The organism is Paenibacillus rhizovicinus, from assembly GCF_010365285.1.
Taxonomy (GTDB): domain Bacteria; phylum Bacillota; class Bacilli; order Paenibacillales; family Paenibacillaceae; genus Paenibacillus_Z; species Paenibacillus_Z rhizovicinus.
This window is the reverse complement of record NZ_CP048286.1, coordinates 2,951,544-3,066,148: the sequence shown is the minus strand read 5'-3', so window position 1 is coordinate 3,066,148 and position 114,605 is coordinate 2,951,544. Positions and strand designations below refer to the sequence as shown.

At 56.6% G+C, this 114,605-nt stretch carries 110 protein-coding genes and 1 pseudogene (2 of these 111 cut by a window edge); 72 read left to right on the top strand and 39 right to left on the bottom strand.

The window, feature by feature from the left end; translation table 11 throughout:
- From GZH47_RS13730 to GZH47_RS13685, 10 genes are all read left to right on the top strand, one after another.
- Positions 1-2,675, top strand: partial view of an S-layer homology domain-containing protein gene (locus GZH47_RS13730; protein WP_162640600.1) — the final stretch only. The gene continues 3,232 nt to the left of window position 1, outside the view; the window shows 2,675 of its 5,907 coding nt (coding positions 3,233-5,907); its start codon lies off the left edge, out of view; its stop codon occupies positions 2,673-2,675.
- Between the two features lie 121 nt (positions 2,676-2,796).
- Positions 2,797-3,861, top strand: a complete 1,065-nt coding sequence (locus tag GZH47_RS13725) for a LacI family DNA-binding transcriptional regulator (protein ID WP_225446481.1) — start codon at positions 2,797-2,799, stop codon at positions 3,859-3,861.
- A 495-nt stretch (positions 3,862-4,356) separates the two neighbouring features.
- Positions 4,357-5,649 carry a glycoside hydrolase 5 family protein gene (locus GZH47_RS13720; protein WP_162640599.1) on the top strand — a complete coding sequence of 431 codons (1,293 nt, stop codon included), beginning with the start codon at positions 4,357-4,359 and terminating at the stop codon, positions 5,647-5,649.
- A gap of 289 nt (positions 5,650-5,938) precedes the next feature.
- Positions 5,939-6,490: a hypothetical protein gene (locus tag GZH47_RS13715; RefSeq protein ID WP_225446480.1), complete on the top strand. Its 552-nt coding sequence runs from the start codon at positions 5,939-5,941 to the stop codon at positions 6,488-6,490.
- A gap of 321 nt (positions 6,491-6,811) precedes the next feature.
- The gene (locus GZH47_RS13710; RefSeq protein WP_162640598.1) at positions 6,812-7,675 is read left to right on the top strand and encodes a transporter substrate-binding domain-containing protein; all 864 of its coding nucleotides are present in this window, start codon (positions 6,812-6,814) and stop codon (positions 7,673-7,675) included.
- Positions 7,676-7,696: 21 nt separating this feature from the next.
- Entirely contained in the window at positions 7,697-8,419 is a 723-nt protein-coding gene (locus GZH47_RS13705; protein ID WP_162640597.1) for an amino acid ABC transporter permease, read from the top strand.
- Positions 8,416-9,153 (top strand): amino acid ABC transporter ATP-binding protein, encoded by a 738-nt coding sequence (locus tag GZH47_RS13700; protein WP_162640596.1) that lies wholly within the window; start codon positions 8,416-8,418, stop codon positions 9,151-9,153. The genes GZH47_RS13705 and GZH47_RS13700 overlap by 4 nt, the downstream gene beginning before the upstream one ends.
- Before the next feature lie 27 nt (positions 9,154-9,180).
- Positions 9,181-10,290, top strand: a complete 1,110-nt coding sequence (locus GZH47_RS13695) for a Nif3-like dinuclear metal center hexameric protein (protein ID WP_162640595.1) — start codon at positions 9,181-9,183, stop codon at positions 10,288-10,290.
- Positions 10,291-10,330: 40 nt separating this feature from the next.
- Positions 10,331-11,269: a homocysteine S-methyltransferase gene (gene mmuM, locus GZH47_RS13690; protein ID WP_162640594.1), complete on the top strand. Its 939-nt coding sequence runs from the start codon at positions 10,331-10,333 to the stop codon at positions 11,267-11,269.
- A gap of 261 nt (positions 11,270-11,530) precedes the next feature.
- The gene (locus GZH47_RS13685) at positions 11,531-12,031 is read left to right on the top strand and encodes an NUDIX domain-containing protein (RefSeq protein WP_162640593.1); all 501 of its coding nucleotides are present in this window, start codon (positions 11,531-11,533) and stop codon (positions 12,029-12,031) included.
- A gap of 178 nt (positions 12,032-12,209) precedes the next feature.
- On the opposite strand, the gene GZH47_RS13680 is transcribed toward GZH47_RS13685, so the two are convergent.
- The 3 genes from GZH47_RS13680 to GZH47_RS13670 form a co-directional block, all read right to left on the bottom strand.
- The gene (locus tag GZH47_RS13680; protein WP_162640592.1) at positions 12,210-12,437 is read right to left on the bottom strand and encodes a TroA family protein; all 228 of its coding nucleotides are present in this window, start codon (positions 12,435-12,437) and stop codon (positions 12,210-12,212) included.
- Positions 12,438-12,718: 281 nt separating this feature from the next.
- Positions 12,719-13,492 (bottom strand): DODA-type extradiol aromatic ring-opening family dioxygenase, encoded by a 774-nt coding sequence (locus GZH47_RS13675; protein ID WP_162640591.1) that lies wholly within the window; start codon positions 13,490-13,492, stop codon positions 12,719-12,721.
- Complete coding sequence (locus tag GZH47_RS13670) at positions 13,489-14,169, bottom strand: alpha/beta hydrolase (protein ID WP_162640590.1); 681 nt, start codon at positions 14,167-14,169, stop codon at positions 13,489-13,491. Before GZH47_RS13670 ends, GZH47_RS13675 begins: the two co-directional genes overlap by 4 nt.
- Positions 14,170-14,328: 159 nt before the next feature.
- On the opposite strand from GZH47_RS13670, the gene GZH47_RS13665 reads away from it, so the two are divergent.
- Positions 14,329-14,889, top strand: coding sequence for a helix-turn-helix domain-containing protein (locus tag GZH47_RS13665; protein WP_162640589.1), 561 nt, complete (start codon positions 14,329-14,331; stop codon positions 14,887-14,889).
- Positions 14,890-14,957: 68 nt separating this feature from the next.
- On the opposite strand, the gene GZH47_RS13660 is transcribed toward GZH47_RS13665, so the two are convergent.
- Both GZH47_RS13660 and GZH47_RS13655 read right to left on the bottom strand, forming a co-directional pair.
- On the bottom strand, positions 14,958-17,102 hold the full coding sequence (locus GZH47_RS13660; protein WP_162640588.1) for an S-layer homology domain-containing protein: 2,145 nt from the start codon (positions 17,100-17,102) through the stop codon (positions 14,958-14,960).
- A gap of 307 nt (positions 17,103-17,409) precedes the next feature.
- Entirely contained in the window at positions 17,410-18,696 is a 1,287-nt protein-coding gene (locus tag GZH47_RS13655; RefSeq protein WP_162640587.1) for an MDR family MFS transporter, read from the bottom strand.
- A 268-nt stretch (positions 18,697-18,964) separates the two neighbouring features.
- On the opposite strand from GZH47_RS13655, the gene GZH47_RS13650 reads away from it, so the two are divergent.
- Entirely contained in the window at positions 18,965-19,753 is a 789-nt protein-coding gene (locus tag GZH47_RS13650) for a polysaccharide deacetylase family protein (RefSeq protein ID WP_162640586.1), read from the top strand.
- 543 nt (positions 19,754-20,296) lie between these two features.
- Here the strand turns inward: GZH47_RS13650 and GZH47_RS13645 are convergent.
- The 3 genes from GZH47_RS13645 to GZH47_RS13635 all read right to left on the bottom strand — a co-directional run bounded on the left by GZH47_RS13645 (position 20,297) and on the right by GZH47_RS13635 (position 25,870).
- On the bottom strand, positions 20,297-20,770 hold the full coding sequence (locus GZH47_RS13645) for a GNAT family N-acetyltransferase (RefSeq protein ID WP_162640585.1): 474 nt from the start codon (positions 20,768-20,770) through the stop codon (positions 20,297-20,299).
- Between the two features lie 76 nt (positions 20,771-20,846).
- Positions 20,847-24,107, bottom strand: a complete 3,261-nt coding sequence (locus tag GZH47_RS13640) for a DEAD/DEAH box helicase (protein WP_225446479.1) — start codon at positions 24,105-24,107, stop codon at positions 20,847-20,849.
- Positions 24,104-25,870 (bottom strand): SWIM zinc finger family protein, encoded by a 1,767-nt coding sequence (locus GZH47_RS13635; RefSeq protein WP_162640584.1) that lies wholly within the window; start codon positions 25,868-25,870, stop codon positions 24,104-24,106. Before GZH47_RS13635 ends, GZH47_RS13640 begins: the two co-directional genes overlap by 4 nt.
- Before the next feature lie 219 nt (positions 25,871-26,089).
- On the opposite strand from GZH47_RS13635, the gene GZH47_RS13630 reads away from it, so the two are divergent.
- The 5 genes from GZH47_RS13630 to GZH47_RS13610 all read left to right on the top strand — a co-directional run bounded on the left by GZH47_RS13630 (position 26,090) and on the right by GZH47_RS13610 (position 31,546).
- Positions 26,090-27,391: an NCS2 family permease gene (locus tag GZH47_RS13630; protein WP_162640583.1), complete on the top strand. Its 1,302-nt coding sequence runs from the start codon at positions 26,090-26,092 to the stop codon at positions 27,389-27,391.
- A 127-nt stretch (positions 27,392-27,518) separates the two neighbouring features.
- The gene (gene rnhA, locus GZH47_RS13625; RefSeq protein ID WP_162640582.1) at positions 27,519-28,199 is read left to right on the top strand and encodes a ribonuclease H; all 681 of its coding nucleotides are present in this window, start codon (positions 27,519-27,521) and stop codon (positions 28,197-28,199) included.
- A gap of 32 nt (positions 28,200-28,231) precedes the next feature.
- Positions 28,232-30,625, top strand: coding sequence for a hypothetical protein (locus tag GZH47_RS13620; protein WP_162640581.1), 2,394 nt, complete (start codon positions 28,232-28,234; stop codon positions 30,623-30,625).
- Between the two features lie 105 nt (positions 30,626-30,730).
- Complete coding sequence (locus GZH47_RS13615) at positions 30,731-31,111, top strand: hypothetical protein (protein WP_162640580.1); 381 nt, start codon at positions 30,731-30,733, stop codon at positions 31,109-31,111.
- Between the two features lie 129 nt (positions 31,112-31,240).
- On the top strand, positions 31,241-31,546 hold the full coding sequence (locus GZH47_RS13610; protein ID WP_162645240.1) for a thioredoxin family protein: 306 nt from the start codon (positions 31,241-31,243) through the stop codon (positions 31,544-31,546).
- A gap of 164 nt (positions 31,547-31,710) precedes the next feature.
- Here GZH47_RS13610 and rpmG read toward each other — a convergent pair whose 3' ends face one another.
- Positions 31,711-31,863, bottom strand: coding sequence for a 50S ribosomal protein L33 (gene rpmG / locus GZH47_RS13605; protein ID WP_162640579.1), 153 nt, complete (start codon positions 31,861-31,863; stop codon positions 31,711-31,713).
- 187 nt (positions 31,864-32,050) lie between these two features.
- On the opposite strand from rpmG, the gene GZH47_RS13600 reads away from it, so the two are divergent.
- Positions 32,051-33,133 (top strand): glycoside hydrolase family 172 protein, encoded by a 1,083-nt coding sequence (locus GZH47_RS13600; protein WP_162640578.1) that lies wholly within the window; start codon positions 32,051-32,053, stop codon positions 33,131-33,133.
- Positions 33,134-33,230: 97 nt separating this feature from the next.
- Here GZH47_RS13600 and GZH47_RS34630 read toward each other — a convergent pair whose 3' ends face one another.
- Entirely contained in the window at positions 33,231-33,446 is a 216-nt protein-coding gene (locus GZH47_RS34630) for a DUF3221 domain-containing protein (RefSeq protein ID WP_404823808.1), read from the bottom strand.
- A gap of 443 nt (positions 33,447-33,889) precedes the next feature.
- Between GZH47_RS34630 and GZH47_RS13590 the strand changes: the two genes are divergently transcribed.
- The 6 genes from GZH47_RS13590 to GZH47_RS13565 all read left to right on the top strand — a co-directional run bounded on the left by GZH47_RS13590 (position 33,890) and on the right by GZH47_RS13565 (position 38,691).
- On the top strand, positions 33,890-35,176 hold the full coding sequence (locus GZH47_RS13590; protein ID WP_225446478.1) for a M48 family metallopeptidase: 1,287 nt from the start codon (positions 33,890-33,892) through the stop codon (positions 35,174-35,176).
- A 1-nt stretch (position 35,177) separates the two neighbouring features.
- Positions 35,178-36,002 carry a hypothetical protein gene (locus GZH47_RS13585; protein WP_162640575.1) on the top strand — a complete coding sequence of 275 codons (825 nt, stop codon included), beginning with the start codon at positions 35,178-35,180 and terminating at the stop codon, positions 36,000-36,002.
- Between the two features lie 17 nt (positions 36,003-36,019).
- Positions 36,020-36,898 (top strand): ROK family protein, encoded by an 879-nt coding sequence (locus tag GZH47_RS13580; RefSeq protein WP_162640574.1) that lies wholly within the window; start codon positions 36,020-36,022, stop codon positions 36,896-36,898.
- Between the two features lie 117 nt (positions 36,899-37,015).
- Positions 37,016-37,219 (top strand): hypothetical protein, encoded by a 204-nt coding sequence (locus GZH47_RS13575; protein WP_162640573.1) that lies wholly within the window; start codon positions 37,016-37,018, stop codon positions 37,217-37,219.
- Between the two features lie 143 nt (positions 37,220-37,362).
- Positions 37,363-38,148 carry an HAD family hydrolase gene (locus GZH47_RS13570; protein WP_162640572.1) on the top strand — a complete coding sequence of 262 codons (786 nt, stop codon included), beginning with the start codon at positions 37,363-37,365 and terminating at the stop codon, positions 38,146-38,148.
- Positions 38,149-38,445: 297 nt separating this feature from the next.
- Positions 38,446-38,691, top strand: coding sequence for a hypothetical protein (locus tag GZH47_RS13565; RefSeq protein ID WP_162640571.1), 246 nt, complete (start codon positions 38,446-38,448; stop codon positions 38,689-38,691).
- Positions 38,692-39,373: 682 nt separating this feature from the next.
- On the opposite strand, the gene GZH47_RS13560 is transcribed toward GZH47_RS13565, so the two are convergent.
- Both GZH47_RS13560 and GZH47_RS13555 read right to left on the bottom strand, forming a co-directional pair.
- A complete protein-coding gene (locus GZH47_RS13560) occupies positions 39,374-40,162 on the bottom strand; it encodes a hypothetical protein (RefSeq protein ID WP_225446477.1) in 789 nt (262 codons plus the stop codon).
- A 133-nt stretch (positions 40,163-40,295) separates the two neighbouring features.
- Positions 40,296-42,662, bottom strand: a complete 2,367-nt coding sequence (locus tag GZH47_RS13555) for an alpha-L-rhamnosidase-related protein (RefSeq protein ID WP_162640570.1) — start codon at positions 42,660-42,662, stop codon at positions 40,296-40,298.
- A 172-nt stretch (positions 42,663-42,834) separates the two neighbouring features.
- On the opposite strand from GZH47_RS13555, the gene GZH47_RS13550 reads away from it, so the two are divergent.
- The gene (locus GZH47_RS13550; RefSeq protein ID WP_162640569.1) at positions 42,835-43,386 is read left to right on the top strand and encodes a hypothetical protein; all 552 of its coding nucleotides are present in this window, start codon (positions 42,835-42,837) and stop codon (positions 43,384-43,386) included.
- 113 nt (positions 43,387-43,499) lie between these two features.
- Here the strand turns inward: GZH47_RS13550 and GZH47_RS13545 are convergent, their stop codons facing one another.
- Entirely contained in the window at positions 43,500-43,793 is a 294-nt protein-coding gene (locus GZH47_RS13545) for a hypothetical protein (RefSeq protein WP_162640568.1), read from the bottom strand.
- A gap of 396 nt (positions 43,794-44,189) precedes the next feature.
- Here GZH47_RS13545 and GZH47_RS13540 point away from each other — a divergent pair, with 396 nt between their 5' ends.
- Entirely contained in the window at positions 44,190-45,365 is a 1,176-nt protein-coding gene (locus tag GZH47_RS13540; protein ID WP_162640567.1) for a WD40/YVTN/BNR-like repeat-containing protein, read from the top strand.
- 183 nt (positions 45,366-45,548) lie between these two features.
- On the top strand, positions 45,549-46,247 hold the full coding sequence (locus tag GZH47_RS13535; RefSeq protein ID WP_162640566.1) for an SDR family NAD(P)-dependent oxidoreductase: 699 nt from the start codon (positions 45,549-45,551) through the stop codon (positions 46,245-46,247).
- Between the two features lie 92 nt (positions 46,248-46,339).
- Here the strand turns inward: GZH47_RS13535 and GZH47_RS13530 are convergent, their stop codons facing one another.
- Complete coding sequence (locus GZH47_RS13530; RefSeq protein WP_162640565.1) at positions 46,340-46,825, bottom strand: hypothetical protein; 486 nt, start codon at positions 46,823-46,825, stop codon at positions 46,340-46,342.
- 197 nt (positions 46,826-47,022) lie between these two features.
- Between GZH47_RS13530 and GZH47_RS13525 the strand changes: the two genes are divergently transcribed.
- The 4 genes from GZH47_RS13525 (at position 47,023) to GZH47_RS13510 (ending at position 50,910) form a co-directional block, all read left to right on the top strand.
- On the top strand, positions 47,023-48,762 hold the full coding sequence (locus GZH47_RS13525) for a methyl-accepting chemotaxis protein (RefSeq protein WP_162640564.1): 1,740 nt from the start codon (positions 47,023-47,025) through the stop codon (positions 48,760-48,762).
- A gap of 58 nt (positions 48,763-48,820) precedes the next feature.
- Positions 48,821-49,201 (top strand): VOC family protein, encoded by a 381-nt coding sequence (locus tag GZH47_RS13520; RefSeq protein ID WP_162640563.1) that lies wholly within the window; start codon positions 48,821-48,823, stop codon positions 49,199-49,201.
- A 180-nt stretch (positions 49,202-49,381) separates the two neighbouring features.
- Positions 49,382-49,975 carry a PepSY-associated TM helix domain-containing protein gene (locus GZH47_RS13515; protein ID WP_162640562.1) on the top strand — a complete coding sequence of 198 codons (594 nt, stop codon included), beginning with the start codon at positions 49,382-49,384 and terminating at the stop codon, positions 49,973-49,975.
- Positions 49,976-50,097: 122 nt separating this feature from the next.
- A complete protein-coding gene (locus GZH47_RS13510) occupies positions 50,098-50,910 on the top strand; it encodes a TetR/AcrR family transcriptional regulator (protein WP_162640561.1) in 813 nt (270 codons plus the stop codon).
- Between the two features lie 114 nt (positions 50,911-51,024).
- Here GZH47_RS13510 and GZH47_RS13505 read toward each other — a convergent pair whose 3' ends face one another.
- Complete coding sequence (locus tag GZH47_RS13505; RefSeq protein WP_162640560.1) at positions 51,025-51,816, bottom strand: ABC transporter permease; 792 nt, start codon at positions 51,814-51,816, stop codon at positions 51,025-51,027.
- Positions 51,813-52,751 (bottom strand): ATP-binding cassette domain-containing protein, encoded by a 939-nt coding sequence (locus tag GZH47_RS13500; RefSeq protein ID WP_162640559.1) that lies wholly within the window; start codon positions 52,749-52,751, stop codon positions 51,813-51,815. The genes GZH47_RS13505 and GZH47_RS13500 overlap by 4 nt, the downstream gene beginning before the upstream one ends.
- Before the next feature lie 430 nt (positions 52,752-53,181).
- Between GZH47_RS13500 and GZH47_RS13495 the strand changes: the two genes are divergently transcribed.
- Positions 53,182-53,385, top strand: a complete 204-nt coding sequence (locus tag GZH47_RS13495; protein WP_162640558.1) for a hypothetical protein — start codon at positions 53,182-53,184, stop codon at positions 53,383-53,385.
- Positions 53,386-53,769: 384 nt separating this feature from the next.
- On the opposite strand, the gene GZH47_RS13490 is transcribed toward GZH47_RS13495, so the two are convergent.
- Positions 53,770-54,555, bottom strand: a complete 786-nt coding sequence (locus tag GZH47_RS13490) for a helix-turn-helix domain-containing protein (RefSeq protein ID WP_162640557.1) — start codon at positions 54,553-54,555, stop codon at positions 53,770-53,772.
- A gap of 121 nt (positions 54,556-54,676) precedes the next feature.
- Here GZH47_RS13490 and GZH47_RS13485 point away from each other — a divergent pair, with 121 nt between their 5' ends.
- From GZH47_RS13485 to GZH47_RS13465, 5 genes are all read left to right on the top strand, one after another.
- A complete protein-coding gene (locus GZH47_RS13485) occupies positions 54,677-56,950 on the top strand; it encodes an FAD-dependent oxidoreductase (protein ID WP_162640556.1) in 2,274 nt (757 codons plus the stop codon).
- Positions 56,951-57,673: 723 nt separating this feature from the next.
- The gene (locus GZH47_RS13480; RefSeq protein WP_162640555.1) at positions 57,674-58,117 is read left to right on the top strand and encodes an ASCH domain-containing protein; all 444 of its coding nucleotides are present in this window, start codon (positions 57,674-57,676) and stop codon (positions 58,115-58,117) included.
- Positions 58,118-58,220: 103 nt separating this feature from the next.
- Positions 58,221-59,063: an aldo/keto reductase gene (locus tag GZH47_RS13475; RefSeq protein ID WP_225446476.1), complete on the top strand. Its 843-nt coding sequence runs from the start codon at positions 58,221-58,223 to the stop codon at positions 59,061-59,063.
- A gap of 572 nt (positions 59,064-59,635) precedes the next feature.
- Positions 59,636-60,721, top strand: a complete 1,086-nt coding sequence (locus GZH47_RS13470; RefSeq protein WP_162640554.1) for an L-dopachrome tautomerase-related protein — start codon at positions 59,636-59,638, stop codon at positions 60,719-60,721.
- Positions 60,722-60,833: 112 nt separating this feature from the next.
- Positions 60,834-61,415, top strand: a complete 582-nt coding sequence (locus GZH47_RS13465; RefSeq protein ID WP_162640553.1) for a dienelactone hydrolase family protein — start codon at positions 60,834-60,836, stop codon at positions 61,413-61,415.
- A 282-nt stretch (positions 61,416-61,697) separates the two neighbouring features.
- On the opposite strand, the gene GZH47_RS13460 is transcribed toward GZH47_RS13465, so the two are convergent.
- Both GZH47_RS13460 and GZH47_RS13455 read right to left on the bottom strand, forming a co-directional pair.
- Positions 61,698-65,003: a DEAD/DEAH box helicase gene (locus tag GZH47_RS13460; protein WP_162640552.1), complete on the bottom strand. Its 3,306-nt coding sequence runs from the start codon at positions 65,001-65,003 to the stop codon at positions 61,698-61,700.
- Between the two features lie 63 nt (positions 65,004-65,066).
- On the bottom strand, positions 65,067-65,981 hold the full coding sequence (locus GZH47_RS13455; RefSeq protein WP_162640551.1) for an AraC family transcriptional regulator: 915 nt from the start codon (positions 65,979-65,981) through the stop codon (positions 65,067-65,069).
- A gap of 186 nt (positions 65,982-66,167) precedes the next feature.
- Here GZH47_RS13455 and GZH47_RS13450 point away from each other — a divergent pair, with 186 nt between their 5' ends.
- Complete coding sequence (locus tag GZH47_RS13450; protein WP_162640550.1) at positions 66,168-67,028, top strand: phytanoyl-CoA dioxygenase family protein; 861 nt, start codon at positions 66,168-66,170, stop codon at positions 67,026-67,028.
- 65 nt (positions 67,029-67,093) lie between these two features.
- Here GZH47_RS13450 and GZH47_RS13445 read toward each other — a convergent pair whose 3' ends face one another.
- On the bottom strand, positions 67,094-67,471 hold the full coding sequence (locus tag GZH47_RS13445; RefSeq protein ID WP_162640549.1) for a hypothetical protein: 378 nt from the start codon (positions 67,469-67,471) through the stop codon (positions 67,094-67,096).
- A 236-nt stretch (positions 67,472-67,707) separates the two neighbouring features.
- Here GZH47_RS13445 and GZH47_RS13440 point away from each other — a divergent pair, with 236 nt between their 5' ends.
- Entirely contained in the window at positions 67,708-68,193 is a 486-nt protein-coding gene (locus tag GZH47_RS13440) for an NUDIX domain-containing protein (RefSeq protein ID WP_162640548.1), read from the top strand.
- Positions 68,194-68,314: 121 nt separating this feature from the next.
- Here the strand turns inward: GZH47_RS13440 and GZH47_RS13435 are convergent, their stop codons facing one another.
- Positions 68,315-69,367, bottom strand: a complete 1,053-nt coding sequence (locus GZH47_RS13435; RefSeq protein ID WP_162645237.1) for an LLM class flavin-dependent oxidoreductase — start codon at positions 69,365-69,367, stop codon at positions 68,315-68,317.
- A 312-nt stretch (positions 69,368-69,679) separates the two neighbouring features.
- Between GZH47_RS13435 and GZH47_RS13430 the strand changes: the two genes are divergently transcribed.
- The 3 genes from GZH47_RS13430 (at position 69,680) to GZH47_RS13420 (ending at position 72,256) form a co-directional block, all read left to right on the top strand.
- Entirely contained in the window at positions 69,680-70,351 is a 672-nt protein-coding gene (locus GZH47_RS13430; RefSeq protein WP_162640547.1) for a carboxylesterase family protein, read from the top strand.
- Between the two features lie 516 nt (positions 70,352-70,867).
- On the top strand, positions 70,868-71,872 hold the full coding sequence (locus tag GZH47_RS13425; RefSeq protein ID WP_162640546.1) for a hypothetical protein: 1,005 nt from the start codon (positions 70,868-70,870) through the stop codon (positions 71,870-71,872).
- A gap of 51 nt (positions 71,873-71,923) precedes the next feature.
- Complete coding sequence (locus GZH47_RS13420) at positions 71,924-72,256, top strand: DUF3221 domain-containing protein (RefSeq protein ID WP_162640545.1); 333 nt, start codon at positions 71,924-71,926, stop codon at positions 72,254-72,256.
- Positions 72,257-72,385: 129 nt separating this feature from the next.
- Here the strand turns inward: GZH47_RS13420 and GZH47_RS13415 are convergent, their stop codons facing one another.
- Complete coding sequence (locus tag GZH47_RS13415) at positions 72,386-73,087, bottom strand: response regulator (protein WP_162640544.1); 702 nt, start codon at positions 73,085-73,087, stop codon at positions 72,386-72,388.
- Positions 73,041-74,258 (bottom strand): sensor histidine kinase, encoded by a 1,218-nt coding sequence (locus tag GZH47_RS13410; RefSeq protein ID WP_162640543.1) that lies wholly within the window; start codon positions 74,256-74,258, stop codon positions 73,041-73,043. Before GZH47_RS13410 ends, GZH47_RS13415 begins: the two co-directional genes overlap by 47 nt.
- 230 nt (positions 74,259-74,488) lie before the next feature.
- On the opposite strand from GZH47_RS13410, the gene GZH47_RS13405 reads away from it, so the two are divergent.
- The 4 genes from GZH47_RS13405 (at position 74,489) to GZH47_RS13390 (ending at position 78,252) form a co-directional block, all read left to right on the top strand.
- On the top strand, positions 74,489-75,001 hold the full coding sequence (locus GZH47_RS13405; RefSeq protein WP_162640542.1) for a CcdC protein domain-containing protein: 513 nt from the start codon (positions 74,489-74,491) through the stop codon (positions 74,999-75,001).
- Between the two features lie 109 nt (positions 75,002-75,110).
- Positions 75,111-75,542, top strand: a complete 432-nt coding sequence (locus GZH47_RS13400) for an SRPBCC family protein (protein ID WP_162640541.1) — start codon at positions 75,111-75,113, stop codon at positions 75,540-75,542.
- Positions 75,543-75,713: 171 nt separating this feature from the next.
- Positions 75,714-76,274 carry a histidine phosphatase family protein gene (locus GZH47_RS13395; RefSeq protein ID WP_162640540.1) on the top strand — a complete coding sequence of 187 codons (561 nt, stop codon included), beginning with the start codon at positions 75,714-75,716 and terminating at the stop codon, positions 76,272-76,274.
- Between the two features lie 61 nt (positions 76,275-76,335).
- Positions 76,336-78,252: a putative bifunctional diguanylate cyclase/phosphodiesterase gene (locus GZH47_RS13390; protein WP_162640539.1), complete on the top strand. Its 1,917-nt coding sequence runs from the start codon at positions 76,336-76,338 to the stop codon at positions 78,250-78,252.
- 39 nt (positions 78,253-78,291) lie between these two features.
- On the opposite strand, the gene GZH47_RS13385 is transcribed toward GZH47_RS13390, so the two are convergent.
- Positions 78,292-78,645, bottom strand: a complete 354-nt coding sequence (locus tag GZH47_RS13385) for a DoxX family protein (RefSeq protein WP_162640538.1) — start codon at positions 78,643-78,645, stop codon at positions 78,292-78,294.
- Positions 78,646-78,788: 143 nt separating this feature from the next.
- On the opposite strand from GZH47_RS13385, the gene GZH47_RS13380 reads away from it, so the two are divergent.
- The 4 genes from GZH47_RS13380 to GZH47_RS13365 all read left to right on the top strand — a co-directional run bounded on the left by GZH47_RS13380 (position 78,789) and on the right by GZH47_RS13365 (position 81,603).
- Entirely contained in the window at positions 78,789-79,142 is a 354-nt protein-coding gene (locus GZH47_RS13380) for a winged helix-turn-helix transcriptional regulator (RefSeq protein ID WP_162640537.1), read from the top strand.
- Positions 79,143-79,328: 186 nt separating this feature from the next.
- Entirely contained in the window at positions 79,329-79,970 is a 642-nt protein-coding gene (locus GZH47_RS13375) for a DEAD/DEAH box helicase family protein (protein WP_162640536.1), read from the top strand.
- 184 nt (positions 79,971-80,154) lie between these two features.
- Positions 80,155-81,123, top strand: coding sequence for a sigma-70 family RNA polymerase sigma factor (locus GZH47_RS13370; RefSeq protein ID WP_162640535.1), 969 nt, complete (start codon positions 80,155-80,157; stop codon positions 81,121-81,123).
- Between the two features lie 66 nt (positions 81,124-81,189).
- Positions 81,190-81,603: a DUF1398 family protein gene (locus GZH47_RS13365; RefSeq protein WP_162640534.1), complete on the top strand. Its 414-nt coding sequence runs from the start codon at positions 81,190-81,192 to the stop codon at positions 81,601-81,603.
- Here the strand turns inward: GZH47_RS13365 and GZH47_RS13360 are convergent, their stop codons facing one another.
- Positions 81,604-82,221, bottom strand: coding sequence for a TetR/AcrR family transcriptional regulator (locus GZH47_RS13360; RefSeq protein ID WP_162640533.1), 618 nt, complete (start codon positions 82,219-82,221; stop codon positions 81,604-81,606).
- A 189-nt stretch (positions 82,222-82,410) separates the two neighbouring features.
- Between GZH47_RS13360 and GZH47_RS13355 the strand changes: the two are divergent.
- The 4 genes and pseudogenes from GZH47_RS13355 to GZH47_RS13340 all read left to right on the top strand — a co-directional run.
- A pseudogene (locus tag GZH47_RS13355) lies at positions 82,411-83,043 on the top strand (SDR family NAD(P)-dependent oxidoreductase); the annotation flags it as partial.
- Positions 83,044-83,223: 180 nt separating this feature from the next.
- Entirely contained in the window at positions 83,224-83,694 is a 471-nt protein-coding gene (locus GZH47_RS13350) for an NUDIX domain-containing protein (protein ID WP_162640532.1), read from the top strand.
- Positions 83,695-83,720: 26 nt separating this feature from the next.
- Positions 83,721-85,022, top strand: a complete 1,302-nt coding sequence (locus tag GZH47_RS13345) for an ankyrin repeat domain-containing protein (RefSeq protein WP_162640531.1) — start codon at positions 83,721-83,723, stop codon at positions 85,020-85,022.
- A gap of 245 nt (positions 85,023-85,267) precedes the next feature.
- Positions 85,268-86,587 carry a stalk domain-containing protein gene (locus GZH47_RS13340; protein WP_192043607.1) on the top strand — a complete coding sequence of 440 codons (1,320 nt, stop codon included), beginning with the start codon at positions 85,268-85,270 and terminating at the stop codon, positions 86,585-86,587.
- A gap of 107 nt (positions 86,588-86,694) precedes the next feature.
- Here the strand turns inward: GZH47_RS13340 and GZH47_RS13335 are convergent, their stop codons facing one another.
- Positions 86,695-87,549, bottom strand: coding sequence for a helix-turn-helix domain-containing protein (locus tag GZH47_RS13335; protein WP_162640530.1), 855 nt, complete (start codon positions 87,547-87,549; stop codon positions 86,695-86,697).
- Between the two features lie 190 nt (positions 87,550-87,739).
- Between GZH47_RS13335 and GZH47_RS13330 the strand changes: the two genes are divergently transcribed.
- The 7 genes from GZH47_RS13330 to GZH47_RS13300 all read left to right on the top strand — a co-directional run bounded on the left by GZH47_RS13330 (position 87,740) and on the right by GZH47_RS13300 (position 92,891).
- Entirely contained in the window at positions 87,740-89,641 is a 1,902-nt protein-coding gene (locus GZH47_RS13330) for a beta-L-arabinofuranosidase domain-containing protein (RefSeq protein ID WP_162640529.1), read from the top strand.
- A 336-nt stretch (positions 89,642-89,977) separates the two neighbouring features.
- The gene (locus GZH47_RS13325; RefSeq protein ID WP_162640528.1) at positions 89,978-90,142 is read left to right on the top strand and encodes a hypothetical protein; all 165 of its coding nucleotides are present in this window, start codon (positions 89,978-89,980) and stop codon (positions 90,140-90,142) included.
- Positions 90,143-90,236: 94 nt separating this feature from the next.
- Positions 90,237-90,572 (top strand): RNA polymerase sigma factor, encoded by a 336-nt coding sequence (locus GZH47_RS13320; protein ID WP_162640527.1) that lies wholly within the window; start codon positions 90,237-90,239, stop codon positions 90,570-90,572.
- A gap of 85 nt (positions 90,573-90,657) precedes the next feature.
- Positions 90,658-90,888, top strand: a complete 231-nt coding sequence (locus GZH47_RS13315) for a hypothetical protein (protein ID WP_162640526.1) — start codon at positions 90,658-90,660, stop codon at positions 90,886-90,888.
- A 35-nt stretch (positions 90,889-90,923) separates the two neighbouring features.
- Positions 90,924-91,286 (top strand): VOC family protein, encoded by a 363-nt coding sequence (locus GZH47_RS13310; RefSeq protein ID WP_162640525.1) that lies wholly within the window; start codon positions 90,924-90,926, stop codon positions 91,284-91,286.
- A 27-nt stretch (positions 91,287-91,313) separates the two neighbouring features.
- Positions 91,314-92,168, top strand: coding sequence for an aldo/keto reductase (locus tag GZH47_RS13305; RefSeq protein WP_162640524.1), 855 nt, complete (start codon positions 91,314-91,316; stop codon positions 92,166-92,168).
- A gap of 204 nt (positions 92,169-92,372) precedes the next feature.
- Positions 92,373-92,891, top strand: a complete 519-nt coding sequence (locus tag GZH47_RS13300) for a nucleotidyltransferase family protein (protein WP_162645234.1) — start codon at positions 92,373-92,375, stop codon at positions 92,889-92,891.
- Between the two features lie 70 nt (positions 92,892-92,961).
- Here GZH47_RS13300 and GZH47_RS13295 read toward each other — a convergent pair whose 3' ends face one another.
- Complete coding sequence (locus GZH47_RS13295; protein WP_225446473.1) at positions 92,962-93,567, bottom strand: hypothetical protein; 606 nt, start codon at positions 93,565-93,567, stop codon at positions 92,962-92,964.
- A gap of 136 nt (positions 93,568-93,703) precedes the next feature.
- Entirely contained in the window at positions 93,704-93,940 is a 237-nt protein-coding gene (locus GZH47_RS13290) for a WG repeat-containing protein (RefSeq protein WP_162645232.1), read from the bottom strand.
- A gap of 62 nt (positions 93,941-94,002) precedes the next feature.
- On the opposite strand from GZH47_RS13290, the gene GZH47_RS13285 reads away from it, so the two are divergent.
- A complete protein-coding gene (locus GZH47_RS13285; RefSeq protein WP_162640523.1) occupies positions 94,003-94,914 on the top strand; it encodes an AraC family transcriptional regulator in 912 nt (303 codons plus the stop codon).
- A 332-nt stretch (positions 94,915-95,246) separates the two neighbouring features.
- On the top strand, positions 95,247-96,251 hold the full coding sequence (locus GZH47_RS13280) for an alpha/beta hydrolase (RefSeq protein ID WP_162640522.1): 1,005 nt from the start codon (positions 95,247-95,249) through the stop codon (positions 96,249-96,251).
- Between the two features lie 69 nt (positions 96,252-96,320).
- On the opposite strand, the gene GZH47_RS13275 is transcribed toward GZH47_RS13280, so the two are convergent.
- Entirely contained in the window at positions 96,321-96,536 is a 216-nt protein-coding gene (locus GZH47_RS13275; protein ID WP_162640521.1) for a hypothetical protein, read from the bottom strand.
- A 36-nt stretch (positions 96,537-96,572) separates the two neighbouring features.
- Positions 96,573-97,163 carry a DUF3238 domain-containing protein gene (locus tag GZH47_RS13270; protein WP_162640520.1) on the bottom strand — a complete coding sequence of 197 codons (591 nt, stop codon included), beginning with the start codon at positions 97,161-97,163 and terminating at the stop codon, positions 96,573-96,575.
- 165 nt (positions 97,164-97,328) lie between these two features.
- Between GZH47_RS13270 and pdaA the strand changes: the two genes are divergently transcribed.
- Entirely contained in the window at positions 97,329-98,120 is a 792-nt protein-coding gene (pdaA, locus tag GZH47_RS13265) for a delta-lactam-biosynthetic de-N-acetylase (RefSeq protein ID WP_192043636.1), read from the top strand.
- 91 nt (positions 98,121-98,211) lie between these two features.
- On the opposite strand, the gene GZH47_RS13260 is transcribed toward pdaA, so the two are convergent.
- From GZH47_RS13260 to GZH47_RS13235, 6 genes are all read right to left on the bottom strand, one after another.
- On the bottom strand, positions 98,212-99,771 hold the full coding sequence (locus GZH47_RS13260) for an ABC transporter substrate-binding protein (RefSeq protein WP_162640518.1): 1,560 nt from the start codon (positions 99,769-99,771) through the stop codon (positions 98,212-98,214).
- A gap of 85 nt (positions 99,772-99,856) precedes the next feature.
- Complete coding sequence (locus tag GZH47_RS13255) at positions 99,857-100,795, bottom strand: carbohydrate ABC transporter permease (RefSeq protein WP_162640517.1); 939 nt, start codon at positions 100,793-100,795, stop codon at positions 99,857-99,859.
- A gap of 13 nt (positions 100,796-100,808) precedes the next feature.
- Complete coding sequence (locus GZH47_RS13250; RefSeq protein ID WP_404823785.1) at positions 100,809-101,777, bottom strand: ABC transporter permease; 969 nt, start codon at positions 101,775-101,777, stop codon at positions 100,809-100,811.
- Positions 101,778-101,931: 154 nt separating this feature from the next.
- Positions 101,932-103,671, bottom strand: a complete 1,740-nt coding sequence (locus GZH47_RS13245; RefSeq protein ID WP_162640516.1) for a response regulator transcription factor — start codon at positions 103,669-103,671, stop codon at positions 101,932-101,934.
- Positions 103,661-105,409, bottom strand: coding sequence for a sensor histidine kinase (locus GZH47_RS13240; RefSeq protein WP_225446472.1), 1,749 nt, complete (start codon positions 105,407-105,409; stop codon positions 103,661-103,663). The genes GZH47_RS13245 and GZH47_RS13240 overlap by 11 nt, the downstream gene beginning before the upstream one ends.
- Before the next feature lie 244 nt (positions 105,410-105,653).
- On the bottom strand, positions 105,654-106,208 hold the full coding sequence (locus GZH47_RS13235; protein WP_162640514.1) for a MerR family transcriptional regulator: 555 nt from the start codon (positions 106,206-106,208) through the stop codon (positions 105,654-105,656).
- Positions 106,209-106,482: 274 nt separating this feature from the next.
- Between GZH47_RS13235 and GZH47_RS13230 the strand changes: the two genes are divergently transcribed.
- Both GZH47_RS13230 and GZH47_RS13225 read left to right on the top strand, forming a co-directional pair.
- Positions 106,483-107,292 carry a class I SAM-dependent methyltransferase gene (locus GZH47_RS13230; RefSeq protein WP_162640513.1) on the top strand — a complete coding sequence of 270 codons (810 nt, stop codon included), beginning with the start codon at positions 106,483-106,485 and terminating at the stop codon, positions 107,290-107,292.
- 67 nt (positions 107,293-107,359) lie between these two features.
- On the top strand, positions 107,360-108,304 hold the full coding sequence (locus GZH47_RS13225) for a hypothetical protein (RefSeq protein WP_162640512.1): 945 nt from the start codon (positions 107,360-107,362) through the stop codon (positions 108,302-108,304).
- 136 nt (positions 108,305-108,440) lie between these two features.
- Here GZH47_RS13225 and GZH47_RS13220 read toward each other — a convergent pair whose 3' ends face one another.
- A complete protein-coding gene (locus GZH47_RS13220; protein WP_162640511.1) occupies positions 108,441-109,373 on the bottom strand; it encodes a prohibitin family protein in 933 nt (310 codons plus the stop codon).
- A 131-nt stretch (positions 109,374-109,504) separates the two neighbouring features.
- On the opposite strand from GZH47_RS13220, the gene GZH47_RS13215 reads away from it, so the two are divergent.
- The gene (locus GZH47_RS13215) at positions 109,505-109,747 is read left to right on the top strand and encodes a DUF6953 family protein (protein WP_162640510.1); all 243 of its coding nucleotides are present in this window, start codon (positions 109,505-109,507) and stop codon (positions 109,745-109,747) included.
- Positions 109,748-109,759: 12 nt separating this feature from the next.
- On the opposite strand, the gene GZH47_RS13210 is transcribed toward GZH47_RS13215, so the two are convergent.
- Entirely contained in the window at positions 109,760-110,071 is a 312-nt protein-coding gene (locus tag GZH47_RS13210) for a hypothetical protein (protein ID WP_162640509.1), read from the bottom strand.
- A 113-nt stretch (positions 110,072-110,184) separates the two neighbouring features.
- Between GZH47_RS13210 and GZH47_RS13205 the strand changes: the two genes are divergently transcribed.
- The 4 genes from GZH47_RS13205 to GZH47_RS13190 all read left to right on the top strand — a co-directional run bounded on the left by GZH47_RS13205 (position 110,185) and on the right by GZH47_RS13190 (position 113,257).
- Entirely contained in the window at positions 110,185-110,889 is a 705-nt protein-coding gene (locus GZH47_RS13205; protein WP_162640508.1) for a pirin family protein, read from the top strand.
- A 151-nt stretch (positions 110,890-111,040) separates the two neighbouring features.
- Positions 111,041-111,190, top strand: a complete 150-nt coding sequence (locus GZH47_RS13200) for a hypothetical protein (protein ID WP_162640507.1) — start codon at positions 111,041-111,043, stop codon at positions 111,188-111,190.
- A gap of 107 nt (positions 111,191-111,297) precedes the next feature.
- Positions 111,298-111,837, top strand: a complete 540-nt coding sequence (locus GZH47_RS13195; protein ID WP_162640506.1) for a hypothetical protein — start codon at positions 111,298-111,300, stop codon at positions 111,835-111,837.
- A 232-nt stretch (positions 111,838-112,069) separates the two neighbouring features.
- Positions 112,070-113,257, top strand: a complete 1,188-nt coding sequence (locus GZH47_RS13190; protein ID WP_162640505.1) for an FAD-dependent oxidoreductase — start codon at positions 112,070-112,072, stop codon at positions 113,255-113,257.
- Positions 113,258-113,363: 106 nt separating this feature from the next.
- On the opposite strand, the gene GZH47_RS13185 is transcribed toward GZH47_RS13190, so the two are convergent.
- Complete coding sequence (locus GZH47_RS13185) at positions 113,364-114,125, bottom strand: glucose 1-dehydrogenase (RefSeq protein ID WP_162640504.1); 762 nt, start codon at positions 114,123-114,125, stop codon at positions 113,364-113,366.
- A 155-nt stretch (positions 114,126-114,280) separates the two neighbouring features.
- On the opposite strand from GZH47_RS13185, the gene GZH47_RS13180 reads away from it, so the two are divergent.
- Positions 114,281-114,605: the 5' portion of a TetR/AcrR family transcriptional regulator gene (locus tag GZH47_RS13180; protein WP_162640503.1), read on the top strand. 281 nt of this gene lie beyond the right edge of the window; the window shows 325 of its 606 coding nt (coding positions 1-325); its start codon is at positions 114,281-114,283; its stop codon lies beyond the right edge, outside the window.

Sequence of the window (114,605 nt, the reverse complement as noted above, 5' to 3'; positions counted from 1 at the left end):
TGCCGTTCGATTCGTTCCGCTATCCGAGCTGGTACAGCGGCGATACGACGGCAAGACCGGATCCGAAACAGAACATTACGGCGTTCTCGCTCTACATGGGCGGCGGCGATAGTTCGTTGTCGACTTCCGGCACGTTGTATTTCGACGATATTAACGGCGCGAGTTTCGTAGATCGGTTGACCGATTCGGCGATTGCCATCGATAAGTCGCAGACATCGGTTGCGTCGCTGCCTTACGCGATCAGCGGTACGGCAACAGGTACGCCATACGTAACGCTGGAAGCGGGCAAGCAAGTTTTCTACGCGCCCGTGCAAGCCGATGGAACATGGACGTATTCGACTTCCAAGCTCCCGAACGGCACCGTGGATATTAAGGCTTCCGCGCAACTGTACGACGGGACGGTCATGAGCTCCGATACGTATACGGTTCAGGTGAATGTGCCGAATAATCCGAATACGGACGGAGGCGGGCAGCCGCAGCAGACGAATTATTTGCTCGATCCTGGCTTCGAAGAAGCGGTGGACGCTTCCGCGTGGCCGATATTGCCGGCGCATTGGATGAATAAGGATGCGGACGGCAACGATGTGACGGACGGTATCGTAAAGCTCGAGGGCGGCGCCCGTACCGGAGCGTACAAGCTGGTGCATTGGAATAACGCGCCTTACGAGGTGACTTCTTCGCAGCGAATCGACGATTTGCCGGACGGCATCTACGAGCTGCGCGCATGGACCAAATCCAAGGGCGGCCAGCAGACGGCGGAAATGTTCGCGACCGTCGGCAATCAAGAGCCGCTGCGTACGGCGATCCCGGCGGGGGAGAGCGCGTGGGCGTATATTAAAATCCAAGATATCGAGGTGCGAGGCGGAGGGCTTACGATCGGCTTCCATTCCAAGGACGTGGGCGACCACTGGATCGGCGTGGACGATGTAGAGCTCGTCAAAACCGGCGATATCAATTATATGAGCAATGCCGGCTTGGAGGATGTCGTCGATGCAGCGGCGTGGCCGCTGCTGCCGGTGGGCTGGACGCATCGGGAGGCGAACGGCAACGACGTGACGGATGGCACCGTCAAGCTGGAAGGCGAAGCCCATGACGGCAGCTACAAGCTGGTGCATTGGAATGGCTCGCCATACGAAGTGACCTCCTCGACCGTCGTGACGAATCTGCCTGACGGCGTGTACGAGCTCAGCGCCTGGACGAAATCCAAAGGCGGTCAGGAAGCGGCGGAGATGACCGCTGCAGTCGGCGCGGATAAACATGCCGTTGCCATTCCGGCCGGCGAAGGCCAGTGGGCGAATATCAAGCTGTCGCAGCTGGAAGTGCGCGGCGGCTCCATGACGGTGTCGTTCCACTCCAAGGACGCGGTCGGCGGCAACTGGATCGGAGTGGACGATCTGGCGTTGATTCGTACGGGGGATCTCCCGACAGATCCAACAGATCCGACGGATCCAACAGGTCCAACAGGTCCGACGGGTCCGACAACACCGACAACGCCAAGCGTGCCATCTGCGCCGCAGGCGGATGTCCATAATGGCATCATTACGATTCAACCGACGAAGAACGCGCAAGGCGATGCAGCTGCGTCGCTGCGGGAGGAAGATATCCGGCAGGCGCTGGGACAGCTGTCGGGCCGGACGCTGGCGATTCATCTGACGGGCGCCGAAGGCGCAAAGGCAGTGCAGGTGGACCTGCCTCTGCAGCAGTTCGAGGCGAATCCGGAGGCGGAATGGATTACGGTGGACACGGGATTCGCAGCCGTTTCCATTCATCGCGGCGCATTGAAGAACAGCGCAGGCGCAGCAGCTTCGAAAATGCAATTAACGGTGGCGAACGTCGATCCGTCGACGCTTCCTGCCGAAGTTCGAGCGCGGCTGGGCGGCAGCGCGGTCTACGATTTCAGTTTGCGGCTGGACGGTATCCTCGTCGATCGGTTCCAGGGCAATGAAGTGCGGGTATCGCTGCCGTATGTGCTTAAGCCTGGCGAGGATCCGAATCACGTCGTCGTTTACTATATCGATGATCAGAACAACCTTCAGTCGGTGAAGAACGGCAAGTACGATCCGGCTGCTGGGAAAGTGGAATTCAGTGCGAAGCACTTCAGCAAATATGCCGCGGCTTACGTGAAGGTGTCCTTTAGCGATATCGCTCCATTAACCTGGGCTGTTCCGGGCATTGAATCGCTCGCGGCAAAAGGCATTCTTCAAGGCGCAGGCGGCAGTCAATTCAAGCCGGGTCAAGCCGTGACGCGAGCGGAGTTTATTACGATGCTGGCTGCGGCGCTTGATTGGACGAACGAGGGAAGCGCAAGCAGCTTTAAGGACGTAAAGGCGGGCGCTTGGTATGCGTCTGCCGTGGCTGCCGCGCAGAAGCTCGGCATCGTGCAGGGCAAGACGGACGGCACCTTCGGCATTAACGATCCGATTTCCCGCCAGGACATGGCGGTTATGATTTACCGGGCGGTCAAGCAGCAGCTGCCAAGCGTTTCGGCCGCGAATGCGGCAGCATTCTCCGACGGGGACGCGATTGGCGGCTATGCGGCGGAAGCGGTGCAAGCCGTGCAGGGAGCCGGTCTGATGAACGGCATGCCGGACGGTACGTTCAAGCCGGCCGGCCAAGCAACTAGGGCCCAAGCGGCGGTATTGGTTTACAGGTTGCTGGAGCGATTCGGCAGCTAATCCGGTTGGATGGAGCGGGGCGTTGCGGGAGAGTCCGGGCGCCTCGCTTTTTTCATGCTGAATGAAGTTGAAAAAAGTTGAAATAACCAGTATGCTTAGGTTATAACGAATCGGCTAAGGGGTGGGCGTCATTCAGAAGGTCACGCTTCAAAGTATCGCAGATAAATTAAATGTATCGAAGGCTCTGGTTTCCAAGGCCTTGTCCAACGACCCTGCGGTCAACGAAGTGACGAGAGAAGTCATTTGGAAGACGGCCGAAGAGGTCGGCTACCGGATTAAATCCGCGAAGAAGTCCGGCACTCCGACCGGATCCGGCAACCTGGCCCTGCTTATGCCTAGGGCATATCTTGACGACCCGGAATACTGGGGCAAAATCATTAAGGGCATCGATAAAGAACTCGAGAGCCAAAGCTACAGCTTGCTGCTCTCGGGACTCGACGTCGCGGTGCGCATCAACGAAGGGATGCCGTCGAGCATTACCGAGAACAAAGTGGAAGGGGCCATCGTGCTGGGCCAGCTTCCGGACGTGTACACCGATCAGTTGAAGAAGAAGAAGCTTCCCTTCGTGCTGGTCGACCCGAGCGCGCAGGACCCGGACATCGATATGGTGCTTGCCAACAATTATCAAGGTGCCTATCAGGCGGCGAATTTGCTGCTTGCCGAGGGACATCGGAGGCTGGCGTTCGTCGGCGACGCGGATACGACGTGGAGCTTCGCGGAACGTTTTCGCGGTTTCGGCGATGCCGTGCAGGCGTTCAATGCCAAGCGCGGGGACGCTGCCAACGCCGCAAGCCTCGTTGTGGTGGAAGGGATGGGGGTTAGCGGCACGGGCATGTATACGAAGCCGAGTTTCCCGGAAGAACTGCAGCGCAGACTGACGGGGGATCAGCCGGTTACGGCCATGTTCTGCGCGAACGATCTGATCGCGATCGATTCGCTGGCCCATTTTGCGGGATGGGGGCTGGAGTGTCCGCGGGACGTATCGGTCGTCAGCTTCGACAATTTGTCGCTGGCGGAACTGAAGGAGCCTCAGCTGACCACGGTCAACGTTCCGATGGAGGAGATCGGGGTCAAAGCGGCGCAGCTGATCCTGGAACGGATCGCGGAGCCCGGGAAACTACCCGAGCTCGTCATGATCTCGACGACGCTCGTGCAGCGGAATTCCACGCAAGCCCGTCAAGCGTAGTCGCTGAGCTGGCGCGAAGTGCCGGCCGGTGGCGGCGCAGGTTTGCGTAAGGCAAAGGTAATTGAGGCCGGCTGCCGTGCATAGACTGTATGGACAGGCAGGCAACAGCCGGTTTTCGGCGTGGAAAACGTAGATAGGCTGGTTGGGAAAAGTCTCCGGTGAAGCGTGTCGCTTCGCCTGGAGGCTTTTTTTTTGATGTGGGGTGAATGCGCGATGGGAATCCGGGCATGTAGTGTACCCCGTGCAGCACACTGCGGAAAAAGCAGCGAAATCCGGGCATGTAGCGCATGCTTTTAGCTCACTTCGATCAACTAAATTTAATAAAATTACTCTATTTTAATTGTGTTGAAAATAGTTAAATTTAGTGATACACTTCAATGGTAATCGTACACATGACAACTATATTGTCTTGATATACACATGGGCTTACGCATTTTCGGCGGATCGATTCCGGAACGGATTTTCCCATGACGAACAGGGAGGCAGGTAACAGGGATGGACAAGCAAACTTTCGTAACAAGATCCGGCAGCGGCCTGCAGCTCGAGGGCAAGACGTTTCGTTTCGCAGGCCCGAATATCTATTGGCTTGGGCTTGACGAGAACGTAGGAGGCGTCGATTGGCCGACCGAGTTTCGGGTCGCGAATGCGCTCGATACCGCGCTCGAGATGGGGGCGACCGTCGTTCGCGCCCACACCCTTGCCGCATCGCAAGGCTGCAGCAAAGCGATTATGCCGGAGCTTGGCGAATATAATGAAGAAGCGTTCCGCAAGGTGGATTTTGCGATCACGGAAGCGGGGCTGCGCGGGCTGCGGCTCGTCGTGCCGTTCGTCTGCAACTGGAGCTATTACCACGGCGGACGGGAAACGTTTACGAAATGGCGCGGACTGGATGACCGGGATGCATTTTATACGAATTCTGATGTCATTGCGGATTATAAGGCCTACATCGCGATGATCGTTAATCGCGTTAACAGCTTTACCGGGATCGCCTACAAGGATGATCCGGCGATTATGGCCTGGGAGCTTGGCAATGAGCTTAACGATGCCCCTGCGGCTTGGGTGGCCGACATCGCCGATTATATCAAATCGCTGGACGGCAATCATTTGGTCGCGCACGGCAAGCAGTTTCAACTGGACCGGGACAAGCTGGCAATCGACAGCCTCGACATTCTCGATGTGCATTATTATCCTGCTAACGCGGCAGAGCTGATCAAGGACGCGGAAGCGGTCGCGGCAGCGGGCAAGGTATACATGGCAGGCGAATTCGGCTGGCCGCAGTGCGACCTGGCAGCGTTCTTGACGGCGGCCGAAGAGCATGCTGCGGTATCGGGCACGCTCTTCTGGTCGTTGTTCCCGCATCATGATACATGCGGCTATGTGCAGCATTTCGACGGATTCTCGGTACATTATCCGGGGAACGGAGTTAATGAGGACGCTGCCGTCCGGTTCGCGCAGTTGCGCGCGCATGCCTTTGCCATGAGCGGCAAGGCGGTTACGGAGCACTCGGTGCCCGAAGCGCCGGTCATTGCCGAGCATAACGGAGCCATTGCGATCCGAGGCGTGGTCGGCGCGGCATTCTATACGGTAGAGAAGTCGACCGTGTCCCCGGAAGGGCCGTGGCATGTGCTGGCGGACAAACGTCCGGCCGATCACGACATGCCCTGGACGGACGCGACCCGTGCACATACGGTAACGACCTGGTATCGGGTCAAAGCGCATAATCTCTCCGGCCAAGCAGGTCCGTATTCCGCAGCGCTGGAATCGGCTGCATTTACGCCGCAGCGATAACGGCACGGCGGCGCCCTCGCATACTGCGGAACGCTGCTCGCGCACCTTCACGGGCATCATCATTTCAACTTATTAATGAAGGCTGCCGATTCCCGGCGGTCTTCATTGCTTTTCCTCCCCATGCAGTCCGGCAAATATCCACCGTTCCCCTCGAATAATCGATAAATCGATGATGCCACGGGAAAGATTCGTTATACAATCGGCTTGATCCCGGTTATGATTCATGCAATAGCCAGAGTTCGCCGCTGCTGCAGAAACATCGATATGCCGCATGAAAGGGGAGTTCAACGTGAAGCGAATCGGCTGTTTTCACGCGCATTATTCCAATATCGAACCGATCGACGGGGCGCTCGGCGCCTATGACGTCGAATGGATTCATTTCGTGGATCCCGGGCTGGATCGGATCAAGAACGATGCCGGCTTCACGGCCGAGACGGCTGAAGCGAAAGTGCTCGAGACGCTTGACTGGATCGCGAAATGCCATGTCGACGCCATGCTGGTGACCTGTACGTTTTTCACCGCCATTATAGATGAAGACGCGCATCGTTTTCCGGTTCCGGTCATCAAGATCGACGATCCGTTGTTCCGCGAGATTGCCGCAAGCAGTCAGCCGACCGTCCTCGTATTCACGAATCCGGCAACGGTTGAAGGCACGATGAGGCAGCTGGGCCGCTTCCTCGCCACCGAAGGGAAGACGCCGCGAGTCGAATCGTATCTCTTGCCCGGTACGTTCGAGCTGATCATGCAAGGACGCAAGGAAACGTATCTCGACGAAGTGTACGCAGGCTTGCAGCAGGTCGTCCAGAATCGTCCGGGCGCCAACGTCGCAGCCGCGCAGTGATCCATGGTTCCGGCTGCCCGGCAAGCGAGTCTAACGGCGGGGATTGCCATCGGTAATCCATTGGCCTCGCTAACCGACTACTGCGAGCAGCGGCTCTCGCTCAAGCGCAAGTCCGAAGACGCATCATTATCGACATAAACGAAAAAAAGAGCGGCTGGCCGGAAGATGTTCACATTCTGAGGCTGCCGCTCTTTGATTTTCCGAACATTCACTCAAAATTCTCTTGTAATATTCGAGATTGCAGCTATAATTAGTTTGACTAATAATTAATCCGACTAAATTTGTTGGAATTTAACGGTAGACAACAGGGGGAGATCGATCATGAGAAAATCAAAAGCAATTGCAGCATTCGGCATTACGATGGCATTGGCGGCAGGGGTATTGAGCGGCTGCGGGTCCAGCTCCAGCAACGACTCGGGCAGCAATGCGGCTAATGACGCCAGCTCCGCGGGCAACGCCGGCTCCGCCAAAGAGAAAACGATCTATGTCGGCACGCAGAACGACTATCCGCCATTCGCTTTCGTGGATGACAAGAACGAACTGACCGGCTACGACGTGGAAGTGCTCAAGGAAGTCGACAAGAAGCTGGACGGCTACAAAATCGAATTTACGCCTACGACATGGGATAGCATATTCCTGGCGCTGGAATCCAATAAAATACAGCTGATCGCCGATGAAGTGGCAAGAAGCGCGGAGCGCGAAGAGAAGTACCTGTTCTCCGACGAGTCTTATTTTGCGGCGCAGACGGTCATTATCGTGAAGAAGGGCAGAACCGACATCCAGACGCTGAAGGATCTCGAAGGCAAGAATGTCGGCGCCGTTGCCGGAGATTCCTACACGCAGATTCTGGAAGAGTACAACAAGTCGCACGACAAGAAAATCAATTTGAAATATACCGACAGCACAAGTCCGGCCGATGTGCTCCAGCAAGTGCAGAACGGACGCATCGACGCGTACGTTAACGATCCGGTTATGATGAAGGCAACGATCAAGAAGCAGAACTTCGATCTGGACATCGTCGGCGATCCGATCCAAGCCGACAATATCGGCATTGTGTTCAACAAGGACAAGCAGGGCGAGGATCTGAAGGCGCTGATCGATCCGATCCTGAAGGGGCTGAAGGACGACGGCACGCTGGCTAAGCTGTCGCAAAAATGGACTGAGGGCGAGTATATCCCTCAATAACGCAGAAGAAGGTACACACACATGGACAAACTGCTCGATGTCGACTATTTGTTAAAATCATTGCCGCATATTTTAAAATATTTGCCGGTTACGATCTGGATTGCCGTGGCGACAATGGCGCTTGGCATGGTGATTGGCCTGGCGACGGCGCTCATTCGCTTGTATAAAGTCCCCGTACTCAGACAGATTTCCGCGGTATACGTCTCGTTCGTCAGAGGCACGCCGCTGCTCGTCCAGATTTATCTGGTGTTCTACGGGATCCCTAAATTCATCTATTACCTCCAGACGCAGCACGGCTGGATGAAAGGTTTCGACGTCAACCTCATCTCGCCGGAAATTTCCGTGCTGCTGTCGTTCTCGTTAAATTTGGGCGCGTACTTGTCCGAAACAATCCGATCGGCGATCGAATCGGTAGATCGCGGCCAGTTCGAGGCGGCGGAGTCGATAGGCATGAGCCGGAAGCAGACAATGCTGAAGATTATTTTGCCGCAGGCGCTGACCGTGGCGCTGCCGAATCTGGGGAACACGTTCATCAGCACCGTCAAGGATACGTCGCTCGTCTTCATTGTTGGGGTCATCGATATTATGGGCGAAGCCAAAATCATCGGCGCGCGCTCGCTCGCGTACTTCGAGGTGTTCATTGCGGTGTCGCTCATTTATTGGCCGGTATGCATCATCATTGAACGCGTGCTCGCCATCGTCGAGAAACGGATTAGAAAATACGAAAGAAGTGCCATCTCATGATCCAACTCCAGCAGATTCACAAATACTTCGGCGAACATCATGTGTTGAAAGGCATCGACTTGACCGTCGGCAAAGGCGAGGTCGTCGCGATTCTCGGGCCCAGCGGCTCCGGCAAATCGACCCTGCTGCGCAGCGTCAATTTTCTCGAGCGGCCTTCAAGCGGCGTCATTACGATCAACGGGCGGCGCGTCGAAGCCGCATCCGCGACGAAAGAAGATATCCTTGCGCTTCGTACGTCGACGGCCATGGTGTTTCAGCAATACCATCTGTTCAAGAACTTACGCGTGCTGCAAAATGTCATGATCGGCTTGACGACGGTCAAGAAGATGACGTCGGCGAAGGCTAGAGAGCTAAGCGCCGCGTTGCTGGAAAAGGTCGGGCTGAAGGAGCGGATGAACCATTATCCGTCCCAGCTGTCGGGCGGCCAGCAGCAGCGGGTCGGCATTGCGCGCGCGCTTGCGCTGAATCCGGAGGTGCTGCTGTTCGACGAGCCGACGTCCTCGCTTGATCCCGAGCTGGTCGACGAGGTGCTCGCCGTTATCAAGCAGGTTGCGAGCGAGGGCAATACGATGCTGATCGTGACGCATGAGCTGAATTTCGCCCGCGAGGTGGCGGATCGCATCGTGTTCATGGAGGATGGCGCGATCGTGGAAGAAGGAACGGCGGAACAGATGTTTACGAATCCGAGAGCGGAACGAACGAAGCAGTTCCTGAGCAAAGCGATCAAACAATAGGGGCAGGCAAGAGAGGTGCGCGGAACCATGTACGCAACAGGACAAACCATCATAGAACGATTCGAGCAGTGGGCGCCTAAACGGCTGGCGCTGCCGAACGACCGGATCGGTCTCCAGCTTGGCACCTTGCGAAGCGAAGTACGCAAGGTGCTTGTCGCGCTTGACGTTACGGAAGAAGTCGTCGAGGAAGCGATCCGGGAGCAGGTTGAATTGATCATTGCGCACCATGCGATCATCTTCCGTCCGCTGGAGGATCTACAGACTGACCAGCCTGCAGGACGGTTGTATGCGAAGCTGATCAAGCATGACATCGCCGTCTATATCGCGCATACGAACCTGGATGCTGCCGAAGGCGGCGTGAATGATTTGCTGGCCGAGGCGCTCGGCCTGCGCGAGCTGGATGTTTTGCGGTTCGTGCACGCGGAGAAACTGAAGAAGCTTGCGGTGTTCGTGCCGCAGACGCATCATCGGCAGGTGCTGGACGCGCTGTTCGCAGCGGGCGTCGGACATATCGGAGATTACAGCAATTGTTCGTTTAATACGGCTGGCGAGGCGACTTTCATGCCGTCGGACAGCGCGCGGCCGTTCATCGGCGAAGCCGGCGTGCTGGAGCGCGTCGCGGAGGTTCGCATCGAGACGGTGGTGCCCGAAAGCCTTGTGCGGCAGGCGGTGCACGCGGTCATTGCGGCGCATCCTTATGAGGAGGTCGCTTACGACGTCTACCCGATCGAGCATGAGGCGAAACGGTACGGCATCGGCCGAGTCGGACAATTGCCGGAGGCGCTGGCACTGGGCGAGCTGGCGTCGCATGTGAAGGACGTATTCGGTCTGGATGCCGTTCGCGTCGTCGGCGAATTGAGCCGGACGGTGCGCAGGGCGGCGGTGCTTGGCGGTTCGGGCGGCAAGTTCGTCCAGGACGCATTGCGGGCAGGAGCCGATGTGCTTATTACGGGCGATATCGATTACCACACCGCGCAGGATGCGAAAGCCGCAGGTCTGGCGCTTATCGATGCGGGGCATCACATCGAGCAGATCATGAAGCGGGGCGTAGCCGCGTATCTGACGATCTGTCTCGCGGACACGGATACGAAGGTCACGGCCTCGGAGGTCGTGACCGAGCCTTTCCACACGGTGTAAGAGGAGCCGGCGGGCTTGTAAAAAGGAGGATGGCGGGCAGATGAATCCAATTGCATTGATCCTGCAGCAGTACCCCGTTCTCATTCTCGACGGCGCGATGGCGACGGAGCTGGAACGTCACGGCTGCGATTTGAACGACAGCCTGTGGTCGGCCAAAGTGCTGATGGATAACCCCGAGCTGATCGGGAGGGTTCATACCGATTACTTCGCGGCCGGAGCCGATGCGGCGATCACGGCGAGCTATCAGGCGACCGTGGAAGGCTTCCGCGGGCGCGGTCTTAACGAGGCCGAGGCGGTTGCGCTGATTCGGCGTTCGGTGCGCATTGCCGTCGAGGCACGGGATGCATTTTGGGCTGAGCCGGGCAACCGCCCAGGCCGGCTGAAGCCGATCGTTGCCGCTTCCGTAGGGCCGTATGGCGCATTCTTAGCAGACGGTTCGGAGTACAGGGGAGATTACGCCTTGACGGAAGAGGAACTGGCTGATTTTCATCGGGAGCGCATGCGCGCTTTAATTGAAGCGGGCGCCGACGTGCTGGCTTGCGAGACTATCCCGTGCCTGCGTGAAGCGAAAGCGATCATCGGGCTGCTGGAGGCGGAGTTTCCCGGCGTCTATGCCTGGATTAGCTTCAGCGCCAAGGACGCGCAGCATATCAGCAGCGGAGAGACGATCGCCGAATGCGCGCAGTGGCTGGATGCGCACGAACAGGTGGCGGCGGTCGGCGTCAATTGTACGCCGCCGCAATACATCAACGCGCTTGTCGGCGAGATCGGACGTCACACGGCAAAGCCGGTAATCGCGTATCCGAATTCAGGGGAGACCTACGATCCGGCGGATAAGACTTGGACGTCAGCGGGATCCGTTGACAGCTACGGCTGCAGCGCCAAACAATGGCATGAAGCGGGAGCCCGCTTGATCGGCGGCTGCTGCCGGACGACGCCTGCCGATGTGAAGGCCATTGCGGCCTGGGTCAGGAGCTAACGAATTAAAGTGATACGCAGTTGTTTGCTATGCAGTCTGCAGCTTGTCAGCATACAGACTGTATCTTGCAGCCCGCCGCCAACGAGAGTTGGCGGCGGGCTGTTTTTGTCGTGGCCATTAATCTTGAAAGATGATGATCCTTTTGGTTAAATAAGGTAAAATTAGGATATTAGTCTATGCGTCAGTGACATTCATGAGTATTACGCGTTCCGATGTCAGCGAAATTTGCGAGTTCAATCATCCAACGGGAGGAGGGACTGCATGACACGACCGCCATTTCGGCTGCGAGCATGCGCATTAATTATTAAGGACGGTAATATTTTATTGGTCGCATTCAGGAACGACGAGGATGAAGGGGTCCATTACAACTTGCCTGCGGGCGGCGTCGAACCGGGCGAAACGCTGGCGGAGGCGGCCATTCGGGAAGCGATGGAGGAAGCCTGCGTGGATATCGAGGTCGGGCCCGTAGCGTTCGTCTACGAATACCAGCCGGCGAAGAACGATAATCGGTATGGCGACACGCATTCCGTCGGCATTACGTTTGCCTGCAGCTTGAAGGGATCGTCGGAGCCGAGGCTGCCGGATCGCCCCGATTTGAACCAGATCGACGTTCGATGGGTGCCGATTGCCGAATTGGATCAGGTGCAGCTTTATCCGGAAATTACTCGGGACATCATGGATTATTACGCGGGCAAGCCGTACCGGAACTACGTGGAGGAGCATGAAATTCAAACGGAGAAGGCGGCGCGCGAGCGGGAATGAGCAACAAAAAGGCCGGTAAGCCACCTTGCGGTACAAGGTGCTGCTTGCCGGCCTTTTCCAATGTTCAGTTGTTCCGATGCTGCTTATTCATGCGGGAATTTATTGAGAAACGAGCTTCTGCACGTCCTCGGCTACTTTCTCGTTGGCCATCAGACCCGTGTTAATCCAGTAGTCGCGGTCAACGCTGAACACATGTGGCGTTCAGCTCGGGGAGCACTTCCAAGGAGAAGTCCTTCCAATCGCTGCCGGCCGCCATCGCCGGTGCTTGGAAGCCAAGCGTTCCGTACACGACATTGCCGCTGTACGTATGATCCTGCATGAGGGAAAAAGATTTGTCCGAAATGAGCATGATTGCTGCTGTTTTGCCAGCTGCTTTGTCTCGCAGGCTTTCCTTAATTTCAGCCATCTTGGCATCATAATCCTTCAAGGCTTCGAATCGTACAAAGCAGCTTGCGAAGCAGCCCGAGGCCGGCGTTTTGTACGAAACTCGTACAAAGCAGCGAGCGAGGCCGACTGAGGCCGGCGTTTTGTACGAAAACTCGTACAAAGCACATGTGAGCGAATGGGGGACGTTAGCGGATAACGCGGAGTGGATTGGCCAAAAAGCCAAAAAACCGGAAAGCCAAAGGCGCATCTTAATCAGTGCGCCCGGCTTCCCGGTTTTCTTTTCTGAGCTGACTGTGCGCCTTAATCGAACTGCCAGCAGCTTAGGCTGAGGTTGCCGAACTGATAGCTGCGGTGCAGCAGCTTCGCTGTCCGATTCTTGCTGCCGGCTCCCATGGCGATAAGGAGGGGGATGAAATGCTCGTTCGTCGGCACGGCCTCTTGCGCGAACGGAGCCTGGCTGCGGTAGTCGAACAGCGCATCCGTGTCCCACGCTTCGATCTTGCTTTGCAGCCAGTTGTCGAATTCGCCGGCCCATGGATCCACGCCGTCCGATCCCCAGTTCAACCGCCGCAAATTATGCACGGTGCCGCCGCTGCCAATAATAAGCACGTCCTGCTCCCGCAATTCGGCCAGCGCACTGCCGATCGCATACTGCTGCTCGTTGGTCAAGTGACGGTTAACGGATAGGGCGACGACGGGGATCTCCCCGGCATCGGGATAGAGCAGCTTGAGCACCGCCCAAGCGCCGTGATCCAGCCCGCGGTTGTCGTCGAATTGGCTCGGTATGCCATGCTTCGCAAACAAGGCGCCAATATATTCACTAAGATTAGGGTTTCCATGTGCCGGATAAGTTATGCTGTAGAGCTCATCCTGGAAGCCCGAGAAGTCGTAAATCGTATCGTACGTCTCCACTTTGCTGATCGTTTGCGTCGTCTGCTCCCAGTGCGCGGAGAAGAGGACGATCGCTTTGGGCTTGCGGGTGCTGCCTGCGAACTGCTTGATAAAGTCGGTATACGCATGCTGTTCCAATACGAGCGACGGGGCGCCGTGCGCGAAGAAATAAGCTGGCATCATCGTTGGATCCCTCCTTGGTTATCGTTAGTATCCGTTAGTCCGGCGTCCTGCAGCAGCCATTGCGTATAATCCTGCTGATTCTCCGGCGATACGCCGTGATCGGTTGGATAGGTCTTGAACGTCAACTTCGAAGCAAGCGGTTGAAAATAAGCCGCATTCTCGTGTACGATGCTCACCGGGAATACGGAATCGAAATCGCCATGGGAGATAAACATCGACGTTTGCTCCACGCTGCGAAGCGAATACTCGGTTTTCACGAATGCCGGCACGTAGCCGTTCAAGGCCACGATGCCTTTCAATTGATCGCCCATCGTCAGCGCGAGCGACATGGACAGAATCGCGCCCTGACTGAAGCCGAGCAGGTAGCGCCGCTGCGCGTCGATCGGATATTTTGACGTGGCATAGGCGATAAAATCCGTCAGCTCCTGCATCGACTGGTCGAATTGCTCCCGAATGGGATTGCCGAGACTCTTCAGGTCGTAATATTGATATCCGTTGCCCAGAATCCGGTTGCCGCGAATGCCGATAATGATGAATTGCTCGGCTAACGGCGAAACCAAGCCGAACATATTGCGCTCGTTCGATCCTTTGCCGTGAAGGGTGAAAATGACCGGATAGCGTTTGCCGCCTTCAAGCTGCGCGGGCAAATGGATGTCGTATTGAAAAGCTGCTGTCATGAGATGTGCCTCCTCTGGCAAGAATGAAATATATAAGTTATAGAGAATTAAATTTTGTATTACTAATTTAACTTAGAGATGACTGGCGCGTCAACAGGATAATTGTTAATATGAATTTATGTTTTGTATTGCAAATATTTTTAGAGGGGTGAACCCTATATGGATATCGGCTCCACCATTCGGGCGATTCGGAAGCGCAAGGACATCACGATCGCGCAAATTTGCGAAGATACCGGCCTGTCCCAAGGCTTCATGAGCCAGGTCGAAACGAATAAGACGTCCCCGTCCATCGCCACATTGGAAAATATCGCGAACGCGCTCAAGGTCCCGCTCGCCTATCTGCTGCTGCGCAAGGAAGAACGGATGCAAATCGTGCGCAAAACGGACCGGAAAGTTACGACGAGCGGTCCGGAACGGCTGAAGGTCGAGCATCTGAGCGCCGCGAAGAACATGCGGATGATGCTGGTCGAACTGCCGCCAGGCGCATCCACGGGCGATGAGCCGCATGCGCATGAAGGCGAAGAGGTACATATGGTCATCAAGGGCCGTATCTACGCCGAGCAGGGGGAAGACGCAGCCGAGTTTGGCGAAGGCGATTCCTTCAGCTGGAACGCCTGCACGCCGCATCTCGTGCGCAACATCGGCGAAGAGGACGCCATCGTGCTTATCTCCGTGTATACGGAGTCGGAGCGGGCGGAGTCGTATTACGATCAGCAATAAGCGCATGCCGAAAAACCGCAATCGACGATGATTGCGGTTTTTTTGGTATGTTAAGCGGCGCGGCGCCGTTAAGGAATGGCCAGCATCCGTACGATAGCGGCAGCGGCCTCCGCGCGGGTAGCTTTGGCGCTCGGCTGGAACCGATTGTCCTGCAGGCCGCCGAGCAGCGAATACTTGCCGGCCACGGCGATTGCCTCGCGCGCCCAGGCGGGTACCAGCGCATCGTCGGCGTAGCTGGTTGCCGCGTCGGCAGTCGTCGGCAGGCCGGAAGCTTTGACGACCATGGCGATCATCTCCGCGTGCGTAATGTTGGCCTGCGGCTTGAATGTGCCGTCGCTATAACCGCTGATGATCCCGAGCTTGACGGCTGCGGCAACGGAAGGGGCGGCCCATGCCTCGATCTTGCCTGCATCCTTAAAGGTAAGCGGCGTGTTATCGCCGCTCACCTTCAAGCCTTTCATCAGCATCACGGTGAATTCCGAACGCGTAATGCTGGCATTCGGCTTGAATGTGCCGTCGGTGTAGCCCTTCGTGATGCCGCTCTCGTAGGCTTTGGCAATGTCGGCGCTCGCCCAGTTTCCCGCGATATCGGTGAAAGGCGTAGCAGGAGTCGTCGTACCCGGAGTCGTCGTACCCGGAGTCGTCGTGCCCGGAGCTGTCGTGCCCGGAGTCGTCGTACCCGGAGTCGTCGAGCCTGCCGTAATTGTCACGGTGCAGGAGGCAGTGTACTCGCCTTCCACGGTTGTCACCGTTATGACTGCGGTGCCCGGAGAGCGTCCGGTCACTTGCCCGCCGGCATTCACCTCGGCCACGGCGGGGTTGCTCGACTGCCAGCGAACGGATTTCTCGACGGCTGCAGCCGGAGTTACCGTCGCCTTGAGCGCGGCGGATTTGCCGGTTTCCAGCGAGAGGCTGGGTTGCTGCAGCATAACGCCTTCAGCCGGAACGGTGCCGATTGCAAGCAGCGCGCTGTTCTGGACGGCCGCGCCAAAATCCGAGCCGCCGACGACGATGACCGTGCCGTCGGGACTCGCGACTGGCGTTTCGAGGCTCCGCTTCTCGGGCTCCTTGTATTTCCATAGCTTCTTGCCCGCAGACGATACGGCATACAGATAATTGTACTCGGTCGCATACAACGAGCCGTCCGCGCCGCTGCCCAGCTTCAGATTCAAGTCGGTGGACGCAGATCCGTATACGACAGGGTCGGAAGCGTCGACCGACCACTCCCACTTCTTCTTGCCGTCCGCCGATACCGCGAACACGCGGGAATGAGGAGCCGTTTCCGAAACCCAGCCCTTCAAATACATGCCGCCGTCCGTGCTTTGGGCGAAGTTGTCATAGGGCGCCGCCGCGTTGAATTCCCACTTCAATGCGCCGCTCGGCTTGATAGAGAAGAGCTTGTTATACGTGAAGGCCAGAACCGAACCGTCGGGAGCCAGGCGGAGGCTTCCGAGATCATTCGTCCCAAGGGAGTAGGACCACTTCTTGGTGCCGGAGGAGCTGAGCGCGAGCACGCTTCTGCCGCCGCCTGCTGCATGGAGTTCCATGCCGTATAAGTCGCCGTTCGTTCCCGCGACCACCGAATAGAGGCTGTTTCCGACATACTTCCATTTCACCTGGCCGCCGCCGGGAGACAATGCATAGATAATGCTTGAGTTGTTCCCTACGTAGACCGTGCCGTCCGCTCCGAAAGCCGTTGCCGAAGGGAGGTCCTCTTGGAACGACCATTTCGTTCGCCCGTTCGCGTCGATGGCGTACAACTGATGCTTGGTTCTTACATAGATCGTTCCATCCGGGCCGATAGCGGGCGTAATTCCGGAGAGAGGCCCGGGATCGTTACTCTGCGGCGCCTTCCAGCTCCATTTCAGCGTGCCGTAAGGAGTGACCGCCGCAATATAATCCGTGTCGCTGCTAGTGGAAGTACCGTTGTGGACCGCCGCGTAGATCGTTCCGTCTTTGGCGATGGCCGGGGTGCCGACGTAATTCCCCAGAATAAGCTTCCAACGGAGCGGATGCGTCTGCACGATCGGCGTTACTACGTCCGGAATCGTTTTGATAGGCGTGACGGGGCCGGTAATATCGATGCCGGGGATATCGACAACACCGGAGAGCGCGAACGTGCGCGAGTCCGGCAGGCCGGAGGCAAACACGACCATGGAGATTGCGGTTAAAGCGAAAGCCTTCCATCTTCTACGATTCGATCCCATCCTCATTCCGAATCAGCTCCCATTCTCAGCTCTTGCATAATTGCCGTGATATCCATGCTGATTTGCGCTTGTCTGATGATGTATTCGTTTTCCGGGCGGAGTTGAACACGGATGTGGAAGAATCTGTTCATATAATAGCAAGAATGGTAAAAAAGACAACGGGATTTTCGAACTAAAATTTCCTGCATGACGTTACGTTTTCATTACTTTTCGTGCCGGCGCAGCAGCACAGAAAAAAGGCAGCCCGGATCGCGAAAGCGTTCCGAACTGCCCCTGTGCTTGAAGCATCCATATAACTTATAAGCTTCTAAGCTTATCTCGGCGCCAAGGACGGCGACGGCTGGTTCTTCTCCAGCTGGTTAAACATGACGTTATAGATGCCGGCCGAGATCACGGCGAGCAAGGCGAGCAGCACGAAAGTCCATTTGAAGCCGATCCAGCCGGTGAGCGGAATGGATAACGGCGCGATGGTGCGTCCCAGCGTGAAGCGAAGGCTTGCCGCCGCAAAATACTGCCCGCGCATCTCTTCCGGCGCGAGCCGCGCGACGAACGCCTGCTGCGGCCCGGCGGACATGAGCTCCGCGAGCGTGAAGACGGCGATTGCCGCCGTGAAGCCCCAGAACGTCGACATGCTGCTGAACATGATCATGCCTGCGGCGTAGAAGATCGCGCCGCCCATGAACACGTAGCGATCGCGGTACATCGTCATCCATTTGGTGATGATCACGGTGAAGACGGCGACGAACAGGCCGTTCTCCGAGACGATCAGGCCGAACAGCTGCTGGCCCGTCACGGTTAAATCCCAGTCGTGGAAAGCGAAGAGCGTCGACTGCCCGACCGTCTCCTTAAGGAAGACCGGAAACAACAGGTCGAGCTGCATGAACGTCTGGGCCAGCAGCACGCCCGCGATAACGAAGAGCAGAAATACGCGGTCCGTCGCGATGACCCGGTAATCCCGCAGCTGGGCGGCAATGGCGCCATACCAAGGCGTGCCGGCCTTGGTCCGGTGCCGGTCCGAGACGCTGGCCGGCAGCGTCTCGCCGAGCAGACGGCTCATGACGAGCGCGATCAGCGCGCAGATGACTGCCGCGGCGGCAAGCACCGCGTACGGATTATCCGAATACAGCAGCGAGCCGATCAGCGGTCCGACGACGACGGCGATATTGGCGGCGGTGTAGAAGATCGCGAAGACGCTGGATTGATGCTTCTCGTCCACGACGTCCGCGACCATTGCCTGGCTGGCCGGCCAATAGAGCGAGCCGAACATGCTTGCCAGACTAAAGCCGACGAAGCCGGTTACCGGCATGTCCACCCAAGGCGATGCCGCGAAGGCGAACAGCGCGTAGCCGAAAGCTTGCCCGCTTGCGGCGAATACCATCATCCGCTTGCGGCCGAAACGATCCGCGCAATAGCCGCCGACCAAGTTTGCCAGCACCGAAATGAGCTGCGACAGCACGAGCAGCATGCCCGTCCAGCCTTTACCAAACGATTTCGTGAAATAGATGGACAGGAAGGGGAAGAATGTCCAGAAAATAACGTTAAACGCGCTTTCTCCGCCAAGGCGGATTTTTAAATTTCGATCCCAATCTTTCATTCTCATATGCGGTTTCCTCTAGTTGTAAGTTAGTCATGCCGGGTGAAGCTTCATCATTATACACGTTCGGCCGCGGCCGGGGAACAGCAGGGCGTTATCGCAGCAAAGCAGCAGACGCGCCGGCATGGAAAAAGTAACAGTAGCCCCTCTTCGCGCACCTATCGTATGATTAGACTACCAACGAAGAAACGGACGGCGCCATTTTTTGCGGATCCGCAGGTTTCTTCCAAGACAAGTTGTGAAGACAGTTTGTGAAGACAGCGGGGGAGAGGCAATGAGGAAACGAAAGATGCTGGTGCTGGCCGCTGCGCTGCTTTTTATGGCCGCATCGTTCGTCATTACGGCCGACCAGCTGCTGCAATTCAAGCGGACGACGGTCGCTTTCGCTTCATCGGACGCGGCTGCGGCGCGGATACCGGTGCTATGCTATCATTCCATTGCGGATAACGGAGCAGGAAACGAATATATCGTCTCGCCGGATGCGTTCCGGCAGCAGATGGCGTGGCTGCACGACGAGGGCTATCGCAGCATCGGCATGGAGGAATTCGGCGCGATTCTGACGGGCCAGGAAGCTTCGACGGGCAAAGAAGTGCTCATCACGTTCGATGACGGCTACAAGAACAACTATACGGCGGCGCAGCCGATCCTGAAGCAATACGGCTTCCAAGCGACGGAATTTCTAGTCACCAATTGGGTTGGCGGCGAAGCCTACCTGACATGGGGGCAGGTCAAGGAATTGCATGCGGCAGGCTGGGACATCATGGCGCATACGCGCACGCACCCGTATTTGCCGCTTCATACGCCGAAAGTACAGCGGGATGAGATTGCAGGCTCCAAAACCGCGATCGAGAAGAATCTCGGAACGAGCGTGACCGCCATCGCCTATCCCTACGGGCTGCGAAGCGAGGAAACGATGCGAATCGCCAAGCAAAGCGGCTTCGCGTACGGCTTCACCTTCGACGACGGCTACACCACGAGCGAGCAAAATCCGTATTTATTGAAACGACTGTTCATTTCGGGGGATACGGACCTGGCGGGGTTCCAGCGGAAGATGAAGTCATGAGGCGGATGGGCGCACATAAGCGGTCTGCGAGGTGCTGGTTGCTGGCGAGTCGCGGGACGGCGTGCTGATGAACGGAGGAACGAAGTGTGGATGAAACGCGGGGCTGCGTGCGAATGAACGAGGGACTGTATGCGTAAGCGGTACGGGGGCGATGCGCCGGAGATCGCGGGACGGCGAGCTAGTGAGCGCGGCACAAATTGCTGGCCGACGACAGGGCAACGCGCTAACGAACCGTATGCACCTTAAACGGACGAAAATCACGCCCGAAACAGTCTAACGAATTCGAGACGCCTTATTAAGGTACTTTCGGCCGTCATGTAAGGTTTATAGGTCGAATAACGATGCTGTGATTCGTTACGATGCAACAAGCAGACAATAGGAGCGAATGGCGTTACCTCGATTCGTTAGCGTTAGCATCGTTAGCATAATCGACTCAAACGGCATATCCAAGTACAAGCGTCGTAGGTGGAGCGATTTGCGATCCCCAAGCAGTTAAAAGTCAAATAGAAAAGGCGCCGGTCAATGACCGAGCGCCTTTTCTTCTTATTCTTGAGGGGCAGTCGGCTCAAAGACCGTGAACATACCCGTCATGCCCGGAGAGTGATCCTTGAATCCGAACTGTTCATAGAAAGGTTCTTTGCCCTGCGAAGCGAATAGGCCCACGAACGCAATGCCTTTCTCGTGTTTATGCTGCCGGATGTAGGCGAGCAGCCGTTCCACGATCCTTTTGCCCAATCCATGCCCCTGATGATCCGGGTGAACCGCGACATCCTGGAGATAGAAGTACATGGCGCCGTCACCGACGATTCGCCCCATACCGACGGCTTGTCCTTCGATCTCGACCACGACGGCGTAGATGGAATTCGCGATCGACTGCTCGCTCATTCCGGTGTCGAGGTTCCCCCAGCTTACGGAATCCCATAGTGCTTGGTGTTCGGACACCGTCGGGGAACGCTCGATAATTTCATAGCTGTTGTTAGTGCTGTTGGGCGCTCCTTTTGTCGATTTCGATTCCATATGCGGCATCACTCCCTAGTACCTCTAAGTTTGCTGAAAAAGAACTCGCCTATCCGCGGTTTCGCTGAACCGCGCGTCAGTCCGACCACTCGCGGCGCAGCGTGAACAGATCGCGCAGCGCGTCCGTCGACAGCTCCGTGATCCAGCCTTCCGAGCTGGTGATGACGTCGTCGCTCAACTGCTGCTTGCTCTCGAGCATCTCGTCGATGCGTTCTTCCAACGTGCCGAGCGAGATGAACTTGTGCACCTGCACGTCGCGCGTCTGACCCATCCGGTAGGCGCGGTCCGTCGCCTGGTTCTCGACGGCGGGATTCCACCACCGGTCGAAGTGGAAGACATGGTTGGCCGCGGTCAGGTTCAAGCCGACGCCGCCGGCTTTGATCGACAGGATGAAGATGTTCGGCTGCTGCGCTTCCGGCAGGCTGCGCGACTGGAATTCGTCGATCATCCGGTCGCGCGCCGTCTTGGACGTGCCGCCGTGCAGATAGAGCACGGGCTCCCCGATTTCCTGCGACAGCACGCGCTGCAGCATTTGCCCCATGCCGATGTACTGCGTGAAAATCAAGCACCGCTCGCCTTCCTCCCGCAGCTCCTGCACCAGGTCGAGCAGCCGCTCGAGCTTGGCGGAACGGCTGATGAGCGCGGCGATTTCGGCCGCGGCTTCGTCTTTGTCCTCCGGCAGGGGCACCGCTTCCTTGGTCAGCAGCACGGGATGATCGCACAGCTGCTTCAGCTGCGTCAACGCGGACAGAATGGCGCCTTTGCGCTGAATGCCTTCCAGCTTCTTCACCTGCTGCATCAGCTCGCCGACGGTCTGTTCGTACAGCGCGCTCTGTTCGGCGGTGAGGTGGATGTACGTCTTCATCTCGTTCTTCTCCGGCAGGTCCAGCATGATGGCAGGATCCTTCTTCTTGCGGCGGAGCATGAACGGCTTCACGAGCCGCTGCAGCTCCTGCGTGCGTTTCTCGTCGCGTTCCCGTTCGATCGCTTGGGCGAATTGTTCGCCGAAGGCGCGGGCGCTGCCGAGATACCCGGGATTCGTAAAATCGTAAATCGACCACAGCTCCGACAGCCGGTTCTCGATCGGCGTGCCGGTCAATGCGATGCGGTGCCGGGCCGGGAAGCTCTTGACGGCGGCGGACTGCTTCGTGCCGGCGTTCTTAATATTTTGCGCTTCGTCGAGGCAGATCGTCGACCACGTATAGCGGCTCAGGTTCTCCTGATCCAGCGTCGCCGTGGCGTAGGAGGTCAAGACAAGATCGGCTTCGCCGGCTTCTTCGAAGAAGGCATCGCCTGTCAGCCGTTTGCTGCCGTAGTGAAGCAGGATGCGCAGCGACGGCGCGAAGCGGCGCACCTCCTTCTGCCAATTGCCCAGCACGGAGGTCGGACAGACGAGCAGCGAAGGCCGGCGCTCGCCGCTTGCGGCGGCGGCTTCGGAGACATGCAGCAAATACGTGATGAATTGGATCGTCTTGCCGAGGCCCATGTCGTCTGCAAGACAGGCGCCAAGGCCGAAGCGCCGAAGGAAGGCCAGCCACGCGAACCCGTCCTGCTGGTAGCTGCGCAGTTCCGCGTGCAGCGAGGCCGGCACGTCGATCGCCGGCCATTCGGATTGCCCGGTCAGCTGGTCCATCAGCTTCGCCAGATGCGCGTTCAGCTCGACTTCGACGGGAATGCCGTCCTCGTCTTCTTCTTCCGCCTCCGCGGAAGCGCCGTCTTCCTTGGCGCGGATTGCCGCATCGCGAAAAGCGGCCGCGGCGGCGCTCTTCAAATGCAGCTGAAGCACATCCTGGAAGGAGAGCCCCTTCCGCGGGTCGACGCCCGCCATCGCCTTGCGGATTTGCGCCAGCAGGGCGGGATCGAGCGGCACCCATTGGCCGCGGAACTGGACGAGCCGTTCGCCGCGGGCGACGAGTTCCTTGAACTCGTCCTCGCTCAGCTCGGCATCGCCGATCGAGACGCGCCAATCGAAGTCGATGAGCGAGTCGAGGCCGAAGAAGGACTTCTGGCCGCCGCCGGCGCCTTCGCCCGCAGGCGCTCCTTCGCCGGGGCGGACCTTCGCGCGCAGGCGCGGTTTCTTCCGGCTGGCCTCTTCCCACCAGCCGGGCAGGAGGACCTGCCAGCCCGCGGACAGCAGGCGCTGGCTGTCCGCGGTCAGGAACTGCCACGCGGCCCCGTCGGTCAGCGGGCCGTTCAGCAGGTCCGTGCGGCTGCCGGCCAGTCGCTCCTCCGGCAGGCTTGCCTGCAAGTGCGCGAGCCAGGACGCGGAGCGCTCGCGCACATGCGGCGTCCAGCCGGAGGGCCATGTCCCGAAGGCTTCGCCGTCCATGGCCAGCCGAACCGGCACGAGCTTCGCCGGTTCGAGCTTGTCCTGCAGCATCAGCGCCAGACGCCAGCCGGCATCGGCGTCTTCCGGCTCCGACAGCTGCAGGAGCGGCCGGAACGGCAGGGTGTCGGCCTTCCAGCCGGCGGCGACGAGCCAGGCGCGCTCGTCCATGCCCGCGGCCGCGGCGGCGCGGTCGCGGGCGAAGAGCATCGGGAAGTCGCGCCGCAGATCGCCGGCGGTTTCTTCCGAGCTGTAATAGCGCTGGAACACGGCCGCGGAGAACGCCGCTTGGACGCCTTCGAAGAAGCCGGCGGAGATGTCCGCTTCCTCCGCGGTATCGCCGCCGTCCCAGTCGTACCAATCATCGTCTTCGTCATCGACGACGACTGCCGAGGCGCGCTCTGCATCGGCAGCGCGCGCCGTATCGGCTGCGCGCCTCGCATCAAGCGCACGCTCCGCCTCGGCCGCAAGCAGCCCTCGGCCGCCAAGCTTGCCGCGGGCGCTTCCGCCGCCGGACTGGCGGCTCCATGCGTCCGCCTCGGTCCCGCCTCCGGCAGCACCGGCCGCGCCGCTGCCGCGCAGCGCCCGCAAAGCCTTCCGCGCCCGCACGTCGAGCGCTTCCGCGTCCCAAGTCCAGCGCAGCTTGCCGGCTCGGAACGCGGCGAAGCTCGGCATGTATTTCTGTTCCGCGATGCAAGCTTCCAGCGCCGGAGCAAGCGAGACGAGCCGCGAGGCATCGCCTTCGAATTGCCAGATGAAATGCGTCATCAGCAGCTTGCGATCCGCGAAGAACGGAATGACCATCTCCGCGGGCAGCACGACGAGCTCGATCTCGTCCTGCAGCTTCTCGATTTGCAGGTCCGTCCCGTAGAAGGACGGCTCATGCCAAGCGAATAGACGCTGCTTCACGAACATGCCGCTCGCCAAGCCGGCAGATTCCAGGGAGCCATAGATCAGCGCGTCGCCATGCTCCGATAAACGGACAGTAATGGATATCGTTTCTGCGCTCATGACAGCAGCCCTCCTTTCCGCAATTCTTCCTGCAGGGCGCGAAGCCGGCTGTTCCGGCTGGCGAACGCCGAGATGAACTGCTCCCAGCGCTCCTCGCGCTTCAATCGCACGTACAGCTTGGACAACCGTTTCAGCAGCTTCGCCGCCGCTTTGTAGCCGTCGCGGTTCTTCTGCAGCACGTACCGCTCCACGGCCTGATGGTAGAAGGGAAGCAGCAGCTCCGGCGCATCCTTCTCGATCGGCTTCAACACCGCGACCCGGAACGAGAGCGGCTCCTGACCGCTGCTCATTTGATAATCGATCCACCGTTCCCATTTGCCGTGCGCCACGAGCGCTTCCTCATAAATTACGCGAGAGAAAGGCAGCATCGACGCCAGCGTATTCCACATGGCGGGTTTGGCCTCAGGCAATTGTTCGGCGACGATCGACCAATACTCGCCGTACGGCGCCAAATCCTCGCCGCGAAACCCGGTCAGCAGAGCGCCGGTCTCGACCAGCCAGTCGCGCAGCCGCTCCCATTGCCCGGCCCGGCTCATGACGTCCAGCAGCGGCATGAGATGCTCGGGCTTCAGCAGCAGCTTGCCGCCGCGCTCGGCCAGCAGCCGGAGGGCCTCCTCGTCGCGTTCCAGATAGAGCCAGAGCAGACATTGCGCGAGCGTCCAAGGCAGCGGCGACAACGCGTTGCCGAGAACCTGCTGTGCTTCCCGCAAATGCTGCAGCTCTTCCTCGTACAGGTGCTTGCTGCCGGCCGAAGCGGGAGACAGCCAGTGCAGCCAAAAGGATTGATACAGCGATGCGAAGCAGTTCAGCGTCTTGTCCTCCGTCAGCATCTGTTCCCGCAAGAAAGCCGCCGTCTCCAGCAGGCGTTCCCAGTAAGCGGACGTCTCGGACGAAAGCGCCAGCCGCTCTTCCAGCATCCGGCGCGTCTGCGCGAGCAGCCCGTCCAGCGCCAGCTGCGTATGGTAGCCCATGAAGAGCCCGGACTGGCGCCAATTCGCCTGAGCCGGCTTCACGATTTGCTCCAGCACGAACAACGCCGCATGGAGATTGAACAGCTGCTCCAGCGCATAGGGCAGGTCGGGCCGCATCGCATGCAGATCGGCCAATAGGTCGCTTGCCTCCTGCGCGGTCCGGATGTTTGCCTGCAGCGGTCCCCTGCGCTGGCGGAAACGATCATGCCACAGCGCCACGGGGAGCTCGGTCAGCTCCTGTTCGGTCAACGTTGGCCGGACTAAGCGGGCCGACGGCGTTCCCGCGCGAAGCGGCGAATTCTCCGCACCTTCTTTACCAGCACCTTCTTTACCAGCACCTGATTTACCCGTCCCCGTCTCCGTTCCGTCCCCGGCAACTGCCTTGCCCGCACCTTTGCCTGCCAGTCTGCCATCGCCAGTTCCGGCTTCCGCCGCGTCCGCCTTGGCCGCGTTCCTGGCCGCCGCGCGCGCATTGACGAGCGCCTGAATCGGCCGGCCGCACAGTTCTGCGTACCGCAGCAGCGCAGCGACCATATGCAGGCAGCCCCGGTCGAGCGGGCACGCGCATGTGCTTTTGCTTAGATCGCCTAGATCCACGGCAACCTCGTATACCCGGTTATCCTTCACGCGCGCATCCAAATAGACGCCGTCGTCCCGCAGGCCGAGCGTCTCCACGCGTCCTTGCTTATGATATTGAAAACCGCGAATGATCGTCAGTTCATCGAAATAAGCGGCGACGCCTTCAAGAAGCTTGCGCCATGCCGTATCGTCCATCATCAAATCCGTATCCATGCTTCGTCGACTCCCAATCCCGTAGTCGGTAGGTATGAACGTATAAACGTCGCCATCTATTATACCAGTTCTTGCGGCCTTCGGAGCCGAACGCAGCCTTAATTTGCAGCTGATGGGCCCCGCGGCGCCGCCGCAAGACTATGTTTCCCTCCAGTAGGGGAAAATGGAGGTATTACCGGCAAAGGCAGGAAGCCTTTGCCGCGCGGGAGGATGTAGCGCATGGACAAGCTATTCAAGCTGCAAGAAAGAGGCACCTCCGCCGGGACGGAGATCATGGCCGGCATCACGACGTTTCTGACGATGGTCTACATCGTGATCGTCAACCCCGGCATCCTGAGCAAGACAGGCATGGATTTCCACGGCGTCTTCATCGCGACCGTGCTGGCCAGCATCGTCGCCACGCTCATCATGGGCCTGTTCGCGAACTATCCGATCGTGCTCGCCCCGGGCATGGGGCTGAACGCGTATTTCGCCTTCACCGTCGTCTCTCCGGACGATGGCGTGACGTGGCAGATCGCGCTCGGCGCCGTCTTCGTCGCGGGATTGATTTTCATATTGCTGTCGCTGACATCGTTCCGCTACATGCTGCTGGACGCCATACCGACAAGCCTGAAGCACGCCATCACGGCGGGCATCGGGCTCTTCATCACGTTCATCGGCCTGCAAAACGCGGGCGTCATCGTCGCATCTCCCTCCACGCTGCTGACCCTCGGCGATCTGACGGAACCGATGACGGCGCTGACGATCGTCGGCCTCGTCATCTCGCTCGTCCTCATGGCATACCGGGTACGGGGATTCCTGTTCGTCGGCATGCTCATCACGGCGGTCATCGCCCTGCTGATGGATCAGATGGATTTACCTTCGAATCTGGTCGCCATGCCGAGCGGCTTGGACGCGACCGCGTTCCGGCTGGATATCGGGGGCGTGTTCGAGAAAGGGCTGTACGCCGTCATCTTCACGTTCCTGCTGATCACGCTGTTCGATACGACGGGCACGATGCTCGGCGTCGCGGAACAGGCGAAGCTGCTGAAGGACGGCAAATTCCCGCGTTCCCAGGGGGCGCTGCTGGCGGATGCGGCAGGCACTTCCGTCGGCGCGCTGCTCGGCACGAGCCCGACGTCGGCTTACATCGAATCCAGCGCAGGCGTCGCCATCGGCGGCCGGACGGGGCTGACGGCGGTCGTCGTCTGCGTGCTGCTGGCGCTCACGCTGTTCTTCTCGCCCGTCATTGCGATGCTGGCGGGCATGCCCGCGATCACGGCGCCTTCGCTGATCATCGTCGGCTTCCTGATGCTCGACGTGCTGCGGCGGATCGAATGGAGCGAGCTGGAGGAAGCTTTTCCCGCGTTTCTGATCGTCGTGCTGATGCCGCTTACGTACAGCATCGCGACGGGGATCGGCATCGGCTTCATCGCGTATCCGCTTCTGAAGCTGGCCCGGGGCAAGGGCAGGGACGTGCATCCCGTTTTCTACGTGTTCGCGGTGCTGTTCTTCATCCAGATCGTCTTCTTCAGCCATTGATCCTGCTTGCGGGCGAGGCCATGAATTTTGGCGGGCATGGAGGGTTTTGCGGTTCGTCCGTCGAAACGGTAAAGCCCGTCCTTCGCGGCGGAGCGGACAAGAATGATGAATAGAAGAAGGTGCGGGAATGGCCAAACAGAAATTTTACGTCGTCTGGGTCGGACGCCAGCCGGGCGTGTATGCGAGCTGGGGCGAATGCCAGGAACAGATCAATAAGTTTGACGATGCCAAATTCAAATCGTACGAAAGCCGGGCCGAGGCGGACGAAGCCTACCGGGGCGGCTGGAAGAAGTTTTGGGGACAAGGCGGGGGCGCTAAGGCCGCCGGGGGTTCCGGCGCCGCGAAGAGCGGGAGCGGCCAGTTCCGCAGGAAGCCTTCCGCTGCAGAAGCAGAGCCGGGCGAAATCGACTATGACAGCATTTCCGTAGACGTCGGCACGAGCGGCAATCCGGGTCCGGTGGAATATAAGGGCGTGGATACGCAGACCGGCGAAGTGATTTTCGCGGTCGGGCCCGTGAAGAAGGGAACGAACAACCTCGGCGAGTTTCTCGCCATCGTCCACGCGCTCGCGCTGCTGAAGCAGCAGGGCAGCAGCAAGACGGTGTACAGCGATTCCATGAACGCGCTCAAATGGGTGAAGCAGAAGAACGTCTCCACCACGCTGCCGCGCGACGCGTCGACCGTTGAAATCTGGGACATGGTCGACCGCGCGGTCCGCTGGCTTCAAACGAACACGTACAGCAACAAGGTGCTGAAGTGGCAGACGAAGCAGTGGGGCGAAATCAAGGCGGATTACGGGCGGAAGTAGGGTCTTGGATACATGGGAGAGGGTGGATTTGGATGAAGGGCAACAACCGAAACAGCCTTGTATTTGACGCCGACGGGATTCTGACCGCTCGCGCTGGATCGTTCCGGATTGGCGACAAGCATGTCTTGGAAGCAGGCTCGGACCGTATCGATATTTCGAACGGCGGGGAAGTTGCGTTTGCTGTAGAAAATGATTTTGGCTCGCTGCTACTCGTCTCGACTCGGCACGCTGCGGCGTTCGAAGGAACCGGTCAATCGGGTATCCGTGCCGGAATGAACGTGCGGAAGATCAGCCTTCGCTTTCTTCCCCGGCAGACCAGCGAGCTCGATAAGTTCTCGCTGACGTTGGATTTCATGCATGGCGCCGCTGAATTATGGGATGAAGCGAAGCAGCGGTTTCACTGGATTCCGAATCTGAAAACCAAACCCCGTCACGTCTCCGGCCAGCATACGTTCCGATCCCCCGCAGTGATCGTGACGGCAGGGGATTACGGCGCCGCCGTTGTTCCGGATTTAAAGGAAATCCGCGATTGCCCGCAATGGCACCGCTACCTGGATTTGCGCTTCGGCGGGGATGCCGGTTCGGAGCAGGAGGCCCCTCCGCGGCTCGAATACGGCATTCAATCGATCGTGCCGACGGAGCATACCTATTACGAACCGGACGGCGCGGCATTCCGCGTGGAGGATGACGGGATTGCATTGTCGTTCTACCTGATGACGTTTCGAGGCTGTACGGATACCGACATTCTCGATGCCGTCGCTTCGCTGCTGTGGAACGAGCAGGCTGCCGGCTATGAAACCCGGCTGCTCCCGCAGACGGTTCCGTTCACGCAATATGCGGAGTACGGCAACGGCATGGCATTGCAATATTTGTGGAGACAAGGGCCTGACGCGCGGTCGGGCGGGATTACGCTGACGACCTTCCGCAGGAAGGACGGCGTCATGAGCGGCCGGGAGTACCCGGACGACCTTTGGTTCCATGCATGGTTCAACAACATGCGGACGGCGATGGAGCTTGCGGATTTCGGTACGATGATGAACCGGCCGGAGTGGATCGCCAAGGCGGATGAAATAGCGCGATGTTTGACCGCGGCTCCGCAGCAGAACGGCATTTTCCCCACGATCTACGCACCGCGAACCGGCGAATGGGCGGCATCCAGCGAGCATGGCGGCGGGAAGGAACTGTACAGCCTGCCCGATTGCGCTTGGTCTGCGCTCTGGCTTCGCAAATACGCCTCGGAATACGGAGGGGGAATCGACGGAGCTGAAGTTGCAGTTGAAGCCGAAAGATTCCTGGAATCTCTGCGGCGGTTCATGTATGCGCATCAGGATGCGTCGGGCGGGTTCCCTTGTTGGGTTCGGAAGGCGGATTTGACGCCGGATGCGCGTTTGAACGATTCCGCCTCGGGGGCGCTGGCAGTTTGGTTCTTGGGAGAAGAACTGTTGGCGGATGCCTTGTCGGAAGAGGAGAAAAGCACAGCTATGCAAGCTGTTATACTCGGCGCGGAGTATTTGATGCGCAGCGTGCTCCCGGAGCAGAAGTTCGACGATTTCGAGCTGTATTACTCGTGTTCGAGCAAGCCTTTGACGTATTACGATCCGTTTACCTGCATGTACGGGCAAAACACGCTGGCCATTCAATGGTGCGCGGAAGCGTTCCGCGTCGCGTATTTGCTGACGGGCACGCAGGCGTACAAGCAATCCGGCCTATTTTGCGTTCATTTATTATCCTTGTACCAGCAGGCGTGGGATGCTCCTTTCATGAGCTTCTACACGTTCGGCGGCTTCGGCGTCATGAATACGGATGCCGAGTGGAACGACGCCAGACAAGCCCAATTCGCGGAAACGCTCGCGAATTACCATGACCTTACGGGCCGATTCGACATGCTGAAACGTGCGGTAGCTGCTGCGAGAGCGTCTTTCGCGCTCATGGCGATCGACGAGAACGAGCAGGTATGTCCGAACAATTACCGCGGCACCTCCGTCCAATTCGAAGTGCATGGCGCATCCGCCGAAAATTACGGCCACGGGGGAACGGACGCGCGATCGCATCAAAGCGGGTTCCATTGGGGAACGGGCAGCGCGCTCGTTACGGCGGCACGGTTGAAGAAGCGATACGGGGACTTGTACATCGATTTCGAGGCCAAGCAGGCGATCGGCGTAGATGGCATTGTCGTCGTGAAGGCTGATTTTCAGGCGAATGCGGTCGTCTTGGAGATCGAGAAGCTGGCGGCTGTCCGGGACTTTGAAATCCGCGTAAGGCACGGCGGCGGCTCGGCTCCATCGGGCTCGGCTCCACAGGATAGTTCATCCGGTTCGGGTAATCAGCAGCTCAATATCCGCATTGCTGGATTTGAGGTTCAACCGTTGGATCAGCCGGGCCGTTATGCTGTGACGCCAAGCATAGAGCTTGAACTGCGAGCTTGAGCATGAAATTGGTATATTTCGAGGTTTCGTTTCAGTCCGCAACTTAAACACGCCGCGAGTCGTCGTAGGCAGGGAAGATGAATCTACGCGAGGTGCGTGTATAGGATGAGAATATTAACGACGATGCTGGTGTTGGCGTTTAGCGTGCTGCTCGTCGTCAGCGGATGCTCCGAGTCCGATGCGGCAGCGGGATTGCAGGGATCGGTCAAGGTTGACGATGCCAAAGGGCAGGACACGAAAGTGACGTACGTGTTCGTCAATCGGAGCAAGGAGACCATCACGGTTGTCGGCGGAGCCAGGTATACGCTGGAGAGAGACCACGAGACCTACAAGGCCGGATCCGTGCCTGTCAAAGACTACATCGATCTGCATCCCGGTGAAATCTACAGCGATTCGGTGACGTTCGCGGACTTGCCTGCCGGGTCTTATACGATTACAGTGGAATGGGACAACATCAAGGCGGTTGCGGAATTCAGCCGAAACTGAGGCGCTTATTGGCGGGGCGTCAGTCAGGATCGCACTCTCGCAGCAGCAGCTTCTGGTTGGCGCGCTGCCCAACTTGCCTTGCGATTAATCCTATCTCATTGCGGAAAGGCGGCGGTCGTCGTGCCTTTAATGGAACAAACGGAGCGGGAATGGCTGGCCCGGGACAAAACGCCGCGCGAGGCCGTGTTCTTCTACACGCCGCTATGCGGCACCTGCAAAGTCGCGCTGCGCATGCTGGAAATCGTCGAAGCCGCAGGCGTTTCGCTGACGATTGCCAAGATCAACATCAACTTCGCCCCTTCGCTTCGGGACGGTTGGCGAATCGCCAGCGTACCGGCGCTGGTACTCGTGCAAGACGGCGAGCCGGTGCAAACCGAATACGCCATGCAGTCCGTGGACACGCTCTACCGGCTGCTGAAGACGTTCTCCTCGTGATTGGCGGGGAGGGCGTTTTTTTTTGTTCCTTCGATCGTGTTCGGGAAGCCGGCGGGAGAGCTAGGGTGAACCGGGCAGAGGGAGATGCGATTTGCCTATACGACGCATTGCGCCTCCCGCGGCCTTTTCGGACGGACGATGGCTGCTCGGCTATACCGCGAACGTTAAGATCTGGTTTCTCTGTGAAGCGTTACCTTCTTATGGGAGGGACAATATTTCTTGAGTTCTAGACGAGCCGGATTATTCTTCTTGTTCTTCGTCGTCATGTAGTTGCGGTCGCCGCATTCTGTGCAAGCCAACGTAATGGTTACGCGCATGAAGCTGTTCACACTCCTTTTTCCATAGTTTATGAAGGAAGGAGCCGCGGTGACATTAACCCGGCGATTGCCGCTTTTCCCATTTTGGCGCGAAAAAAGTCGTTGACAGGCCGTCCCCGTCAGGATAGCATTGTTGCCATGTTCAACCATTAAAGCGATTTCATTTGCTGTCAAAGGAGAGGGAACGATGTTTGGTTTCAATGGTTTAGATATGAACATGGGCAATTTGGCGAGGCTGTCGGATGCGAAGAGCCGTTCGATCAGCGCGGAGAATTTTACGGGCGAGGCGGGCAAGGGCGGCATGGCGACAGAAGGAACGGGCGCTAACTGCGCGCGCGATCTGGGCTTGGGCTGGAAGGTATCGCCTTCTGTATATATCGAGGCAGGCAAAACGTTCACGATGGGCGAAATCGCGGGCCCGGGCGCCATTCAGCATATTTGGATGACGACGGCGCCGAACATTTGGCGGACGATGATTCTGCGCATTTACTGGGATGGCGAGGAAACGCCGTCCGTCGAAGCGCCGATCGGCGACTTCTTCTGCAATGGCTGGCAGGAGCGCGTCAACGTCAACTCCTTCCCGGTGGCCGTCAATCCGGCCGGCGGCATGAATTGCTACTGGCAGATGCCGTTCCGCAAATCGGCGCGTTTCACGATGGAGAACACGGGCACGGAGACGGCGGTGCTGTACTACCAGCTGGACTACGCGCTGACGGAAATTCCGTCCGACATGGCGTATTTCCACGCGCAATGGCGCAGAAGCAATCCGGTGCCGTACAAAGACGTGCACACGCTCATCGACGGCATTCAAGGCAAAGGCCACTACGTCGGCTGCTACCTTGCTTGGCAGGTCAACAATACCGGCTGGTGGGGCGAAGGCGAGATCAAGTTCTTCATGGACGACGACAAGGAATTCCCGACGATCTGCGGCACGGGCACCGAGGATTACTTCGGCGGCGCCTGGAACTGGGAGCATCCGAAGGGCGAATACGGCACGTATTCCACGCCGTTCCTCGGCATGCATCAGGTCATCAAGCCGGACGGGCTGTATCGCAGTCAGACGCGTTTCGGCATGTACCGCTGGCACGTGCAGGATCCGATTCGCTTCGAATCCGGGCTGCGCGTGACGATCCAGGATCTCGGCTGGCGTTCCGGCGGCCGTTACCTGCCGCAGCAGAGCGACATCGCGTCGACGGTGTTCTGGTACCAATCGGAGCCGCATGCGGCCTTCCCGGAATTGCCGGGCAATGACGAGCGCGAGGTTATTTAATCGTATTAAGGAACAGAAGCCGACTCCGGGAAGGGTCGGCTTTTTCAGTTGTAAATGGAAGGCTGCTTTCCAAAGGCAATTGGGAAGTAGCAGTATTCTATCTTTTCGTCTCTATTGGAACGATTTCTTTTGCCTCCCCTTGACCCGGATTACTGAGAAACGTCGCACCATTTACCTCGTATGAGACTTTCTGGCCAACTTTCAATTGTAATAAATTTTTGATTTTTTTATGCGATAAAGAAACGAGTGAATATCCTTCCTCCACAAGTTGATCCACTGTTTTTCCTTCAACGTCTTCTCCTGTGAACCGGATTTAGGTTTTGATTCGTCGGAAGTAGTAGTGGTACAAGCGGTTACTAGAGTTGCTAGAAAAAGGCATAAAACGAATATCTTGTTCAAGTTAATCCTCCTACACTATGGCAGGTACGTTGTTAATCCAAATTGGCTGTTGATGTTTCCGATAGGAGGACTTACAAGATTACTCCATCGGAATTTAACGTTCTGCCACAACGCCCTTGCGTTTTCCATCATTTTATATAAATATAAAATTTTTGAATAAGCAATTCTATCAAAAAATAATTGAGCCGAGAAGCACTGATTTTTCGAGTTAATCCGGTGGGGGTAATGATGTGGTCAGATGTCCTACAGGGGATGTTTGAGTAACGCTCATCGGCGGACTGGGTGCAATTACCTTTTGACATGGCGAAATGGTATGATGGGTGCATGAAATGACTGTTTACGCAGGAGATGATGGAGTTGGCAAAGTCTTGGCGAAGACGTTCGCCGATGTGGAAATGGGTTCTACTGACGGTTATATACTCCGTTCTTGTCGCTTTGTACGTTTGGTACACCTCGCCCAACAACGTGCCTGCTGCCTATAAGGGCACGCCGGCCGATCCCGCGACGTATTTCTCGCCGCAGCAGTTGAAGGACAGCGAAACGCTGAACCCGATCCGCAATTGGATTTTCTTCACCAGCATTCCGTGGGAATGGCTGATTTACCTGTTCCTGCTGTCCGGCGGGCTGGCTAGGTATTGGCGCGAGATGCTGGAACGGCTGCCGCTCGTGATCCGGTTCCCGCTGTTCGTCCTGCTCGTGGACATCGCGTCGTTCGTGCTCTACTTGCCGCTGCAGATTTTCAGCTATGGCCTGTCCAAGCATTACGGCATTACGACGCAGCCGGTGCCGGGCTGGATTCGGGATAAGCTCGTCTCGTTCGGGGTTGGGTATTTGACGATGCTCGCGGTATCCGCGGTGGCTTTCTGGATTCTGTCGCGGCGCGGCCGCTGGTGGTTGAAGCTGTGGCTCATCTCGGTGCCGTTCACGGTGTTCATGATGTACGTGGAGCCTGTCGTCATCGACCCGCTGTATAACAAATTCACGACGCTGTCTGACCCGAAGCTGGAGGCCAAGATCCTGGATCTTGCCGCGAAGGCGGACATCCCGGCGGACCATGTGTACGAAGTGAACATGTCCAAGAAAACGAATGCGATCAACGCCTATGTGACGGGCATCGGCCCTTCGCTTCGCATCGTGCTGTGGGATACGACGTTGAAGCAGCTGACGGAGCCGGAAATTCTGCTCATCATGGCGCATGAGATGGGGCATTACGCGATGCACCATCTGGAGTGGAGCGCGGTCGGCGCGGTCGGCTCCTCGCTCGTCGTCATCTGTATCGGCGGCTGGATCTACATTTGGAGCATCCGCCGCTGGGGCGAGGCATGGGGCATCCGCAGCCGCTCCGATGTGACGGCGCTGCCTCTGCTGCTCCTCATCATGGCAGTGCTGTCGATCGCCTCGCTCCCGATCAGCAACGCCGTCTCGCGCAACGCCGAATCATCCGCGGACGCGTACGCCATGAAGCTGTTAAACAGCTCGGAGGGCGAGGTGTCCATGCAGCAGAAGACGGGCGTCATCACGCTGAGCGACGTCAATCCGCCGCTGCTCGTGCGCTGGTTCCGCGACGACCATCCGAGCGATATGGAGCGAATCATCGCCGCGATGGATTTCGCCAAGTCCCATGGGCAGCAGCCGGGTTCCTAGCATGATGGAACACGGGGAGCATGGAGGACACGGAGGTCAAGGCAATCAAGAGCAGCGCTTAAACGTGTCGCTATACCTGCTCGCGGGTTTGGCGACGGCGCCGCTATTTATGGAAAGCTTTCGCGCCGCGTTGCATGGTATACTGGAGCGAGAAGGTTTCGGCGTCCGAACGTCGCGGCTGCTGTTTCCTTACGGCGATTGGAGCCGGCGCGCCGTTCCCCAGCTGTGGGAAATCAGCCGCGACATGCGGCTCGGCGCAACGCGCCTCGGCCGCTCCATCGGCGGAAGCCGCGCCGTCGATATGATCGGCGCCGGCTGGCCTGACCGGCCGGAAAGCACCGATCGCATCGTGCTGATCGGCCATAGCGGCGGCGGCGTCGCGGCGGTTCACGCCGCCTGGCTGCTGCACGACCAGCTCGGCGGTTCGCCGCCTCCGGTCGTCATGATCGGGTCGCCCCGCTGCCGCATTCCGGAGGAATTGCGGGCATCGGTGCTGTTCGTGTACGCCGGCGCGGCCGCGGAATCGCCGGCGCCGGGGAAGCCGGCCGACGCCATCGCCCGGCTCGGCACGTTCGGCGGCTGGCGCGGCGCGGGCCGACCGCGGCCTGGCCGCAGAGTCGACGGCGCTTCAGCCGCAGGCGGCCGAAGGCTCTGGCCGGGCTGGCAGAAGGATAAGCATGCGCCGCTCTTTAGCAGCGGCGTGCCGATCATCGGGAAGCACGCGGATTATTTTCGCGAGCGGGAACCTTACATGAACGATCTTGGACTGACGAACCTGCGGTTGACGCTGGGCGTCGTCTGGCCATGGTTGAGAGAGAGAATTTAGAGGAGGAAGAGCAAGGCATGCGTATTGGAGCAATTGAAGCCGGCGGAACGAAATTCGTTTGCGGCATCGGCAACGAGAATGGGGAAATTTTGGAGCGGGTAAGCTTCCCGACAGAGCGTCCGGAAGCGACGCTTGCGAACGTCATCGCGTATTTCAAAGATAAAGAAGTCGAAGCCATCGGCATCGGTTCCTTCGGACCGATCGATATCGATCCGGCGAGTCCGACCTACGGCTACGTAACGACGACGCCGAAGCCGGGCTGGGGAAACTATCCGTTCCTGCCTGAGCTGCGCAAAGCGTTCGACGTACCGTTCGGTTGGGATACGGACGTCAACGCGGCGGCGCTTGGCGAAGCAACATGGGGCGCGGCGGCCGGTCTCGACAGCTGCTTGTACTACACGATCGGCACTGGCGTCGGCGTCGGCGTTTATACGGAAGGCAAGCTTGTTCACGGCCTTGTTCATCCGGAAGGCGGGCATGTGCTGACGCGCCGCCATCCTGAAGATACATACGAAGGCTTCTGCCCGTATCATGGCGACTGCCTCGAAGGCATGGCGGCTGGACCTGCGCTCGAAGGCCGTTGGAAAGTCAAAGGCAGCGAGCTCGGCGTCGATCACCCGGCATGGGAGATGGAGGCGTTCTACATCGGCCAAGCTGTCGCAAGCGCGGTCCTGCTTATGTCGCCGAAGCGCGTCATCCTGGGCGGCGGCGTGATGCACCAAATGCAGCTGTTCCCGCTGATCCGCGAACAAGTGCGCAAGAATTTGAACGGCTATGTCAGCGCGGAAGCATTGCTCGCGGGCATCGACGATTATATCGTGCCTCCCGGCCTTGGCGACAATGCCGGCCTGAGCGGCTCGCTGGCGCTTGGTCTACGCGCGCTCGGCTTGAAATAGGATAATAAGTACAACCAGTCCGTGCGGAATTTTTTCGTGACGGGCTGGTTTTTTTTAACCGATGAACAACGAGCGGGTTTTCGCTATACGATGCTTATATCGGAAGGGGAGAAGACGATGTATCGTTCATTAGCGCTGACGATCATGTTTCTGTCTTGGATATTCGTCCTGGTGAAGAAAGCGGAAAAGCTCAGGGATTTAACGCAGCAGGTGCATACGCCGGATGATACGGTCTATGCGGTCTCCGTCCTTGTGGTCGTGCTCGTCGTCGGGGCTGTCGGGATGATAACGGCTGCCGGCGTGTCGAGGAACGGTCGTTAGTTAGTCGGGCTAATGATCATCGTTAACGGGGTTTAGGATTAGGCAGGTTATGGTTATAATAGGCCGTTCCGCACGGACAGGCGAGCATGGCAGGTTGGTTTAGGGGCGTGCAAACGAAGCCTTCATTAGGGAGGGGTGTCGCTATGCGGGGAATCGTATTGGATTTGGACGGCACGCTGCTGAACTCGGAGAAACAGGTGTCGGAGCGTAACTTGAAGGCGCTGCTGGCCTGCAGGCAGCAGGGGATGCGGGTTGTGATCGCGACGGGCCGGCCTCCGAGATCGGTACGGATGCTTCTGCCGTCGGAGCTGCTGGAGGACGCTTCGTTCGTTTATTATAACGGGGCGCTGGTCGTCGATCCCGGGGCAGGGATCGAGTCGCATACGCCGATCGAGCCGGAGACGGCGGGGGAGATTATCGACTATTGTTCGGAACGGCTGCCGGGCGAAATCATGATCAGGCTGGAGTCCTCCGACCGGAGTTATGCCATTCGCGCCATTCGCAGCTCTACGTTCTATAGCCGGGGGAACCAGCCGACCCTATGCACGACGGAGGAAATGAAGCAGTGCACCGCGACCAAAATCCTGCTCTCCGAGTTTGGCGATGCCGGGCAGCGGCTGCAGCTGCAGGAAGCTTTCGCGGCCAAGACCCGGTTCATCGAGACCGACGGGGGACGCCTGATCCAAGTGATGAACGCTTCGGTTTCCAAAGCCTCGGGCATCATGACGCTCTGCGAGCACTATGGCATCCGCGCATCCGAACTGTTCGTGTTCGGCGACGATTATAACGATCTGGAGATGTTCGGAATATCCGCGCACGCGGTTGCGATGGGCAACGCCGTTGATGAATTGAAAGCGCTAGCAGTCGAAGTGACGGACACGAACGACAACGACGGCGTCGCGAAGGTATTGGAGCGGTGGCTCGTATAGGAGGCCGTCGGATCAACGGCTTGCTCGCTTGTCGCAATGGCGACGGCTGGCGGCAGACAGAGGTGAGAAGTGCAGCTGGATAGGCGGTTGGGGAAGTATGAGGCAGGATGAGGCGGTGGGCAATAAGGCAGGATGGGGCAGGATAGGCGTTGGGCAATGTGAGTGAGGAAGGCCAGGCAGGCAAGATGGGCAGGGAAAGCGAGGGGGAAGGCCAAGCAAGGCAAGACGGGCATGCAAGGAGAGGTGCAGTCCAGGTGAGATGGGCGGAAAGGCGAGAGGGGTAGGCAGGCAGGCAAGATGGACAGGGAAGGCGAGGGGGAAGGCCAGGGAAGATGGGCATCCAAGGAGAGGGGCAGTCCGGGTGAGATGGGCGGCAAGGCGAGAGGGGTAGGCAGGCAGGCAAGATGGACAGGGAAGGCGAGGGGGAAGGGCGAGCAAGGCAAGACGGGCATGGGAAGGCGAGGGGGAAGGCCAAGCAAGGCAAGACGGGCATGCAAGGAGAGGTGCAGTCCAGGTGAGATGGGCGGCAAGGCGAGAGGGTAGGCAGGCAAGATGGACAGGGAAGGCGAGGGGGAAGGGCGAGAGGGGTAGGCAGGCAAGATGGACTGGGAAGGCGAGAGGCCAGGCCAGGGAAGATGGGCTGAAAGGCATCGCCACCCCAAAATGGCGAAGATCTTCGATACCGAATCCGAAAATCTTCGCCGACGTCGCCGCTAACGAATCAAGTTAACGTTATTCGTTCCAATTACCTGCTTCTAGCCGCGTGACGAATCCCAGCGTCGCTATTTGACCTATAAACCTTACATGAGAGCCGAAAACAGCTTAATAAGGCGTCTCAGATTCGTTAGCCGGTATCACGCGTGATTTTCGTCCGTTTAAGGCGTCTACGATTCGTTAGCGCGGTTCGCCTGGAACCGTCAGGGCAGCAGCCACCTTGGCCGCTACAAGACGAAACGCTTCCGTCGCCCGAGTGATACGTTAGCGTGGTCGTCTGAATCATCCGTCAGAGCAGAAGCCGCCTCAGCTGCAGCAAGACGCAACGCTCCAGCCGCCCGAGCGGTTCGTTAGCCGTTCTCACGCGTGACTTCCGTCCGTTTAAGGCGTCATTCGTTAGCGCGGTTCGCCTGGAACATCCGCCCGAGCAGCAGCCAACTCGGCCGCTACAAGACGAAACGCTCCAGCCCCCGGGCGATTCGTTAGCCGGTATCCTGAATAATTCAGTTCGCTAATCCGCCTCGTCAGCGGCATTCGCGAGCGCCTCGTCAGCTTTGGCCGCGGCACGGCGAAACCATTCCTCTGCCCGGTCGATGCCTTCCGCAATGTCTTGAACGGTCTTCACGCCATACAAGCTTTCCAGCGTCCGCACCACGTCGGCAGGGAAATCCCGAGAGGCATGAACGAGGAAGCAATCCGATTGAATGGGCGTGTAGACGATCCGCAGCACATCCACCAGCGGGTTCAGCACATACTTCTGATAGTAAATCAGCGCTTCCAAGAAGTGTCCGCGCTGCGTATATTTGACCGCCCTGCTTCTCTGGCTGAATACGCCAAGCGCTTCGTCCAACTGCGCACGCAGCTGAGCGCGATGAGCCGCGCGATCGATGTTTTGATAGGTTACGACGCCCGCCTTATCCAGCAATACGACGGGCACGACGGTTTTGTCTTCCTTAAGGAAGGATACCGGGAAGCTTTCGCTTTGCATCGTCACGTCCAGCAAGAGATGCTCGGAAGAGTCTTGCAAATGATACACTTTATAGCGGTTATTATTCGGCCGATTCGGTTGCTCGTAGGTCATGTCGACAGGTCCTAGTTCAGCCAAACATAGATCCAGCCTGGCAAACGCTTCGTCGGTGCAGCCTTCTTTGGTATAGCAGACCAAATCGATATCGGAATACGCATCCAAGCTGTTCGTACCGTCAGAGCCCTCGAGCCATATCGCCAGCAGATAGTCTTCGCTCCCCAGAGTTGACACAATCGCATCCAAAATCGTCTCGCGGGCAATCATTGCCGCCATCGTAGCCGACCTCCCTCTCCCTATAGGACCCCAAAACTCTATTCCGTCAGCGACCGAGCGAACCGCCGCGTCGTCTCGGACAGTGCTCTCCATTCCCCGGCGCGGCGGCATCGCTGCGCATAAGCAGCCGTTTTTAACGCTCCTCTTCTTCCTTCACCAGCGATTTGCCGCTGTGATTCTCGATCTCGACCGTCAATGAAGACGGAGCCGATAAGCGGTAGAAGATCGTGTCGCCTTCCGCGCGCCAGCTGAGCGCGATGTCGCCGTCCGGCGTCGGCAAGGTACCGCTGCAGGAAGCGAGCGCATTGTCGGTGAATGCAACAGTCAGCTTGCCGCGCTGACTGTTCAACGACTTGATGCCAAGAGCATCGCGGTAAAGCGCGCGGGCCACATGGGAGGCGAAACCGTGATTGCAGCTCGCTTGCGTGCGGTTATGCTCCCATAACGTACCCGTTCGCTCGGCCATTTTGCCGAAGAACGCTTTGATTTCCTCCAGCAATTGGGCCGTTGCTCCGTGCCGCGACAGCAGCTCCATGCGCAAGTAGTAGCCGATGAAGGCATTCGCGGGATGAATGCCGCCGATGTCGGCGACGAACGCCGCATCCTTGTCCCGCGAAGGGCTGAAATCCTGCAGCAGGCTGTCGAACCAGACCGGCAGCTCTTCCGCGTCCGCGATGCCGAAATACGCCGCGTAATACTGGCAAACCTCGGTACGGTGATCCAAGATCTCAAGCTCGCCCTGCTCGTCCTCGATCGCTTGATCCACGAAGAAAGCGCCGTCGAACGAATGCTCGCGCACCGTTTGCTTGACGTACGCCGCCTCTTCCAGATACGCGTCCGCGCCGTAGATCCGGCCTGCCGCTTCGAGTGCGGCCGCATAGAGCATGTTGGTCGGATAGTTGATGCCGCCGATGAAATCGTTGGCCTTCGACCATTCGATGAACACCCAGCTCTCCAGATTCTCGAGCAGTCCGAACTCGTTGCGGAAGCCTTCGAAATACTGGAAGAGCGCTTCGATTCTCGGCAGCAGCGAAGCGATCGTCGCTTCGTCGCCGCCGCGGTCGCGGAACTCCTCCAATTGGAGCACGAACCAGAGCGACCAGTTCGGTATGAATACGCCGTCGTTGTGATCGGCCGGATAGCACATCGGCAGCATGCCTTCCGGCAGGAACGCGAACGATTCCGGCAGCGCGTAGTTCTCGAAGAAATTGCGCTCGATGACGGACGATCCCGTCAGATCCGCTTCGACGCGAGCGGTGAAGTAGCTGTCGCACAGCCAGCCGGCCCGCTCGCGGGACGGGCAGTCCATGAAGACGTCGACCGCGTTCTGGCGGAACGTCTCGCGCGCCGCTTCGAAGATGGCGTTCAGCGCGGCGTCCGAGCTGGCGAAGGTCCCGCGGTCCGCATCGGGGTTGGCATATTCCCGGATCGAGCAGCCCGTCACTTTGCAGTCGCCCTCCAGCACAAGCACCTTCAAATATTGCAGCGTATAGGGCTCGATGCTTTCGAGCGTGTACGTTCCTGGTTCGCATTCCGCATAGATCACATTCGCGCATCCGAGGCGAAGATGGTCGACATCCCCGTCCTCCGTCAAAATCTCATCGAATGTCAATGCGATCCGCGACTTCGCTGAGACGGTGAATTCCATCCCGATAAAGCCCGACGAATTGCGGCCGAAAGCGAGCAAGGCCGTCTCTCCCGCTAACAGCTGCAGGGCTTGTCCCTCATAACGACGGGCTTCCCGATTCCAGCCGGTCATCGCCAGCTCGCCGATTTCGTCGGTGGGGACAACCTCCAGCTCCTCGAGGGGAAAGCCTTTGAACGCAGGGCCGACGCTGCTAATGGAACGGTCCCTCCAAGGGGCTGCCGGCGACCCGGACTTGCCGAACGTTCCCGTCGCCAGCACCGCGTGCGGCGCGGCAACGTCGAAGCGGGGATAGCTCACGCGCCTCGGAAGCAGCCGCTTCTCCTCCGCGATCTCCGCCTGCGCGGGGGAAGCCGGCAGCGCGTCCGACGTCCGCCAAGCGTGCGTGTCCGGCGTCAACGCGTACGCTTCGATGAACGCGCGCTGGAAGCTGTACCGCTGCACGCGGCGCATGCGCTCCGGCAGCACGAAGACGGCGAACGGATGCGCAGCGCTTCCGGTCGCCGCTGCGATCTGTCCGCTTTGTTCGACCTCGGCCTGCACGAACGACGGCTGATCCAGCGTGTAGAAGCTGTTCACGTTGTAGCCGGCCGTCTCGATGGCGACATCATTGCTGCCGCTGCCCAAGTAAGGCGTCACGTCCCATTCGTCGACGCGGTAATAACCGTGCGGTCCCGCCGCGGGGCCATGCCCGCAGAAGAGACCGTTTACATAAATGCGGTAACGCGACGATGCCGTTACGCGTACGAGCGCGGGCGTTTGCGGCTCCGCCTGAAACTTGGCTCTGATGCCGCAGGTAATGTTCATTGCATCGGCCAGGCCTGCCGGCCAAAGCGGGCGAGCTTCTTGAAACACAGCAATCCCTCCAAATAATCGTAAATGACTACCCTCATCGTACGCTTGTTTATTTCACAGCGTCAAGGTGAATGCGGGTCAAGGGAGTTTGAGGCCTGCGAGGCCTATTTATCGATTCGCCAACTCCGGGGTATACTCAAGTTATAGCAAATCATGCCAAGGGGGAAACGCGATGAATCGGCTTGCCCAATCCGTGCCGTTCGGCTACGAGCCGTCGCCAAGCAATCGAAAAGGAACGATGGTCGTCTACGATACGTTCCAGCATCTGGAGGACCAAGCGCTGGCGTTCGCGGCCGAGACGGCGGAGCAACGCGCTTTTGCCAAGCTGGTCCTCTATCCGCTGCATGAAGAAACAGTGCGGCGCATGACGAAAGAACCCGTGCTGCCTTATCATAAACGGCTGGACAGGCTCCATGACTGGAAGCGCAGCTACGAGGAAGAACGGGGGCGCGGGGCGGTTCCCGTCGCCGTGGAAGGCTTGGAAGGGAAGCGAAAGAAATACACGCCGATGGAGACGGCGCTGCGGCATTTGGCGGATGCGTATCCGTCCCCGCTGTTTCTGTACTTGACGCCGGAGATGGCGAACCAGTTCGCTTCGTTCTCCTCGTTCGAGGAGTGGATCGTCAAGCTTCGGCTGCTGCTTACGGAAGAACCGCAAGCTCCGCATCCGCGGCTGGTGAAGTACAGTCATCGCTGGGACGCGGCGGAACGGAAGCGGACATAGAACAAAACCGGCATCCTGCCCGATGAGCGATTTGGGCAGGGGATGCCGGTTTTTTTTGTTTGGATTCGTAGGATGAGATCGGTTGGGAAGATGCGGATGGAACAAGGGCCGCGTTAGGCCGCGGTTTTACGCGGGGCGGTTTGGTTGTTCGAGGTGCTTCCGGCTGCGGCGACGCGGTCGGCTGCGCTAGGTTCTGTTTTGCTGCGGTCGGCGATGGCGCGCAGGTCGTTCAGCAAGTCGTTCAGCTCCTGGCGAAGCTCGTTCAATTCACGGTTGCAGCGTGCTTGCAGCTTGTTCAGTTCCGTCGGGGAGAGTTGATTTTGCCTGATTTGGTAGATCAGCTTGTTCGTCATCGTATCGCTGTCGCAGATGCGCGACGTGTACACGATGGCTGGTTGGGATGACATGTCGATGGGCTCCTTTGTTTGGGGAGAAATTGCCGTCCGCCTTAGGGGCGTGAATAGCCGTATCTCCTCGAATGCCCTCAGTATAGCAGCGCAGTATTAACAGATGATGATGAAAGTGTGAAGGGAATGTTAGAAAATCAACGCTCTTTAAAGCCGGATTTTACAAATTGCGGGGAAGCCGGTAAAGCAAGCGGGGGAGGGGATGAAGGAGTCGGGTGAGCTGTGCAAATTGCGGTTCGGGGAAAGTCATACAATGCCTGCGCGGGGTAATCCTAGCCTAAAGCGGAAATTTACGGCTGGCGGATTCGTCCCGCAACCGGACAAGCTTGCCGTGCGTCAAAGAATGCAGATAGAAAACCGTGCCAGAAGGTTAATAATTCAACGAGGTGATTATTTATGATAGGAAAACTTCCGAAATTGGCGCTTGCCGCTTTGTTGGCGGCAGCGACGCTGACGGGCTTCGGCGCGAACGCGGGAACGTCGGCCGCAGCCGCGGCAAGCGCGCCGAAGGCGGCCGCACCGTGCCGAACGGACGACCACGGCTTGGCTTTGAAGGCGATGAAGGACACATCCGATCCGTACCTGGAGTCGATTCAATTCTTAAGCACCAATATCGGGCGAGCCGCGGGCAACGGTTTCATGATCGGCACGTCGGATGCCGGCTGTCATTGGCAGACGATCTACAATACGGGCAAGCTGAGTTTTACCCAGATGCAGTTTCTGACCAATACCACGGGCTACGTGCTGGCTCAAACGGCGTACGGGCAGCCGAACACATTGCTGAAGACGGCGAACGGCGGGTCGAGCTTTACGTGGATTCCGACGGGACAGCATCCGTTCGACCGCATCCAATTTCTAAATGAGCAAACGGGCTTCGGATATACGCGCGCGTTCACGTACAAGACGGCGAACGGCGGCAAGACGTGGAGTAAGCTTCCAACGCCGCCGAACACGCGCTACGTGCACTTCATGACGGAGCAGAAGGGCTGGGCGATCATCGTGCTCGCGACAGGCGGCTATGAAGTCAAGCGTACCGTCGACGGAGGGAAGCACTGGACGGACTCGTTGAAGGTGAAGTCGCAGACCAATGTCGGCGGCATGATCTACGGCACGGACAGCTCCGACGTATGGGTGCTGCTGTACGGAGACTCCGGCATGTCGCAGACCTCGTACTCTGTCTTCCATACGTCGGATGCAGGCGCGCATTGGAAGCAGGTCATCTCGCATCCGACAGCCGGAGCCGGTCCTGCGCCGGGACCGGTCGCGCCTAACGGCAAGCTGGCCGGACCGGCGGGCAGGCCGACCGACATGGCGGTCATCGGGCGTCAAGCCGCCTTCATGGTCGCGGGCAGCGGAGCCATCGACGACCTGCAGTTCGGCCGTTCGCTGGACGACGGCAAGACATGGACCAATCTGCCGGGCGCCGCGCCGGGTTACGACGGCAAGCTGTCGTTCCTCTCCGCCGCGACGGGCTATCTGGCGGTCACGAGCTTCGAGAAGCCGGCGGTCTACAAGACGACCGACAGCGGCAAAACGTGGAAGGCCGTGTTCTCGCTTCCGGCGAAGCCATAGTTTAGTGGAATAAGCAAGCCTTCGAGACTGCGGTGCTTCCGCGGTTTCGGGGGCTTTTTCGTTGTCTCCCAAACGGATAGAGAGGGCGGACAGCTTTTGCTATAGTTTTGCAACGGGATATGGTATTTTGTGTAAATAGGTACTGCTGCAGGTGATTATAGGATAAAAGCGGAGGTTGTTCAGATGCGATACTTTATTATTACGGGTTCATCACGGGGAATTGGGAAAGCAATCACGGAAAAGCTTTTGTCGCCGAACCATCATCTTTTCTGCCTGTCGAGAGAAGTCAATCAGGCATTGGTTTCTTTAGCCGCATCCAAGAATGCCCCTTTGGATTACTTTGCTTTCGACCTGAACAATCTTAACGGCATTGACGATTTAGTCCATCAAATTGTCGGGAAAATCGACGATGCCGACGCGGAGTCCATCTACTTGATTAATAATGCGGCCAGGATCAAGCCGGTTGAGGTCATAAATCGGAGTGCGCACGAAGAGGTCATCGACCATATGCAGATTAACTTAATTGCTCCGATGCTGTTAACGTCGAGCTTTATTAAATATACGGACGCTTATAAGACGGATAAGCGGGTCATGAATATTTCCTCCGGATTATCCTTCAATCTGAAACCGATGCTAAGTTGTTACTCGACGTCCAAAGCCGGCCTCGAAACGTTTATCAAGTCGATTGGCGTCGAACAAGATACGGTGAAAATAATGGGCGTTAGGCCAGGGGCGACCGATACGCGGATGTACGAGGAATCGGCGATAACCGACGAGCGCGCGCAAAGCGTAAGGTTAGCCAGTCCGAATTATGCCGCGGATCGAATACTAACCTTCCTAATGGACAGATTCGAGCACGGGAAAGTCGTGAAAGGCTGGTAACTTGGTGAAAGGGATTGAGGTGGCGGGGAAGAGGGGGAACTCTCTTGCAATGACCAAAATGCATCTTCGAGCAGCTGCCTGCGGCAGCTGCTTTATTGTTGCGTCCGCCATCCGCCGGCGAGCCAGTCGTAAAGCTCACGGTTCTTCCCGCGCAGCTCCTTCGATTGCACGTGAAATACGACCTCGCCGTCGGCCGATGCGCAGGACTTCTCGGAATGATTCGAGAATGCCCGGGTCGTGCAATCGTAAGCCTGTTCGATCATGATGTCGCTGCCGTCCGACAGATCGATGCGGAGTTTCCAAGGGTAGCCGTGCCTGCCGTAGAACGGCTGAACGCCGTTGGGCGGCGCGGCGTTGTACCAGCGGACGATGGTGGCGACGATGGCACGGCCTTCAGAGGTGGCAACGGTATAGAGCGGCGACGGCGTGATGCCATGCAGGCTGCCGACGACCTGGACGGATACGGCTTCCCCGTCTTGCAACTTATGCCAGTCTGCATCGGGCGCGGCGTTGGAGCGCAGGCTTCCCAGCCATCCTCCAAGTAAGAGGACGAGCAGTGCCAGGGCGGTTTTCATCATGGGAACCCCTTCCTTTATCAGGTAATCGTTATAACGGTGCGCATGATGGGGGCGAAATATACGGACTGCCGCGCAGTGAACGCGATACACCCTAAAATTTGGATGGGAATGTTAAATTTCCGACAAAAAGCTTCATTGGAAGTCGGAATTTGTCGATAAACACTCCACAATACATGAAGTCCAGGGAGTGGTTTCGATTGAAAAAAAGCTTATTGACGTTTACCGTGGGGAGGAAGCTGCTGTTCGCTTTTCTCGTGCTTGTCCTGATGCTCTGCTTTCTGGGATTCGCATCGCTGTCCTCCGAGAAGCGCATGGCGGATAATACGAAGGTCATTACTACCAATTGGCTGTCGGGCGTCGAAATTGCCAACAACATTAATTATCTGACGGAGCATGTGCTGAATTATCAACTCCGGATTTTGTCGGAAGCGGATAAGACGAAGAAAGCAGACGATATGAAGGAAGCTTCAAAACTGCTTGGAGCGGTCGACGATGCGATGGATTCATACGCCGCTACTTATGCGAACGAGAAAGACAAGGCGACCGCGGAGAAGCTGAGAAGCAAATGGAATGCGTACAAGCAAGTGTACGAACAGGCGGCATCGCTCGGCACGAAAGTCGATTTGATTAACGGCTCGGGGAACAAAGCGTCTGAGGTCGTACAGATCATGGACGAGTCGCTGAAGGCGTTCGAGGATATGCAGCTGGATCTGAAACAGCTGGTCCAGTTGAATCATAGAGGCGCGGAGGAAGCGACCAAGGAAAGCGAAGATGCCTACCGCAACAGCCGGATCGAAGTGTGGATTATCATGGCGGCGGCCGTGGTCATCGCCATCTTCCTCGTCGTGCTCATCAATGCCTCGATCTCCAGACCGATCAAGCGGGCAGCGGAGACGCTGCGCCGTATCGCCGACGCGGATCTGTCGGTCGAGTCGCAGCCGGCGAAGAGCAAGGACGAGATCGGGACGATGATCGGCGCCATGAACGAGATGACGGACAGCTTGAGAAGCATGATGACGGGCATTCGGCAGGCCGCCGGCACGTTGACGACTTCGTCGGAAGGGCTGCGGGCCAGCTCCGAGCAAAATGCGGGAGCGACGCAGCATGTCGCGGAAGCCGTTCAGGAAGTAGCATCCGGCGCCGAGCGCCAGCAGCACAGCGCCGGCGAGACGAGCAGGGCGATGGAAGAGATGGCGACGGGCATCCAGCGGATTGCCGAAACGGCATCGACAGTGGCCGATTTGACGATAGAAGCGAGCCGGCATGCGAGAGACGGCAACGAAGCGATCGCTTCCGCGGTGGAGCGGATGAATGCGATCAGCGGCTCCGTCGATCAGGCGGGCGCGGACATTGAAATGTTGGAAGGTCATTCCGAGCGGATCGGCGAAATCGTCGTCCTCATCGGCGACATTGCCTCCCAGACCGGACTGCTGTCGCTCAACGCCTCCATCGAAGCGGCGCGCGCGGGCGAGCAGGGCCGCGGCTTCGCCGTCGTCGCGAGCGAGGTCAAGAAACTGTCCGAGCAGTCGGCGGAATCGGTGCACGGCATCGCCGAGGTTATCGCGGAGATCCAGCGGGATACCTTGAAGGCCGTGCAGACGATGCAGCGCAGCCGCGGCGACGTGCAGCGCGGCATTGATGCCGTATCCGGCGCCGAGCGGGCGTTCGGGCAGATCGTCGCCACCGCCCGGCAAGTGGCCGAGCGGGTCCAGGAGGTCGCCGCGGCCGCGCAGCAGATGGCTGCCGGCTCCGAGGAAGTGTCGGCTTCGGTGCACGATATGAGCGCCATCTCGAGGGAGGCCGCGCAATCGACGCAATCGGTCGCCGCCGCGACCGAGGAGCAGCTTGCTTCCGTGCAGGAAATCACGGCTGCCGCGCAGTCGCTTAGCAGCATTGCTCAAGGGCTGTCCGATATGGTAGGAAAATTCAAAATGTAGACGGCTCCGCATGCCGTTCATGCTATACTAGAGGCAAAAAAGGCGGTGGACGTACACGATGATTCGCCACGAAGGTATTCATCATGTCAGCTTGATCGTAACCGACTTGGAACAGGCAAAACGCTTCTATGAAGAGGTCATCGGCTTGAGGGAAATCGAGCGCCCGGCGTTCGACTTTCCCGGCGCTTGGTACGGCATCGGCAGCGGCGGCCAGCAGCTGCACCTGATCGTGCACGAGGGACAGACGCTGCGCAGCGCCGGCATCGATACCCGCGACGGGCATTTCGCCATTCGCGTCGCCGATTTCGACGAGACGATCGCTTGGCTGGATCGGTGCGGCATCGAGCACCGGAACAACCGCAACAGCATTACGGGATTCTCGCAGATCTTCCTGCTGGATCCCGACCGCAATATCATTGAACTGAACGCTGCGCGATAAGCGCGGACGGGAAGCCGGGCAGTCCCTATCAGGGGCGCGCGGCTTTTTATTTTGCCGCATTCATTATTGCCGGAGATAGGCCGATGCGCCTACAGAGAAGCTGCCCGATGATCGATCGAGATAACTAGTCTAAGACGAGCGAACGATTTCGCTATTTAATGGTTGACAGCATATATGATAATGGTTCTCATTGAGAACGCATTGGAAAGCTGGATCTATCCCATCGATGCGCATCCGACAGCCGGCGATATTGGGATTGCCGCGACCGTCAACTCTTACGAGAAACAGATTCCAACCTGGTTCGGCTTCGAGTCGAAGGAGGCCGTGCCCGATCCGGCGAAGAAGACGGAGGCCAAGGACGGCGCCGCAATCCTTCCTTTCGGTCAGGCCCTGGGCATGGAGCAGGAGAAGTATCCGCACGGCAAGCTGATTACAGTCACATTGCCGCAAAAGCCCGGCGATACTTACCAGTTCGGCGTGAAGGAAGGCTTCGGGGCGTCGAGCGGCAGCAACAGCACGATTGATATGGATGCTTCGAACGGGGAAGTGTTGTACAAGATGCATCCGAATTGGGCGATCAACCTGTATAATACGTGGCGCAAAGGGCTGCATTTTGCAACGTGGGGCGGCGTGACGACAAGGTGGATCACCTTCGTCTTCGGCATGATGCCGTTCGTGCTGATGGTTACCGGTCTTACGATCTGGCAATTGAAGGCGCGGGCGCGCAAGAAGGGCAAGAATCGCAATATGGACAGGACGACAGCGGTGGCCTAGATCCGCGGAGGCTGCCTGCGGTCGGTAAGTCAGGCTTCGTTGTCCAGGCATAAACGGATATGATACACTGTTTATGACGTATACAATTTCGGAGATAGTCACCGGGATGGAGGACAGCAAGGATGACCGACCGTAACGATTCAGCGGATAATTCAGCGGATAAAGATGAGGTGCTCGAACAGCTGCCGAGCGGCGTGGCTTTGAGCTGGGGCATCGTCAAGCAGGGAAAACGCGGTCCGAAGGGCGAGCTCAGCATCAAGCAGATCGTCGACGCCGCCGTCGCGATCGCCGATCAGGACGGCCTGCAGGCCATGTCGATGAGCCGCGTCGCCCAGTCGCTTGGCTTCACGACGATGTCGCTGTACCGCTACATCGCGAGCAAAGACGATTTGCTCCTGCTCATGCAGGAGTCCGTGTGCACGCCGCTTCCGGAGGATAAGCCCGGCCAGCATTGGCGGGACGGGATGCGGGAATATGTCGATTTGTGCGTGGACGTGTTCACCCGGCATCCGTGGTACAGCGATATTCCGATCACGGGCGTGCCAGTCACGCCGAATATCATGGCCATGGTCGACTGGGTGCTTCGCATGATGCGCCCGCTTGATCTCGACGAATTCGAGAAAATGTCCATCATGCTGTTGATGAGCAGCTACGGCCGCTCCATCGGCCAGATTCGGCGGGACATGGTCATGGCGATGAAGGCCGGGAGGAATGCCGAGGAGTTCTCGGGTCTGCCGTTCAGTCCCGCGCTCAAGCAGCTCGTTACGCCGGAACGTTTTCCGGATCTGTATCCGATCGTCATGTCGGGCGTCTATGCCGGCGAACGAGAGGCGGAGAGTACGGTCGGCGACGACTTGGATTTTGGCCTGGAGCGGATCCTGGACGGAGTCGAGCAATATTTGGAACGTCGGCGGAAGCCGTCCGGCGAGGCATAGGCGAATAAAAAAGCACATCGGTTCCCTCTGACGAGGCGAGCCGATGTGCTTTTTGGCGTGCGCGGAAGTGGTGGCTGCTGTGAGTGTGAGGGCAAAGGCAGGTGCGATACCTTGCTATCTGCGTCCGGCTTTCCGGTTGAACGCTATGACGCTCCAAATGATGGCAAGCAGGAGGATGCCGATGCACCAAGCAACCGCAAGCCAAGCGCTGTTGCCGATCGGCGTACCGGTCAGCAGGCCGCGGATGGTCTCGATGACCGGCGTGATCGGCTGATTATTCGCCACGCCTTGCAGCCAATGCGGCATCGTCGTCGTCGGGACGAACGCGCTGGAGAGATACGGAAGGAAGAGCAGGATGAAGCCGTAACCGGAAGCGGCTGACGGGGAACCGGCAATCAGTCCGATCGTTGCGAAGAGCCAAGTCAAGGCGAGTATGAATAACGCGATAATGCCGATGGCGGCAAGCCAGTCGAGCAAGCCGGCGGAGGAGCGGAACCCGACAAGGAACGCGACGCCGATGACGACGCCGGTAGCCATCAGGTTGCGGGCAAGGCTGGCGGCGATATGCCCGATGATGACGCTGAGACTGCGGATCGGCATCGTGCGGAACCGGTCGATGATGCCGTTCGTCATGTCCTGCGCGACGTCGAAGGCGGTGCTGGACGATCCGAATCCGGCGCACAGCAAAATGATGCCGGGCACGACGTAATTCACGTATTCCCCTCCGGGCGCGATCGCGCCGCCGAACACATAAGTAAACAGGAGCATTAGCATAATCGGCAGCATAATGGCCATGACAAGCGCTTCCGTGTTGCGCAGGCTGAGGCGGATGCTTCGGCCGATGAAGACGGCATTGGTGGCCCCGAAGGAAACGCCTTTGTCAGGCGCGGATGTGGTGTGAATCATTGGACGGCCTCCTCTACTTTGGCGGTTGAAGATGTTGATGTCGTTGATGTCGTTGATGACGATGTCGTCGATGTCGTCGTCAACGCCACGAATACATCATCCATGCTAGGTTTGCGCAGGCTGATCCGCGTATCCGGCGATACCTGTTCGGCGAGCTCGTTCAGCGTATTCCGAATATGCTGCAGGCTGCCGTCGGTGGCATAGACCGCGAGGATTTCCTCATCTGCGCCATGCAGCTCGATCAGCTCGCCTCCGAAGCGGGACTTCAGCTCCTGCGCCGTGCCGGAAGCGACGATGCGCCCGCCGGCAATGACGGCAATGCGGTCCGCGAGCAGATCGGCTTCTTCCAAATATTGCGTCGTCAAGAAGATCGTCATTCCCCGGTCCCGCAGCTCCAAAATCATGTCCCATAAGGCGCGCCGGCTGACGGTATCGAGCCCCGTCGTCGGTTCATCCAGGAACAGTACCGGCCGGGAAGCGACAAGGCTGACGGCCAGATCGAGTCTGCGGCGCATCCCGCCGGAGTAGGTTTTGACGAGCTTGCCGGCGCTCGCTTCCAGATCGAACAGTTTCAACAGCTCGGCGGTCCGGGAGCGTGCGTCTGCTGGCGTGAAACCGGATAGCCTGCACATCATGCGGAGGTTTTCTCTTGCGGTCAGCATGTCGTCGACGGCGGCGAACTGTCCCGTGAGGCTGATGGAGCGTTTGACGTCTTCACGTTCGCGGACGACATCATGTCCGTTGACGGAGGCCGTTCCTCCGTCCGGCTTCGTAAGCGTGGAGAGGATGTTGATCAGCGTCGTCTTGCCGGCGCCGTTCGGTCCGAGCAAGGCGAAGATCGTACCGGATTGAACGGTCAAATCGATGCCGTCCAGCACCGTTTGCTGGCCGAACGATTTGCGTAAGCCTTTTGTTGCGATGGCGGTTCTGTTCATGCAGCGTCGCTCCTTTTGAATAATAGTGTACTTAATAAACAGTATATATTAATAACAGTATATTATGTACGCAGTAAATATGCAATCGGATTTAACCCTTAAATTTATGGGTGGTTGTCCGGGATCGGGCGTGGTTGCGATTGGCAGGTGGGGTTGAGGGAGACGTATGGATAGGAGAAAAGAGCTGCATCCGGTGCAGTACATTGGAGGAAAAGCGGGGAATCCGAGCAAGGAGCTGCACCCGGTGCAGTACATTGGTGGGAAGGGGTGAATTCGAGCAAGGAGCTGCACCCGGTGCAGTACATTGGAGGAAAAGCGGTGAATTCGAGCAAAGAGCTGCACCCAGTGCAGTACATTGGAGGAAAAGCGGGGAATCCGAGCAAGGAGCTGCACCCAGTGTCACCCAGTGCAGTACATTGGAGGAAAAGCGGTGAATCCGAGCAAAGAGCTGCACCCAGTGCAGTACATTGGAGGAAAAGCGGTGAATTCGAGCAAAGAGCTGCACCCAGTGCAGTACATTGGAGGAAAAGCGGTGAATTCGAGCAAGGAGCTGCACCCAGTGCAGTATTGGAGGAAAAGCGGTGAATTCGAGCAAGGAGCTGCACCCAGTGCAGTATTGGAGGAAAAGCGGTGAATTCGAGCAAAGAGCTGCATCCAGTGCAGTACATTGGAGGGAAAGCGGTGAATCCGAGCAAGGAGCTGCACCTGGTGCAGTATATTCTACGGGTGGTGGAGGAAGTCCGCTGAATCATCGTTTGCCGGAGCAATGTTGAGCCGCTCTGGAGCCCCTCGACGCTGCCTTGGCACTGCCCTGACACTCTACCCCGACACTGCTCCGACACTGCTCCGACACTGCTCCGACACTGCTCCGACACTGCTCCGACACTGCTCCGACACTGCTCCGACACTGCTCCGACACTGCCCCGACGCCGCCTTGACACGCGAACGCATATCGACACGCGCGGCGCGGAAAGCGGGACGCCTGCGCGGCGCTGAGCAACTGCGCAAGCTGCGGAGCTTACAGCCGATGAAGCCCGCGATAACTCGACGGGCGGATACCCGTCAGCCGGACGAAGCTGCGGCTGAGCGAGAAGCCGTTCTCGTATCCGCAGGAGAGGGCGATCCGGTCGAGCGTCCAATCAGTGGAAACGAGCAATTTGCGCGCTTCGGCCATGCGGAGCGAGAGCATGAACTGCTGCGGCGGCATTCCGAATGCCCGTTGGAAACGGCGGGTGAATTGGACCGGCGTCAAACCGCAGAGCGCGGCGGCTTCGCTCAGCGCGGCCTTCGCTTCCACATGCGAACGGAGCCAGGAAGCGGCCGCTTCCATCGCGGCATCGGCAGGTTCTGCGGGGGCCTGACGGCGCCGGCCGAACGTCTGCAAGCATTGCAGCCAAATATCCGCTGCGTAATGCGCCCCGTAAGGATGCCACGCCGAGGAATCGTGAGGATGCGACGGCTTGAGCTGCGCCAGATTGTGAAGCAGTCTCGCGGTATCTCCCGTGTTCACGCGCCCCTGCGGCAAGGAGGAGAGATCGTCCGCGCGCAGCGTGAAGCTGATGAAAGCGAAAGAAAGCGGCTGGACGACTTCGCGTTCGAAGCGCACGCCCGGCGGGCAGACGACGACGTCGCCTGCGGCCGCCGTCCCTTCTTCATCGAGGATACGGTAGCGGAATCCGCCGCTTTCCACCGCGAATAAGACCCATCTGGCATACGTGTCTTCGGCGAGCTGGAAGGCTTCTTTGTGATGCCAATACACCCATTCCGTTTCTTCGGGAAACGGCGGGAACGCAAGCTCCTGCATAGGGTCACCTCATCTGAAAATAAAGATATGCCGCGCGAAAGACCGGCCATTCCAAAAGGACTTTACTTCATTGTAGCATGAAAATAATGGTGTATACCTAACGATGGGGGATGAATCGGCAATGTTGGAGCAAACAGTGAAAACGGATATCGTCGTGGTCGGCGGCGGCTTGTCCGGCGTATGCGCGGCGGTGGCTGCGGCCAGACTCGGACAGACGGTGTCGCTCGTGCAGAATCGGCCCGTGCTTGGCGGCAATTCCAGCAGCGAGGTGCGGGTGTGGGTGTGCGGCGCGACGGGCCACGGCGTCAACCGCTATGCGCGGGAGACGGGCATCATGGGCGAGCTCTTCGTGGAGAACCAGTACCGCAATATGGAGGGCAACCCGTATTATTGGGATCTCGTTGTCCTGGAGACCGTGCGGGCGGAGCCGAATATCCAGCTGTTCCTGAATACGGACGTGCACGAGGTGGAGGCAGAAGGTCCGGCGGAAGACCGTATCATTACGGCCGTCACGGGTTGGATGATGGGCTCGGAGCGGCGGATCCGGTTCGAGGGCGACGTGGTGCTGGACTGCACCGGCGACGGGCTGGTCGGTTTCCTGGCTGGCGCGAAATACCGGATCGGCCGTGAAGCGAAAGCCGAGTTCAATGAAGATTGGGCACCGGAGATCGCGGACGATATTACGCTGGGGAGCACGATTTTGTTCTATTCGAAGGATATGGGCCGGCCGATCAAGTACGTTCCGCCATCTTTTGCCAAAGATATTACGCAAACGAGCATTCCTGTTCGCCGGGTCATCCGCAGCGGAGACTCGGGCTGCCATTATTGGTGGATCGAGTGGGGCGGCGAGCTGGACACGGTGCATGAGAACGAGCGCATCCGCGACGAGCTGTGGTCGGTGATCTACGGCATCTGGGATTTTATCAAGAATTCCGGTCAGTTCGAGGCGGACAACATGACCTTGGAGTGGGTCGGCTCGCTGCCAGGCAAAAGGGAATACCGCCGCTTCGTCGGCGATTATATGCTGAATCAGAACGACGTCGTCGAACAGCGCGCATTCGACGACAAGGTCGCTTTTGGCGGCTGGTCGATCGATCTCCATCCGCCGCAGGGCATGTATGCCGTCGAGAGCGGTTCGAAGCACTTCTATGCCGACGGCAATTACGCGATTCCGTTCCGCTCGCTTTATTCGGCGAATGTGCGCAATCTGCTTTTTGCCGGACGGAATATTAGTGCTTCGCACGTGGCATTCGGCACGACGCGCGTTATGGCGACTTGTGCCGTCATCGGCGAAGCGGCCGGAACGGGAGCGGCGCTGTGTGTGAAGAAAGGCGTAACGCCGAGAACGCTTCAGGCCGAGCATATGGGCGATCTGCAGCAGACGCTGCTCCGGCAGGATGCTGCGGTTATCGGGCTGCGCAATGCAGACCCGCTGGATTTGGCGAGGGCGACGGCTGCCGTGGAAGCGTCGAGCACGTTGTCGTTGGCGCAATGGCCGTTGCACGGAACAGGGGGAGAACTGGTATCCCATGCGCATGCGCTGGAGAAGCCGGTGGGCATCCTAGTGCCGGTCGATCCACGGCTGGATGGCGTGGAGCTGCTCGTCGACGCGGAGGAAGCGACCGAGCTTGTCGTGGAAGTATGGGAAACGGGCCGTGAGGAGAATTACATTCCGCATCGGTTGCTTTCGCGGCATAGCTGCCGTGTAGAGCAAGGCGCTAAGCAGTGGGCCGCGGTTGACGGGAGCGGGGCGCGGCTTCAGTCGGCGCCGTGCAACGTTTTCCTTGTCGTGCGCGAGAACGCGCGGTTGCGGCTGCATGCGGCGGAGGGGACGATATTCGGCATGCTGGGCTTCGAATATCATGGCGACCTGCCGATCGACGAGCTTCCGGAGAACAGCCAGCGCGTGACGTTGTGGCGCACGGGGCCGTTCAATCGCAAGGCGGTCTGCGTGAAGTTGTCCCCGGGAACGAAGGCTTATGCGGCGGACAAAGCGGTGGACGGTTACGTTCGTCCGTTCGGCGGCCCGCATCTGTGGATGTCGGATGTGATGGAGGAGGGGCGGGAAGAATGGCTGCGGCTGCAATGGCCGTCTCCCGTCGGCATGCGGGAAATCCATCTGACGTTCAATGACGACGTGAACGAGGATTTGATTAACCTGCATCACCATACGACGCCATTTCCCGTGATGCCGGATCTCGTGAAGGATTGCCGGATCGAAGCGTTGACGGATGAAGGCTGGACGGTGCTGGAACGGATTCAAGACAACCGCAAGCGCAAAAGAGTCATCGCGCTTCCGGCTGCCGTAGCCGCTTCGGCGCTCCGGATTGTCGTTGAGTCGACGAACGGCTCGCCGTTCGCTCAGGTGATTGAGGTTCGGGTTTACGGGCAATAGGGGAAAGCAAAGAGCACAGGAGGTTTTCGTAATCTGGCTTGGAGTCTACCCCGAAGATTGAACTCCCTCGGTAAAATGTAGTTTTCTCACGAATGCTCGCTTATTCGCAGGATCTCTCCAATAGATAAATCGTTGTCCGAATAGATGAAGACATGTATCGTCAAATTCAGCAACCAGAGCGCATGCGGGAACAGAAGGGGCGAGTTTTCGCTCCTTTGTTTACTGCTCTTTTGCACGTTACTCCATGTAACAGTTAATAGTAGAAGAAGGACTTTCAAGGATCTAATAAAGAGATACGAACCTGACATACGATTTTCAGCGATTGAAAAGATATACCCTGAATTTACTAATGGGCTGGACAAGGTGGCTGAAAACAGGCAAGCCGAGAGGATTTTCAAATAGACATTGAGTACATACTGCGCATGACTGAAATATACAAGAATAAAGGTTAAATGAAGCGTTGTAGGCCCCGTGCAGACTTGTCATCAAATAATTACACGATCGAGTACTAGGCTGATTGCAGTAGTTACGGATCGTAAAGGAATGCATAATTCGTGCAAGAAGTCCTCGCTATATTGTGATATTAGGAATGGATGAAGGAAGCGTTCCTGGGTACAGAAGTACGCGACCGGAGGGCTTGCGTCTTTTTAATGCGGGAATGGAAAGTCTCGAGAATGTTTGGGGAATAGTACTTCATTATGAACAGTAATGGAGCGTAGAGGAATGAAAGTATTATCCATGATTCAACCATGGGCGACTCTGCTTGTCCAAGGCGAGACTCTCTATGAAACAAGATCCTGGAAGACCCGGTATCGTGGACCGTTGGCCATTCATGCAAGCCGGAAGGTCGATAAGCAGGCCTGCAAATATGAACCCAACCGTTCTTTACTCGCCAAGAATGGTTATACGGAACAAACCCTCCCTACGGGGGTTATCCTTGCAACTTGCGAGCTTACGAATTGTTATCAAGTCATCGACGCGAATCATACGTCAGCCATTCTGGATTGCGGGAAGGTTGTGACGGGGGATGACTTCCTGTTAGGCGATTACAGTCCAGGTTATTTTGCATGGGAAATGGCGGGTTTCCGTTTGCTGAAGCCCTATATCCCAGTGAAGGGAAAACTGGGGCTATGGGAATATCCGATAGTCGAAGAGTTGACGATATGACCTACCGGAAATCCATGTTCAACGCCATTGCGCGCCTATATTCGCTATGGAGAATAGGACGTGCCTTTGCGGGGAAACTAGTTAAAAATAAGGAGGTGGGCGCTTGGTAACCCTTCCTGATGGGACAACTTTGCCCAGAATCGGTCAAGGTACGTGGTATATGGGGGATGAGCCGTCCAAGAAAAATGAAGAGCTTCGCGCGTTAAGACGCGGCGTGGAGCTTGGATTGCGTCTGATCGATTCGGCTGAAATGTATGGCGATGGCAGATCCGAGTCCTTGGTCGGAGAAGCGATCGAAGGGATACGAGATCAAGTGTTTCTGGTATCGAAAGTGTATCCGCACAACGCGGGTCTGAATCGCATCGCCGGTAGCTGCGAACAAAGCCTGAAGCGGTTAAAGACGGACCGTCTCGACCTTTATCTTCTTCACTGGAGAGGAAGTATTCCTCTAAGCGAGACGGTAGAAGCGATGGAGCAGTTGGTCGAAGCCGGGAAAATTTTGCGGTGGGGCGTCTCGAACCTGGACACGGACGATATGAAAGAACTGTTCGACTCGGCGCGAGGGACGCATTGCATGGTCGATCAGGTACTGTATCATCTCGGTTCCCGCGGCGCAGAATACGACCTGCTTCCTTGGTTGAGAGAGCGGAAAATCCCGACGATGGCCTACAGTCCGCTCGCCCAGGCGGGCACCTTGAGAAGAGGGTTGGTTGAGCATCCAGCGGTTAAGGAAATTGCCGATCGACATAGCGTGAAGCCGCTTCAGGTTCTCTTGGCTTGGTGCATTAGAAACGATGACGTAATTGCCATTCCTAAGGCGTCGACAGCAGTGCATGTCGAGGAGAATGCGGAAGCGGAACGTATTAAGCTTACCGAGGAAGACTTGGGGATGTTGGATGAGGCGTTCCCCAAACCGACTAGAAAGGTGCAGCTTGACATTATTTAAGAAAGCCTTCGCATGAAAGTTCCCGCAGGTGTGTACTGGATAAAATTCAACAAGAGGAAGATCTGCTAATTTCACTCCTGCCTTAAACTTATGAAAGACGATATAGCATACGGGAACAGAAGGGGCGAATTTTCGCTCCTTTTTTACTGCTCTGCTGCACGCTGCTCCAAGTACCTCCGGAGGCTTTCACTTGCATTTCTCGATGGGGCGATGCCCTTTCATTCCTTCGTTACGCTTATCCGGTGGGTGGAGGCCGGTTATCCTAACTGTACGGGTCTATGCCCTTTTGCTCAACGCAATCCGGTACTCCGTGCAACGAGATGAGGATTCAGAATGGTTCGGCGCTGATAGGCGATGCAATAACATTCGCAGGAACAACAAAAGGGATAACCTCGGAAGGCTTCGGTGTGTGCCGAGCTTTTTGCTTTGCGATGTTTTGAACATTTCCATACTTAAATCCAACGTATTAATGAAGCTATGTTTCGGATATAAAAGTAAACGCCAGTCATTAGAAAAATTTTTACACATATATAGGTAATATCCAGTAAGTCGGGGAGGATATCAAAAACCCTATGTTACCTATTGAAAAATATTTCGGTAATTTAGAACTCGTTTATACATTTTATGGGGCTATGCCTACGGGCGTTAGCGTATCGGAAACAGGACGGATCTTCGTTTGCTTCCCGAAATGGGGAGACGACGTTAGATTTACGGTAGCGGAGATCGTCGATGGCCACTTGCAGCCTTATCCTAATTTAGCAACGAATTCGATTAACCCTTCGGATCGTACGAAGTCCTTCATCAGCGTCCAAAGCGTAATTGCCGACGGAAGAGGAACCCTGTGGGTACTGGATACGGGGGCACCCAATTTTTCCGAGCCTATTAAAGGAGGGGCAAAATTAGTAGCCGTAGACTTAATAACCAATACAATAAGAAAAATATATACGTTTGATGAAGAGGTAGTCTTGCCGACAACGTATCTGAATGACGTCCGATTCGATTTTCGTGTCGGTACATCGGGTTATGCCTATATAACGGATTCTTCTTCAAGAGGTCCAGGCGCGATCATCGTCGTGAATTTAGAAAATGGAAATGCGTTTAGACGGTTAAACGGAGCACATTCGACTTCACCCGATCCTTATTTTTTACCGAAGGTGGAAGGTGAAATTTTGATGAACCGAAACAGAGACGGTTCGACGTCTCCTTTTCGGCTGGCCTCCGATGGTCTGGCGATTTCCCCTGACGGTAAAATGATCTTTTTTTGTCCGCTAACCAGTCGTCAGCTATACTCGATCTCGGCAGAAGCCCTAAGAGACAGAACGATACCGGATTCCGAATTAAGTTATCATGTGAAGTATTGGGGAGAAAAAGGCGCGTCCGACGGCATGATAACCGACGCGAAAGGAAACGTTTATGCCGGAGATTATGAAAACGATAGTATTCGAAAGATATGGCCGAATGGAATCATGGAAACCATCGCGCATGATCCGAAAATCTTATGGCCGGATACGTTTTCTATTGGTCCGGATCGCCACTTATATGTGATTGTGAACCAACTGCATCGGCAGGCAAGATTTCATTACGGAAAAGACTTACGACAAAAGCCTTATAGTTTGCTTCGTATTAAAATTGATGAATTGCCTGCTCCTACTTGTTGATATTCATTCACAGCATTCTCGATAGAGGGAGGATAGCGACAGTAAGGAAGCGAAATCTATGATGAGTGAGAGGCGCAATTTTCATCATAATAGTTCTGGAAGGAGAAGGGAAATGGCAGAAATTCTGTTATTGCACCACTCATTGGGGCTGACAAAGGGGATTCATGCATTCGCCGACAAGATCAGAGGGGCGGGTCACACTGTTCATATTCCTGATCTTTTCGACGGTCATTTGTTTGCCACTATCGAGGATGGCATGACTTATGTCAATGGGATCGGCTTCGAAGAGATCACCGAGCGAGGTATACGTTCGGCCAGCGAGTTTCCGCGTGAGATCGTCTACGCGGGGGTTTCGCTCGGTGTGGTTGCGGCCCAGAAGCTCGCTTTGACTCGTGAAGGCGCTCGTGGCGCATTGTTGTTTTACTCTTGCGTTCCGACCTCGATGTTCGGATCTCCCTGGCCGGCGGAACTGCCGGTGCAGATTCACGGCATGGACGCGGATCCCTATTTCGTTGATGAGGGCGACATTGAGGCGGCACGCGAGCTCGTGACGGCGGCCGATCATGCCGAACTCTTTTTGTACCCGGGTGATCAACACTTGTTCGCAGATAGCAGTTTGCCGTCATATGACGCTGACGCGACGACGCTGCTGTTGCGGCGTGTACTCGAATTCCTCCGGCATTTGGATGCCTGAGCATCTGCTTAGGAACAGTCTCTTTCATGCGGGTAGCCAGTTAACCTCCCTCGGTAAAATGTGGTTTTCTCACGAATACTCGCTTATTCGCAGGCTCTCTCCAATGGATAAAAGCAAATTGACTTTGATCCCATGATAAGTAGCAAGCGGATTGCAAGCGAACTCATAATCGAAAATCGATTAAATTAACGGGATACGATATTTTAAAAAACAGCAGCAGTCTAGGACATTCTTGTCCATGGCTGTCTGCTGTTTCGTTTTTTGGGTCCGTTTGCTCAGCGCTCAAGTCAGCATCAGCAGCTCCTTGATTTCGTCCTCGGTCAGCGCGGAGAGCGGCTCCTCGCCTGGCTGGATGACCTCGTCGATGAGGTTCTTCTTGCGCTCCTGCAGCTCGACCATCTTGTCTTCCACGGTGCCTTCGGCGACGAGACGGATGACCTGCACGACGTTCTTCTGCCCGATGCGGTGGGCGCGGTCGGCGGCTTGCTGCTCGACGGCCGGATTCCACCAGAGGTCATAGAGAATGACCGTGTCGGCTCCGGTCAGGTTCAAGCCCGTGCCGCCGGCTTTGAGCGAGATCAGGAACAGGTCGCCTTCGCCGTCGTTGAACCGGTTGCTCAGCTCGATGCGGTCGCTCGGAGGCGTGCTGCCGTCCAGATAGAAATACGACACGTCCCGCCGGTGCAGCTCCTGCCGAATGAGCTTCAACATCTCCACGAACTGCGAGAACACGAGCATCCGCCTGCCGGCGCTGCGGCATTCTTCGATCAGCTCCAGCAGCTGCTGGAGCTTGCCCGAGCTGCCTGCGTAATCCTCGACGAACAGCGCCGGATGGCAGCAGAGCTGGCGAAGCCGGGTCAGGCCGGCGAGGATGCGGATCCGGTTCTTGTTCAGCGTCTCTTTGTCCAGATGACGGAGCGTCTCCTCGCGCAGCTTCGCTAGGTAAGCGGCGTACAGCTTTCTTTGTTCCGGCAGCAGGGCGGATGCCTGCACGGATTCGATTTTGTCCGGCAGCTCCTTCAGGACGTCGGCCTTCACCCTGCGGAGCAGAAACGGACGCGCCCGCTTGGCGATCGTCTCGCGGGCCAGGTCGCCGAACGCCTTGCGGCCCGGGAAGAGATCGGGACATACGGCGTCGAACAACGACCACAGCTCCTCCAGCCGGTTCTCCACCGGCGTTCCCGTCAGCGCGAACCGGTTGCGGGCGCGAAGCAGCTTCACGCTGTGGGCCGTCTGCGTCGCGTCGTTCTTGAACGCCTGCGCCTCGTCGAGGATCAGCGTGTGGAAAGACAACGCCGCATATTCCACGACATCCCGCCGCAGCAGCGGATACGACGTGATGACGACGTCCGCCGAGGAGCAGCTCGCTAGAACGGCATTCCGCTGCGCTTTCGTCCCGTCCGCGATAACAGCCCGGATATGCGGCGCAAACTTGCGAATTTCGTTACGCCAATTGTACGTCAGCGAAGCGGGCGCGACGATAATGGCGGGCAGCCGCTCCTCGCGGATATTCGGCAGCATGGACGCAAGGAACGCGATGGCCTGGACGGTTTTGCCAAGTCCCATGTCGTCGGCGAGGATGCCGCCGAAACCGTAATGCGCCAGCGTCCGCAGCCATTGGTAGCCGTAGGCCTGATAATCCCGCAGCGGATGGAGCAGCTCCTGCGGCTCGGGAAAATCCAAATTGTCCGGACTGCGCAAATTGTCGAGCAGCCGCCGAAAAGCCTTGTCCAGCTTGACCGCTCCGCCTTGCCGCGGGACGTCCATCAGATGAAGGCCGCGGAACAGCGGGATATGGATGCCCGAATCGCGGAGGTCCTTGGCCGTCAGCCGGCCTTCGTTGATGAAGCGGATGATTTCTTTCATCTCGTCGCTGTCCAAGGGAAGGAGGGCGCCTGTCCGGAGGCGGTGGTAGCTTCTTTTCTCCTCGATGGATTTCAAGACGGCCTTGATCTCCGACTCCGGAATGCCCGCGATATCGAATTTGACGTCCAGCCAATTGGTCCGCTCGTTCAGCGTTAGCGCAACGTTCGGCGGCAAGCTGCCGATATGGATGCGGGTGCGGACGGCGGAGGTGGCATGGATGGTCAGGAGCTTCTCCAGCTGCGGCACGACATGCTGCAGAAAATGGTACTCGCGCTCTTCGTCGCCCAGGAAGTAGCCGGCCTCTGTCTTGGCGAATGACGCGCCTTCCATGAGGGCGAGAATTTGGCGCTCCCGATCCCCGTCCCGCATAAGAATCGGACCGTTGCCGCGGCGTTCGTGCTCCGACTCGAGCGGATTGATGACGAGGTCGCCGTAGTGGAACTCCAGCGCGGCCAGCAGCCGGTCGCGGATACGGTCGAGGAACAGCTTCGCTCGCAGCGGCCGCTGCGTAATACGCTCCGCTACTTCCTCGGCGATCCGCACGCTGCCGAGCTTCAACAGTCCCGGCATCGCCCGTTCCATGAACGGCTCGATTTGCCCGGGAGGCAGCGGAAGCGACTGCGGCTCGTCCGCCTGTTCGAGCAGCTCCTGCAGTTCAAGCAGGCGGCTGCACGCTTCGGGCGGCTGGCGAAATAGTTTGCCTTCGGCGAGGACCAGGCCGTAAGCGTCCAAGACGGTCATTTCCGTCAGGCCCTGCATGCGCAGCCGGCAGCCGATCCCCGTCACATGCTCTTCGAGTTCAAAATGCAGCGGCAGCCGTTCATCCGTCGGCGAAATCGCCGCGTATACGACGTTATCGATCTCCATGACCGTGGACGGCGCGGCGGCCAGGGCGGCAAGGAGCGGCTCCCATGCGGGAGGCGGGATCAGAAGCATCCGCTCGCCGCTCATCGGCGAGGCATATGCGGCGTATACGCCCGACGTATCGCGGTACAGCCGCTCTTGCTCCGCCATGGCGATCAGCTGCTCCAGCACCGCGAAGTCGGCCGCGCCGAAGCAATGCTGCCGCGGGTCATAGGCGAGCGATTTGGAAATGGCGCAGGGCTCGCCGTTCGCCGCGCACTGCAGAAACTCGCGGATCCGGGGCACGATGATCGGCCGCTTCGCTCCGGCTTTGATTTCGATGCCGAGCATGCGTTTGCCTCGGCCGTAGGCGAACGGCTTGCAGACGAAGGCGAGGGGGAACGGCGTGCGCGTGTCGAACCGCGTCTGCGAAGCGGGAACGGTCCGGCCGGTCTGAGGCGCGAAGAGCTCCAGCAGCCCGCGGGCAAGCCGGTCGTCGGCGGGTTCCGTGAGCAAATGGCGGTCATCGCCGCGAAGTTTCGCGTCGCCGCGCCCGCCTGCGGCCCCAGATCCGGCCGGCGTCCGCCCGGCCTGCTGGGCATCAAGAATAAGCAGCAGCACCGCTGCGATATGCGAGCAATATTTGTCATAGGAAGACAGCGAGGGGCAGCTGCATTGTGCCGTCACATCGCCGTCTTCGTCAATCCGAAGGGTAACCTCGAAATTCTCCTGCAGCTGGACATTCGCTTCGCACCGCCCGGCGTCCGCGTCGTAGTACGTGACGGCGACTTTGCCGCTGCGGAAGGCGGCTTCGCCGCGTTTATAGGAAAGCTGGCCGCACATGGACTGAATGGCGGACAGCGTTAAAGTGTGATTCATTCGCCGTCTAGGCCTCCTTCTCCGGCAATCGCCGCCGTATGCAGAGCCAGCGATCGCTCGCGCTCATTTGCGCGTTTCTCCTGCCGCCTGCTTGCGGTATTCCGACGGGGTGCTCCCCGTGAATCGTTTGAAAAAAATGCTGAACGTATGAATGGACGAGAAGTGCAGCTCCTCCGCGATCTGCGTCACCGGCTTGTCCGTGGCGCGCAGCTCGAATTTGGCTTTGTCGAGGCAAAGGCTGCGCATGTATTCGCCGACCGGCATGCCGATCGCGCTCTTGAACTCGCGGGCGAGATGGGAGCGGCTGATCGGGATGGAGCGGGCAATCGCTTCGATATCGTGGTCGTAGCGGATCTCGCCGTGCAGCCGGTTCATGACCGCGATGACGGCGCTGCCGAGCGGATTCGGGTGGGCATCCGGCTGCTTCGCGCTATCGTGGAACAGCCGCGACACCGTGACGAGCAGCTGCAGGAACAGCCCCTCCGCCATGTGGAAGCTGAGCCGCGGACGCAGCCGAACTTCGCGCAGCAGCCGTTCGAAGATCCATTTGACCGTCCCGTCTTCGTCCGGCACCACGCGTCCCGCGCCCAGCTGGTAGAAATCCGGCTGCAGCGCCTTCATCCACTCGAGCTTGAAGCCCATGTAATAGAGCCGGAACGGCGCATCCTTGCCCGCCAGCCCGTAATGCGTCTCTCCGGGCTTGGTCAGCCACAAGTCGCCGGCACGGATTTGATAGAGCGTCTTGTCGATTTGATACTGGCCATGGCCCTCTTCCAAGTAGCAAAGCTCGAAATGATCATGGTAATGCGAGGTCGTCGCCCAGTTCGGCATGAGCTGCTCGCCAATGTAGTAGAGGCTGCTCGATCGTGCGTCGAAGGGCAGCTCGGCCCGAAACTCCAATTCGTTCTCGATGAGCAGCGGCCGGTACGGCGCAACGTCGCGGTAGGGCGATTGTTCGCTCATGGTGGGCGAAGTCATTCAGGATCAGCCTCCCGCTCCATTTCTGATGCTTCCAGTATACCCCGCGTGCGAAGGATACGAAAGTCGGATGATGATCAAAAGCTTTAAATTATCGCATATGCCGGGCAAAGACAGCTCCCTCTCCCGCGTCTAAAATGATAATCAGATGCAATGTCAAAATAGAATCGAATGAGGTGCGAAGAGATGACAACGATACACAAGCAAGTGAACGACGCCTGTTTGCCGGCACGGGAGGACGTGGAGTTCTTCGATAAGAACGGCTATTGGGTATCCCCGGTCATCTTCTCGGAAGAGGAGCTGGCGGCGATCAAGGATCACCAGGACCGGATCTATCGCGGGGAATTCGAGACGGGCCGCGCGCCGGTCTGCAACTGGCTGGAAGGCGTGGACAATCCGCGGGCGCTGCGCAAAACCGACAATTCGCACTGGTCCGATTCCGTGCTGCGCGGCGTGGCGACGGACCCGACGATCGGGGCGATCGCAGGCATGCTGATGCATGCGGATACGATCCGTCTGTGGCATGACCAATTGCTGTATAAACCGGGCCGCGGGCCGGGACGCGAGACGGCGAACGTCGGCTGGCATCAGGATTTCTCCTACTGGCAGTGCGCGAAGGAGCCGACGCTGGTTACGGCGTGGGTCGCGTTCACGGACGTCGATCTCTCCAACGGCTGCATGCAGATGGTGCCGCGCAGCCATCAGTGGGGCTTGCTCAAGATGAGCGATTTCTTCGAGCAGAACATGGAGAAGCAGCAGGCGGACATGGATATCCCGGAGAACGAGCAATTCACGACGAAGCCGATCATTATGAAAGCCGGGCAGGTGAGCTTCCACCATGCGCTGACCATTCATGGCAGCGGGGCCAACACGACGGAAGAAGCGCGCCGTTCCATGGCCGTCCACCTCATGACGGGGGAGACGCGCTACAAGCAAGGCACGAGGGGCGACGGTCATTTCAACGCCGGCTTCATGAAAGGCCGCGACGGCGAGCTGTTCGACGGACCGGAGTTCCCGGTGCTGTACGGCGCATCCGCGAACAAGTAAACAAGAAAACCGTGCAGATATCCGCTTCATGCGGGGCTGCACGGTTTTTTTAAGCGAGCTATGCGTCAATAATGAATGACCTCGCCGGCGTTCATCTGCGGCGGCCAGGATTGATCGATGACGTATGCGCCGGAGGGCGGCTTCACCGTTACGCGATCGCCGATTTGCAGATCGTTATACAAGGAAAGGTCGCTTAACCGGTAATACATGAAATCTATTTTGCGGCTCTTGGACATCGCAAGCGTAGGAGCTGCGCTTGACCGTTCGCTCGCCTTGATGTTGCGGGCGACAAGGATTTTCGGCGTCTCGCCGCTATTGTCCTTGCCGATAATGTAATCGCCTCGAACGTCACGGGCTTCGTGGGCTTGCTTCGTGAATAGGATTGAAGCGATAACGAGCAGCATAACGGTTGTTGCGCAGATTATTGCGGTTTTTCTCTTCAAGCGGGATTCCTCCAAACTTATTAGTGGTTATCGCAGGTCCATTTTCCGCTTCCGTTTCCGTTTCCGTTATAGGTTCTCCTTACTAGACAGCGGATCCGGATGAAAGGTTGCTTTCACGCGCATCGAATCTTGTTTAATTGTAAGTATAGCCGTAATCATCATACATGGAGGGCGTCCACGCTTCGGACGGAGTAAGCTTGGCTGAAGAACGGCGCTCATAACGGGAGGAATTCAAATTGAAAACAACTTGTGCGGCAGGCGGACTAATGGTCAGGGATGATTGCGTACTGCTTGTCAAAATCGCGTATGGTGCCAACAAGGATTGCTGGATGCTGCCGGGCGGGCTGGTGGATGAAGGGGAAGCGGTGGAACAGGCTGCCGCGCGGGAAGTCCGGGAAGAGACGGGGATCGAAGCGAAGCCCGTGCGTCTCATCGGCGTCAGAACCGGGATACGGGAGACGGATGACGGGCATATGCTTGATCTTTATTTTGTCTATGAGATGGAATGGCTAGCCGGCGACGCGGCACCTGACCACTATGAAAGCATGGATGCGCGGTTCAGACCGATTTCGGAGGTGCTGGAGGATGAGAGCACGATTCACTTGACCAAGGAGCTGCTCCGCTCGTATCTCCAAGCCGCACCGGCCGCCGGGTTGACGAAGCTGGGAGCCGGCATTGCAACGAATACGAAGTACGTGGATTATAAGGTTTATACGGTTTGAGAGCGGCGGGTTGATCGCAAAAACATAAAGAACCGCGTCATAAAACGCGGTTCTTCGCATTGTTCATTAGCATGCAGCCTTCAGATCAGGAGTGGATGCGACGCGGCTGGCCGCGGCTTCGTTACTCCGTACCTTCGATCCGGGCAAGCTCCGCCAGGACGAGCGGCTTCACTTTCGTGCCTAGCAGCTCGATGGCGTGAAGCACGTCCTTGTGCGGCATCGTGCCGACGTTCACGTGCAGGAAGAAGCGGGTGACCCCTAAGTTCTTGCGCAGCAGGATGATCTTCTCCGCGACGGTTTCCGCATCGCCGAGATAGAGCGCGCCACGCAGGCTGCGGGCATCGTCGTAGGTAGCGCGGGAATAAGGCTGGCCCCAGCCGCGTTCGCTTCCGATCTTGGTCATCTGCGCCTGCGTCGGCTTGAAGAACAGCTCGGCCGTCTCTTCGGTGGAATCGCCGACGAACCCGTGGGAATGGGTCGCGATTTGCAGCTTGCTCGGATCGTGTCCGGCTTGCGCAGCCGCTCGCTTGTAGAGGTCGACGAGCGGAGCGAATTTCTCCGGCATGCCGCCGATGATAGCGAATGCGATCGGCAGCCCAAGCAAGCCCGCGCGGATGGCGGACTGCGCGTTGCCGCCGCTCGCGATCCAGACCGGCAGCGGATCCTGAACGGAGCGCGGATAGACGCCGAGATTATGAATGGCGGGGCGATGACCGCCGCGCCAGCTGACTTTCTCCGAAGCGCGGATGGCCAGCAGCAGCTCCAGATTCTCCTCGAACAGCTCATCGTAGTCTTCCAGGCTGTAGCCGAACAGCGGGAAGGATTCGGTGAACGAGCCGCGGCCCGCCATGATTTCGGCCCTTCCGTTCGAGAGGCCGTCCAGTGTAGCGAACGACTGATAGACGCGCACCGGATCGTCGGAAGAAAGCACCGTGACGGCGCTCGTCAGTCGAATTTGCTTCGTCATGCCGGCCGCGGCAGCCAGAACGACTGCGGGCGCGGTACCCGCATAATCGGGACGATGATGCTCGCCGATGCCGTATACGTCCAAGCCGACTTGGTCGGCCAATACGATTTCATCTACTGCCCGGCGCAGCCGCTCGGCGTGGCTGATGACCGCCCCCGTTTCCGGGTCAGGCGTCGTTTCGAGAAACGTACTGATTCCAATCTCCATCGGTTTTGCCAACTTGCTCATGAATGCCGCCTCCTAGGTTGCTCTGTTTCCTCTAGTGTACGCAATTTCTGAAAGTTTCTCAATTATAGTAAGTGAATTGTTTGTGCGGAATACGGCTAGTCAACCGGCAAAGAGCCGGAGTTGGAAAAATTATCCTACCACCAAAATGTTGCCTCGTCAAGCATGAGCGAGCATGCGTGAACATGGAGTCGTCCGGTCTGCGATAACTCAGCGACGGGAAGCGGGAAGCGGGTTTATTTCTTCCCCTCTCGCGGTGTACGTTGGAAGCAGATACGGAAAGGATGGTCGCGCATGCCGCAACAGGCCCATCGATTTCACAAACCTATTATTGTCCTTAAGCAAGCGGATCTTCCTTATTTGCTGCATCAGCCCGATCGGAGTTCCGATTCTGGCGCCAAATGGCCGCTTATTCTGTTCTTGCACGGACGCGATCAGCGAGGAAACGACGTGGAACAGCTGAAGATCCGCGGTCTGCCCCGAATAGCCGAGGACAATCCGGCCTTCCCGTTCATCGTGCTCGCTCCGCAATGTCCGAGTTATTACATTTGGCCGATGGTTTTTGACGGCATAACGGCGTTGCTGGACGAGGTGATCGCCAGCTGTCCCGTCGATCCGGAACGGATATTCGTCACCGGCCTCAGCATGGGCGGCTATGGGGCGTGGGACTTGGCGATGGAATATCCGGAACGATTCGCGGGAGTTGTTCCGGTGTGCGGTTCGGGTTCACCCGAACGGATCGGGCGGCTGCGAGACGTGCAGGTGTGGGCGTTTCATGGCACCCGCGATGAAGTCGTACCCGTCGAAGAGGCGCGGGAATTAATCTCGGCACTCGGGGACTGCGGCGGCAACGGCCGGCTAACCGAGTATCCCGAAGGCGGTCACGCGATATGGGAAGAGGCGTATGCAACCGAGGAGCTGTATAGCTGGTTTTTCAGGCAGCGCAAAGCAGTTGGCGTGGAGTAACGAACGAAAGCCATGGTCGAGGACGAACGGGAGGCAGGTGCCGAGAAGGCTTCTATTCAGCGGGTAACGCAGCTCTTTTCAATTGGCTTACTAGCTCTTGCAATGGCTTACTAGCTCTTCTCAACTGACTTACTACCTCTTGCAGCTGGCTAACGGATCGTAGCGATCCTATTCGTGCTTATATGGGCCCTCAGCTTATCTAACGCACTCCGGCGTCGTTATTATGTGGAAAATTGGCAGAATGCGATGAAAAGAGGAGGTTTACACGAAATAAGACGTCTGAGGTGCGTTAGCGATGGGAAACGTTAACTATGCAGCGAATAAGACTTGCTGGATTCGTTAGAGGTTTTTCCGAGAAGTGAATATGAAAACGCTGGCAAGGCGACTTAGCTTGCCGCTTTGCGATCGTTTGCAATCGAACGGCCGATAAGAATTTCAACCTTCCCTTCCGTAACAATCCGGCGATCCCTGTCGTCTAAGAGTGTAGCCAAGCAGAGAGCTGAAAGGAGCAGGGATATGCCGCGTTTTCGAATGCCATCGATCATGATTATTGTTGCCGGGCTTCTGGTCTTGTCCGCCTGCGGGAACAAACAGACCGTCGACAGCCAGCAGGCAAACGGTCAGCAGGCAGCCGCTCAGCAGGCAGCCAGTAAACAAACTGCCGGTCAGCTGACGGACGAACGGCAGGGAGCAAATGTTCAGCCGCAGACGATGCTTCATCAGCAAGCGGATCCAACGAATCACTCGCGGCCGGCCGCGCAGCCGATGAACAAAGGCGGACCCGCGCCGAGGTATTTGGAGCTGTCCGTGCATCCGCAAGGGGACCATTTCAAGCAAGCCGATAAGGTGAAATTCCTTATCGACGTGAAGAATGTGTCCAAGGAGACGCTGCAGATCGCGAACACGCCTTCCATTCTAGTGGGACCGGCATTGACGACGACGAACGAGCATGCCGTCATTGCGTTGTATGATTGGAAAGGCCGAACATTGAAGCCAGGCGAAACCGCGACAGCTTCGGCCGTCTGGAAGCAGACCGGCAAGCCGGGATGGTACAGCGTGGAGTTTGGCCCGATTCAATTGGGCAGGACAACGACTGGCGGAGCCGGCACCCGGTTCTTCGTCAGCTACCCCGCCGATGCCTTACAACTCGGCAAGGTCGAATCGGGAGCGAAGTTGAAACTGCCAACGGAGAACGGGGAACTCGAATTCGTGTTGAAGAACATCGAGATGACGGATCGCTTGACGACGATTGCGTTTGAATTCCATACGGATCTGATGTCGCCGATGAGTTTCCAGATCGCGATGGCTCCATCCAACGATGCAGCTCACCCGGAGCCCGCACTCAGCGTGGAGCAGAATGGCGAGAAAGACGGCGTGATCAAAGGCAAAGCGACGTTTGCCCCGGTGTCCAAGGATGCGAAGTCGCTCCGATTCGTCATTTCGGACTGGTCCGTTGTATTCAAAGGGGATCATACGGAAATCCGCAAAGGCCCGTGGACGATCGACGTGCCGCTGAAGTAGCGGGCAGGAAGCGGTAAGGTGATTATACGGGACATAGGGGGAGGGACCGCGGTGAGAAAAGGGATGCTGCTCCTCGTCGTGCTGCTGTCTATTGCAGCGATGACGGCAGGCTGTGGGAAGACGACATTCGACCTGAGCGGCTACGTTATCGAGGTCCAGCAGGACGCGTTATTGGTCGTATGGGGCGTGTCCAAGGTCGACATCGAGAACCATTCGGTGAATGATATTCTTGATCTAGCTGCGCCGAACGCGGTCCAGCTCCATTATAAGAAGGCCGGGAAGTTCAAGGCAGGCGATAAAGTCCGGGTGCAGACGACAGGCAGCTCCGATGCTTCGTATCCCGCCCTCATGACGGCGAAGAAAGTCGAGCTGGACTCCTCATAGTCCGAGTATAAAATAAGCCTCCAAAACCGCGCCGCCGAGGCACGGGTTTGGAGGCTTTTATTGTGTGGCGTCCGATCTACTGCGTTACTTTCGCTTTTTTCGTTTATTCCGCTTCTTTCGCTTCTCCCTCTATTTCACCATCCCATGCCGCAGCGCCGTCACGACGACTTGGGTCCGGTCCTCGCAGCCGAATTTCTGCAGGATCCGGTGGACATGCGACTTCACCGTGCCTTCGGTAATGACCAGCTTCCGGGCGATGCTGTCGTTACGCAAGCCATAGGCCATCTCCTGCAAAATCTCCTGCTCGCGCTCGGTCAGCGCCTCCAGCAGCACCGGCTTCGTGCCGGCTTCGGGAATGATGCAGCCCGAAGCGACCGCGCGGGAGAGCGCATCCGCCGCAAGATCGGTCCGGTACACGGCCTCGCCACGGTATGCGGAACGGACTGCGCCGAGCATATCTTCCACATCGGCGTCCTTCAGCAAATAGCCGACCGCACCCGAACGAATCACCTGATAAATGTAGTCCGGATCGTTAAAGGTCGTCAGAATGACGATCTTCGCCTGCGGCAGCTGCTTCATGATCGTCTGCGCTGCTTCGATGCCCGTCATGCCCGGCATCTGAATGTCCATGAGGATGATGTCCGGACGAAGGGCGAGCGCCAGCTCTACCGCTTCGTTGCCGTCCGCCGCTTCGCCGACCAGCTCCATGTCGTTCTGCAAATTAATGACGTACCCGAACCCTTGGCGGATCATTTTCTGATCGTCGGCCAGCAGCACTTTGATTTTATCGTCCGTTGTCGTTGTCGTTGTCGTCGTCGACGTTGGAGTCATCTCCATTCCCCCGTTCCCCCGGTCCGCCGTTAATCGGCAGCTCCGCTTTGATCTCGAAACCATGCGGCTGTACTATACCGTAATCAAGCCGTCCGCCGCGCTCTTCCAGCCTTGCCCGCATCATTTTCAAGCCGAACCCTTCCTGTACGGCCGCTTGCGCGTCCAAGCTGCCGTTGTCCTGAATGCGCAGCACGATGTGCTCCTTCTCTCGAAAGAGATTCACCTCTACATGCGTTGCGCGGGAATGGCGAATGATATTCGTGACCGCCTCCTGCAGCACGCTGAACAGCAGGGCGTAGTCGCTCGTTGCCGCGTCCTCTTCCTGCAGCTCGGCATGAAACGTATACCTGATGGACGTCGTTGCTTCCATTCGGGCCAGCAGCGCCGCGAGCGGCGCCAATCCCGACACCGACCGGTCGTCCGCGAGCGCATGAACGGAGCTGCGAATATCCGCCAGTCCTTGCCGGGCAACGGCGAGCATGCCTTCCAACGACTGCTCCGCCTGCGCAGGGTCTTTGCCGATCATATAACGCATTGCCTGCATCTGTACGATCAAGGACGTCAGGCTATGTCCGACCGCATCATGAATATCGCGCGCGATGCGAGTGCGTTCATCCAGAATCGCATTTTGCATCGACGTAACGGACGCCTCTTGCAGATGCGCATAGGCTTCTTGCAGCTCCGCCAAATGCCGCTTATTCTGCTCGTACATGCTGTCGCGCTGCCGGCGGCTTCGAACATTGATGTAGAAGAAGGCGGAAATGACCGAGAACGAAACGAAGGTGAGCAGATTGACGTCGCCGAGTGCCGTATATACGCCCGCGATCAGAATCATGGTAGCCAGCAGCGGGACGCGGGTCTGGGCAAAGGTCAGCCGTACGATGGTGGACAGCACGACGATGGCGTAGAAGTAAATGAGCGTCGTTTCGTCGTACCAGAAGATGCCGGCTGCCGTCTCCAGCGTGATCAGTCCGATAAACGCAAGGGATCTCCGCTTGGGCTTCCAGAAATACCGCAAAATGAACCGGCTGGCAAAGGTAGCGGTAATCAAAATGTTCAACGCGATCCGCAGCGGCGAGCCCGTGAAGAAATCGTTGGCGTACATAAGCGAGATGATGATGGCTAGTCCGGCTGTCGTTCTGACGGGCAAAGGCAAATATCGGTCACGCATAACGAATCGGACTCCCCCAGTTACGTTGCGCCGCGAGTTCGGCTTTCTTGTTACATTTATAATAGCCGCGGAATGCGCCGGAAATCAAACAAGTTGAGGCCGGCGGCGCCAATCTCTATCTCTGGATATAGAGGCCGATTGTTGAGGTTCTATCCGGGGTTGGTCGCCGCCGCAGCCGGTTCGCGTTAAGATGGGAACAGGTCAACAAACGCTATGAGGAGGCAATAAGGATGCAGCAGCAAATCATTATTATATTGGTCGTATGTTTGGTAGGGTATCGGATTATGAAGCGGGTGAAGAGCAATTTTACATGGACGGTGCTGAAGACGAGAAGTCTGAGGATTCGCATGATCTTGTTCGCGGTCATCGGCGTGGTCTTTCTGGCGGAAGGCGGGGTGAGCGCGGCAGGCATCGTTTCGGATGTCATCGGTATTCTGATCGGTGTTGCGCTGGGCTATATCGGCTCGGAAATGACGTCATTCGAGCAGCGCGGCACGGAGCTGTATTATCGGGCGAATGTTTGGATCGGAAGCCTTGTGACGGCCTTGTTCATCGGGCGGTTCGCGTATCGGTTCTATACGATGTTCGAAGCCGGGCAAGACGGCGGTTGGCAGAACATGAGCCCTGCTTCTAGCGGCAGCTCGTGGACATCGGGACTTATGCTTATCATGTTCGCTTATTACATCGTTTATTACTTCCTGTTGATGCGGCATCGGGGACAGTCGGCTGGACGCGTTTACTAAGCTCTGCAGGGTAGGGCAGCTAGTCCCGCAGGGTGGTTTTGAAATTCATGGAAGCATGCTATGATGGGGACAGCTCTAGATTGATGCCAAAAAAAGGACGGCGATGGCGATGAACAACGTAACGAGCATGAAAATACTCCAACCCGCGGCAGAGGTGTTCGAAGCTTTCGTCGACCCCGCGCGGATCGGGAACTTCTGGTTCTCCTCCAGCTCCGAGCGGTGGGAAGCGGGCAAGACGATCGGACTGCGTTATGACGAATACAACGCCCAATTGGAGATTCACGTCTTGGAAGTCGAAACGAATCGGACCATCGTGTTTCGGTGGGGCGGGGAAGACAACGTCGTGACGATGCAATTTCGGGCGGTAGATCCAGCTGCCACGATTATTGACGTGACGGAAACCGGGTTTCGCGAAGACGATCCGGAGCTGCTGGCCAAAATGGTCGATAACAAGGAAGGCTGGGTGTTCATGCTGACCTGCCTGAAAGGATATTTGGAGTTCGGAGTCAGCCGGCTGCGCGGCGGGTTAGTGAAAGGCTGATAATATGCCGCTGACCTGCCTCGAGCGAGGCGGCGCGTGTTCGTACGCGTTTGGAAGGCTCTCTTCTAATCGCTTGGTAGAATCCCCGCATGGTCGGCAGCGACCGTAGGGGATTTGTTTGTCTGCAAAGAATGATGAATTCCAGCATGCTATTAAGGGGGAGGTGCCGGCATGAAGCTGTACGTGGCAAGGCATGGGCAAACGGATTGGAACGCGGAGGATCGGATTTGCGGCATCTCGGACATTCCTTTGAACCGCCATGGGGTTGAGCAGGCACAGGCGCTTGCGGACAAACTGGCGGAATTTCGCTTGGCTGCCATCCTCTCCTCCCCGCTTGGCAGGGCGAGAGAAACGGCGGCAATCATCGCGCGGGCAGCCGGCTTGGATTATACGGCCGATGCGAGATTAATAGAACGAAACTATGGCGCATTCGAGGGTACTTCGCGGCATGCCGAAGCTTTCCGTCAGGCCAAACGGCAGTTTCCGGGCCGCCTGGACGGGGGCGAGTCTCTGCTGCAGGTCGGGTATCGCGTCTATGGATTAATCGAAGAAACGCGGGCGCGTTATGGCGGGCAATCGGTCCTGTTCGTGACGCACGGCGGTATCTGCAAGGTGATTCATTCGTATTTCAACGACTTATCGAACGAGGCATTTCATGCTTTTCATGCGAAGAATGGCGCGTTTCAGGCGTATGAATGCGGAGGGGACGACGGCAGTTTTACATGGAAATGATTTCATATGAAAGCGCGGCGATTGTGATACAATTCAAGAAAACACCAAAGAGGGAACTTACATGGAATGGAATGCAGGACCGATCTACAGCGCGCTCGTAATCGCCTTGATTATACTTGTTTATTCGAGAGAATACGGCGGTATACGGACCGTTCAGAATCAGATGTTCCGCATGACGTTGATGACTACGATCGTCTCTATGATCAGCCTATTGATATCGGTTGCCTTAAACGCGGAGATGACGAAGTACCCTCTGTTCTTGGTCGAACTGTTCAATGTGATCAGCAGAATCTCCATGACGGTGATCGCGCCGCTCTTCTTCTATTACACGATATCGATCATTTGGATGAACAGAGACGTTCTCTTCAAGTGGATCCGATTCACGGGCTGGTTGTATCTCCTGTTCGCGCTGATGATCGCGAGTTCTCCGTTTTCCGGGGTTATCTATACGATTTCGGGTGACCGCGACGTTAGTAAAGGGCCTTTATATAACCTCATGTACGCGATGCCTGCCTTCTATATTGCATTAATTATCATCGTGCTTTTCTATACGCGTCATAAACTATCCCGGCATTTGAACCTCGTTATTCTGTCTTTCCCTGTGCTGAGCCTTGGTTTTGTCGCGATTGAATATTTCTACCCGCATCTGCTGATTTCGAGCACCGCGGCGACCGCCTCCTTGGTTATTACGTATCTGTACATCCAAAACAAGAAAATTCTCGAAGATGATCTCACGGGCACGATGAACCGGCTGGCCTTTTCCAAAGTCGTAAGCATGCGTTTAGAAGATGAGAGTCCGTTCAAGATTATTCTGGTCAGCCTGGATGAATTTAAGAGCATCAATAATCAATACGGCGAACAGACGGGGGATCGTCTCCTGCAAGCCGTTTCCCGGTATTTAATGAATTTACAGCCGGGCGCGCATGTATTTCGCCTGTCGGGCGATGAGTTCGCGCTGCTGACAACCGTTGCCGATCAGCCATGCCTTATTCGAACGATAAGCGATCGGTTGTCGCGGAATTGGGATGTAGAAGGCATGAAGCTGTCCATCAGCGCCACGATTGCGGAGCTCAATATTCCGGAAGTAACGAATACGCTCGAAGATACGATTCATGCGTTGGAGTATTGCGTGCGCGAGGAGAAATCCCTTCATAGCAACAGCATGATTACGATTAATCGTGAGGCCTTGGACCGCATGCATCGGAAAAACAAAATTTACGAGCATTTGAAACAGCAGCTGTACAGACGCGAACTGGACGTCTTCTATCAACCTATTCACCATGTGCAATCCAACGGCTACCCGGTGTTTGAAGCGCTGGCAAGACTCGCGGTTCCGGAGCTCGGGCCGATCGCGCCGCCGGAATTCATAGCGATCGCGGAAGACAAAGGCTTGATTAACCAGTTGGGCGAAGTGCTGCTCGAACAGGTATGCAGAACGATCAAGAAGCTGGAGAACAGCGGGATTGAATTCCGGCACATCAATATTAACTTCTCGCCCATCCAAATGATGAACGACACGATCGTTTCGGAATTGGAGCGGGTTATTCGGACGGAAGGCGTCGACCCGTCCCGTATTCATCTGGAAATAACGGAAAGTGTCGTCATCGATAACTTTGACAAGGTAAGCCGCATCATGAACGACTTCAACCGTCATGGCATACAGTTCAGCTTGGATGATTACGGGACGGGCTATTCGAACTTATCCACTATCATTCATCTCCCCTTTGCGGGGATCAAGATCGACAAATCGCTGCTGTATCGCGCCTCGGAAAGTCAGTCGACGTTCGTTATCATTCAGGCCTTGTCTCGTTCCTTCCAGCAAATCCACAAGCATATCGTGATTGAAGGCGTTGAAACGGAGGCGCATATGAAGCTTGCCCGCGTGATCGGGTGCGACTATGTGCAAGGTTACTATTTCGCTAAGCCGATGACGGCGGACGACCTGATCATCTTTCTGCAAAATGCGTCCATCGCGTAATTCGAACAAGGCCATCCCGGGAAGGATGGCCTCGTTCGCTTAAAACCTGCCGATCGCCACAATGACGGCCAGCGCGATGAAGACGATGTTCACGCCGATCTCCCGGTACTCCTTGCGCTGAAGATGGAAGAGAGCGCCGAACAGGACGATCACGGCAAGTCCGATTGCGGCAATCGGGGTTATCGCAGGCGCGATATTCGTCGCTGAAGGCATGATGATGCCCAATGCCCCAATGATTTCAGCGCATCCGATAAAGGCCACGAGCGTTCGGGGAACATCATGTACCCAACCCCATGATGCTTTGGCCTGGTTATACTGAAACGCCTTCAGCCAGCCGGAGTAAATAAATCCGATTGCCGCAATGCCTTGCACGATCCATAACGCGATATTCATGAATGAAGCCAGCCTCCTGATTGCTTATTGATTGCCCGTTACAGGTATAATAGCCTCCATGCGCGATCGCAGTGAAGTAGGCATTTTAACTAAACCGAGTAAATAAAAAGTAACCATAACGTAAGCGGGGGGGACGATGGGCGATGAAATCGTATTGCAAGTTTGAATCGGCGCTGGATATTCTGATCGGGAAATGGAAGCCCATTATTCTGCTTCAGCTGATTTCGAACGGCACGATGAGATTCAGCGAGCTTGAGAAATCGATACCGGATATTAACAAACGGATGCTCACGCAACAATTAAGAGAACTGGAGTATAACGATATCGTGCATCGCGAAGCGTACAACCAAATCCCTCCGAAAGTCGAATATTCGATTTCAACTTACGGCCAAGGGTTAAGCGTCGTGCTGCAAGTATTGAACGACTGGGGAGAGTCCCATATCGAGCATATGAAGGAGTTGTACGGAGCCGAGAATGCGGAGAATGAGCCCGGGTGAAGAGCGCTGAGCAGCGAGAACGGCTGCCTTATCATTAATCCTATGGCAAGGAAGGAATTCCCATGTACCCGTATAATAGTATACTTATGCCTCGGAAAGGAGGATTCCCTATGTACGCTCACTGCTATAAAAAGCCGGTAAGAATCCGCCAGCTCCCTCAAACTTAAACATTTGAGGAGGGCATATATGAAAATTAATGGTTCGTATCTGAAGGAACAATTCAAGCATGTTTACTGGTTAAACGGCGGCTGTTGCGCGGGCAAGACCACAATGACGAAGAAATTCGTGGAGGAGTTAGGTTTTCAAACGCTTGAGGATGATGTCATGAAATATCGGCCATTCACGAGCCCTGTCGATTACCCTGCCCTTCAATATCCGCATCCCGGTCTGGATTGGGACAAATGGTTTAATAAGCCCAATGATGAGCATTGTGAATGGCTTTTCCAAATTGTCGAAGAAATGATGGAGTTTTACGTGGTCGATTTATTGAAAATGGCAACGGACAGACCCATCATAATCGATTTAGGCATCATGCCTGAGCGCATATTACCCTTTATCCCTAAAGAAAGAATGGTATGCCTCTTTACTTCTGATGAAGAAATAGAAAGGCTGTATTTCTTTCGGGAAGACCATAAGATGATTTTGGATGTGATTAACCTTACGGCTAATCCGGCAGAATCCATTAAAAATGGGAACAAGAACATGGTGAAATTCTCGCGAACCATTAGAGAGGCCTGTATAAACAATGGAATTAAGACCATTGAAAGAACGGCTGATTTGAGTGTGGAGGAACAGTTCCGCATCGTTCGTGAACACTTTGGCTTGTAGTAGACGCTTATGCTTGTGATCTGATGAAAGGGCCATCCGTCGAGGATGGCCCTAAATGTTAGAGAAGGCAAGAATTAACCACCTCATCACTTCTGTCTGCTGCATTTAAAACTCGAGAGTATGACTGGTTTTATCGCGCGGTTCCGTCTATATAGAGAGAGCTGCCAACGGAGGTGAGACGCGCATGGCGAACGAGGATCGGGAACGTGTACGCCAATCGGTCCAAGGGGATACGGAGGCTTTTCGCCAGCTGGTGGGGCGCTACGCGAATGCGGTTTTTGCGGCAGCCTACGCTAGACTGGGGAATCCGCACGATGCGGAAGACGTCGCTCAGGAAGTCTTCGTGAAGGCGTGGTACAATCTGTCCAGGTTGGAGGAGCCGGAGAAATTCGGCAGCTGGCTGATGAGCATCACGCGCCATACGGCAGAGGATTGGGCACGCAAGTTGAAGCCCGCGCAGGGGTTCGAAGAGGCGATGCTGATCGGTAACTCCGCGAACTTTACCGAAGAGTCAGTCCTGCGTCGCGAACAGCGGCAGATCGTGCGGGCTGCGCTTGAAGGGCTGGACGAGAAATACCGCCAAGTCACGACGCTGTATTACATTGGCGGGTACAACGCTAGGGAAATCGCTACGCTGTCCGACGTTAGTGTCAGCTTGGTAGAAAGCCGTCTGCGCCGGGCGAAGGCGATATTAAAGAAGGAGTTGGTTGCATTGGCAGAGCAAACGATGACGGATCAAGCACTAGGCACGGCGTTCGTAACGAAGGTGATGAGACGGATTACGGGACTTGCTTGCATTAATCTTCCGGTTCGCAATGTGGATGTCTCGGCTAGATGGTACGTTGAACAGCTGGGCGTTATTCTTCTTCGAGAGCCGACGCGGTTCGAACAAGGTGCAAATGCGATCATCCAGCTTGGCGAACATGGCCCAAGCGTGCTGATGCACGAGGAAGAAGAATTAACCCCGTTACATTTCACGCGCAACGGGAAGCCTGCTCCGATCTTCGAGCTTCGTACGGACGATGCGGACGCGTTCTATGCGCAGCTGCTGGAACAAGGGGCGACGGTCACGAATCGTTATGACAACGCCCCCTGCGGCAAGTATTTCCACGTGCATGATCCGGACGGCAATGTGATTACGATCGTAGAATAGCGAGGCCGTAATGACTGTGTGCCTCCATTCCGGGTTATTCTAACCATGAAGGAGCGATTTTCGCAGATGAACGTTGAAGAAGTGAAACGAATTAGCCAGGCCTCCAAGAACGAACGCTGGCCTTATCCAAGGACGTTTCAAGAATTGCTCGGCGCGGGGGTGACCGCCTACCGAACGAGCATCGCCGATGACCGTATCGTGTATATGGGAGCAGATAATCAGTATGAGGAGACGCATGCTGCGCCAACGGCGGCTCCGACGCTTGCGGTTGCGGAGCATTTTGAAGCCGATGCCGTGAAACGGGGATTGGAGCATCATCAACGCAACCGAACGCCTTTTTCGGATTTCTTGAAGGACATGGCCGATGCGGGCGTACACTATTACGAAGTGGATATGCTTGCGCGCACGATCAACTATACCAGCGGAAGGCCCGGAGAATCGTACGTGGAGGCTGTTCCGGCATTCGAAGCCACTCCCTGACTAGGAGTGGTTTTGTTTATTTCCCACATACTTCACCGAATACATATGCGTCTTCGTTAAATCGATCACCGCGTGGATGAATGCTTCCTGCGATTCTTTGAAGTCGTTGTGGATCCAGTGATGAATGAGCCCGTAGAAGCCATAGGCGGTGTAATGTTTAAAATAGTCCATGTCGACGGGGATGTTGTTAATCGTCTCGAATACGAATTGTTCCTTGTAAATTTTGTGGATGGTTTGCGGGAACCCCGTGTGCAGACCGGGTAACGTATCCTCGTATTTGATCAGCTCGAAGAAATGCCGGTGCTTGTAGATGTAGGCCACGATATTGAAGGAGTGCGAGTTTAGCTTGTCCGCATACACCTTCTGACCGGGAACGAACAGCTCGCCCACGGAGTCCTCCAGTCCTTGCAGCATCGAAGCGAGCGCGTCTTCGGCCAGTTCGATTTTATCTTGATAATGGACATAGAAGGTACTGCGGTTATAAGCCGCGCGGTCGACGATATCTTTGACGGTAACGGCATGGTAGCCCTTCTCCTTGATGAGCGATACAAATGCGGCGATGAGATGTTCTTTCGTCCGGTCACGCCGTTTGGTCGCCATAGTCTCTTCCTGATGCATGAGAATTCCTCCCCGAAAACGACATTCTTCTTCTAAGTGTCTACGAATTAGACAGTGCGCACGATCTTGATGATTGTCCGTTTCGGACAGAAGAGTACAATTAAATTGTGAACAAGATAGCGCGAATCGTCAGGGTATGACGCAGCGCGCTTTTTTAAAATCGTGTACGGGAGGAATCGACGATGGGCGGTCGATCTAAATGAAGAGAAGGGCAAAGCATTCGAGAACGAACTGAAGGCTCTCAATACCGAAGCGCTGTTCGTAAAAGCGAATATTACAAGCGAAGAAGAAGTAGCCCATATATTCAAGCAAACCGTTGAAACATTCGGTCAAGTCGACGTCGTATTCAACAATGCAGGCATCGGCCGCGTATCGCCTTCGCATGATTTGGAATACGCCGAATGGCGCAACACCGTAAACGTGGATCTGGACGGCGTGTTCCTGGTTGCGCGCGAAGCGATCCACGAAATGCTGAAAACAGGCGGAGGCACGATCGTCAATACAGCTTCCATGTACGGCTGGGTTGGTTCTCCGGGTTCGGCAGCCTACAACGCCGCGAAAGTCGGCGTAGTAAACTTGACGCGTTCGCTTGGACTGGAATATGCCGAGCAGAACATTCGCATTAACGCATTATGCTCAGGTTTCATCGATACACCCATCATTCCGGAAGAAAGCAAACAGGTGCTGGCAACGATGACGCCGATGAAACGTCTTGGCAAAGCGGAGGAAATGGCAAAGGCCGTGCTGTTCATGGCTTGCGACGATTCTTCCTTCATGACGGGCAACAGCTTGATCGTTGACGGCGGGTATACGACGCAGTAATTGCGGCGTGTTGGGTATTGTTTGCAATAAAGGACGATATAACGAACAGAGCAAATGGACCATCCTCGTCGGGATGGTTCTTTTGTTTGCTCGGCTTTCAAAGAAGAAAATTTACGCCTTGACATGGTAAATGCTTATGGGTACTATTTCCATAATCTAGATTGTGTGGAGGGTTAACGAATGGCAATCATGACGGATTCGAAAGGGAATATTTTTCTGGAATTCTTAGCGATGCAAGAGAACCAGCTCGATGCTGCCGCACTCGATGCCCCGCTGACACATGCCTTAATCGTAGTGAAGTGTCAGGACAAGTACCTGTTCATGCATAACAAGTGGAGAAATAGCTGGGAGTTGCCTGGCGGTATAATCGAAGAAGGGGAAACGGCCAGGGAATGCGTTGTAAGAGAATTACGTGAGGAAACCAATCAAAGCATCGCTGACGTCGACTTCAAAGGGGTAATGAAGTTCAGGCTTCAACCCAGTTACCATGGCCCGGAACGAACGGAGTATGGCGTTTTGTTTGCGGGTCGGCTAAGCCGGCTGGATGATTTCATCGAGAACGATGAAGCAAGTTCGATTGTTTTATGGGACGGGATATCGGATATTGGAGACATTGCCGAGATCGACAAGAAATTGATCGAGTTCTTCTAATTACGGGGAGAAGGGATGATAGGGTCATGACCGAAACGAACGACAATCCGAATGGTTCAAGGGATGAGCGAGAAGCCGGGGTCATCGAACAATTCAAGCAGGCGGTTAACGGCAGCGAACCGGAAGCTGCAGGACAGTTGCTGCAAAGCCATCCATGGCTTGCCGCAAGGATCGACGAACCATGGTTTGCTTTCGATGCGCCGGCGATTGTCATGTCAGCCAATCGAGGAAACCGTGACATGGTTGACGTGCTGCTGCAGCACGGGGCGGATATCAATGCCAAAAGCAGCTGGTGGGCAGGCGGATTCGGTGTCTTGCATCATGACCATGAAGGCCTATCCCGCTACCTCGTTGAGCGCGGTGCCAATGTCGACGCGCATGCCGCAGCTGCGCTGGGGATGCTGGACATCCTGCGGAAACTGGTCGAGGAAGACCCGCGCGTTGTCAATTTGCCCGGTCCGGACGGGCAGGTTCCTCTTCATTTTGCCAATACGCCCGAAATCATCGATTTCCTGCTGGATCACGGGGCCGACATCGATAAGAGAGATATCGACCACAACGGCACGCCGGCTCAATATGCGGTCAACAACCCGGACAAATGCAGATACTTAATTGAACGCGGTGCACGGACAGATATCTTCATGGCATGTAAACTGGGAGACGCCGGACTTGTCCGCCGTATGCTGAAGGAAGATCCCGATGCCCTGCATGCCCAGGTGGGAAAAGGGGAATTTACTGCCGCCGGCGGACATATCTATGCGTACCTGATCGGCGAGGCTGCGAAGCCGCTCTTCCTTGCGGAACGCCTAGGCCATGAGGACATTACGGAGCTGATGCAGCCGTACAGTTCTGCGGAACAGAATTTCCTGCTTGCTTGCATGCGGGCGCAAACAGAAACGGTCCATGATTTGCTTAACGATCATCCGGGCATGGTCCAATCCCTGCCGCCGGAAGAACAGAGTTTAATTGCGGATGCGGCATGGGAGCATAGAGCGGATGCCGTACGGCTCATGCTGGATGTCGGCTTTCATCCGGATGCGCGCCGCAATGACCGTTCGATGACGGCCCTTCATGGTGCCGCCGCGCAAGGAGACGAAGAAATCGTCCGCATGCTCATGAAACACGGTGCATCTCTGAACCTCCTGAATGCATTCGGGGCGACGCCCTTGAATAGCTGTATCTGGGGATCGATTCATATGCAAGATTCCGCAGGCGATTATGCGGCGGTCGCGGAGAGCCTCATCGAAGCAGGGGCCAAGCTTCCGGATCGGGCGGCGGGCAGCGAAACGGTGAAGAAGGTTCTTATTCGGCACGGTTTGTCGGTGTAAGAAGCTGCGCGAACGGAGCAGCGATCTTTTAAGCTTTCCCAACAGGGCCATCCCGTATAGGATGGCCTTCATATTTGCCGTTGCATCCCCTTCGGGGAAGTGTCGAATCCATGAAGAAATTGTAGAAATCTTGTATAATTTGGAATTTCCACTTACAATAATGATGCATTTATTCTGAAATGAATAGGATTGGAGTGGAGAGAGTGGGAAAGTGGGCTAAGGCTCTGGGGATATCTCTTGTTGCGATGCTGTTGTTGTTAGTACCGGTAGCGCAAGCCGCGGGAGTTTCCGTAAATGTCGACGGCAAAGTAGTGAAGAATGATGTAAGCGTAATCATCAAGAAAGGCACGATGGTGGCTCCGATCCAAGATATTGCGGAACCTCTGGGCGCTACATACAAATGGAATAAAACGACGAAATCGCTCGCGGTCACGAAGGGCAATACGATCGTCACCTTTGTGGAGAATTCGCTGAAGGCGTCCGTATCGGTCAATGCGAGCGTCAAAGAAGCTGCGATTGGACAGCCGCTTCAGACGGTGAACGGCGAACAACTCGTACCGATCCGTTTCCTGGCAGAATCGTTCGGGGCCAAATTGAATTGGGATCCTGCGCTGCAGCAGCTGCAGCTGGTCTTCGCTTCCGGTAAAGGCGAAAAAGGAAGCAAAGGCGACACGGGTGCAACGGGTGCAATTGGCGCGACGGGCGCGACAGGAGCTCCAGGTGCTCCAGGTGCTCCAGGTGCTCCAGGTGCAACAGGTGCAACAGGCGCTACTGGTTCTACTGGGGCTAAAGGCGCCACGGGTCCTGCCGGTCCGGCTGGACCGGCAGGAGCAGCCGGACCGCAAGGCGATCCGGGCCCGCAAGGTGCCGCAGGAGCAACCGGACCTGCAGGAGCAGTCGGCCCGCAAGGCGATCCGGGCCCGCAAGGTGCCGCAGGAGCAACCGGACCAGCCGGAGCAGCCGGGCCGCAAGGCGATCCGGGTCCGCAAGGTGCCGCAGGAGCAACTGGACCAGCCGGAGCGACAGGCCCTCAAGGGCCAGTAGGACCGCAAGGGCCGGCCGGACCGGCGGGCGACAGCTATTCCGGTCTAGGCTTCTCGGCTTCATTAATCGGAGCGACAGTGTCTAATACGGCAACACTCACGAATTGGACCACTTCGGCTCCGTATTTTACGGGGAATGGCTTCAATCCGGCAACAGGTCAATTTACGGTTCCCGCTACAGGAAAATATGCCATCAAGGCAACCGTGAATTACAGAACGACTTCCGCGGTTACTATCTCTCTCGGAGCGGGGGTCGATCCTTACTTTGCCGTTGAGCGCGTCAGCCCTGTTGCAGCGACGTTAGTATCCGGTTCAATCCCGATCTTCAATGTCAACGTCGCTCTAGTGCTCACGCTTAGAGCGCCGCTTGGCAGCTCGGCAGTCACGCTTGAAGGCGATGTGACACTGAATGCCGGCGATGTTCTGGAATTGAAGTATGAGGCAGACGGCATGACCCTTCCCCTAAACTTAGGAGACCCGTCGTCGCCCGTCGTCTGGTCGATTCATCAGCTAGGCAACTAAGATTAGCTTGTAATAAATGGCTCGATCGGCTTCGTATACAGGATGATGCAGCGTGCTGCTATATCATCCTGTTTGTCGTTCGCCGAAGCAGCGGCAGACAATTACATCTACCGCCGGTACCGCTGCCGGAATTCCTTCGGCCGCGTCCCCGCATGCTTGCTGAAGCAGCGCACGAAATACGAGAATGTCAGGAACCCGGTCGCTTCGGCGATCGAACCTACGGGATCAGCGGTGTGGATGAGCAGCTGCTTGGCCTGCTCGATCCGGTAACGGGTCAAGTAGTCGAGCGGCGTGCAGCCGAACGCCTTCTTCATGCACAGCGCGATATAGTTCGCGTGAAAATGCAGCTGCTCCGCCAGTTCCTTGTAGCTCACCTGCTCGCGGTAGCTGCGCCGCAGGAATGCGGCGGCTTCATCCGCCAATGCCAGCTGCGGATCTTTGGCCGCGGCGCTTCCTTCCTCTTGCAGCTGGAACAACAGCTGTTGAAAAGTCCCCTGCTGCTTGAAGCGGGCGCCGGTCTCCGCGGCGGCCTGCAGACGAAGCAGCTCCTCCAGCCATTCATACGCCATCTCCTTCGCGGCCAGTTCGCCGGAACGCGGCACATGAAACACGAAGGTCTCAATTTGCATATAAGGATCGGCATGAACGGGAGCCTCGTAGGGTTCCCGTTCCGTCACTTCGTTCCACGGGCCGAGCGTCTGGAAGTGCATCCAGTAGAAATGCGTTTCCTCGCTGCACGGCTTCGCCGTCCGATGGGGACGATCAGGCCGCAAGATCGCAAAGTGACCGGCGGGGATGGTCAGTTTCAGCCCGTCTTCCTCGAGAAATAAGCAGCCGCGCGTCGTCACGAGCAGGTCGAACACGCCGATGTCGGAGCGTGCGGCATGACTGCCGCCGTTCGGGTATACATCCTCGCCCGAAGTGATATAGTGCGGCATGGGCGGAGAGGTGAATCGGAACATTGCGATGCCAGCCCCTTGTGAATGATTTTCCTATAGTATAAGGAAATAGCGAGTATATGTGTAGGCCTCTGTCGCTGCTTCCGATGTTGTGATCGGTCAATAATTCGTTGTTATCGGCTATCGGCTCCTGCGCGGTCGCCGTGCTATATTCGGGTTAACGATGACGAAGGACAAGGGAGACGATGACAACATGACAACGACGACGAAAGCACGGGCGGCCTTTCAAGCGCTGCCGCTCGGTGCGGTCAAGCCGGCCGGCTGGCTGCGCAATCAGCTGCAAATTCAAGCCGACGGCTTCACGGGACATCTCGAGGAGCATTGGGGCGACGTCGGTCCGGACAACGGCTGGATCGGCGGTCAAGGCGAGAGCTGGGAGCGCGGACCGTACTACTTGGACGGCCTGCTGCCGCTGGCGTACGTGCTGGATGACGCGAAGCTGATTGCCAAGGCGCAGCGCTGGATCGAATGGTCCTTGAACAGCCAGCGGCCGGACGGGAATTTCGGGCCCGAGGGACCGATCCAGACCGTGAACAACGACCTGAACAAGAAGCAGGACTGGTGGCATTACATGATCATGCTGAAGGTGTTTACGCAGTATGAAGAGGCGACAGGAGACGAACGGGTCCTGCCTTTCCTGCGCAAGTTCTTCGGTTTCGTCCGCGGCACGATCGAGCAGCATCCGCTGGAGGGCTGGGCGAAAGCGCGCGGAGCGGAGCTTGTGCTGAGCGTGCAGTGGCTCTACCGCAAGACGGGAGATGAATCGCTGCTTGAACTGGCGCGTATCGTGGCCGGGCAGACGACGGATTGGACGGACGTGTTCCACGACTTCCCGTATTGGCGCAAGGTGGAGGAGTGGGATTGGACGACGCATGTCGTCAATGTGGCCATGGGCATCAAGGCGCCGGGCATCCGCTACGAGCTGAGCGGCACCGAAGCGGAGCATGCCGCGGTGCATCGCGGCATTGATAGCCTGATGACCTATCACGGTCAGGCGCACGGCATGTTCTCGGGCGACGAATGGCTGTCCGGCACGAGCCCGAGTCAAGGCGTCGAGCTGTGCGCGGTCGTGGAATATATGTACTCGATGGAACATCTGACGCGTGTCTTCGGCGAAGGCAGGTTCGGAGATATTTTGGAAAAGGTGGCGTTCAACGCCCTCCCTGCAACGATCTCGAAGGACTGGACCTCGCATCAATACGACCAGCAGGTCAATCAGATCGTCTGCAACGTCGCGCCGCGCAATTGGAGCAACGGCCCGGACGCGAATCTGTTCGGCCTTGCGCCGAACTTCGGCTGCTGCACGTCCAACATGCACCAGGGCTGGCCGAAATTCGCCTCCCATCTCTGGATGGGCGACGGCAGCGGCGGATTGGCGGCGGTATCGTATGCGCCGAGCGTAGTGAGCGCGTCCGTCGGCAGCGGAGCGGCGGCCACGATCCGTGTCGGCGGCGAATACCCGTTCCGCGAGACGGTGACGATGGGCGTGGAACTTGATCGTGCGAGCGAGCCGTTCGCGATCTCGCTGCGTATTCCGGCTTGGTGCGCGGCGCCCAGCTTGACGATTAACGGCGCTAACGTTGTCCTTAACGCGGTTAACGGGTACACCAAGGTCGAGCGGGAATGGAATAACGGGGACAGCCTTGCGCTGACGCTGCCGATGACCGTGACGACGACGTCCCGTAATCTGTATGCGATCAGCGTCGAGCGCGGGCCGCTCGTCTACGCCTTGCCGATTCAAGAGAACTGGCAGCTGCTGGAGAAGCGCGAGAAATTCCACGACTGGGAAATCTACCCCGGCTCGCCATGGAAATACGGCTTGCTGGCGGACAGCGCGTACGAGGTGAGCGAATTCGATGTGCCATACCAGCCGTTCGATGCGGAACGGGCGCCGGTTCGTCTCACCGCAAGCGGCAAGCTTGTGCGGGGCTGGAGGATGGAAGGCAACAACGCCGGCACGCCGCCGCTCTATCCGAACGTCGAAGGACAGGAGACGGCGGAGCTGACGCTCGTGCCGTACGGCAGCGCGCGCCTGCGCATCGGCGAATTCCCGCTGATCGGAGAGCGCGAGAAGGCGTGGAAGAAGCAGGGTTAACGGGGCGAAATATAAGCGCCGCGAACGTAGAGGGGGTGATCCCGGGAGACGTTCGCGGCGCTTTTGTTGTTGGCGGATCGCGGTAAGGAGAGTCGTTAAGGGAGGAGCGGCAACCCGAGTGTCGCCTGAGGTGAGGCTTGGCCTGCAGCCGTAAGTTAAAAGCATTTCCGTCGTTATGAGTTTGCTAGCATGACTAAACTGCGATTCCTTTCCTTCTGCTGCAGCAGCTAAATAAGATTGTTGCAATACAGGGCGAACTGTTACAATAGTTGGAAAAGTCCGCCTTGGGAGGCTCGTGAATGACAGGTTCACATTCTTACGCTGGTTTTGTCCGTGATGAACAAAGAAGCGAAGTACGGCTATATTTCTGGGTATCGTGACTTCGGTTCTGGGCTAGATTCCGTTCGCGGGCTGGTTTTTGCACCTCGTTTCCGCGATTCTGCTGATGATTTCGGCGGTTCAGCGCAGCAGAACGTAATAGGCTGCGAGAATCAGGATTAGGGAGATGAATCGGATTGCCGGGATTAACGAAACGAAAGATTAGGATAATTAAGGAATCCGCGGCAGTCCATCTCCTGCAGAGGAGGCTGAGCGTTTGTTTGGCGAAGACGGACAAAGCGCCTTGTTCGAGCAGCTTCGGCTGCAGTACGAATCAGACTTGCGAAGTTACTGCCGTATGCTGACTGGCACGCCTTGGGATGCGGAAGATTTGTACCAGGAGACGATGTTGAAATCGCTGCGCGCAAATGCAGCCTTTCTAAGCCACCTGGCGCCAAGAGCGTTCTTGTTTCGCGTTGCCTCTAACGCCTGGCTGGACGTTTGCCGCAAGCGCAAAGCCGATGTCCGGCTGCCGGTCGGTCATGAAGCACTGGCAAGCGAAACGGACACGTACTCCTTCGATACGGAGGCCGCGCTTCACCGGGGTTCGTAAGCGGCTGGCGGCGCTAGCGACCGAGACCAACGCAGCCGATTCGGGCGATACGTCTGCGGGAAGCGGCAGGGAAGATCGAGCGGCTTTGATCCGAAGCTTCCTCGAAGCGTTCCGCCGACAAGAGCCGATGGAGATTGCCGCGGCTTACCGTCTACTGGCCAAAGCCGGCATTCAGGCAGAACGGATGCTGCTGCAAGGAAAGCTGCATTTTACTTTCCGCGACCCCGAGGGGAATGCGTTCACGATTCTGGCCGAAAAAATTCGACCTAGGACTTGCTCGTCGCGTATCGTTTGGCGGCATTCTACCTTGTATTAAGAGCGTGCTATTACAATCCCGAAGGGAGCAGGACAATGCACATTCGGAATCGCATCAACACTTGTTTTATCCATTTGAAAGATATGGAGCGGGGGAAGGCGTGGTACAAATCGGTGTTTCCGTTCGAGGTCGAAGCCGAGGGGGAAGACTTCCTGTCCTTCCGCATGGAAGGCACGGGGCTCATGCTCCTGCGGTCCCATCACGAGACGATAATGCCGCTGCCGCATTCGGTCTTCTTCTTCGAAACTTCCGACGTGGAGCAGGTGTTCGAGGAGTTGACGGCGAAAGGCGTAGAGACGGACGGCATTCAGCCGTTCCCGGACGGCATGAGGGGCTGCCACGTCTTCGATCCGGAAGGCAATATGCTGTTGATTTGCACGCCGCCGAATGAAGCGTAACGACGCGAATGAACGAGGAGGATCAGTATGCTGCAACGTAAGCTCGGCAATACGGAATTGAGCATTCCGGTGATCGGTCAAGGAACTTGGAAGTTCGGTGAAGACAAGCAGCGGGAACGTCAGGAGATCGATGTGCTCCGGTATGGGATCGAGAACGGGCTGACGCTGATCGACACTGCGGAGGCTTATGCCGATGGAGGATCTGAGCGCGTCGTCGGTCAGGCCATCCAGGACGTAAGGGACAAGGTCTTCCTGGTCACGAAAGTAGCGACGGAGAACTGCTCCTATGAAGGCGTCCTGCAAGCGGCCGAGGGAAGCTTGGAGCGCCTGAAGACAGACCGCATCGACTTGTATTTGCAGCATTGGCCGAGCGATAAGTATGCCGTTTCCGAAACGATGTCCGCCATGGCCGAGCTGGTCAAGCGCGGGATGATCAAGCATGTCGGCGTCAGCAACTATAGCGTGCCGCTCATGCAAGAGGCGCAGCGCTGTCTGGGCGATGTTCCGCTGGCCTGCAATCAGGTACCGTATCACCTGAATGACCGGTTGATCGAGAACGAGCTGATACCGTATTGCAGGGAGAATGGCATCACCGTTATGGGTTACTCGCCATTCGGTTATGCGCCGCATGTCTTCGGCGGGAAAGGCTTCCCGGAGGCAGGCTCGCAGCAGCGTGAAGTATTGGATGCCATCGGCGCCCGGTATGGCAAGACGGCTTATCAGGTGGCGCTGAATTGGGTGCTGCGGCAGGAGGGGCTCGTTACGATTCCCAAAGCGGCAAGTCGGCCGCATATGAAGGACAATATCGAATCGGTCGGCTGGGAGCTTGGGCCAGATGATTTGGAACGGATTGAGGCAGCATTTCCAATTGAGCAGGCATAGGGGAATGAGGATCGAAAAGGACTCGGCCGGCGTCGTTAAGACGCCAGTGCGAGTCCCTTTTTATGGGAAAATAAATGGTTGCAAACTGCGGATTAATCGCTATAATGGGAATATATGTTCGTATCGAAGAGACTGTGGTAGAGAGGTGATCAACGGTTGCTGAATGAACGAGACATCATCCGCCTTGCTGCCGAGGATGATTGGATGCTGGAGGTTTTGCGCACTGCCCGGTCGTTAGGGCTGCCGGACTGGTGGGTATGCGCCGGCTTCGTCCGGTCCAAGATTTGGGATACGCTTCACGGCTTCGCGGAACGCACGCCGCTGGCCGACGTGGATGTTGTCTACTTCGATCCCGGCTGTCTGGACGAGGATGCGGAGAAGGAGCTGGAACGGAAGCTGGACGCTTTGATGCCCGGGGTTCCTTGGTCCGTGAAGAATCAGGCGAGGATGCATGTCGTGAACGATAATCCGCCTTATTCGTCGTCCGTCGATGCCATTTCGAAGTTCCCGGAGACGGTCACTGCGCTAGGGCTCGCGCTGGATGTAGACGACAGGATCATCTTGACGGCGCCTTGCGGAATTGAGGACGTTGTGAACATGACGGTCAGGCCGACGCCGTTATTCGCGCGTCCGGAGCTCGCGGCGGTCTATGAACGCCGCATCGCCAAGAAAGATTGGCAGCGTACCTGGTATCGAGTCCGGGTGGAGATGCCTGCTACTTAAGCTGCGTTGCTGCCTCCTGTAACGTGAAACGAATAAACGCGTAACGGAAGCCCGGACGGCGCGGGAACGATTACTGGCAGTTGCAGCTGCGCCGTTTAATGCGGAAGAGCTGCAGCTGCAGCACGTTGTTGCCGACTTGCGGCGTCATCGGCTCCGCGCTCAGGCCGGACACGTTCAGGATGACATTGCGATTAAACGCCGCGCGGGAAATACGCACCTCGTATTTGAACTCGACGCCGGAGACGTCGGCAAAGACGAAGTTGGAAGTGCCGGGGGCAAGCGACACGAGACATTTCGTCGTATTGCACGGCGACAGATTCAAGGCGACGGGCAGTCCGCTCGACCAGTCGAATACTTGGACGGTCATCCGGTTCGCGATCGTGGTGCCGAGATTGACGAGATCGACGAGCGCGTAGGTCGTATCGGGATTGCGCCGCAGAATCCCCGTGGAGAACACTGCCCGGGTTGTCGTTGCACGAGCTCCGACCATGCGCCTGTTCCGTTTGCGGCTCTGCGGTTTGGCGTTTCCGCTTGCCGCGGCCTTGCGCTGCTTGGATCTGCTGACCTCCGGCTTGCCCTGCGCGGACAACGTTCTTACCAGGCTGCTCTTCGCCATGCGGCTTCGAACCGAGCTGCCTTTAACGGCTTTGCCTGACGATCTTCGGATGATCTTCATCTTTCATCCCTGCTCTCTTCTCGTAATAGAATGCTGGATTGCAAGCTAGTACTAGTAGATGCAGGCAGAGACGGGGTTGCTAGGGTGATTGCCTCCGTCATGGATGTTTAGGGTGTAGATATAGCAAGGATAGACGCTATTCGCTAGGAAGCCAGACCTGTTGGATCACTGTATTGCCTTCGGAGTCCAGATAGGCCCACTTGTCCTGCGATCCGGTCCCCGCGCCGCCTTCGGTCTTCATGGCTGCGAGCCCTTCGGAGAATGCGGTCGTTTCATCGTACTTGGCTGGAATGACGAGCTTGCCTGATTTATTAATGAATCCGTACTTAGCGGGTGACGCTGCCGAATGAGGAGATAATAGAGCAAGAATCATCAAGAGACGTGCGGACCGCCGCGTTACAATTGAGTCAGTACAGGAGGGGGCTGGGCGCTCGGATGAGAACGGATTACTTGAAGCAGCTTCAAGCGGCGATCGACTACATCGAGGCGCATATGGCCGAGGAACTGTCGCTGTCGCGGATCGCGCAGGTTGCGCTGCTGTCGGACTATCATTTTCACCGCGTCTTTCAAGTGATGGCGGGCGATACGGTGATGGAGTACGTGCGCAAACGGCGGCTGGCGAAGTCGGCTTATCAAGTGGCCCACTCGGAGGAGAAGCTGCTCGACATCGCGCTGGAGAACGGGTTTCAGAATCATGAGACGTTCACGCGTGCCTTCAAGCGGATGTTCGACATGACGCCGGCCGAATATCGCAAACGGGGAATCCGGACCCCGGCATACGACAAGCTGAATGTACTGCAGCGCAAGTACAATCCTTATTTGGGAGGCATTCAAATGAATTTTCGATTAGAGACGAAACCGGCTTTCAAAGTGATCGGCTATGAGCTTCAAACGACGAGCGACGGAGAGAACCTCAAGCAGATTCCGGCTTTCTGGCAAGAATATATTCGCAACGGCTGGTCGCAGACGATTCCAAACCGCGTGCACAAGGACAGCCCTGTCGAGCTGGGCATTTGTCATGGCTTCAATATGGACGCGGGCACCTTCCTGTATTTGATCGGGATGGAAGCGGAGAACTTCGACAACGTGCCGGATGGACTGGTCTGCCGCGAGTTCGGAGAAGCGGAGTACGCGGTCTTCGCGACGCCGAAGGTGCCGGAACAACAATTCTCGAACTCGATTCAAAGCACCTGGCAGGCGATCTTCAACGAATGGTTCCCGCATTCCGGCTATGAACATGCAGGCAAGCCGGAATTCGAGCTGTACGACAGCCGCAGCGGTCCAGGCAATGAGACATGGGAAATGGACATTTATGTGCCTGTGAAACGCAAGAGCGAGCAAACGTAACACGGGATCGTGATAGGGAGCGAGACGATGGTAAGACGGTCGTGAGATGAGAACGAGACGATAGCAAATCGATCTTGCAGATGACCGGAGGAGAGAGGGATGCGGCCGCTGGCTGTGTCCCTCTTTTTCTGGTACCTGTGAATTGCCCTGCGAACTGCCCCGCGGCCCGGCAGGAATCGGCGGCCATGGTCCGAACCCTAGTAAGAGGCAGTTTTTCTTGGCGCGATGCCATGAAAGGGGAATCAAGGATGAACATCGGCAGAACCGTAAGGGAATGTATAGATCCAGCAAGGGCAAACCCGTTCGTGGAAGACGGGAGCCGCCGTCGATTTATGATCAGCCTCTATTATCCTGCGCTGCCGGCTGCCGGCTCGCATGCTGCATCGGAGAGGTATGCGGGGTTATTTCATCCCGGAGAGGAGGCGGCCGGGCGGTTTTTCGAAGCAATGGGTGCGAAACCGGCTGCTTTGGCGGCTATTCCAGTCGAGGTGCATCACGATGCGGCGCTTGCGACGGTGGAGTCCGCATACCCCGTCATCGTGTACGCGCCGGCTTTCGGCATAGAGAGGGACATGTACTGGTACAACGTGCGGCGACTTGTCGCCAGCGGATTTATGGTCGTGACCGTCGGCGCAGCGCATGAATCGGCGTTTACGGTTTTCCCGGACGGCGAAGAAGTCGGGCAGCAGAAGTCGCTGTCCGACCTCGTGTTCGAAGATCATGAAGCGTGGGAGGAGCTGCTGTGCGTTCGCACGGCGGATCTAGCGTTCGTGCTGGATCGGCTGCAAGAGTTGAACGAATCCGATGCGCTGCTCCGGCACGGCATGGATTTGGCGGCTGTCAGTCTTATCGGGCATTCGCTTGGGGGTGCTGCTGTCTATCGTGTACTGCAGCAACAGGTGACTTCAAGCAGGCCGCTAATCAAGGCAGGTGTCTTGTTAGACCCAAGCCTGCATCTGTTAGGATCCGATGCGAGTCCAATTCATTCACCTGTCCTTCTGTTAAGACAACAGTCTTCGAATCTGGATATGCTGCTGCAGCAAGGCTGGAGGGAGGTGCTGGCCCAAGCATTCATCCAGGGACAGCTGCAGCTTGCGGATGTGCTGGCAGCAGAGCGTTCTTTCATTCGCATTCACGGGGCCGGTCATCTTACCTTCTGCGATGTGCCAGCCTTGCTGGGCGACAACGAAACCGATGGCCGGCATCAAGTCATCAATGAGACGATCATTCGATTCTTGAACGAGTATGCCCGCGGCCGAACCGGTGAATATCGGGATCATATCGGCAGCATTTCAGGCGCGAGCCGCATCAGCGCGGAGGGCGACCTATTGCACTAGCAGCCATGCGAAAACAGCTGCAGCCTAGAAGCATGCACGCATGCTCCCGGACTGCAGCTGTTGTTTGGGTTACCGCTTGCGAATTTCGAAAAATTCGCAAGCGGAGCGATCGTGATACGCTACATCGCTGACGCTGGATTGGCTGACGACGGTGTTCTCGTCGAATCGGATGATAATGCCTCCGGAATCGACGATATGGTCGTCTTTGAAGACGCGAAGCTTGAACTGCCGTTCCATCGCCTCTTCGAAATCCGCGTCCGTTACGAGCCGGCGGTATAGGGCCATGCCGCTCCTCCTTCCTGATCCCGCATCGGCTGACTGTTACAGCTTGCGTTCGAAATGATAGTCCATGTCGCCGGCCATAGCGGCCGGGGTGTCCCCCGTCACGCGAAAATCATGGCTGTATAACAGCTCGAAGTCGCCGAAATCGACTTGCTTGTAGAACTCAAAGCAAGGAAACCCGTCGTGACTGCCTTTGACGTCCACGCTGCCGTCCTCGCCGTTCACGGTTATGCGCAGCATGTAATCGTAAGCCGGTTCTTCGGGCCGAATCGGGTTGGCGGCATGTGCTCGCATGACGAACGAGACGGACATCGCTTCCCATTCTTCTTCGTCTACCCGGACGCCATCCGTCGCAGCTTTGCCTTGCGAGAAGCGGGCGATGCCGTCAGGCGTCGATTGCTTGAGCGTGGTGTAGCCGGTGTTGGCGTACGTGAAGAGCTTGCGCTTCACGAAGTCGACGACGACCTCCTGCTCAACGCGCGAGCGCCCCGTGTTGACGGCATGCGGCGTGAACTCGCGCGCGTCGCCCGCATATTCCGAGATGATGCCGGTTTCCGGATCGCGCATGGCGGGTAGCCAATGCAGGCCGCCGATAAAGACGCTCCCGCGGATTTTCACAAGATCTGCCATAGCGAGGACTGCTCCTTTATTCGGAAAGATGTCCTCCTAGTGTAGCATACTCGTCGTCCGTATTCGCCTCCTTGCTTCCAGCCGCCACATATTTTCCCCCGGCATGAGACATATTACGTTCATGGAAATCCGTTGAAGCTGGGATAGAAAGTGGTGTAGACATTGATTAAACGTCGAGAGTGGATCATCATATTGGCGGCGCTGCTCATTGCGTCCGGGCTGGCGTTCCTGCGGCCTGCGGCTGCTTCGCCGGGCGGGGGACCGTTTCATTTTGGCTTTAAGAAGAGCGTCGGCGGTAACTTGCCTTCCATCAAGGAAGAAGGCTTTCAAGGCGTGTTGCAGCAGCACGGGGCGATTTTTCTCGGTGACACGACGCAGCGGGAGCTGTATTTGACCTTCGACAACGGGTACGAGAACGGCTATACGCCGGGTATCCTGGACGTGCTGAAGGCGAAGGGCGTGCCGGCGATCTTCTTCGTCACGGGCCACTATGTGAAAGACAAGCCGGAGCTCGTCAAACGAATGGTCGCTGAGGGGCATCTGATCGGCAACCATTCGTGGAGCCACCCCGATATGAGCGTTATTTCCAGCGGCCAGATCAGCACGGAGCTGGAGAAAGTGAAAACGGCAGTGGCCGACCTGACGGGGCAGAAGGAAATGACGTTCCTGCGTCCGCCGCGGGGCATCTTCACCGATCGCGTGCTCGCCGTCAGCAAGGAGCAGGGCTATACCAGCGTGTTCTGGTCGGTCGCGTATCGGGATTGGGAGCCAAGCGCGCAGCGGGGCTGGAAATACGCCTTTGACAACGTGATGGCGCAGCTTCATCCCGGCGCGGTCATTCTGCTGCATTCGGTATCGAAAGACAACGCCGATGCGCTCGGCCGCATCATCGACGCGGCCCGCGAGAAAGGGTATACGTTCAAGCCGCTCAATGAGCTGGCGAGCAAGACGTACTAAGAGCCAGATACAGAAAAGCCTTATCCCAATATTGCTATCGGGATAAGGCTTTTCTGGTTGTAGCCTATGTCGCATAAGTGCGAATGAGAAATTATTTCTGGGTTGCGAGCCACGCATCGAATTGCTTCTGCTTCTCTGCGATAACTTTTTCGACGCCAGCTGATTTGAGTGCAGCGACGTATTCTGGCAGCACCTTGTTAGGATCGACAGAGCCTGTTTCAAGCGCTCTCTGATACTGCTTCGTTACGTTAGCCAGAGCGCCGACTTCCGCTTTGACATTGTCGCTGTTGAATACGAAGCCAAGAGCAGGAGACGAGATAGCGTTTGCGTTGAACTCTTTGAATTTCGCCCATTTGTCCGGATCTTCCGTATTCCAAACGTAGTTCAGGAATTGGTTGCCAAGCTCCCATGCAACGCCTGGCGAGTATTGCGGCGTTTGATCCGTCGGTGTCATGATTTCGCCGCTGCGCGTATAGTGCGTGCCTTCGATGCCGAAGTTGAGCAGGTTGACGATATCTTTGTCCGTGTGCAACAGATTGATGAACATCATGGCGCGATCCGGATCTTTGGACGTCGACGAGATGGCGAGCATCGCTCCTGCCGTTTCGCCAGTGGAAACCGTTTTATCTGTCAGGTAAATTTCAGCAAGCTTGCCGCCAATTCCTGCAGCGTTGGCGAGCTCCGCGTCTTTACCTGGTTTGAGCGGTTGGAACGTCAAGAAGACGTTGCCGCCTTTATAGGCGTCGCCGCTGGATAGTTGCGACGTTGCGGCATCCTTATTGATGTAGCCCTTCTGGAACCAATCGTGAGCTAGATTCAGGTAGCTTTTGTATGCATCGGATTCTTCATTCATCTTAACTGTAGTATCTGTGCCTGTTTTGGAGATGACACCCGGAATCGTAGCGTCGCCAAGGTTGTCGAGCACGCTCTGCTGGAAGCCGCCTGTCGTGTACAGTGGAATCATGTCCGGCTTCTTCTCTTTGATCGTCTTGAAGATGGGGTCCAGGTCTTCCATCGTTTTCACGGTGCTCATATCGATTCCGAGCTCATCGGCGATATCTTTGCGGTAGACGATGCCGGAAGCGGCAGCCATCTCTTTGTTCGTTGGGACACCGTAGTTGTGGCCGTCGATCTTAGAGCCTTCAAGGAACGCAGGGTCGAGGGAGCTGAGAATGCCTTGACCGTATTTCTGCAGCAAATCGTCGAGCGGGAGGAATGCGCCCTTGGCTACGTTCTTGGAATAGCCGTTCCATTGCGCAGTGAACAGAATGTCCACAGGCTCGCGGGAAGCGATGGTGAGATTCATTTTGTCATCCCACGCACCCCAGTCGATAGGCGCGAGATCGATCGTGGCGTTGATTTTTGGTTCGAGCAGCTTGTTCAGCGCTTCTTCGACCTTCGCTTCATCCGGCTGCGGCGGTCCTTCGTAAATCATCTTCAGCTTGTAAGGCTTGAGTTTAGATACATCTGTCGCGTCTGCAGACTGATTGTCATTGGCAGCCTTCGTGTCATTGGCAGCCTTGGTGTCATTGGCAGCATTGCTTGCAGTATTTCCGTTGTCATTGTTTGAGCTGCCGCAAGCGGAAAGAACGAGCGACATGCCGAATAATCCGACGAGTGCAGCTGCTGCTGGGCGTTTCATCTTTGTCATTAGGTTGACCTCCCATAATGATAGTTGCTATGGTTATCCGGTTGCCCGGTTGAAGCCGAATAGAGGTTGCGCTACTGCTCTGGGCTCAGCCTTTAACAGCGCCGACGGTAAGCCCTCGGATGAAATACTTCTGGAAGAACGGGTACGCCAATACGATCGGGCCGATACCGACGATGACCATGGCCATGCGCACCGTTTCACTAGGGAAATTGACCATGCCCCCGGCAGCGGCAATTGCTTCGCGAGCGGTCGAGTTGTTAGCGAGATACTGGATGTTCGCCATCATTTTGTACATCAGGTATTGGACGGAAATGTTGTGCTCGCCCGAAATGAAGACGAGACTGAGGAACCAGTCATTCCAGTAAGCGAGCGTCTGGAATAGGGCTACCGTAGCGAGAACCGGCATGGACAAGGGCAATACGATCTGCCAGAAGATGCGCAGCTCGCCCGCGCCGTCGATCTTCGCGGATTCCAGTACCTGTCCGGGAATCGTCTGCTGGAAGAAGGTTCGCGTAACGAGCACCCAGAAAGCCGACATCAGATTCGGCATGATGAGCGCCCAGAGCGTATCCTTCAAGTCCAGGAACTGCACGTAGACGAGATACCAAGGAACGAGGCCGCCTGAGAAGAGCATCGTGAAGAAGGCGAAGAAGGTGAACCACTTGCCCGGCTTGAAATTCGGCCGTGAGATCGGATAGGCGTACAAGGCGATAATGATCATGCTGAGTGCAGTGCCGACGACAGTGACGAAGATGGAAATGCCGTACGAATGAATGATCTGGCCGATATCGTTGCCGAGAAACCGGTAAGCCGCGAGGCTGAAATGGTCAGGCCAAAATTTATAGCCGCCGCTGATGATCGAAGCTTCATCGGAGAAGGAAACCATGACGAGCAGCACGAGCGGAATCAGGCACAAAATCGAGTAGATGGAGAAAAACAATTGGATGCCGATGGCGACAGGGGCGGCCAAGGTGTTCTTGGGATTGGAAGTCGCTTGTGCCAAAGCAGTGTTCGAATGAGCCATAGGTATCTCCTTTCTAGAACAGCGCGTTCTCGCGATTGTATCGACGAACGACCCAGTTGGCGAGGAATACAAGCAAGAAGCCGACGACGGACTGCAGAAGGCCGGCCGCGGAAGACAATCCGATGTCGCCGACGGTTAGGAATTGACGGTATACGTAGGTGTCGATAACGTTTGTCACCGGGAAGAGCACGCCGGACTCGCGCGGCACTTGGAAGAACAAGCCGAAGTCCGCGTTGAAAATCCGGCCGACCTGCAGCAGCGTGACGATTGTCAGTACCGGGGTAATAAGCGGAATCGTAATGCTCTTCATTTGCTGCCATTTGGACGCGCCGTCGATTGTCGCGGCTTCGTAATATTCTTCGTCGATGCCGATGATAGCGGCCATGTACATGACAGTGTAGTAGCCCATCCCCCGCCATAGATTAACAAGCGGAAGAATAATCGGCCACACTTCCTTGGTGAAATACCAGCGGACCGGTTCCAGATGAAGCGCCGGCAGCAGGGAGCTGTTCATGAAGCCGTGCTCGTCGCTCAGGAAGCCGAATACGAGATAAGACATGACGATCATGGACAGGAAGTAAGGCAGAAACATAACCGTCTGGTGCAGCTTGGAAAGAAAGCGGTTACGCATTTCATTAAGCATCAGCGCGAATGCCAGCGGAACGACCAGATTGAGTACGATGAACAAGGAGTTGTACCCAAGCGTATTGCGCGTAATGATCCAGGCGTCTTTCGTCTTGAACAGATAGCTGAAGTTGCTTAGACCGGACCAAGGGCTTCCCAGAATGCCATCCGTGTAATTGACGGTCTTAAACGCGATGATAATGCCGAACATCGGCAGGTAGTTGTTGAGCACGAACAGAATAACACCGGGCAGCAGCATAAGGTAGAACATCCAATAGTTCCTTATGTGCAGCATCAGAGCCTGTGTCCGTTTCTTCGACATAGGTTCGCTAATCGGAATCGTTTCGATTTGCGCCATCGTCTTGCCTCCTTCGTGAACTATGCTGTAATCCATTTCAGTGAGGTAATTGTAAAATAATAAAGGCGCCTTTTCTATCGGCGCCGTGACCTTGCTGATGCTCCAGTGACTTTTTTTGCAGATTGCCGTGTTATTCATGTCAAACTCACGAGTTTCAGTCCAAAGCGGCTCCGATGCCGCGCCTGTACTCCTGGGGCGTTAGTCCTGTCGCTTTCTTGAACTGCTTGGAGAAATGCGAGAAATTGCAGTATCCGACACCGAGCGCGATGTCGCTGATCTTCGCGTCTGTCTCGATCAGCTCCTGCTGGGCTTTGCGCATGCGCATGTCGACTAAATACTCGGTGAGCGATTGACCGGTCTCCCGGCGGAACAATCGCGAGAGATAGGCCGGATTCAAATGCACATGGCCGGCGATTTCCTCCCGATTCATCTCCTCATGCAGGTGAGCCTCCATGAACCGTTTCACTTTGTTCATCGTTACGGAGGCTTCCTTCTCCCTGACGCCGAAGTACGCCGCGGCCCGGCCGAACCACTGCAGCGTCCAGTGCTTCATGGCGGGCAGCGACTTGGTCAGCTGGTCGTCTCCGCGCCAGTCATCGCTAGGGTACAGCTCGCCTGCGGATAGTCCGCGCCTCTGCAGCAGCTGGAAGATGGCGTTCACCGCGCCGTAATAATAGTGGATCAGGTAAGCGTGATCCGGCTGATCGTGCTGCAGCAGCAGAAACTGATCCTCGATTCGCCCCTCCAGCTCTTTCAGCCTGCCTGCTTCCGCGAGCGCGCTCCATTCCTGAAGATTCGGCTGCGGAACGCCGCATTTCTTCGGCTCTTTGCTGCCTGTGCTGCGGAACACGCCGCCGGTTCGGCTAATATTTGCCCGTTCCAGTTCGGCAAGCTGCAGCGCCGCTTGCCGCAAATCGGCAACAGGTACCGCTTCGCCGATGTAACAGGATACGATCGCATAGAGATATTGACTGCTCATGCGGATGAACTCCGCCGCGCGCTCCGGCAGCGTCTGCGCCCGCCCGGCGTCCGAGCTGCCGCCGCGAGCAGAGAAAACCGGAGCATTGGCATCGGCGTCGGAAGCAGCCAGCGCGCCGGAGGGGCCGTTCCCTGCTTCGCGGTCCGTATCCGCTTCAACGGAGGAATTATCCGGGTCCGAGTCGGGGGCATACAGCAGCGCGAAGATGAGACCGCTGCCGTCCTGCACGACATGGCCGGGCCGACCGCCAAGCAGCATTTCCTCAGCGGCGTTCTTGATGGCGTAGGCCATGATCTCCTCATCCCGGGCATTCCATTCGACCTTCCATTCTTCGACGCTGACGAGGATGGGGAGCACCTGCTTGCTTGTATCGAGCGGAAGACCGTATAGGCTGAAATTCGCTTCCAGCTCGCGGGTAGTAAAGGATCGTCCTTGCAGGATGTTCTGCCACATCCGCTCCACCAGCAGCGGAAGCTGGCGATTCCATTGGTCGTAATAATAAGCGTAGCTTTGATTGACGGCATCCTCGTGCTCGCGCTCGCGTACAGCGGACAACGCCTGTTCCACGCAGCTTTTCAGCATCTCATGGTCGATCGGCTTCAGCAGATAATCGAAGCTGTTTAATTGGACCGCTTGTTGGGCGAAGCGAAAGTCGGCATGGCCCGTCAGAAAAATCGTTTTTGTCGCGGGGGAGTGCGCATTCACCCATTTGAGCAGTTGGATGCCGTTCTCCATCGGCATATCAATGTCCGAAATCATTACATGGATAGGCTGTTCGTTGAATATTTGTTTGGCTTCCTCGGCGTCGAGCGCGCTTAGGATACGAGCCAATGGCAGGCCAGACCAATCGATGCCTTCCGTGATACCGCGGACGGCGATTTCCTCGTCATCGACGACCAATAAGTTATATTGCATGAGTGGTCACAGTCTCCTTTTCAGCGAGGGCGATCAAATCTTTCTCTACGGTAATTGGAAGAATGACGCGTACGCCAGCGCCTCCCCCTTCAGCGACATAGAGGCGAACGTTGGCTAAGCCATCGTAGCGCAGCCGCAGCCGCTGGATGACGTTCATGATGCCAAGGCCGCCGCTGTATTCGGCAGAGGGCGAAGCATCGCTGTTATTTACATGCTCGAGGATATCCGCCGGAAAGCCCGTTCCGCTGTCCTCGATCGCAAGCAGCAGGCACGCTGTATTGCCCTCATGAATTCTCTGGCCGCGAATCGTAATGGAGAAGGGCTTTCGGTGATTGGCGTAGCCGTGAATAATGGCATTTTCCACGAATGGCTGAACGGTAAGAGCTGGCAGCGCAAGCGATAGCAGATCAGGCGGAATATCAATATCGCAGGACAGCTTGTTCGGAAAACGGAATTTCTGGATATCCATATAATTGGCGATATGCTTTAATTCCTCTTCAAGCGTAATAAGGTCACGGTTGACTCGCATGATGAACCGGAAATAATCGGCCAGATGCAGCGACATTTTCTTCACGGAATCGGTATCCTTCAGCGCCGCGTAGTTATAGATGATATTTAAACTGTTCATGTAGAAATGCGGGTTGATCTGCGCCTGAAGCTGCTTGAGTTCGAATTTCTGGGCGCGCAGCTGCTCCTCGTACATCCCGATTTTCAATTCCTTGATTTGTTCCGCCATCGTATTGAACGTGTTGGCCATGAAAACGAACTCGATCGTGTTGTTCGTCTCGAGCCGGACGTCTAGATTACCGAATGTCAGCTTCCGCATGCCGCCGATCAGCAATTGCAGCGGCTTGAACAGCGTATGGCGAATGAAGAAGAGGTACAGCGCGAATATGAACACGAGACCGAAAGTCATGAAGTAAGTCGCTCTCTGAAAGAAGGGAAGCGATTGCAAAATATAGCTTTCAGGCACGAGAATGCTCGTGGTGAAATCCGCTTGCGAGCTCGGTCGGCTCATGATCAGGTATCGCCGTTTCGTCTGCGGATCTTTCACATAGCGGTAAGGCTCATCGCTTTTCAGTGCGCTTTGCAATGCGCTTTGATGGGCTAATGGAAACCAGTTGTTCTCGGTGTTGCCGTCTAGCTGTCTTCCTTCCGTGTTGAAAATCGCGCTTTGGCCAATCGCGCCATCCTTCCATTGAATCGACAACTCGCCGATCAGCTCGGAGACGGGAACGATCGCGCCTACATAGATCGCGCTGTCCGGTACCTCTTCGATACGAATAAGGAAATCACCGCTGTCGATGCTGCTATCATGCCATGTTTTCCAAACATGCGATTGCACGGAGTTGTCAGTGACGATAAACGGGAGTTGTTTGTGCAGCATCTCGTTCATGTTCCGATAGGACCCGAGCGTGCTGAAGAACAGATCCTGGGAATTGTAAACGAACAACGTATTGACGGGATTGTAGAAAACATTATCGCGCTGAAGTTTGTTCTGGATGCGGATTTTGGTCAAATAATAATCATCGGTTCCATATGGATAAGATGAAAGCAGGCCGATGTCATTATCAAGCACAGCCATTTTATTCACGTAATTGCTGATTTCATTCAAGGTGCGATCGGTCTTGTCGCCGAACATGTCCAGTGTGCTTCGATAGGTTTCGGACACCTTGTCCCGGACGACGTTCTTGGCATACAGCGTATTAGCGATGAGAAACACTACGACCGGCAGCATGACGAGGAAGAAGCTGATTATGAGCCGCGTTTTGATAGACCTTCTCAGTAGGAATGCCCCCTTGCAGCGGAAATTTACTTCTGGCAGGCGGAGGGAGTGAGCGGTGAATTTGCCTGTGCACGGATTGTAAAACGAAAACGTCCGGAACGCAAGCATGCCCTTTCAGCTTCCCGAGGGGAGCAAAAGGGCGTCGTTTGGTCAATCTGGAAATGAATTGCAGTTAACAGGACATGTAGAAAAGAGGTCAGAACCAGATGAACATCGAACGGAATAATCCGCGTTTGCGTGGTGAATTGGCGGCAGGGGCTTTCGTTTCCGCTTCGTTCTTGCGTAAGCCGTCCATAGAAGGGAGCGGCTGGCGGGCATATTCAACGGAAGCGGCAAGCTGTTCGATCATGCGGCGCAGCTCCTCCAGTTCCTCGCGATGCTGACGGATTTGCGCGTTGACGACTTCATCGGCCTTCTGCTCGAGGCGTTGCTCCACCTGGAGGATACGCGTCAGCATGTCGTCGTCCGCCGTCCGGAGCAGCTCGGAGCTTGCCGCCGTTTCGAGGAATGCTTCGTCAAGCCGCGGCTGCTCCATGCCCGGCGCCGGCAGCTTGATTTGCTCCATCGTTTCTCCCCTTTCAATGGCGGCCTTGATGAAGCCGAGCAGCTCCAGGTCGCGGTTGTTGAACATATAGTGACCGAAACGGTCTTTACGAAAAACAGCAGGATAATAGGAGGCCCAACGTTTGATCGTCGTTTGACTGACGTTTAGCGAAAGAGCAGCTTCTTTGCTTTTGACAGCAGCTTCCATGGCTAATCACTCCGCTTCCGTTTGGAATGAATAGGATATTCGAGGTGCGAAAGCCGCCTCCCTGCAAGGGTGACAAAGGTAGTGCCCATTCGCTAAACAAAGTGGTTTTACGCGTTTGCTCGCGTTGAAGCGAGGGTGTAAAAGAAGAAAACGGCGATTGCCGTGAGAGTAAGCCTAGTGATAGAGGTCATATGGAGCAGTATGGAGGAATATGGGATAGGATGTGGAAGTGTTGATTGGCTAGCAGATTACCGCGAGGGAGCGTGTGTTGAAAATGTCTACTCGATTGTTCGACCCGATGCAGCATCCCGAATGGATTTCGACGCAGAGTGCGGAGTGGCATGACCGAATTGCTTTGGAATCCGGGGTGTACAGCTATCCGTGGAAATCGGAGTTTGATGAGCCCAGGGCCGAGATTGTTTTGGCCAGCCAAATTGCAGCTTGCCTGAACGAGAACGCGCGCGTGCTGGACGTGGGCTGCGGTCATGGCGCTTTTACGAAGCAGTTTGCCGGAATGGCCGAAGAAGTCGTCGGAATCGATGTAATTGAAGGATATATTGCAACTGCAAACGCGGAGACGGCGGGTTCGGTCGCCTTTCATAGCGTAGACGCATTAAAGCCGCTGCCGTTCCATGACAACGCATTCGACGTTATCTATACGAAGAAGGGGCCCTGGTTGTTCGATAACGGATTGGAAGAGGGGCATCGCATCCTGAAGCCCGGCGGCATGGTACTTGGTTTGTACCATTGCGGAACGGACGGAGGATTCCGCGAATTGTTTAAGGGACTCTATCATCCGCTGCCCGATAATCATCTGGATGAGCTGAAGGTGAAGTTCGAGCTGCAGCTCTCCGAGAGTAATTTAGAGACAAGCGAACTACGGTTGTTCGAAGAGGTTGAATATCTTTCGCGGCCGGAAGATGTGCTGATCAAGAAATGTTTCGGACAGAAGGATACGTTGAAGGCCTTGGTCTGGGAGAAATGTTTGAAGGATGTCGAGGATATCTTCAACCAGAACTGCACGTCTCGGGGGCTTCGGGTGATTAACTATCATGCGTTATTGGCTGGACGCAAGGGGGATTGAGCGATTGGCGCCGCCATAAGGAGGGATAGATGCTAGGATCGTTGACATTCATTAAGGGGGAGTACGCTTGTACGAAATCGCAGGCTGCACGATTACTTTGGAACAGATGCAACGGTGGGCGGAAACATTTCTTCCCAGACAGGAACCGTTCTATATTCATTGCGATTACGAGCTAACCGGCTGGCTCCAATCATTGGGCTTACCAGTATACGACAGAGCGCAGTTTCTAGAGTCTGCCGGTCCGTTTATCGGCCAATATGGCGCCAATTATCACCACTGGCGGGTTCCAGCTGCTGCGTCGATTGTAATTCTCGAAGCGGCCCGACTAGCTGATCGAACATTAACGCGTAAGCTTTATGCCCATCAAGTCGCCCTTGGGCGCGGACAAGTGTACGCATTCGATTGGGTGAAGGATATCGGCGTGGATGTGCTGGAACACCTTAAGGAAAGTCACGGAACAGAGAAGGATCACATCATTCTTACTTACGATGCTTGGATGCAGCTGTCTGAAGAAATTCAGGTAGCGTGGTTGTTAAAGTGGTTGCTTGAGCGCGTAGAACCAATGGCTGTATCGATCGTGGAGTACGGTAATATTCCCGAACGTAGCGAACTGGCGGTAAGAGAACATGTATCGTCGTTCCCGCTAACGAGCGGCGCCAATTGCTTTTCGGCAACCGCTGGAGCCTATCTGGGAGAAGTGAATGTGATCGAGAACTGGATGGATGTTAAACAGTTCATCGATTCTTTATGTCGTGAAAGTTTAACGCGATGCGATACCATTTCGCAGGAGATGGAATGCATACGAATACGTCCCCATGATGTCCTCGTTTGGGAGAACGTTCATGGGGACGCTGTTCACGCTGCATATGCCGTAACGAATCCATTCGTATTCAATAAGATGGGGCAGTTTTGGTTTCAGCCCTGGCAGTATGTCCGTATCGATCAAATAATGGACTATGCCGGCTGCTTATCAAACGGCGGGTGCATCGGCATCTATCGTGTCCAGGACTAAGTTGAATAACGTGCCGTGCACGGCGTTGACCGAGCTCGGAAATGGAACAAGAATCGCATTCCGCCGCCTCTGTCGCCGCCTTGCAACTATCTGCTTAATGCTGCCTCTTTAATGCCGCCCTGTCTAACCTACCTCATTATTGCTTCGCCGCTGACTCGCCTCCGTCCGTCGTTGCATCGCCGGCCGCCGTGCTGTCCGCGGATGTACCTCCGTCACCGGCCGCCGCCTTCGAAGATCCCGATAACCCGTTCAAGTCGATGAACGGCGTTGCCCCGCCCGTAACGCTCGGCAGCTTGCCGTCCCATTTCTCCACGGCCTGTTCTTGCACCTCGATCTGCTTCAGTTGAATCAGCTCCGGCGTCACTTCCTGTTTCTTCAGTTTCAGCGACTCCGCGTCCGCTTGAGCCTGCGCGACTTTCTGCTGTGCTTCGATCTGTACGCGTTTCAGGTCGTTCTCGGCCTTCAGTGCCTGCTGCTGCGCGACCTGCTTCGCCTCGATAGACTGGTCGAACGCATCGGAGAACTTGAAATTGACGATATTAATGTCGTTCACGACCAGATCGTATTTGGCCAGCCGCTTCGTGAGCGCGTCGCGCACCTCGCCGGCGACGATATCCCGTTTGGCGATGAGATCCTCCGCGGGGTAGCGGGCCGTTACTTCTTTTACGATTTCTTGGATCGCCGGATTGACAATGACATTATCGAAGGAGCCGCCGATGTTGTTCATCAGCTTATAAACGGTCGCCTTGTCAACGGAGTAGTTGACGGCCACGTGCGTCGATACCGGCTGCAGGTCTTTGGACGACGCGGACGTATCGGTCTCCGCTTTCGTCACCTGCACGTTGACTTGTATAATCGATTGCACGAACGGGATTTTGAGATGAATGCCCGGAGACAGCGCGTTATCGTTCAGTTTGCCGAACGTTTTGTACAGGCCGACATTGCCGTACTGGACGGTAGCGAACGAATTAATGACGACGATCAGCACGATGAGAAGAAGCACGGCGGTCCAGATGATACCCTTAAGTTGAAATCTCGGTTTTCTCACATTCGGTTCCACGACTTGCATTGTAACCCCTCCCTAGTATGGGCCCAAGCCAGCGGCTCATGGGCGCACTTATGAAATGATACGCCGGAGGGAGGCGAAAGTGGCAACAATTTTTGGTAAAATAAAGCTAACATGCCGGAGGTGGATTGATCATGGAACAGGAACGACAGGTAGAAGAAATCGCGCAATGGATGCTGGAAGAGCTGAAGTCGGCGGGTAATCTGCATCAGGACCGAGCGGTGGCGTACATTCGGGAGAACTACGGGGATGCGTTCATCTACATCAACGAGAACGGCAACGTCTCGATTGATAAAGAAGTGAAGAAACGGTTCAAAAAGCTGCACGCCGGGCGCGCAGCTTGGGAACGGGACGGCTTTTTCTGGGCTTGGGTGTAGGTTGCCGCGCAGCTAGACCTTGTAATCGATACGGCCGTCGGCCCAGATGACGAGCGGCTTGCCGGGACCGTCATACTCGACTTCCCCATGCGTGGAGAAGAACCAGGTCTTGCTGTCCGGCGCGTCTGCCGGTACGAAGAAAATATTCAGATCGTCGCGGTGGCGGCAGACCGCTTCGGCCAGCGCCTCGTCGGGAACCTCGATACTGATTTTCCAGCCTTCGCGCCCTTCCGCGGGCGTGATCGCGAACGGTGTATCGTGCTTTTTGGAATCCAGGAACAGCCTGCCGCCAACGGTGTGACGGATATACAGATGATGCATCATAACCCCTCCTTGACAGCTTAATTATCGCACACTATGATACTTACATAAAGTAAGTAAATAAGCAATGGGTTTGTTCAAGGTGAATAAAAGACCGATTAAGGAGCGTGTTCCCGATGATAAACGTTTACCCGGCCTCTTCCCGTTTTTCCGGCGATCTCGGCTGGCTTCAATTTAATTTTAGTTTCTCGTTCGCGGATTATTACGATCCGGACAATGTGAATTTTGGACCGCTGCGCGTTTTTAACGAAGATTACATTCAGCCGTCGCGCGGCTTCGGCATTCACCCGCATCGCGACATGGAGATCGTTACGGTCGTCATGAAAGGCGAGCTGAAGCACGAGGACAATACCGGCGGTTCGGGCATTATCCGTCCCGGCGAGGTGCAGCGGATGACGGCGGGCTCGGGCATTCTTCATTCCGAAGTGAATGCGTCGGACACGGACGTGGCGAATTTGCTGCAGATGTGGTTCATGCCGGAATCGAAAGGGCTGACGCCGTCCTACGAGCAGAAAGCCTTCGATACGCAGGCGATGAAGAATTCGCTGCTTCCGATCGTTTCGAATGCGATTCAGGGCGAGTCGATGGTGAGCATTCATCAAGACATGACGATTTATCTCTCCGCGCCGGAAGCCGGGGCGACCGTCTCGTATGAAGGCAGCGCGGACCGCAAAATCTTCCTCTTCGTCATGTCAGGCGAAGTGACGCTGAACGGCGAACATACGCTGGGCAGAAGCGACTCTGCGCGCATCACGGACGTGGCCCGGTTGGACGTTCGCTCGTCCCAGGGCGCGCAGTTTCTGCTGATCGATTTGCCGTAACGATCGAGATGGGGAATGCCGGTGCCGCTTGATGGATTCTATGCAGCGGTTAGAAGGAATCTGTCGGCCAGCACGATCATTTGAATAAGCCGTCTCCGTCCCGTTAACACTGGAATGTAGGATGATAATCGTACGCGAGGAGGGAACGCGGATGGAGTATACACCGGCGCAGCTGGATCGTCTGGTATTGGCCCGGCTGCAGCAATTCGAACAAGAGCTTCGCGAGGAATTGTCCGAGGATATCGTCGTCGTCGCCTACGAAGCATCGAGCGATACGGAGCAGGCTGGAAATCGCGAATAAAGGGATCGTTAGATGGAAGAGCAGGCGCGAACTGTAACAAGTTCGTGCCTTTTTGCTTATTTCGGGGGCAGGAATTGCCTTTTGGGCCGACGAAAGAAGTAGGCAAGATGGGCAGAGTAAAGGAGCAGAAGATCGAAATGCGGTTGCGAACAACAACAATGCTGGCACTCGTCTGCGTAATCTTGATGGCCTGCATGCTGGCGGGCTGCAGCAAGAGCGAGACGCCGCTGACGTATATGGACAAGGTCGGATCGACGAATTTGAGCGGGGAGAAAGGCGGGCAGGTCACGCTCGGCATCGACGAGCAAGCGCTCGTGAAGCAGATGGGCAAGCCGATTCGGACGCTGAATGACGGCGGGCGAAGCTTTGTTTTCATGTACGAGGAGTATCAGTACACGTCGATCGACAATACGATCATGGGCTATATGATCGGACCGGAATCCGCGACGGCGAAAGGGCTGAAGCTCGGTAATGCCAAAGCGGATGTCGTGAAGCTGTACGGCGATGATTTCTACACGAGAGCCGAGAAAGGCTCGTCGGCCACGATCGGCTATATCGACAAAACCGCCAAGGTCGCGATGGAGATCGAGCTGAAGGATGACCTCGTGAAGAATATCAGCGTGACGATGCTTAGCATGTACGAGTAGGGTGAACAGAATCGGAACGAGAACGGGTCGCCTCGATATGAGGCGGCTTGTTTGTTTTGCAGCGGCAGGCGGAAACCTAGTGCGGGATGCTATTCATATTCCGTTCATTTTGTCATGGCATGCTTCTCGATGTCGACGATCAACGAACAATGTACAACAAGCAACAAACAAGGAACAACAAACAATGTACAAGTCGAGAACATCATTCATAACCCTAGAGGAGCTGGTCTTCATGACTGTAATAAACGAGACGATTCAAAAGTGGAACAACCGCCGCATTGCCATTATCGGCGGCGGGCCGGGCGGATTGATTTTAGCCTTAATTCTCCAGAAGTATGGCATTTCGGCGGTCATCTACGAACGCGAGCTGCTGGATGCCAACAGACAACGGGGCGGATCGTTGGACATTCACGAGGATTCGGGACAACTGGCGCTCAAGGAAGCGGGGCTGTTCGGACAATTCGAAGCGATTGCCCGCTATGAAGGCGAAGACTTCCGCTTGTTCGATAAGCATGGCAGGATCTTTATGGATGAAACGGCGGATGAAGCTCAGAAGGGCGACCGGCCGGAAATCGACCGCGGCGAATTATGCGAACTGCTCTTGGACGCGCTGGAACCGGATCGTATCCGTTACGGGTATAAGCTGCTTGAAGCGGTGCCTGTGGCAGACGGCAAGCATGAGCTGCATTTCGAGAACGGGGAGCGGGAAATCGCCGATCTCGTCGTCGGCGCCGACGGTGCGTTCTCCCGCGTACGGCCGCTGCTTACGGATGCTGCGCCGGAATATTCCGGTCTCAGCATGGTGGAGCTGTCCGTCGATACCGCAGCCCATCCGGATCAGGCCGCCTTTAACAAGCGCGGCAAAGTGTTCGCGCTGCACGACGAGAAAGCGATTCTCGCGCAGTTGAACGGCAACGGCAGCATTAAAGTGTATGCGAGTTTCAAGGCCGAACGGGAATGGCTCGATGCAGGAGATATTCCGTTCGATCAGCCTGTTGAAGCGAAGCGGAAGCTTCTGGCGCTTTTCGGCGATTGGGATGAATCGCTGCGCAATTACATCGCGTATGCGGATGAGCTGCTGCTGCCGAGACGGATCTATATGCTCCCGATCGGATTGCGGTGGAACCGCAAGTCCGGGGTGACGCTAATCGGGGACGCGGCGCATTTGATGTCCCCGTTCGCGGGGGAAGGCGTGAACTTGGCCATGCGCGATGCGCTGGAATTAGCGCTGGCGATCGTTCGCAATGACGGGATCGATGCCGCCATCGCCGCCTATGAACCGAAGATGTATGCCTACTCTTCCGAATCTGCCGAACAGTCCGACGATAATCTGAAGCTGATGTTCGGCGACGATGCAGCTGCCAGGTTGAAAGCGGAGTTCGATAAGTACCATGCCATGGTCGAGCAGGCTGAACAATAAGCCGGGGCCGGCTAGTGCACCCCGTGCTGGACATTTCATGTTGTGCCTGAATCTTCGTCACTCACCCGATTCAGGCATCCGCTCTACTGCAAATACTGCATTCCAATTAGTATGCGCTCCAGCCGCCATCCGCCGTGACGACCGTGCCGTTAACGAATTTGGCGTCGTCCGATGCGAGGAACAGGGCGACGCTCGCGATATTTTCCGGCTCGCTCGGCGCCGTGCGCTGCAGCGCCATGCCTGCCATCGCTTGCTCGAGTCCGTACGGATCAGGCTGCGATCCGCCAAGGCCGATGCTGGTCGCGACGGCGCCGGGAGCAATCGCGTTGCAGCGGATGCCGAGCTTGCCGTATTGGAAGCCTACGTTCTTCGTCATGCCGACGACAGCATGCTTGGACGCCGTATAAGCAATGCCGGCGCGCGAACCGAACAGCCCGCCGACCGAAGCGGTGTTGATAATCACGCCTTGGCCTTGTTCTTTCATGATCGGAATCGCCTTGCGGATCGCTCTCATCGGACCCGTCACGTTAATGTCGATGACTCGGCTCCACATATCGTCTGTAACAGCCTCCGCGCTCATCATCGCATCCATCACGCCTGCGTTATTGACGAGAATATCGAGCTTGCCGAATGCCTCGACCGCGGTGTCGATCATGCGGGATACGTCGGCTTCGCTCGTGACGTTGGCCGATACGCCTTGGGCTTGTCCGCCGGCTGCCGTGATTTCTCCGACGACCGCGTCCACGGCGGATTGATTAATATCTGCAACGATGACGCTTGCGCCTTCTTTGGCGAACAATAATGCCATAGCTTTGCCCATGCCGGATGCCGCACCTGTGATGACTGCGCTTTTGCCTTGTAATTTCATTCCGAATCATCCTCCCTTGAATGGCGAATCGTTGTGATGCGAACGTCTTGACGCTTATAATAGTAGCAATTCCGTTACCGATACAGCTGACACTTAACGACGAAATGTCGTGTAACCATGAAATGACGAATTTGTACCGAGTTGGAGGAAAGAGGATGAATAAGGTCGCGCATGAATCGGACGCCAGAGCGGTTCGTTCCCGCAAGCAATTGAAATCCGCGCTGATCGCGCTGCTGTCCGAGAAGCCCTTTAATCAAATCCGTACGAAAGAGATCGCCGAACGCGCCCAGATCAACCGGGTCACCTTCTACGACCATTTCGCGACGAAAGAAGAGCTGCTCGACGAACTGATCGACGAGGTGCTGACCGAATACGCCGAAATCATCGAAGGCGCTCCGACTTCGATTCATGCGGATCCTTCCGTCCAGCTCGTGCATACGATCCGGCTTTCCGTCCGGCATATTCAGAAGCATGCGGAAT

Bases quoted from the DNA above. Each gene is read 5' to 3' on its own strand.
- GZH47_RS13720 (WP_162640599.1), top strand. From the start codon at position 4,357: ATGGACAAGCAAACTTTCGTAACAAGATCCGGCAGCGGCCTGCAGCTC.
- GZH47_RS13710 (WP_162640598.1), top strand. From the start codon at position 6,812: ATGAGAAAATCAAAAGCAATTGCAGCATTCGGCATTACGATGGCATTG.
- GZH47_RS13705 (WP_162640597.1), top strand. From the start codon at position 7,697: ATGGACAAACTGCTCGATGTCGACTATTTGTTAAAATCATTGCCGCAT.
- GZH47_RS13700 (WP_162640596.1), top strand. From the start codon at position 8,416: ATGATCCAACTCCAGCAGATTCACAAATACTTCGGCGAACATCATGTG.
- GZH47_RS13695 (WP_162640595.1), top strand. From the start codon at position 9,181: ATGTACGCAACAGGACAAACCATCATAGAACGATTCGAGCAGTGGGCG.
- mmuM (WP_162640594.1), top strand. From the start codon at position 10,331: ATGAATCCAATTGCATTGATCCTGCAGCAGTACCCCGTTCTCATTCTC.
- GZH47_RS13685 (WP_162640593.1), top strand. From the start codon at position 11,531: ATGACACGACCGCCATTTCGGCTGCGAGCATGCGCATTAATTATTAAG.
- GZH47_RS13680 (WP_162640592.1), bottom strand. From the start codon at position 12,437: ATGGCTGAAATTAAGGAAAGCCTGCGAGACAAAGCAGCTGGCAAAACA.
- GZH47_RS13675 (WP_162640591.1), bottom strand. From the start codon at position 13,492: ATGATGCCAGCTTATTTCTTCGCGCACGGCGCCCCGTCGCTCGTATTG.
- GZH47_RS13670 (WP_162640590.1), bottom strand. From the start codon at position 14,169: ATGACAGCAGCTTTTCAATACGACATCCATTTGCCCGCGCAGCTTGAA.
- GZH47_RS13665 (WP_162640589.1), top strand. From the start codon at position 14,329: ATGGATATCGGCTCCACCATTCGGGCGATTCGGAAGCGCAAGGACATC.
- GZH47_RS13660 (WP_162640588.1), bottom strand. From the start codon at position 17,102: ATGAGGATGGGATCGAATCGTAGAAGATGGAAGGCTTTCGCTTTAACC.
- GZH47_RS13655 (WP_162640587.1), bottom strand. From the start codon at position 18,696: ATGAGAATGAAAGATTGGGATCGAAATTTAAAAATCCGCCTTGGCGGA.
- GZH47_RS13650 (WP_162640586.1), top strand. From the start codon at position 18,965: ATGAGGAAACGAAAGATGCTGGTGCTGGCCGCTGCGCTGCTTTTTATG.
- GZH47_RS13645 (WP_162640585.1), bottom strand. From the start codon at position 20,770: ATGGAATCGAAATCGACAAAAGGAGCGCCCAACAGCACTAACAACAGC.
- GZH47_RS13640 (WP_225446479.1), bottom strand. From the start codon at position 24,107: ATGAGCGCAGAAACGATATCCATTACTGTCCGTTTATCGGAGCATGGC.
- GZH47_RS13635 (WP_162640584.1), bottom strand. From the start codon at position 25,870: ATGGATACGGATTTGATGATGGACGATACGGCATGGCGCAAGCTTCTT.
- GZH47_RS13630 (WP_162640583.1), top strand. From the start codon at position 26,090: ATGGACAAGCTATTCAAGCTGCAAGAAAGAGGCACCTCCGCCGGGACG.
- rnhA (WP_162640582.1), top strand. From the start codon at position 27,519: ATGGCCAAACAGAAATTTTACGTCGTCTGGGTCGGACGCCAGCCGGGC.
- GZH47_RS13620 (WP_162640581.1), top strand. From the start codon at position 28,232: ATGAAGGGCAACAACCGAAACAGCCTTGTATTTGACGCCGACGGGATT.
- GZH47_RS13615 (WP_162640580.1), top strand. From the start codon at position 30,731: ATGAGAATATTAACGACGATGCTGGTGTTGGCGTTTAGCGTGCTGCTC.
- GZH47_RS13610 (WP_162645240.1), top strand. From the start codon at position 31,241: ATGGAACAAACGGAGCGGGAATGGCTGGCCCGGGACAAAACGCCGCGC.
- rpmG (WP_162640579.1), bottom strand. From the start codon at position 31,863: ATGCGCGTAACCATTACGTTGGCTTGCACAGAATGCGGCGACCGCAAC.
- GZH47_RS13600 (WP_162640578.1), top strand. From the start codon at position 32,051: ATGTTTGGTTTCAATGGTTTAGATATGAACATGGGCAATTTGGCGAGG.
- GZH47_RS13585 (WP_162640575.1), top strand. From the start codon at position 35,178: ATGATGGAACACGGGGAGCATGGAGGACACGGAGGTCAAGGCAATCAA.
- GZH47_RS13580 (WP_162640574.1), top strand. From the start codon at position 36,020: ATGCGTATTGGAGCAATTGAAGCCGGCGGAACGAAATTCGTTTGCGGC.
- GZH47_RS13575 (WP_162640573.1), top strand. From the start codon at position 37,016: ATGTATCGTTCATTAGCGCTGACGATCATGTTTCTGTCTTGGATATTC.
- GZH47_RS13570 (WP_162640572.1), top strand. From the start codon at position 37,363: ATGCGGGGAATCGTATTGGATTTGGACGGCACGCTGCTGAACTCGGAG.
- GZH47_RS13565 (WP_162640571.1), top strand. From the start codon at position 38,446: ATGGACAGGGAAGGCGAGGGGGAAGGCCAGGGAAGATGGGCATCCAAG.
- GZH47_RS13560 (WP_225446477.1), bottom strand. From the start codon at position 40,162: ATGGCGGCAATGATTGCCCGCGAGACGATTTTGGATGCGATTGTGTCA.
- GZH47_RS13550 (WP_162640569.1), top strand. From the start codon at position 42,835: ATGAATCGGCTTGCCCAATCCGTGCCGTTCGGCTACGAGCCGTCGCCA.
- GZH47_RS13545 (WP_162640568.1), bottom strand. From the start codon at position 43,793: ATGTCATCCCAACCAGCCATCGTGTACACGTCGCGCATCTGCGACAGC.
- GZH47_RS13540 (WP_162640567.1), top strand. From the start codon at position 44,190: ATGATAGGAAAACTTCCGAAATTGGCGCTTGCCGCTTTGTTGGCGGCA.
- GZH47_RS13535 (WP_162640566.1), top strand. From the start codon at position 45,549: ATGCGATACTTTATTATTACGGGTTCATCACGGGGAATTGGGAAAGCA.
- GZH47_RS13530 (WP_162640565.1), bottom strand. From the start codon at position 46,825: ATGATGAAAACCGCCCTGGCACTGCTCGTCCTCTTACTTGGAGGATGG.
- GZH47_RS13520 (WP_162640563.1), top strand. From the start codon at position 48,821: ATGATTCGCCACGAAGGTATTCATCATGTCAGCTTGATCGTAACCGAC.
- GZH47_RS13515 (WP_162640562.1), top strand. From the start codon at position 49,382: ATGGTTCTCATTGAGAACGCATTGGAAAGCTGGATCTATCCCATCGAT.
- GZH47_RS13510 (WP_162640561.1), top strand. From the start codon at position 50,098: ATGACCGACCGTAACGATTCAGCGGATAATTCAGCGGATAAAGATGAG.
- GZH47_RS13505 (WP_162640560.1), bottom strand. From the start codon at position 51,816: ATGATTCACACCACATCCGCGCCTGACAAAGGCGTTTCCTTCGGGGCC.
- GZH47_RS13500 (WP_162640559.1), bottom strand. From the start codon at position 52,751: ATGAACAGAACCGCCATCGCAACAAAAGGCTTACGCAAATCGTTCGGC.
- GZH47_RS13490 (WP_162640557.1), bottom strand. From the start codon at position 54,555: ATGCAGGAGCTTGCGTTCCCGCCGTTTCCCGAAGAAACGGAATGGGTG.
- GZH47_RS13485 (WP_162640556.1), top strand. From the start codon at position 54,677: ATGTTGGAGCAAACAGTGAAAACGGATATCGTCGTGGTCGGCGGCGGC.
- GZH47_RS13480 (WP_162640555.1), top strand. From the start codon at position 57,674: ATGAAAGTATTATCCATGATTCAACCATGGGCGACTCTGCTTGTCCAA.
- GZH47_RS13470 (WP_162640554.1), top strand. From the start codon at position 59,636: ATGTTACCTATTGAAAAATATTTCGGTAATTTAGAACTCGTTTATACA.
- GZH47_RS13465 (WP_162640553.1), top strand. From the start codon at position 60,834: ATGGCAGAAATTCTGTTATTGCACCACTCATTGGGGCTGACAAAGGGG.
- GZH47_RS13460 (WP_162640552.1), bottom strand. From the start codon at position 65,003: ATGAATCACACTTTAACGCTGTCCGCCATTCAGTCCATGTGCGGCCAG.
- GZH47_RS13455 (WP_162640551.1), bottom strand. From the start codon at position 65,981: ATGACTTCGCCCACCATGAGCGAACAATCGCCCTACCGCGACGTTGCG.
- GZH47_RS13450 (WP_162640550.1), top strand. From the start codon at position 66,168: ATGACAACGATACACAAGCAAGTGAACGACGCCTGTTTGCCGGCACGG.
- GZH47_RS13435 (WP_162645237.1), bottom strand. From the start codon at position 69,367: ATGGAGATTGGAATCAGTACGTTTCTCGAAACGACGCCTGACCCGGAA.
- GZH47_RS13430 (WP_162640547.1), top strand. From the start codon at position 69,680: ATGCCGCAACAGGCCCATCGATTTCACAAACCTATTATTGTCCTTAAG.
- GZH47_RS13425 (WP_162640546.1), top strand. From the start codon at position 70,868: ATGCCGCGTTTTCGAATGCCATCGATCATGATTATTGTTGCCGGGCTT.
- GZH47_RS13415 (WP_162640544.1), bottom strand. From the start codon at position 73,087: ATGACTCCAACGTCGACGACGACAACGACAACGACAACGGACGATAAA.
- GZH47_RS13410 (WP_162640543.1), bottom strand. From the start codon at position 74,258: ATGCGTGACCGATATTTGCCTTTGCCCGTCAGAACGACAGCCGGACTA.
- GZH47_RS13405 (WP_162640542.1), top strand. From the start codon at position 74,489: ATGCAGCAGCAAATCATTATTATATTGGTCGTATGTTTGGTAGGGTAT.
- GZH47_RS13400 (WP_162640541.1), top strand. From the start codon at position 75,111: ATGAACAACGTAACGAGCATGAAAATACTCCAACCCGCGGCAGAGGTG.
- GZH47_RS13395 (WP_162640540.1), top strand. From the start codon at position 75,714: ATGAAGCTGTACGTGGCAAGGCATGGGCAAACGGATTGGAACGCGGAG.
- GZH47_RS13390 (WP_162640539.1), top strand. From the start codon at position 76,336: ATGGAATGGAATGCAGGACCGATCTACAGCGCGCTCGTAATCGCCTTG.
- GZH47_RS13385 (WP_162640538.1), bottom strand. From the start codon at position 78,645: ATGAATATCGCGTTATGGATCGTGCAAGGCATTGCGGCAATCGGATTT.
- GZH47_RS13380 (WP_162640537.1), top strand. From the start codon at position 78,789: ATGAAATCGTATTGCAAGTTTGAATCGGCGCTGGATATTCTGATCGGG.
- GZH47_RS13375 (WP_162640536.1), top strand. From the start codon at position 79,329: ATGAAAATTAATGGTTCGTATCTGAAGGAACAATTCAAGCATGTTTAC.
- GZH47_RS13370 (WP_162640535.1), top strand. From the start codon at position 80,155: ATGGCGAACGAGGATCGGGAACGTGTACGCCAATCGGTCCAAGGGGAT.
- GZH47_RS13365 (WP_162640534.1), top strand. From the start codon at position 81,190: ATGAACGTTGAAGAAGTGAAACGAATTAGCCAGGCCTCCAAGAACGAA.
- GZH47_RS13360 (WP_162640533.1), bottom strand. From the start codon at position 82,221: ATGCATCAGGAAGAGACTATGGCGACCAAACGGCGTGACCGGACGAAA.
- GZH47_RS13350 (WP_162640532.1), top strand. From the start codon at position 83,224: ATGGCAATCATGACGGATTCGAAAGGGAATATTTTTCTGGAATTCTTA.
- GZH47_RS13345 (WP_162640531.1), top strand. From the start codon at position 83,721: ATGACCGAAACGAACGACAATCCGAATGGTTCAAGGGATGAGCGAGAA.
- GZH47_RS13340 (WP_192043607.1), top strand. From the start codon at position 85,268: ATGCTGTTGTTGTTAGTACCGGTAGCGCAAGCCGCGGGAGTTTCCGTA.
- GZH47_RS13335 (WP_162640530.1), bottom strand. From the start codon at position 87,549: ATGTTCCGATTCACCTCTCCGCCCATGCCGCACTATATCACTTCGGGC.
- GZH47_RS13330 (WP_162640529.1), top strand. From the start codon at position 87,740: ATGACAACGACGACGAAAGCACGGGCGGCCTTTCAAGCGCTGCCGCTC.
- GZH47_RS13325 (WP_162640528.1), top strand. From the start codon at position 89,978: ATGAACAAAGAAGCGAAGTACGGCTATATTTCTGGGTATCGTGACTTC.
- GZH47_RS13310 (WP_162640525.1), top strand. From the start codon at position 90,924: ATGCACATTCGGAATCGCATCAACACTTGTTTTATCCATTTGAAAGAT.
- GZH47_RS13305 (WP_162640524.1), top strand. From the start codon at position 91,314: ATGCTGCAACGTAAGCTCGGCAATACGGAATTGAGCATTCCGGTGATC.
- GZH47_RS13300 (WP_162645234.1), top strand. From the start codon at position 92,373: ATGCTGGAGGTTTTGCGCACTGCCCGGTCGTTAGGGCTGCCGGACTGG.
- GZH47_RS13295 (WP_225446473.1), bottom strand. From the start codon at position 93,567: ATGAAGATCATCCGAAGATCGTCAGGCAAAGCCGTTAAAGGCAGCTCG.
- GZH47_RS13290 (WP_162645232.1), bottom strand. From the start codon at position 93,940: ATGATTCTTGCTCTATTATCTCCTCATTCGGCAGCGTCACCCGCTAAG.
- GZH47_RS13285 (WP_162640523.1), top strand. From the start codon at position 94,003: ATGAGAACGGATTACTTGAAGCAGCTTCAAGCGGCGATCGACTACATC.
- GZH47_RS13280 (WP_162640522.1), top strand. From the start codon at position 95,247: ATGATCAGCCTCTATTATCCTGCGCTGCCGGCTGCCGGCTCGCATGCT.
- GZH47_RS13275 (WP_162640521.1), bottom strand. From the start codon at position 96,536: ATGGCCCTATACCGCCGGCTCGTAACGGACGCGGATTTCGAAGAGGCG.
- GZH47_RS13270 (WP_162640520.1), bottom strand. From the start codon at position 97,163: ATGGCAGATCTTGTGAAAATCCGCGGGAGCGTCTTTATCGGCGGCCTG.
- GZH47_RS13260 (WP_162640518.1), bottom strand. From the start codon at position 99,771: ATGACAAAGATGAAACGCCCAGCAGCAGCTGCACTCGTCGGATTATTC.
- GZH47_RS13255 (WP_162640517.1), bottom strand. From the start codon at position 100,795: ATGGCTCATTCGAACACTGCTTTGGCACAAGCGACTTCCAATCCCAAG.
- GZH47_RS13250 (WP_404823785.1), bottom strand. From the start codon at position 101,777: ATGGCGCAAATCGAAACGATTCCGATTAGCGAACCTATGTCGAAGAAA.
- GZH47_RS13245 (WP_162640516.1), bottom strand. From the start codon at position 103,671: ATGCAATATAACTTATTGGTCGTCGATGACGAGGAAATCGCCGTCCGC.
- GZH47_RS13240 (WP_225446472.1), bottom strand. From the start codon at position 105,409: ATGCTGCCGGTCGTAGTGTTTCTCATCGCTAATACGCTGTATGCCAAG.
- GZH47_RS13235 (WP_162640514.1), bottom strand. From the start codon at position 106,208: ATGGAAGCTGCTGTCAAAAGCAAAGAAGCTGCTCTTTCGCTAAACGTC.
- GZH47_RS13230 (WP_162640513.1), top strand. From the start codon at position 106,483: ATGTCTACTCGATTGTTCGACCCGATGCAGCATCCCGAATGGATTTCG.
- GZH47_RS13220 (WP_162640511.1), bottom strand. From the start codon at position 109,373: ATGCAAGTCGTGGAACCGAATGTGAGAAAACCGAGATTTCAACTTAAG.
- GZH47_RS13215 (WP_162640510.1), top strand. From the start codon at position 109,505: ATGGAACAGGAACGACAGGTAGAAGAAATCGCGCAATGGATGCTGGAA.
- GZH47_RS13210 (WP_162640509.1), bottom strand. From the start codon at position 110,071: ATGATGCATCATCTGTATATCCGTCACACCGTTGGCGGCAGGCTGTTC.
- GZH47_RS13205 (WP_162640508.1), top strand. From the start codon at position 110,185: ATGATAAACGTTTACCCGGCCTCTTCCCGTTTTTCCGGCGATCTCGGC.
- GZH47_RS13200 (WP_162640507.1), top strand. From the start codon at position 111,041: ATGGAGTATACACCGGCGCAGCTGGATCGTCTGGTATTGGCCCGGCTG.
- GZH47_RS13195 (WP_162640506.1), top strand. From the start codon at position 111,298: ATGGGCAGAGTAAAGGAGCAGAAGATCGAAATGCGGTTGCGAACAACA.
- GZH47_RS13190 (WP_162640505.1), top strand. From the start codon at position 112,070: ATGACTGTAATAAACGAGACGATTCAAAAGTGGAACAACCGCCGCATT.
- GZH47_RS13185 (WP_162640504.1), bottom strand. From the start codon at position 114,125: ATGAAATTACAAGGCAAAAGCGCAGTCATCACAGGTGCGGCATCCGGC.